At 33.4% G+C, this 83,847-nt stretch carries 82 protein-coding genes (1 of these 82 cut by a window edge); 34 read left to right on the forward strand and 48 right to left on the reverse strand.

Annotated features, from left to right (window positions below; genetic code table 11):
* Window positions 1–619: the final stretch of a cytochrome c biogenesis protein gene (locus AC23MC_RS05670; protein WP_487567441.1), read on the forward strand. The gene continues 2,525 nt to the left of window position 1, outside the view; 619 of the gene's 3,144 nt are visible here — the last part of the coding sequence; its start codon lies beyond the left edge, outside the window; its stop codon occupies window positions 617–619.
* Between the two features lie 74 nt (window positions 620–693).
* On the forward strand, window positions 694–1,275 hold the full coding sequence (locus AC23MC_RS05675) for a glutathione peroxidase (RefSeq protein ID WP_487567442.1): 582 nt from the start codon (window positions 694–696) through the stop codon (window positions 1,273–1,275).
* A gap of 120 nt (window positions 1,276–1,395) precedes the next feature.
* Here the strand turns inward: AC23MC_RS05675 and AC23MC_RS05680 are convergent, their stop codons facing one another.
* Window positions 1,396–1,890 carry an N-acetyltransferase family protein gene (locus tag AC23MC_RS05680; protein ID WP_487567443.1) on the reverse strand — a complete coding sequence of 165 codons (495 nt, stop codon included), beginning with the start codon at window positions 1,888–1,890 and terminating at the stop codon, window positions 1,396–1,398.
* A gap of 128 nt (window positions 1,891–2,018) precedes the next feature.
* Between AC23MC_RS05680 and menD the strand changes: the two genes are divergently transcribed.
* Window positions 2,019–3,680 carry a 2-succinyl-5-enolpyruvyl-6-hydroxy-3-cyclohexene-1-carboxylic-acid synthase gene (menD, locus tag AC23MC_RS05685; RefSeq protein WP_487567444.1) on the forward strand — a complete coding sequence of 554 codons (1,662 nt, stop codon included), beginning with the start codon at window positions 2,019–2,021 and terminating at the stop codon, window positions 3,678–3,680.
* 19 nt (window positions 3,681–3,699) lie between these two features.
* Here the strand turns inward: menD and AC23MC_RS05690 are convergent, their stop codons facing one another.
* From AC23MC_RS05690 to AC23MC_RS05700, 3 genes are all read right to left on the reverse strand, one after another.
* Window positions 3,700–3,918: a helix-turn-helix domain-containing protein gene (locus AC23MC_RS05690; RefSeq protein WP_487567445.1), complete on the reverse strand. Its 219-nt coding sequence runs from the start codon at window positions 3,916–3,918 to the stop codon at window positions 3,700–3,702.
* A 3-nt stretch (window positions 3,919–3,921) separates the two neighbouring features.
* A complete protein-coding gene (locus AC23MC_RS05695) occupies window positions 3,922–4,458 on the reverse strand; it encodes a DUF2975 domain-containing protein (RefSeq protein ID WP_487567446.1) in 537 nt (178 codons plus the stop codon).
* 141 nt (window positions 4,459–4,599) lie between these two features.
* Window positions 4,600–5,340 (reverse strand): polysaccharide deacetylase family protein, encoded by a 741-nt coding sequence (locus AC23MC_RS05700; protein WP_487567447.1) that lies wholly within the window; start codon window positions 5,338–5,340, stop codon window positions 4,600–4,602.
* Between the two features lie 537 nt (window positions 5,341–5,877).
* Here AC23MC_RS05700 and AC23MC_RS05705 point away from each other — a divergent pair.
* Window positions 5,878–6,297, forward strand: coding sequence for a helix-turn-helix domain-containing protein (locus AC23MC_RS05705; protein ID WP_487567448.1), 420 nt, complete (start codon window positions 5,878–5,880; stop codon window positions 6,295–6,297).
* Between the two features lie 157 nt (window positions 6,298–6,454).
* On the opposite strand, the gene AC23MC_RS05710 is transcribed toward AC23MC_RS05705, so the two are convergent.
* From AC23MC_RS05710 to bla, 5 genes are all read right to left on the reverse strand, one after another.
* Window positions 6,455–7,402 carry a tetratricopeptide repeat protein gene (locus AC23MC_RS05710; protein ID WP_487567449.1) on the reverse strand — a complete coding sequence of 316 codons (948 nt, stop codon included), beginning with the start codon at window positions 7,400–7,402 and terminating at the stop codon, window positions 6,455–6,457.
* A gap of 129 nt (window positions 7,403–7,531) precedes the next feature.
* Entirely contained in the window at window positions 7,532–7,957 is a 426-nt protein-coding gene (locus tag AC23MC_RS05715; protein ID WP_487567450.1) for a hypothetical protein, read from the reverse strand.
* Between the two features lie 50 nt (window positions 7,958–8,007).
* A complete protein-coding gene (locus AC23MC_RS05720) occupies window positions 8,008–8,391 on the reverse strand; it encodes a cupin domain-containing protein (protein WP_487567451.1) in 384 nt (127 codons plus the stop codon).
* A 152-nt stretch (window positions 8,392–8,543) separates the two neighbouring features.
* The gene (locus tag AC23MC_RS05725; protein WP_487567452.1) at window positions 8,544–9,278 is read right to left on the reverse strand and encodes a hypothetical protein; all 735 of its coding nucleotides are present in this window, start codon (window positions 9,276–9,278) and stop codon (window positions 8,544–8,546) included.
* Between the two features lie 191 nt (window positions 9,279–9,469).
* On the reverse strand, window positions 9,470–10,261 hold the full coding sequence (gene bla, locus AC23MC_RS05730; RefSeq protein ID WP_487567453.1) for a subclass B1 metallo-beta-lactamase: 792 nt from the start codon (window positions 10,259–10,261) through the stop codon (window positions 9,470–9,472).
* Window positions 10,262–10,540: 279 nt separating this feature from the next.
* Between bla and AC23MC_RS05735 the strand changes: the two genes are divergently transcribed.
* Window positions 10,541–12,826, forward strand: coding sequence for a hypothetical protein (locus AC23MC_RS05735; RefSeq protein ID WP_487567454.1), 2,286 nt, complete (start codon window positions 10,541–10,543; stop codon window positions 12,824–12,826).
* A gap of 198 nt (window positions 12,827–13,024) precedes the next feature.
* Here the strand turns inward: AC23MC_RS05735 and AC23MC_RS05740 are convergent, their stop codons facing one another.
* The 3 genes from AC23MC_RS05740 to AC23MC_RS05750 are packed head-to-tail and all read right to left on the reverse strand — an operon-like array spanning window position 13,025 to window position 17,472.
* Window positions 13,025–13,609, reverse strand: coding sequence for a hypothetical protein (locus AC23MC_RS05740; protein ID WP_487567455.1), 585 nt, complete (start codon window positions 13,607–13,609; stop codon window positions 13,025–13,027).
* A gap of 17 nt (window positions 13,610–13,626) precedes the next feature.
* Window positions 13,627–14,937, reverse strand: a complete 1,311-nt coding sequence (locus tag AC23MC_RS05745) for a hypothetical protein (protein WP_487567456.1) — start codon at window positions 14,935–14,937, stop codon at window positions 13,627–13,629.
* A gap of 3 nt (window positions 14,938–14,940) precedes the next feature.
* Window positions 14,941–17,472, reverse strand: coding sequence for an FtsK/SpoIIIE domain-containing protein (locus tag AC23MC_RS05750; protein ID WP_487567457.1), 2,532 nt, complete (start codon window positions 17,470–17,472; stop codon window positions 14,941–14,943).
* 336 nt (window positions 17,473–17,808) lie between these two features.
* Between AC23MC_RS05750 and AC23MC_RS05755 the strand changes: the two genes are divergently transcribed.
* Window positions 17,809–18,642, forward strand: coding sequence for a CvfB family protein (locus tag AC23MC_RS05755; RefSeq protein WP_487567458.1), 834 nt, complete (start codon window positions 17,809–17,811; stop codon window positions 18,640–18,642).
* A gap of 513 nt (window positions 18,643–19,155) precedes the next feature.
* Window positions 19,156–19,989: a 4,5-DOPA-extradiol-dioxygenase gene (ygiD, locus tag AC23MC_RS05760; RefSeq protein WP_487567520.1), complete on the forward strand. Its 834-nt coding sequence runs from the start codon at window positions 19,156–19,158 to the stop codon at window positions 19,987–19,989.
* A 7-nt stretch (window positions 19,990–19,996) separates the two neighbouring features.
* On the opposite strand, the gene AC23MC_RS05765 is transcribed toward ygiD, so the two are convergent.
* The 3 genes from AC23MC_RS05765 to AC23MC_RS05775 form a co-directional block, all read right to left on the reverse strand.
* Entirely contained in the window at window positions 19,997–21,202 is a 1,206-nt protein-coding gene (locus AC23MC_RS05765; RefSeq protein WP_487567459.1) for a serine hydrolase domain-containing protein, read from the reverse strand.
* Between the two features lie 63 nt (window positions 21,203–21,265).
* Window positions 21,266–21,709: a PH domain-containing protein gene (locus AC23MC_RS05770; RefSeq protein ID WP_487567460.1), complete on the reverse strand. Its 444-nt coding sequence runs from the start codon at window positions 21,707–21,709 to the stop codon at window positions 21,266–21,268.
* Between the two features lie 4 nt (window positions 21,710–21,713).
* Window positions 21,714–22,826, reverse strand: coding sequence for a C1 family peptidase (locus AC23MC_RS05775; protein ID WP_487567461.1), 1,113 nt, complete (start codon window positions 22,824–22,826; stop codon window positions 21,714–21,716).
* 126 nt (window positions 22,827–22,952) lie between these two features.
* Between AC23MC_RS05775 and AC23MC_RS05780 the strand changes: the two genes are divergently transcribed.
* From AC23MC_RS05780 to AC23MC_RS05805, 6 genes are read left to right on the forward strand one after another with little or no spacing between them, the layout of a single operon-like run.
* Window positions 22,953–23,792 carry a 1,4-dihydroxy-2-naphthoyl-CoA synthase gene (locus AC23MC_RS05780; RefSeq protein WP_487567462.1) on the forward strand — a complete coding sequence of 280 codons (840 nt, stop codon included), beginning with the start codon at window positions 22,953–22,955 and terminating at the stop codon, window positions 23,790–23,792.
* Between the two features lie 20 nt (window positions 23,793–23,812).
* Window positions 23,813–24,442 (forward strand): PH domain-containing protein, encoded by a 630-nt coding sequence (locus AC23MC_RS05785; protein WP_487567463.1) that lies wholly within the window; start codon window positions 23,813–23,815, stop codon window positions 24,440–24,442.
* Window position 24,443: 1 nt separating this feature from the next.
* On the forward strand, window positions 24,444–25,949 hold the full coding sequence (locus tag AC23MC_RS05790; RefSeq protein ID WP_487567464.1) for a PH domain-containing protein: 1,506 nt from the start codon (window positions 24,444–24,446) through the stop codon (window positions 25,947–25,949).
* A gap of 44 nt (window positions 25,950–25,993) precedes the next feature.
* Complete coding sequence (gene menA / locus AC23MC_RS05795; RefSeq protein WP_487567465.1) at window positions 25,994–26,935, forward strand: 1,4-dihydroxy-2-naphthoate octaprenyltransferase; 942 nt, start codon at window positions 25,994–25,996, stop codon at window positions 26,933–26,935.
* Between the two features lie 18 nt (window positions 26,936–26,953).
* Window positions 26,954–27,631: a metal-dependent hydrolase gene (locus AC23MC_RS05800; protein ID WP_487567466.1), complete on the forward strand. Its 678-nt coding sequence runs from the start codon at window positions 26,954–26,956 to the stop codon at window positions 27,629–27,631.
* 3 nt (window positions 27,632–27,634) lie between these two features.
* On the forward strand, window positions 27,635–28,678 hold the full coding sequence (locus AC23MC_RS05805) for an o-succinylbenzoate synthase (protein ID WP_487567467.1): 1,044 nt from the start codon (window positions 27,635–27,637) through the stop codon (window positions 28,676–28,678).
* Here the strand turns inward: AC23MC_RS05805 and AC23MC_RS05810 are convergent.
* The 4 genes from AC23MC_RS05810 to AC23MC_RS05825 form a co-directional block, all read right to left on the reverse strand.
* Window positions 28,675–29,145, reverse strand: coding sequence for a nuclear transport factor 2 family protein (locus tag AC23MC_RS05810; protein WP_487567468.1), 471 nt, complete (start codon window positions 29,143–29,145; stop codon window positions 28,675–28,677). The two genes, AC23MC_RS05805 and AC23MC_RS05810, sit on opposite strands and share 4 nt — an antisense overlap.
* The gene (locus tag AC23MC_RS05815) at window positions 29,129–29,608 is read right to left on the reverse strand and encodes a hypothetical protein (RefSeq protein WP_487567469.1); all 480 of its coding nucleotides are present in this window, start codon (window positions 29,606–29,608) and stop codon (window positions 29,129–29,131) included. The genes AC23MC_RS05810 and AC23MC_RS05815 overlap by 17 nt, the downstream gene beginning before the upstream one ends.
* A 1-nt stretch (window position 29,609) precedes the next feature.
* Window positions 29,610–30,284, reverse strand: coding sequence for a peptidoglycan DD-metalloendopeptidase family protein (locus AC23MC_RS05820; RefSeq protein WP_487567470.1), 675 nt, complete (start codon window positions 30,282–30,284; stop codon window positions 29,610–29,612).
* 72 nt (window positions 30,285–30,356) lie between these two features.
* On the reverse strand, window positions 30,357–30,767 hold the full coding sequence (locus AC23MC_RS05825) for a hypothetical protein (RefSeq protein ID WP_487567471.1): 411 nt from the start codon (window positions 30,765–30,767) through the stop codon (window positions 30,357–30,359).
* Window positions 30,768–31,023: 256 nt separating this feature from the next.
* Between AC23MC_RS05825 and AC23MC_RS05830 the strand changes: the two genes are divergently transcribed.
* Window positions 31,024–33,543: a T9SS type B sorting domain-containing protein gene (locus tag AC23MC_RS05830; RefSeq protein WP_487567472.1), complete on the forward strand. Its 2,520-nt coding sequence runs from the start codon at window positions 31,024–31,026 to the stop codon at window positions 33,541–33,543.
* Window positions 33,544–33,641: 98 nt separating this feature from the next.
* Window positions 33,642–36,671, forward strand: coding sequence for a T9SS type B sorting domain-containing protein (locus AC23MC_RS05835; protein WP_487567473.1), 3,030 nt, complete (start codon window positions 33,642–33,644; stop codon window positions 36,669–36,671).
* Between the two features lie 326 nt (window positions 36,672–36,997).
* Here the strand turns inward: AC23MC_RS05835 and AC23MC_RS05840 are convergent, their stop codons facing one another.
* The 5 genes from AC23MC_RS05840 to uvrA form a co-directional block, all read right to left on the reverse strand.
* Complete coding sequence (locus tag AC23MC_RS05840) at window positions 36,998–37,321, reverse strand: hypothetical protein (protein WP_487567474.1); 324 nt, start codon at window positions 37,319–37,321, stop codon at window positions 36,998–37,000.
* Between the two features lie 81 nt (window positions 37,322–37,402).
* Entirely contained in the window at window positions 37,403–37,888 is a 486-nt protein-coding gene (locus AC23MC_RS05845) for a YbbD-related protein (protein ID WP_487567475.1), read from the reverse strand.
* A complete protein-coding gene (locus AC23MC_RS05850) occupies window positions 37,875–38,510 on the reverse strand; it encodes a hypothetical protein (RefSeq protein WP_487567476.1) in 636 nt (211 codons plus the stop codon). Before AC23MC_RS05850 ends, AC23MC_RS05845 begins: the two co-directional genes overlap by 14 nt.
* A 402-nt stretch (window positions 38,511–38,912) precedes the next feature.
* On the reverse strand, window positions 38,913–39,530 hold the full coding sequence (locus AC23MC_RS05855; protein WP_487567477.1) for a hypothetical protein: 618 nt from the start codon (window positions 39,528–39,530) through the stop codon (window positions 38,913–38,915).
* A 530-nt stretch (window positions 39,531–40,060) separates the two neighbouring features.
* Window positions 40,061–42,853: an excinuclease ABC subunit UvrA gene (gene uvrA, locus AC23MC_RS05860; protein ID WP_487567478.1), complete on the reverse strand. Its 2,793-nt coding sequence runs from the start codon at window positions 42,851–42,853 to the stop codon at window positions 40,061–40,063.
* A gap of 351 nt (window positions 42,854–43,204) precedes the next feature.
* Between uvrA and AC23MC_RS05865 the strand changes: the two genes are divergently transcribed.
* Window positions 43,205–43,792: an RNA polymerase sigma factor gene (locus tag AC23MC_RS05865; RefSeq protein WP_487567479.1), complete on the forward strand. Its 588-nt coding sequence runs from the start codon at window positions 43,205–43,207 to the stop codon at window positions 43,790–43,792.
* A gap of 245 nt (window positions 43,793–44,037) precedes the next feature.
* Here AC23MC_RS05865 and AC23MC_RS05870 read toward each other — a convergent pair whose 3' ends face one another.
* The 6 genes from AC23MC_RS05870 to AC23MC_RS05895 are packed head-to-tail and all read right to left on the reverse strand — an operon-like array spanning window position 44,038 to window position 48,873.
* A complete protein-coding gene (locus AC23MC_RS05870) occupies window positions 44,038–44,580 on the reverse strand; it encodes a hypothetical protein (RefSeq protein WP_487567481.1) in 543 nt (180 codons plus the stop codon).
* Between the two features lie 48 nt (window positions 44,581–44,628).
* A complete protein-coding gene (locus tag AC23MC_RS05875; protein ID WP_487567482.1) occupies window positions 44,629–45,390 on the reverse strand; it encodes a T9SS type A sorting domain-containing protein in 762 nt (253 codons plus the stop codon).
* Window positions 45,391–45,402: 12 nt separating this feature from the next.
* Window positions 45,403–46,461: a hypothetical protein gene (locus AC23MC_RS05880; protein WP_487567483.1), complete on the reverse strand. Its 1,059-nt coding sequence runs from the start codon at window positions 46,459–46,461 to the stop codon at window positions 45,403–45,405.
* Between the two features lie 16 nt (window positions 46,462–46,477).
* Entirely contained in the window at window positions 46,478–46,948 is a 471-nt protein-coding gene (locus AC23MC_RS05885; RefSeq protein WP_487567484.1) for a hypothetical protein, read from the reverse strand.
* Window positions 46,949–46,986: 38 nt separating this feature from the next.
* Entirely contained in the window at window positions 46,987–48,240 is a 1,254-nt protein-coding gene (locus tag AC23MC_RS05890; RefSeq protein ID WP_487567485.1) for a CsgG/HfaB family protein, read from the reverse strand.
* A 30-nt stretch (window positions 48,241–48,270) separates the two neighbouring features.
* Complete coding sequence (locus tag AC23MC_RS05895; RefSeq protein WP_487567486.1) at window positions 48,271–48,873, reverse strand: hypothetical protein; 603 nt, start codon at window positions 48,871–48,873, stop codon at window positions 48,271–48,273.
* 739 nt (window positions 48,874–49,612) lie between these two features.
* Here AC23MC_RS05895 and AC23MC_RS05900 point away from each other — a divergent pair.
* Both AC23MC_RS05900 and AC23MC_RS05905 read left to right on the forward strand, forming a co-directional pair.
* Window positions 49,613–51,670, forward strand: a complete 2,058-nt coding sequence (locus tag AC23MC_RS05900; protein WP_487567487.1) for a tetratricopeptide repeat-containing sensor histidine kinase — start codon at window positions 49,613–49,615, stop codon at window positions 51,668–51,670.
* Window position 51,671: 1 nt separating this feature from the next.
* Entirely contained in the window at window positions 51,672–52,424 is a 753-nt protein-coding gene (locus tag AC23MC_RS05905) for a LytR/AlgR family response regulator transcription factor (protein ID WP_487567488.1), read from the forward strand.
* On the opposite strand, the gene AC23MC_RS05910 is transcribed toward AC23MC_RS05905, so the two are convergent.
* Window positions 52,419–53,078, reverse strand: a complete 660-nt coding sequence (locus AC23MC_RS05910) for an endonuclease III domain-containing protein (protein WP_487567489.1) — start codon at window positions 53,076–53,078, stop codon at window positions 52,419–52,421. The two genes, AC23MC_RS05905 and AC23MC_RS05910, sit on opposite strands and share 6 nt — an antisense overlap.
* A 269-nt stretch (window positions 53,079–53,347) precedes the next feature.
* On the opposite strand from AC23MC_RS05910, the gene bcp reads away from it, so the two are divergent.
* Window positions 53,348–53,800, forward strand: a complete 453-nt coding sequence (bcp, locus tag AC23MC_RS05915; protein WP_487567490.1) for a thioredoxin-dependent thiol peroxidase — start codon at window positions 53,348–53,350, stop codon at window positions 53,798–53,800.
* Window positions 53,801–53,887: 87 nt separating this feature from the next.
* Here the strand turns inward: bcp and AC23MC_RS05920 are convergent, their stop codons facing one another.
* Entirely contained in the window at window positions 53,888–55,360 is a 1,473-nt protein-coding gene (locus AC23MC_RS05920) for a TonB-dependent receptor (RefSeq protein WP_487567491.1), read from the reverse strand.
* Window positions 55,361–55,445: 85 nt separating this feature from the next.
* Here AC23MC_RS05920 and AC23MC_RS05925 point away from each other — a divergent pair, with 85 nt between their 5' ends.
* From AC23MC_RS05925 to AC23MC_RS05935, 3 genes are read left to right on the forward strand one after another with little or no spacing between them, the layout of a single operon-like run.
* Window positions 55,446–56,210: an MBL fold metallo-hydrolase gene (locus tag AC23MC_RS05925; protein ID WP_487567492.1), complete on the forward strand. Its 765-nt coding sequence runs from the start codon at window positions 55,446–55,448 to the stop codon at window positions 56,208–56,210.
* Between the two features lie 4 nt (window positions 56,211–56,214).
* A complete protein-coding gene (locus AC23MC_RS05930) occupies window positions 56,215–56,700 on the forward strand; it encodes a hypothetical protein (protein ID WP_487567493.1) in 486 nt (161 codons plus the stop codon).
* 34 nt (window positions 56,701–56,734) lie between these two features.
* Window positions 56,735–57,226, forward strand: a complete 492-nt coding sequence (locus tag AC23MC_RS05935) for a hypothetical protein (protein WP_487567494.1) — start codon at window positions 56,735–56,737, stop codon at window positions 57,224–57,226.
* A 1-nt stretch (window position 57,227) separates the two neighbouring features.
* On the opposite strand, the gene AC23MC_RS05940 is transcribed toward AC23MC_RS05935, so the two are convergent.
* The 7 genes from AC23MC_RS05940 to AC23MC_RS05970 form a co-directional block, all read right to left on the reverse strand.
* On the reverse strand, window positions 57,228–57,872 hold the full coding sequence (locus AC23MC_RS05940; protein ID WP_487567495.1) for an alpha/beta hydrolase: 645 nt from the start codon (window positions 57,870–57,872) through the stop codon (window positions 57,228–57,230).
* Between the two features lie 2 nt (window positions 57,873–57,874).
* Window positions 57,875–58,186 (reverse strand): DUF4870 domain-containing protein, encoded by a 312-nt coding sequence (locus AC23MC_RS05945; RefSeq protein ID WP_291095231.1) that lies wholly within the window; start codon window positions 58,184–58,186, stop codon window positions 57,875–57,877.
* On the reverse strand, window positions 58,186–59,439 hold the full coding sequence (locus AC23MC_RS05950) for a dihydroorotase (protein WP_487567496.1): 1,254 nt from the start codon (window positions 59,437–59,439) through the stop codon (window positions 58,186–58,188). The genes AC23MC_RS05945 and AC23MC_RS05950 overlap by 1 nt, the downstream gene beginning before the upstream one ends.
* Window positions 59,436–61,376, reverse strand: a complete 1,941-nt coding sequence (locus AC23MC_RS05955; protein WP_487567497.1) for a BatA domain-containing protein — start codon at window positions 61,374–61,376, stop codon at window positions 59,436–59,438. Before AC23MC_RS05955 ends, AC23MC_RS05950 begins: the two co-directional genes overlap by 4 nt.
* 92 nt (window positions 61,377–61,468) lie before the next feature.
* The gene (locus AC23MC_RS05960) at window positions 61,469–62,812 is read right to left on the reverse strand and encodes a DEAD/DEAH box helicase (protein WP_291095234.1); all 1,344 of its coding nucleotides are present in this window, start codon (window positions 62,810–62,812) and stop codon (window positions 61,469–61,471) included.
* A gap of 54 nt (window positions 62,813–62,866) precedes the next feature.
* Window positions 62,867–63,631: a TIGR02757 family protein gene (locus AC23MC_RS05965; RefSeq protein ID WP_487567498.1), complete on the reverse strand. Its 765-nt coding sequence runs from the start codon at window positions 63,629–63,631 to the stop codon at window positions 62,867–62,869.
* A complete protein-coding gene (locus tag AC23MC_RS05970; RefSeq protein ID WP_487567499.1) occupies window positions 63,631–64,338 on the reverse strand; it encodes an ABC transporter ATP-binding protein in 708 nt (235 codons plus the stop codon). The genes AC23MC_RS05965 and AC23MC_RS05970 overlap by 1 nt, the downstream gene beginning before the upstream one ends.
* Before the next feature lie 144 nt (window positions 64,339–64,482).
* On the opposite strand from AC23MC_RS05970, the gene msrA reads away from it, so the two are divergent.
* The 3 genes from msrA to AC23MC_RS05985 are packed head-to-tail and all read left to right on the forward strand — an operon-like array spanning window position 64,483 to window position 66,185.
* Complete coding sequence (gene msrA, locus AC23MC_RS05975; RefSeq protein WP_487567500.1) at window positions 64,483–65,130, forward strand: peptide-methionine (S)-S-oxide reductase MsrA; 648 nt, start codon at window positions 64,483–64,485, stop codon at window positions 65,128–65,130.
* 40 nt (window positions 65,131–65,170) lie between these two features.
* The gene (gene folE / locus AC23MC_RS05980) at window positions 65,171–65,839 is read left to right on the forward strand and encodes a GTP cyclohydrolase I FolE (protein ID WP_487567501.1); all 669 of its coding nucleotides are present in this window, start codon (window positions 65,171–65,173) and stop codon (window positions 65,837–65,839) included.
* Between the two features lie 52 nt (window positions 65,840–65,891).
* A complete protein-coding gene (locus AC23MC_RS05985; protein WP_487567502.1) occupies window positions 65,892–66,185 on the forward strand; it encodes a hypothetical protein in 294 nt (97 codons plus the stop codon).
* Between the two features lie 38 nt (window positions 66,186–66,223).
* Here the strand turns inward: AC23MC_RS05985 and AC23MC_RS05990 are convergent, their stop codons facing one another.
* The 8 genes from AC23MC_RS05990 to AC23MC_RS06025 form a co-directional block, all read right to left on the reverse strand.
* Window positions 66,224–66,550 (reverse strand): DUF6787 family protein, encoded by a 327-nt coding sequence (locus tag AC23MC_RS05990; protein ID WP_487567503.1) that lies wholly within the window; start codon window positions 66,548–66,550, stop codon window positions 66,224–66,226.
* Window positions 66,551–66,583: 33 nt separating this feature from the next.
* Window positions 66,584–66,778 carry a GldL-related protein gene (locus AC23MC_RS05995; RefSeq protein ID WP_487567504.1) on the reverse strand — a complete coding sequence of 65 codons (195 nt, stop codon included), beginning with the start codon at window positions 66,776–66,778 and terminating at the stop codon, window positions 66,584–66,586.
* Between the two features lie 11 nt (window positions 66,779–66,789).
* Complete coding sequence (locus AC23MC_RS06000; RefSeq protein ID WP_487567505.1) at window positions 66,790–67,224, reverse strand: DUF6146 family protein; 435 nt, start codon at window positions 67,222–67,224, stop codon at window positions 66,790–66,792.
* Between the two features lie 105 nt (window positions 67,225–67,329).
* Window positions 67,330–67,887 (reverse strand): hypothetical protein, encoded by a 558-nt coding sequence (locus AC23MC_RS06005; RefSeq protein WP_487567506.1) that lies wholly within the window; start codon window positions 67,885–67,887, stop codon window positions 67,330–67,332.
* 68 nt (window positions 67,888–67,955) lie between these two features.
* Window positions 67,956–68,915 (reverse strand): D-2-hydroxyacid dehydrogenase, encoded by a 960-nt coding sequence (locus AC23MC_RS06010; RefSeq protein WP_487567507.1) that lies wholly within the window; start codon window positions 68,913–68,915, stop codon window positions 67,956–67,958.
* A gap of 62 nt (window positions 68,916–68,977) precedes the next feature.
* A complete protein-coding gene (locus tag AC23MC_RS06015) occupies window positions 68,978–69,571 on the reverse strand; it encodes a GNAT family N-acetyltransferase (protein WP_487567508.1) in 594 nt (197 codons plus the stop codon).
* A 2-nt stretch (window positions 69,572–69,573) separates the two neighbouring features.
* Window positions 69,574–70,644 carry a 3-phosphoserine/phosphohydroxythreonine transaminase gene (serC, locus tag AC23MC_RS06020; protein ID WP_487567509.1) on the reverse strand — a complete coding sequence of 357 codons (1,071 nt, stop codon included), beginning with the start codon at window positions 70,642–70,644 and terminating at the stop codon, window positions 69,574–69,576.
* A gap of 123 nt (window positions 70,645–70,767) precedes the next feature.
* The gene (locus AC23MC_RS06025; protein ID WP_487567510.1) at window positions 70,768–71,826 is read right to left on the reverse strand and encodes an acyl-CoA reductase; all 1,059 of its coding nucleotides are present in this window, start codon (window positions 71,824–71,826) and stop codon (window positions 70,768–70,770) included.
* Window positions 71,827–71,951: 125 nt separating this feature from the next.
* Between AC23MC_RS06025 and AC23MC_RS06030 the strand changes: the two genes are divergently transcribed.
* Genes AC23MC_RS06030 through AC23MC_RS06040 form a run of 3 tightly spaced genes read left to right on the forward strand, consistent with a single transcriptional unit; the run spans window position 71,952 to window position 73,843 of the window.
* Window positions 71,952–72,302 (forward strand): 4Fe-4S dicluster domain-containing protein, encoded by a 351-nt coding sequence (locus AC23MC_RS06030; protein WP_248433628.1) that lies wholly within the window; start codon window positions 71,952–71,954, stop codon window positions 72,300–72,302.
* A gap of 41 nt (window positions 72,303–72,343) precedes the next feature.
* Entirely contained in the window at window positions 72,344–72,811 is a 468-nt protein-coding gene (locus AC23MC_RS06035) for a hypothetical protein (protein ID WP_487567511.1), read from the forward strand.
* A 54-nt stretch (window positions 72,812–72,865) separates the two neighbouring features.
* Window positions 72,866–73,843, forward strand: a complete 978-nt coding sequence (locus AC23MC_RS06040) for a carboxypeptidase-like regulatory domain-containing protein (RefSeq protein WP_487567512.1) — start codon at window positions 72,866–72,868, stop codon at window positions 73,841–73,843.
* A gap of 50 nt (window positions 73,844–73,893) precedes the next feature.
* Here the strand turns inward: AC23MC_RS06040 and AC23MC_RS06045 are convergent, their stop codons facing one another.
* Window positions 73,894–74,430, reverse strand: coding sequence for a hypothetical protein (locus AC23MC_RS06045; RefSeq protein ID WP_487567513.1), 537 nt, complete (start codon window positions 74,428–74,430; stop codon window positions 73,894–73,896).
* Window positions 74,431–74,686: 256 nt separating this feature from the next.
* Here AC23MC_RS06045 and ychF point away from each other — a divergent pair, with 256 nt between their 5' ends.
* The 6 genes from ychF to AC23MC_RS06075 all read left to right on the forward strand — a co-directional run bounded on the left by ychF (window position 74,687) and on the right by AC23MC_RS06075 (window position 83,761).
* Window positions 74,687–75,781: a redox-regulated ATPase YchF gene (gene ychF, locus AC23MC_RS06050; protein ID WP_487567514.1), complete on the forward strand. Its 1,095-nt coding sequence runs from the start codon at window positions 74,687–74,689 to the stop codon at window positions 75,779–75,781.
* 429 nt (window positions 75,782–76,210) lie between these two features.
* Window positions 76,211–77,179 carry a transglutaminase domain-containing protein gene (locus AC23MC_RS06055; protein ID WP_487567515.1) on the forward strand — a complete coding sequence of 323 codons (969 nt, stop codon included), beginning with the start codon at window positions 76,211–76,213 and terminating at the stop codon, window positions 77,177–77,179.
* Between the two features lie 3 nt (window positions 77,180–77,182).
* Window positions 77,183–77,866 carry a TIGR02117 family protein gene (locus tag AC23MC_RS06060; protein ID WP_487567516.1) on the forward strand — a complete coding sequence of 228 codons (684 nt, stop codon included), beginning with the start codon at window positions 77,183–77,185 and terminating at the stop codon, window positions 77,864–77,866.
* 128 nt (window positions 77,867–77,994) lie between these two features.
* A complete protein-coding gene (locus AC23MC_RS06065; protein WP_487567517.1) occupies window positions 77,995–79,851 on the forward strand; it encodes a DNA topoisomerase IV subunit B in 1,857 nt (618 codons plus the stop codon).
* 45 nt (window positions 79,852–79,896) lie between these two features.
* Window positions 79,897–81,036: a PDDEXK nuclease domain-containing protein gene (locus AC23MC_RS06070; RefSeq protein ID WP_487567518.1), complete on the forward strand. Its 1,140-nt coding sequence runs from the start codon at window positions 79,897–79,899 to the stop codon at window positions 81,034–81,036.
* Window positions 81,037–81,061: 25 nt separating this feature from the next.
* Window positions 81,062–83,761 (forward strand): DNA gyrase/topoisomerase IV subunit A, encoded by a 2,700-nt coding sequence (locus tag AC23MC_RS06075; protein WP_487567519.1) that lies wholly within the window; start codon window positions 81,062–81,064, stop codon window positions 83,759–83,761.
* Window positions 83,762–83,847: the final 86 nt, after the last annotated feature.

An 83,847-nucleotide genomic window follows, 5' to 3' on the forward strand; every position in this document is an offset into this window, starting at 1 on the left:
AATGATTTTGATGATTGCTCATTGGAGTTGGATGGATCCTTCGATTGCTAACTTACAACCGGTTCTAAATTCATATTGGTTGATGATTCACGTGGCAGTAATTGTAGGTAGTTACGGACCATTAACATTAGGAATGATTCTTGGAATTGTGTCGCTTTTATTGATTTTGTTAACCAATGAAAAGAACAAAGAGCGAATGAAACTAAGCATTCAAGAAATTACATACATCAACGAAATGGCGTTAACCATCGGTTTGGTAATGCTAACGATTGGGAACTTTTTAGGCGGTCAATGGGCGAATGAAAGTTGGGGTCGCTACTGGGGTTGGGATCCAAAAGAAACCTGGGCTTTAATAAGTATTATGATTTATGCGTTTGTGATTCATGCCCGATTTGTGCCTTCGTTAAGGGGAACTTGGGTGTTTAACCTGATGAGTATTTTCGCTTTCTATTCGATTATGATGACGTATTTTGGTGTGAATTTCTACCTAACCGGATTGCATTCGTATGCCAGTGGAGATAAAGTGGTAACGCCAAGTTTTGTGTATATTTCTGCGATTATGATAACATTGTTAGGTATTGCATCTTACTTTAAATATAAAAAGTATTATAAAAAATAGTTTAGTAATCATTTGTGATTTGTTTAGGATGTTAATAAATCAGAAAACTTTAAATTTGAAATAAATTCAAAATTATGAAATCATCTTTTTTAATCATTTTTTCTTTTTTCATGTTGATGAGCTGCCAAAATCAAGCTCAAACAAAAAAGGAAAATTCAACAACACAAACCACCATGAAACAATCAATTTATACATTCAAAGTTGAAGATTTGGAAGGAAAAGAATTTGATTTTGCTTCCTTGAAAGGAAAAAAAATCATGGTAGTAAATACCGCTTCCAAATGTGGATTAACACCTCAATACAAAGATCTTCAAGCATTGTATGAAGAATATAAAGACAAAGGATTGGTAATTATCGGTTTTCCGGCCAATGATTTTATGAAGCAAGAACCGGGAAGCAATGAAGAAATCGGTGCTTTCTGCCAAAAGAATTATGGCGTTACTTTCCCGATGATGAGTAAAATTTCAGTAAAAGGAAAAGAAATGCATCCGCTATATCAATTTTTAACCCAAAAAGCACAGAATGGCTTGCAGGACAGTGATGTAGAATGGAACTTTCAAAAATATTTGCTGAATGAAAAGGGCGAATTAGAAAAAGTAATTAGTCCGCGAACAAGTCCAAAAGACAAAGAAATATTAGATTGGTTGGCGAGCTAATTTTAAGACATAAACTAATTTTTTAAAACCATTAAGGTAGTAAGTTACATTAAGAATTTAAACTTAATGACCCTTACTACCTTAATGGTTTAAAATTAAAAAATCTTATAGTTTAAAAACTTACAACATCCGCTGCATAAAAACAGAATCCAACCAACGATTAAACTTGAAACCGGATTCTTTTATAATTCCCACATTTTTAAAACCATATTTTTCGTGAAAGAGAATACTTTCGGTGTTTTCTGCATCAATCACACCAATCATCGTGTGTAAACCTTGCTTTTTGGCTAAATCAATTAACGATTGAAGCAATTTTCCGCCCACGCCTTTTCCTTTAAAATCCTTGGAAACATAAACAGAATGTTCTACCGTAAACCGATATGCATCGCGAAAGCGAAATTCGCCATACATGCCAAATCCGGCAATTTTTCCATCGATTTCAGCTACAATAACGGGAAAGTTTTTGGCGGTTTTATCGTTTAATAAATCATTTTGCTTGGCTAAGCTTCTAGGTTCATAGTCATACAAAGAAGTAGAATGCAAAATGTTATCGTTAATGATGTCCAAAATGCTTGGTACATCTGCTTCGGAATACGGTCGGATTTGAATTGTCATTTGTTGAAAAGTATGTTCAAATATAACAAAACTTTAATCGTTGTAACAAGCTTTTTTCAATGTTAAAATAATAACTTTGTTTGTTGCTTCATGATTTTTTTGTTGCAATTAATTTTGATCAAAAAGAAATGATTTATCCCAAAATAGCGTTAGCCCAAAGCATCATTGAAATTTGTCATGCCAAAGGAATTCAACACATTGTGATTGCTCCGGGTTCAAGAAATGCTCCCTTAACCATAGGCTTTACGGCCAATCCGTATTTCACTTGCTACAGTATTGCAGATGAACGTTGTGCCGCTTTTTTTGCAATGGGAATTGCTCAACAAATTGGCAAACCTGTTGTTGTTGTTTGCACCTCGGGTTCGGCTGTTTTGAATTTTTATCCGGCTGTTGCCGAAGCGTTTTACAGCATGATTCCGTTAGTAATTATTTCTGCCGACCGACCAAAAGCAATGGTGGATATTGGCGACGGACAAACCATTCGACAGGAAAATGTACTGGCAAATCATACACATTTTAATGCCAATTTAACCGAAATTGCTTCGGAAGAAAATGATTTTTTAATCAATGAAGCATTTAATAAAGCATTTTCAAAATCAGGACCTACGCATATTAATGCTCCGTTTGAAGAGCCTTTGTATGAAACGATAACTGTTCCAACGGTGGATACGATGATTTCTACTTTTGGAAAAGTATATAAAACCATTCCATTTGAAGATGTAATTGCTTCAACCAACATTTGGAATACAGCTCGAAAAAAATTAGTGCTTGTAGGAACACTTGATCCGAATGAAATTGATGCAACAATCATCAATCATTTGGCCAATGATCCTTCTGTTTTGGTGATGACGGAAACAACTTCCAATTTGCGTCATGAATCGTTTTTAAACAATATAGATTCGATTATCACTCCTTTTTCCATCGAAGATTTTGAAGATTTTCAACCGGATATTGTGCTCACATTTGGTGGAATGATTGTGTCGAAACGCATCAAATCATTCTTGCGAAATTATCCGCCAACGCATCATTGGCACGCAGATAGACATAGGGCTTACAATACATTTGGTAGTTTAACGTATCATTTTGAGGCTAATGCAAGTGATTTCTTCAACCAATTTTTACCATATACAAAGTATATTGAAAGCAATTACCGCGATTTAGGATTGCGAATTAAATCCTTGCGAAAAGAAAAACACGCGGCCTACATGGCTAATCTTCCGTTTTGTGATTTTAAAGCGTTTGAACAAATTGTGAATCAACTGCCGGAAAATCTTTTGTTGCAAGTAGGAAATAGTTCCTCTATTCGCTATATGCAATTGTTTGATTTACCAAAATCGGCGGAGGTTTTTTGTAATCGAGGAACTAGTGGAATTGATGGAAGTACATCAACCGCCATTGGAGCTGCTTTGGCTTCAGAAAAAGATACGTTGTTAATTACAGGCGATGTGAGTTTCTTTTACGATAGTAATGCGTTGTGGAACAATTATATCCCAAAAAACTTTAAAATTATCATCATCAATAATGGAGGAGGGGGCATCTTCCGCATTTTGCCCGGACACGAAGAAAACGAAACGTTTCACACTTTCTTTGAAACGGCTCATTGTTTGACAGCTGAACAATTGGCAACCATGTATCGTTTTGGATATCGAAAAGCGAGTACGGTGGAAACGTTGGAGAAGCAACTTTCTGACTTTTTTGCTGAAACAGAAGTACCGCAGATTCTGGAAATCTTTACACCTACGTATGAAAATGATAAGTTGTTGAAAGATTATTTCAAGAAGTTGGTTTAATTTTCTTTATTGGTCTCGGTTAAGTAGTTTTTTCATCTTCCACAAATTCTAAAATATCACCGGGTTGGCAATCTAATGCTTTGCAAATGGCTTCGAGGGTGCTAAATCGGACTGCTTTTGCCTTTCCGGTTTTTAAGATGGAGAGGTTAGACAAGGTTAAATCGACTCGGGTGGAAAGTTCGTTTAACGACATTTTCCGTTTGGCCATCATGACATCAAGGTTTACAATTATTGCCATGACTTAAATGGTTAAATCGTTTTCTGTTTGGATTTCTACGCCTCGTGAAAACAGTGTTGCAATAACGTAAATTACTGCCGCCATTAAGATGAAAGCTTCACTGTCTACCCAAAACCCTTGTAACGCATCTATGTTAAAACCATCAATAATCAATCCTTCTGCTACTTTTTTTGCGATGTGACTAAACAAACCGATGGAAAGTGTAATGTAACTCATCGTACTGATTTGTTTAGCAACGTACTGATTAAATGGTTTTTCTATGTCTAATTTGTGTTGGAGCATAACTACAACATAGAAGAGATAAGCTTTTAATAGTGCAATGGACAAAATAAACCCATACATTCCAAAAAAAGCGAGTTGGCTTTGCGAATACATCTCGGTTAAGTCTACTTTTTGATAAAGGTTCGGAATGAATTCGGGTCTGTAGAGACTAAAAAAGAAGTTGACAAGCAAACCTCCTGCTTCGATACTCAAGCCTACAAAAATGATCCAAGCAATAATATGTAGACCTGTGAAAATGATGTTCTTTCTTTTTGACATAACGGTTTTGATTTAAAGTTATGCCGTAAAAGTAATAAATATTTATTGATAAACAATAAAAATATACTTTTTTTCAATGTATTTTTCCTTGAGGTACTGAAGTGGTTTTTGTTTGTGATACTTTTTTTCTGGTTGGTAGATTTACTTTCCTTGTTCTTTCTTAATATAATTGGCAACGTCAATCATGGTGGCCACCCAGATGTCGTTTTGTTTTTGATGGAGGTAGTCGAGAACTTTTTGGTGTTCGGCAGTTTCTACATTCAAGGCGTGTTCGCCACCGACACCGTGAAAAATAAATACGATGAAGGAGCCTGCTTTTTCGGCGGCTTCAATTTCTGCAATCATGTGTTGGGCGGTGGTGCTGATTTCTACAAAACCATTGATGTTGTTTAAATCTACTTCTTTGGCAGTGGGATAGGTGGGCGTGGCTCCTCGTGCTCCCACAAAGTCATTCTCCAGACCGTTGTAATAGGGCTTGCCGTTAATGTTTAGGTCTACGCAAGGGTAGGCAAAGGTGCGTTCGGTTTTGCCGTCGATGGCGGTGAGAAAGGTGTTGGTCATTTTGATTTCGTGCACGGCTCTTTCAATTGTGTAACGGGAAAGATCGGCTTCGGGGTGCACCCATTCACGGTTGGGTAAGGTGCCGTCGCAGGGATGATTGAGGGTGTGATTGCCCAGTTCGTGACCGTTTTTGGCAATGGTTCGCCATTCTTCTAACCGATTGGCGACAACGGGTGCAGAGGCAATGAGGTAGAAAGTTCCTTTGAAACCATAGGCATCTAAAGCGGGAACCACATTATCAAGGTGTACGTTTAACGCATCGTCATAAGTGAGAACAACTGCACATTTTTTGCCGTTCCAAGGGCGGGTGGTTTGAGCCATTGATGCTGTGTTTGCAACTATAACGGTGAGTAGAACGAAAGGAGCTATGGGTTTCATGGTTTTATTTTTGTTTGAGTTGATGATTTTTGGTTTGGGTAAGCAAGTTATAAAAAATATGGTTTGGTTTGTTTGATTTGCTCCTATTATACATAATGTTTTTCATACATTACTCATACACTATCCGTACTTAGGATAGGGGGATGGTATGAAAGAAAAGGCGAGGTGTGGTTTTGGTTTTTTTTCTCACAGAAAACACAGAAAACACCGAATGTATGAAAGCAGAATTGGTTATGTTGAAAAAGTTATGGTTTGCATGGAAGAAAGCGGATAGCATTTGCTTGAAAATTGCCAAAGACACCTACTTAAAAACTATTTGACATTTTGGATAAACCAATACGTAAAATTTGTATTTTTGTAAGAACGCCATTTTTACGCTACATCATCACTTGGATTTGTAAGTGAACAGGCGTAGTACTTTACCAAAAATTTTGGTAGTTTACTAAGACCAAATGTTTATTTTTTTTATATTTTTATACCATGAACACAGCAGAAAAAACAGGCCACATTGGGCGAAAAATAAGTAAGATTAGGGAACTACGCGGCATGAAGCAAGAAGCGTTGGCTTTTGCTATTGGCGTGAGCCAGCAAACTATTTCTAATATTGAAAATAGTGAAAGTATTGACGATGATAAGTTACAAGAAATTGCAAAAGCATTAGGCGTTTCACAAGAAGCAATAAAGAATTTTTCTGAGGAAAACGTGATTAATTACTTTAATTTTTATGATAATAGTTCTAGTCAAGGCAACAATATTGGAGCATTTGGTGTTACAAACTGTACTTTCAATCCGCTAGAAAAAGTGATTGAACTTTATGATGAAAAGGAGAAATTGTTTGAACGGTTGTTGCAAGCGGAAAAAGATAAGGTTGCTTATTTGGAGCGGTTGATGGCTAAATAAAATATTAATAAGATTGTAGGTTTTGTTTTAAATTTTACTGGAACTGCATAACTATTATTATTTTAGGAGATTGCCATACTAAGGGATTTGTGCGGTAGCTTGGTTATGTATTTTTTTGAGGACGGTTTTTTTGAGGAGCGGCGTTTGTCATAAAAAACTATTTTTTGCAATGCTTTTGTTTCAACAAACTAACCTCATCGCCATACTTTTCTGTGAAACCCAATTGCAATGCAGTTTCTATGTCCTTGCAAGCATTTTCTAGTTCATTGAGAGTGATGTATATCAAGGCTCTGTTTCTAAAGGCATACGAATTTTCAGGCCAGAGTTTAATGGATTGATTCACGTCTTTCATTGCTTCTTTTGGCAATCCGAGTTGTAGTTTAGAATAGCCTCTGTTGTTATAGGGAAGTGGCGATTCGGGTTCATCTTTTATAATCTTACTGAAAATTTTTTCTGCTTCTTGGTGGTTGCCTTTTTGTTGGTAAATAAATCCCAAGTTGTTCCATATATTATTTAGCCCCGGGTTAATTTCAACGGCTTTAGTGTAGTAGAACAACGCTTTTTCTAAGTCTTTGTTGTTTGAATGGATAGTTCCTAAAATAGCAGCGGTAGAATAATTTGTAGTATCCAGTTCAAGTGATTTTTTAAAGTTGTGAGTGGCACTTATTTTTAGTTCTCTTTTCATATCAATAATACCCAATGTGTAATATATTGCACTTTTAATAGAATCATTGGCCGTTGCAGAAAGATATCTTGTAAACGAATTTGACGAGTTTGCCAAATCGTCTAGTTTTAATTCTAAAATACCTTTTAATAAGAAGAGTTCGTTTTTTTCAAAATCCTTTTCATGTATTGAATTCATTATATCCAGAGCTTCCTTGTTTTTTTCTTCTTCAATTAAAACTTCAACTATTTTAATCTTTTGGTAGGCTTCTTTTGAAATTAAAGTACTATCAATGTCTGAATTAATTTCAAATTCTTGCATTGGATTAATTTCAAGCGGGTTATCGCTTTTTACAAAACTTTGCTCTTTTTTTATTTTTTGAGCAAATAAAATAGTACTGCTGAAGAGAGATATGAAGAGAATAAGGATAAAATGTTTCATTTTTATGATTGGCTGATGAAGTAAATTTTTTGTGAAGTCTATAATGAAATCCAAAAATACAAATTAAAAAGCTTACAAAAATTGTTAGATTGTAAGTGGTTTAAGTTTTTTTACTTGATACGTTTCTTTTTATTCAGTAGTCAATTGTTGTAACAAATCTTTCAATTCAGAATAGGGTGCGGATGTTTCACTTTCCCACTCTTTTTTATTGATTATTCTAAGTTTGACAGCTTCTACGCTTTGTGGTTTATTGTTTTCCAGAATAGTATAAAGTAGCGGTTGGTCCATATAATCGGTTGGGTCGTAATACATCCACACGTTAATTAGTAATTCGAATTCATTTGGGTTGGTTACTTTTTCAATGGATTTAAGACTTTTAGTCATCAGTTCCTTGTTACCTTTTGAATCGGTTGATTCTTGGTGTTTTACATAGTCATCAAAAATAACTTGTATGGTAGAAATAGCCTCTTTATTGGGAGACATAGTATTTTTAGCTTGACTGCAACTCATTAAAGTAATAATGATTAATGCCAATAGAAATTTAGAATTTTTCATTGTTAATGGTTCTAATAAATTATTTCATCGATGGATTTTTCTCAAACCAGTCAACAATGGCGGGCATATTTCGTTCGAATCCGCGGGGATGAAGAAATTGAGGAACCAGTTTGTTTGTCACTTTGGTTTTTAAAGTCGTGGGTGGTTTTGGCGGGAATGCGGATGAAGGTTCCTTTGGTTGCTTCAATCCACTCGGTGCCGATGAGGAGTGAGGCGGTGCCTTCGAGAACGTAGAACACTTCGTCGTTGTCTTCGTGGTGATGTGCACCGGGACCGTTGGAATTGGGTTCGAGCCACCACTCGGAAATGCTGTATTGGTTGTTGGTTTCGTTTTCGTCGGCTTTAAAAATGGCGGTCATCGTACCACAGTTGTAGGTTCTTCCTTCTCCGGCTTTCAGGATGATGCTGTCTTGGTGATTGTTTGGATGTTGCATGGTTTAGTTGTCTATTGTTAGTTGTCTGTTGGTTTAGGCCTTCCAAGGGTTACTATTTAATGTTCTTTCATATTCCAAAAAAACTGCTTATTTAGCAGATGCTCTGCGATCCCGATAATTATCGTGACGACCTCGCAGCAAAAGACTCTTCTTTACTCCGAATTTTGTTTAATACATTTTTGATTATAAAATTCCAATACTTTACAAATCTCATTATTTTTGAATGCTTCTATTTCAACTTTTTCAATAAGTTCCGGGCAATTGGTAAAGTACTCTTTCATGGCGTTTTTAAAGTTTTTTGCAAAGGGCAAACCTTTTGTGTAAAGATGTTCAACTTCATCACTCATTCCATGACCAACATAATAACTATACCTTGGAATGCTGAATTCGGTGTACACATTTGTTTTATTGTTGATTTTTATTTTTTCACCATTTTCCATTTCAATTTCATGCACATGATTATCATAAAATGGATAATTTGAATTTCCCATGTGCGTTGTGTTGTGTTGAAAAGAGTTGGTTAAAACACCGCCTTCATAAAACCGAACATAAAGACTTAAACTATCGATAGAAACAACTTCCATCAATTCGGGGAAACGTTTTTTCTTGCCTTTTTCTTTTACAAATTTATACCGGTATTTTCTAAAATAATTGTTTTCCAGGATATCAATTCCAATGATTTCTTTTGAAGTGTAGGATTTGTATTTTAAAGTATCATTGCCAAATTTAGCGGATACTATTGATGAAATTCCACTTATTTCTCCCATTCCGTTAACGAGCGTGCTATCTTTTAGAATAAGCACCGCTTTGCCTCTTTGACCATAACTCATCCCACAAAATGCCAGTATGAATAAGGTTATGATTTGTTTTTTGATTAGTTTGTTCATGTCTGATAAACGTTGTTTATAAGCGTGTTCTTTTTGCTAAAGTAATGATTCTTGGGATTTAATAAAAAAATCAATATTTCTGTAAAAGTTGAGCGAACTTGATTCAAAGTTATTTTATTTAGGACTTGATAATTATGAGGATCGCAGAGCGTCTAGCTATTTAAAAGACTTAGAAAGCTTTTTTCAATAATTTACTTAGATTCATTTAATTTACCCTCACCAAAATGTTTCGTCTTGAATAAATCAATTGTATAATCCAGTAATTCAGCATTTCCATATTTTCCATGACCGGGAACAACAAGAGTTAGGTTTGGAAATCTTTTTTTTATGTTCTCAACGGTACTTGACCAAACTTTTATATTGGCATCTCCTAAATAACCTTTATGAGCACCTAATTCTTTAATTAAACAGCCACCAAACAATAACTCTTCGCTTGGGAAATAGCCAACAACATTATCTTGAGTATGTCCTTCTCCAAAAGACTTTACTAGAATTGTTTTATTGCCTACTTTCAATAATAGTGAATCGTTGAAACTGTTTTGAGGAACAATAAAATTATTCTCTTTTGCAAGTTCAATAGTTTTTAGATAGGCATAGGAAGGTATTTTGTTAGTATGAAATGATTGGAGTCCTCCTAAACAATCATCGTGAAAATGTGTTGGAATAATACCTTTTATTTTATAGTGAAGTGTTTCTTTTATCCATTTAATCAATTCGTCTGCACTTTTTTCGTTCACGGGTGTGTCAAAAATAATTACTTCTTTATTATCAGATACGATTAGGCCGTTACAAGGCACATTACCAAAATCATTGGTTTGCAAGAATGACGTGTGTATAAAAGAGTTTTCTGTTATTTGGGTCACTTGTAAAATAGCCGACTCGTAAACTAGTTTAGGTTTTAACTCTTCTTCTTTAGAATTTTTACAATTGATGAGCGAAACTGATAGTAGGATAGTGAGTAAAATAGTGAGACGGGCTTTCATTTTATGGTTGTGTTTTAATTTAAATGCAATATAAATTATTTTCTTACACTATAAAAAAAATTTTATTAGTTATAGTTTCAATATGTTTTCTTGCTCTGTAAGATTGATATAGCGAATCGCAGAGTGGTATTTTATTTTTTAAATGGAATTATTATTTGTTGCGAGGAAGTCCCGATAATTATCGGGATCGCAGAGTTTCGTGCTAATTAAGAAGATGTCGCTGAGCTGGTAGTGCGTCTTATTTATAAAAAATGTATTTTTGTTTAAAATTATTTTAAAATGTCAGTTACGAAGCAACTTGTCTTATTATTAGATTCTCTTTTGAAAAGTGAATTTGATAAAATTGTGAAAATATATCTTCAAAATGAGTATGACTCAAAATCAATTGTTTTTACCGATGGGAAAGACGATACAGGACTAGATATTAAAGTTTTCGATTACAATGGCAGGAATATACAATACCAATTGACAGTCCAAAAATCAACTACAGCTTCAGAGAAAAGCAGCTTTGAAAAAAAGCTAATCGAGGATCTTGAAAAAGCGAATATTAATGCAAAAGAACATGGATATAGTAATAATCTAATATTTTTTTATTCTAAAACTTTGACTAATAAGAAGATTAGAACTTACACAAAATTAGCTTTTAAAGATTATAATATAAATTTAGAATTTATTGAAGCAAATAGACTAGCACAAGAGGCAGAGGAAATCCTGGAAATTCAAAGGGAATTATATAATATAAGTGAGTTAGACAAATTTAAAGCGAGTGACTCACATTTTGATAATACATTGTTTTATGATTTGTTGTCTTTTGGTAGGCCAACAGAGTTTAAAATACAAGTAATAGAGTCTTTTATTTTGCAATTATTTTGTTCGATTGACAAACTTAAGAAGGATAGAATAATAGAATTGTGCCAGGAAAAATTTGATGTAGATGAAAATGAAGATTTTTACGACAGAATGCTTGGTAGATTTATGACTGAAAAGAAAATATACAAAGACAAAACTGACCAAACATTTTCTTTAACACCCAAGGAAAAAGCATTTCTTAAAGGAAAAAATGAGCAATTTGAAATAGATAAAACAGTCTTTTTAAAAAATATTTCCGTCATTTTAACCAAATATGGACAAATAGATTTCCTTGATGATTATGTGCGAGAATTAAAGCAACTTTATATTGATAATTTCAATACAGATTTGAAAGATATTATCTCCAATGAAACTGAGTTTCATATTCAAAGCACATTTAAACCATTTATTAAATTTATTGAAACAAAATTAAAAGATAAAGAGCGAGCAAAAGAACTATCAATTGAGTTATTAAAGTATTGTTTAGATAATAAGTTTATTCAAAAGCTAGCGGCTGCAAAGGTTTACAGTAGTAAAGTTGATAATAATCGTTTACAAAATTATATAAATAAGCAGAAAAAAGTGTTTATTGACACTTCAGTTGGCTTATTTAGTTTATGTCTTTTTTATAAACCCAATACTTTATTTGATAATTATTTTTTCAAAGCGACAAAATCACTTATTGATTATTCGAGAAAAGAGAAAAGTCATTTGTATATTTCTGAAAGATATATTTGGGAGATTGCTAATCATATTCGTGATGCCTTCAGGCTTATTCCATTTTCACTAATCGAAAACTTCCATGTACTTGGAGCATCAAGAAATGTTTTTTACAATTTTTACAACTTTCTCATAAAGAGCGGAGAAATTGATTCTGAAAAAAAGTTTTCTGAATTTTTAGGTGAGTTTGGTTTCGTAGAAGGTGCTAGTATTGAATCGTTAAATTCAGTTATAGAATATTCTTTAGAAAACGTAAATATTTACAAGGAAGTAATATCAAAGGAATACAAGATTGATGAGGCTAACAGATTGTTTGAAGAAGCTATGTCAAAGTACTTCAAGCATAAAACCACTTTTACTAGGAACTGCGACAGTATAATGTTAGAGTTTTTGGGTGATAAAGATGTCGAAGTTCATCCTGTTGATCCTTTATTTTTGACTTGGGATAAAACTTTCTTTGAAGTTCATACAAAATATCTTGAAAAGTTTCCAAATGCTCAAAATTGGCTAATTCTTTCGCCAAACAAAATTGTTGATATTTACGCTCTTCTTAAGTTTTCTATTAATTCTGAAACTGTTACTGAAAACTTATTAGCTTTGATTTCGGATGATATAGTTTCTAATACACATTCACTTATTGATGTGTTGGCATTTGTTTTGAATCCTAAAGATGAAATTGGTCTGGAGTACACTAGAAGATTGGCAAAAATAAGAGATGAAGAAATAAATCAAGTAAATAGAGCGGAATTTATACCACCAGAAAATTTCGAGGGACAAGCTGTTATTGATGATATCTTCCTTAGGTTAACAACGCATTTTTCGGAAGAATCTAAATTGTCTAAATTTAAAGTTTTGTTTACAAAAAAAGAATTTTTAGATGAAGTGATTAGTATCCTTGTTATCGCTGTCGAAGAATTTTATTCATCTCAAAAAATTGATCAAAGTTCACTTTTTGAAAAATTCGATGTGCTAATTGAAAAAATCCCTCAAGATTAACATTTGGTTAATTTTTGCAGCTGGTAAAGCATTACCCATAACGTTTTGGGTATTGCCGAAGGAGGGGATTTTTAGCACAAAAGTTCAATCGAAGAACGAATGTTGAACCTTGCACAAATGTTTCATAGAAGCACTTCAGCCCCACTTTTGGAAACACCTTGTTGGTGTGGTAGTGCTATTTGTTTTTATAAATGCTAATCAACTATTTAAGGCAATTAAATTTTCCATAAGTTCAATGTTTTGCATTGCTAAAGGAATTGACTTGTCGTCTATTACTTGGTTAATGTTCATCACTAAATGATTGGTCTCTGGAATATGTATCATCTCAAAGTTTTTTACCACGTTTTCAGGCAAACCTGTTTCATACATCTGCTGAACACGTTGCTGGTATTCTCTCATTCGTTGATTTATATCTTCCTTGAAAGAATTTAAAAATTGAGTAAGTTCTACTAACTTATCTCTTTGTAACTCGTATTGTTGTATTGTAGCCATATTTATTGAAATTGAATTGTTATTAAAATTTGAATAATTTGTTTTATTAGTTTCTTGTTTTGGTGTTTCTATTTTTACGGATTGTGGTTTTTCTTTGCTTAATTTTTCGTAACTGCCTTTCTCAAAACCTGCATTATAACCTTGATTGTAAGTATCTATTGCTTTACTGCCGTGAATGGCAAATTTTAAAGATAAACCCGATTTAAAAAAACGCTTATCTCTGCCATCAAAACCATCTTGATAGCCATCATTAAAACCTCTTTTAAAATCATTTGAATTTAGTATAGACATATTTATTTTGAAACGTCTTATTCAACTATAAAATTTTTACTTAAACTTTTAAAAGCATTATCACAATAAACAGTAAAATTATGCTTACCTTTTTGCCAATTACCAGCTTCTTCCCAACCCCAATTTGAGAATATTAACTCGTTAACTCCAGGGGAAACGGTAAAAGTTTTAGTTTCATAATATGAACCATTAAATTTTTCCCATCCACCATTTGGTAATCTTTCATCAAATTTAAAAGTTATATCTTTACTTTCATCAAGAAAAGAGTATGCAGTAAAAATTAATTGTACTCTTTTAAGATTACTTTTATTATATGAGTTATGCTTATCACCACTATTTACAACAAATTCTATATCTTTTATTATTAAATACTTACCACTTGATTTTAAATTTTCTTTAACATCATTTAAGGCAGATTCTTTTTCTTCTAATTCACTTGATTTATCACTTAACTCCGAATAATAATTTTCTGCTTGTCTTTCGGAACTTTGATAATGACTATAGATAACTATAGTAGTTATTAAAAAAATTGCGGCTAACCCTCCAAGAATAAACTTTAAGTTATTTTTAGGTTCTAAATTTTTTAGTTCCTCATTTTTCCTAATTAAAGATTCATTTAAATTTTTATTTCTTTCTTTTTCTGTTTTTAATTCGTTGTCAAGTAAATTTTTATTTTTAGCAAGTGCATTTAATTCACTTTCCGTTTTATCCAATTTTACTTTTAAATCTGTTAGTTCAGCAGAATTATTTTTCTTCCTTAAATCATCAATAGTTTTATTTAGATTACTTATTTCAGAACGATATTTATTGATTTGTTCACTTGTAGAATTATTAGAAGCGGAAGCGTTAATAAAATCGTTTTTTGCATTTTCTAAATCCAAATGCAATTTCTGAATTTCTACAATGTAGTCGTTCACGCTTTTATTTTTTGATTTAACTTCGTTTTCTAATACAGAATATTTACTTTTAATTTCTGTTAATTCATTGCTAATAGTTGTATTTTTCTTTTGCTCAATGTTATGAAGTTTTTCAAGTTCGGTAAGTTTAAAATTAGTTTCTTTTAAATCCTTTTGAACTTTTACCAAGTCAGAAGAAACTTTTTTTAATTCGGTTTCTTTTAGGTTTATCAAATCAACCTTTTCGTTGATTTGTTTTTTTGCATTGGCTAAATCGGTGGTTAAGTCGTCCTTAACTTTGTTTAAATTAGAAAGCGAAGTTTTGAGGTTGGAAATCTCATCATTCAAACCATCAATTTTTGTTTTTATCTCTTGTTCAGTAGTATTGTCAATATGCTTTAAATACTCTAAATAATCGTTATAGTTTGCCATATATTACAAGGTATAGACTTTAAATTTCTGAATATCGTTGTTTTGTGGTGTTTTGATATTTGCAATATTATTGCTGGTTGGTGTAGATTTTTGTGTGTCCATATTTGCACCACCAAAAATTTTATAACCATCTCCGTTTCTCAATTCTATTTTTATTTCAAACTCATTGATTAATTGCAAAGGGTCGAGAACTGCACTAAAATTTGCATAACTATTAGCATAAACAATGGTATGAATGCCAAAACTTGAACCGTCTTTTAAGATTGTAACCAATTTTTGTACAACAGGTGAGGCATTAAAACCACTTTTCCTTAAATTTCTTGCATTGTAAATATTTACAAATGTCAAAACAATTCGATTGGTAATTGTTTTATCCTGTTTTCTTTTTTCTAATTCGTCAAAAACTTGATTTATAGTGTTTTCAATTTCTAAATCGTTTTCAACGATTTCAATATTTGAAAACTTATCGGTTAATACATTGAATTTACCATAGAGTTCATTATCAACGTTCATCTTATCGCAAATATAAAACTTACTTTCGTCAGAACTTTGAGAAACAATTTGAGATAGCGAATGATAAATGATAGATACTGCGGAAGCAGTATCTTGTCCAATTATCAAAACATTAGATTCATTTTGTTTTCTTAAAGTACAGTTTGTATGTTCTTCAACTAATGCAGCAGGTTCGCCAAGATAAACAATACATTTTTTGTCATTAACTTCAAAAGGTTTGTCTTTTAAATTCTCGTTGTTTTCAATACTTGCAGAAACACTACCATCATAAATAAATCTTTTGAAAGGCTCTTTTGTGCCGTATTTTTTTACAACTTCGTCAGCAATATTATTTATAAAATAACTCAACTTGGATTCACTTAAATAAGCTGTTTGAAAACGAATATTTCCCTCTGTTAAACCACCTCTTGAATTATAAATTGCTTCTCCTTTTTTGGTAAGTGCTGTAAAAGGTGCGTGGTTCATTGCTCCTAAAATTTGGTCACAGTCTGAGGCTGTATTAAGTTTTAAGCAAATTTTTAACGCAAATTGTTTTAGATAATTTGTTGAACTGATACCACTCAAAGTTTGAGTAGAAAGTATTAAATTAATGCCAAAAGCTCTACCTAATCTTGCAATATCATCTAAATATTTTCCTGCATTCGTTTGTTGAGTTGAGCTTCCTTGAAATAGTCTTTGAAATTCATCAATTATAATAACAATTCTTGGAAGAGTATTATTTGTTTTTTCTCTATATTCAGTAATATTTGAAGTATTTACTGACTTGAATAATTCACTTCTTCTTTCTCTTTCATTTTGAATGAAATCTAAAACACTTATTCCAAAATCAATTTCACTTTTAATTGATAAAACTTTACAATGTGTTAAATTTTCATATGCTTTAAATTCAACACCATCTTTATAGTCAAGTAAGATAAATTGTAATTCATCAGGCGAATACATCCAAGCGGAATTCAAAATAATATTATGAAGTAAAACAGTTTTACCTGAACCTACAGAACCCCCAACTAAACAATTAAATGGAGGTTGAGTATCATTATCTTGGGTTGCTAAAGAAAAATATTGTAAATCAGTAATATTTAGCTTTCCAATTGGAACTTCTATACCAAAACTACTATTGCTTTTCCAAAGATTATTTTGAGTTAGTTTAGAAGTTATATCAACTTCTACTTTTTTAACTTCTTTAAGTGCGTTATTTACTTCATCTTGAATTTGTTCTATTTTTTCATAATCTGGAAAATCATTATCCAAATGGATTTTAAATTTTGAATTTAAAAACTCAGCTTGTGGTAGATTTTTTATGTAATAACTATTATTGGATTGGTAAATCGTTGTGATTGTATCTAAAATTGATTGTGGATTGTAATCATAATTGTTTTTGGTTTGATATGAAGTATCTAAACTTAAAATAACAAATACACCTGCTTGTTTTCCGCTTCTTATTATTTTTTCAATACTTTCTCCGTGTTCTTTTGACAAAGAAGCAGGGAAGTCTGCAATAAAAAGAAAATGATATGGTTTTGCTAATTCTCCTGCTTCTAAATTATAATCAATTAAAGATTTACCAAGATATTTATGTCCTAAAACCTTTTGGATAACATTTGGAATGTCAGATTTTGCAGTAGTCAAGGCTCTTTTTAATTCGTCAGGGTCAGTTAAAATATTTTCGCCTTTAATTTTTGAGCTAATATTTGAAAGTGCTATTAAGTTTGTGCCTAAACCTGTTCCATCGTATAAAGTAAACTTGCATAAACCTGTCGGCAAAGCTAATAAAAGTCTTAATGCAATTGCTTGCATTGTTTTGTGAATTAGTTCTCTGTTTTCATTTGTTGTCAAAAAGCAAAGTCCATTTGTTTGGTCAAACGGAATAAGAAAAGGTGCTTTATGTCCTGTCAAACTTTCAAGTTCTCCAATATACAAACCTTCAGGAAAATAGGTCTTGTCCTCAAGACTTAAATCAAAGTCTTTAGAGTTCGCAATTGTCGGTTTATTTTTTTTGTAATAGTCTGCTGTTACTATCATTTATTTCTTTGTTTTTGTTTCTGCAGTCTGTTTGTATAGCATTATCACAAACTTATTTACATGTCTTGTAATATTAGACTTATCTACCCTAAATGGGTATATATGTATCATAATTATCATACATTATCGAATTATCAAATATAATAAAAGATAATATATAAACATCAATCTTTTTGTCGGCCACAAAATAAATAACACTTTTTGATAACTATTTTATGGTGATATTTAATTATTATTAAAAATCAATTGTAATTTAAAAACCATAAACACCACATCCCCCCATCAACCAATTGCCACATCGCCACATTTTCCCTACCTTTGCCCAAAATCATCCTTATGCTTACGATTGGCGTTCACCACACCCTTAAAATTGACCGAAGTACCCAAGTGGGTCTGTTTTTAACCGACGGAAAAGACGATGTGTTGCTTCCTGTGAAATATGTTCCGAAGGACTATGAAATAGGGCAGGAGCTTACTGTTTTTGTTTATTTGGATCATGAGGAACGTCCAGTGGCTACTACGCTAAAACCGTATATCACGTTGGGTGATTATGCCTTTTTGCGGGTGAACTATACCAACCAGTTTGGTGCTTTTTTGGATTGGGGTTTGGAGAAGGATTTGTTTGTTCCGTTTAAAGAGCAAGCCCGCCCAATGGAACAAGGCAAACGCTATTTGGTGCATTTGTTTCTGGATGAGCGAACGAATCGTTTGGTGGGTTCGAGCAAGATTAATCAGTTTTTAGACAAAGAGCCTTCGGGGTTGGAAAGCGGTGAGGAAGTGCATTTGATTATTTCGCACATTACCGATATTGGTATTAATGTGATTATTAATGGCAGGTTTCGCGGATTGGTGTATAAGAATGAGGTGTATGATGATAAAATTCGTCCGGGTGACAAAACGAAAGGGTTTGTGAAGATCGTTCGCCCTGATGGTAAAATAGATGTTTCTTTACATAAAGTAGGTTTTGAAAGCATTGAAGAAAATGCTCAAATTGTTCTTGATGAACTGAAAGCGAGTCGCGGTTTTCTTAGACTCACAGATGATAGTCATCCTGAGGATATTAAAACGGTGTTGAAAATGAGTAAAAAGACGTTTAAAAAGGCGATTGGTGCTTTGTATAGACAGAAGTTGATTGAGATTAGGGAGGATGGGATTTATTTGGTTGGCTGAGGTGCTGAGTTGCTGAGAAGCTGAGTTGCTGAGATTCTGAGAAGCTGAAATTCTGAGAAGCTGAGTTGCTGAGAATCTAATGTTCTAAAATTCTAACCATGGACTATACAAATACTTATTAATGAAAAAACCCAAATTATATCTTTCTTTAAGTATTTTTGCTTTTATCCTTTTGTTTTTAGGGATTGTGAAGAGTTTTTTCTCTATAACTTTATTTGAAGTAATCTTTGATTTTATTTGGATTCCGACAGCTTTGTTGGTTTTTTTTATGCCTTTGCTGAATTGTGTAGAGATTATCAAAAACACGGATGAAATCAATATTCTTTATTGGATTGGTCTTTTGCTGAATGTTGTTTGTATGGTTTTTTTATTAAGGCATTTGGGGATATCCATTCTCTAACTTTTATACTTTCCTTAACGAACAACTCAAAACTTATCCATACATTTGTATATACAAATAAAATAGTTTTGAAACGAAAGGTATTTATAAAAACATTGATAGGAGGAGTTACTATGGCATCATTATATCCATTTTTAAAATGGTCTGACGAATTGAAAGAAGAAGATGAACAACTTCCGGTTTTATTTATTGGTCATGGTTCGCCAATGAATGGGATAGAAGACAATGAGTTTTCTAGAACATGGGCAGCATTTGGAAAACAAATTCCAAAGCCCAAAGCTGTTTTGGTTATTTCTGCTCATTGGCTCACAAGTGGTACACACATCACTGCTATGGAAAACCCAAAAACGATACATGATTTTGGAGGATTTCCTCAGGCACTTTTTGATGTACAGTATCCCGCAAAAGGGAATCCTATTTTAGCGAATGAAACAGCGAGTTTGATTCAATCTACCACGGTTGGACTAGATCATGATTGGGGATTGGATCACGGCACTTGGACGGTTGTTCGACATATGTATCCGAATGCGGATATTCCGGTCTTGCAGTTGAGTATCGATTACAGTAAACCACCACAGTATCATTATGAGTTGGCCAAAGAAATTACTGCTTTGCGAAAAAAAGGAGTATTGATTATTGGGTCCGGAAACATGGTTCACAATTTGCGAATGGTAGCTTGGGATAAAATAAATGTTTCAAATTACGGTTTTGATTGGGCTATTGAAATGAATGAAATCTTTAAGCAGAAAATTGGCAATGGCGATCACAAAGCCCTTATTGAGTATGAAAAATTGAATAAAGCAGCCAAATTAGCTATTCCAACTCCGGATCATTATTATCCACTGCTTTATACTTTGGGATTACAAACAGCCAAAGATGATTTGCATTTTTTTAATGATAAGTTGGTTGGCGGTTCACTCAACATGACTTCGGTTAAAATTGGTTAACCAAAGTTTACTCCTTATCATCCAACTTAAACGGATAATCTCCGAACAAAGCAGAGATTTTCATGGCTTGGTAGGTTTTTTGAGTGTACTTGTTCGATAAGGCAATAATTACAATCGTATCCTTTTTTAAAGTAGTGTAAGATGAGGTGTTTCCGTGCCACCAACCGTTGTGGTAATGCAGGGTTTGTCCGGTTTCCCACTCATTCATTCGAATGCCTAAGCCGTAGTTTTTTACACCACGTTTTTCGTAGCTGTAGCCTTTTAGGGCTTCTTCCCATAAATCTTTTCTGAGAAATTCTGTTGAATAAGTTGCTAAGTCGAACTTCACTAAATCTCGAGGAGTGGAGTAGATGTTTTTATCACCGTATATGGCATCAAACTGATCCCAACCGTGATTGACATAACTGGACTTGTAGGATTGGCTGACGTCCTTTTTTTGCTTTTCAAAGTCAATTACAAACGAATCGTTCATGCCCAGCGGTGTGAAGATTTGCTCTTGCATGGCTTCGGCATAACTTTTTTCGGTTACTTTCTCGATAATGAGAGCCAGCATGGCATAATTGGTGTTGCAGTAATTAAATTTAGTGTCGTTTTTGGCTAATAACGCAAATTTGTAGCGTTTTAAATAATCTAACACATCTGCATTGGAGAGTACTTTTCTGGAATTCCAACCTTTTACACTTTCACTGAAGCGGGAATAGTGAGGCAATCCACTGCGGTGGTTCAACAATGTTCGCACAGTTGTATTTTGATAGGGAAAGTCGGGTAGGTAGGTTTGGACTTTTTCGTTTAAATCGATTTTGTTTTCTTGTACTAATTTCAGAACTAGTGTTGCAGTCATTACTTTACTCACCGAAGCCAAATGCAAAGCGGTTGTTTTGGAAACCGGAGTTTTGGTTTCAAAATTGGCATAGCCTTTATAATCTTCGAAGATGATTTTTCCGTTCTTAGCGACTAATAATGCTCCGCTAAAATCGGATAATCCTATTTTTTTGCTGTAGAATTCAGAAACTTGTCTTTCTTTTTCAAATGCATAGGCTTCTGAAACCGGATTTAATTCTAACGAAAACGGTATGGTGATTAAGGAAGAATCTACTATGACGATTTCTTCTTCTGTAATATGCTGAGCCAGAAGTGGAGCTTCCTCTTTTTTCTGACAGGAAAAAGTGATTAGTATGGTAGAAATTGCAATAGCAATTGATAATTTAGACATGCGTAAATAAGGTATTCAGTTTGTTGAAAAAAACAAAACTAAACTTTTTAAACTTAAAATTATCTAAATTATCTCAATTTTAGGATTAATTTTCAACAGGTAATTAACAAAAGCTTCTTTGTCTTTGGGTGAAACATAAAGATCATCAAACTTGTTGTAATAAATGTATAATCCATTTTTATCTAACGAAGCTTTTAATAGGCTTTTGGAAACCCATCCATGTTGGTATTCTATTTTTCGAATGCTTTGAATATTAATTTTGCCACGAATTGGCCCTGAGTTGTATTGCAAAACCGTATTATCTTTAATGACATATTTTGTGTCTGCCAATATCCATAACAAGAAAACGGCAGCAGCGACCATGATAGTACAAGCAAGTATATCACTGGTTGCGGGATTGCCATCCTCCAGAACAAAAATAGGTAAAACCATCAATCCCAATGGAAATCCAATCAGGATTAACTTTGTAAGCGGATGTACAGAAGAATAAAAAACCTTTTTATTCATTTTTTTACAAATTCAACATTTTTTTTGTGTTCGTAAGTAAAGCATCTTTATGTACTAAAACAGAAATTGTTTTTAGTTTTAAATAAGGAACACTCATATAAATGTGACCATCATTCGCTAAATTTTCAGTTCCCCACGAGTTTTTTACTTTGTAATACTGATTACCTTTTTGATCTTTTACTTTCCCAACAATGTGCATTAAATGATCGTCTTGTGTAGTTAGATTTTCAAATTCTTGTTGACGGTATTCGGGAGTAATTGCTTTTTCGGGTTTGATTTCGGTTAAAATGGTTTTGTTATTTGCTTCATCAGCGGGAACAGCCGCAATGCCATATTTACCTGAGAAATACGGTTCACTCACATCACAATCTAACGCCAATGTGAAACCTTTATCTAATGCATTGTCAATGTTTTGAACAAACTCATCTAAAGATAAATTGTAAAAGCTTCCGTTTGAAAAGTTATCCGGAATATTAATGATAAATGATTTGTAGAACGGTTGGTGTGTGAACGATGTCAATGAAACATAGCTATCCGGATTGATTTTGGTGTAAGCTAAAAACGAAGCAGGGGTATATTTTTTTCCTTCAAACGAAAATTCAGTTGGATTCTTTCCTAAATAAACATTTAAAACGGCTTGCACCGATTCTTTCCATTTTGGCGATAATTTTTTACTCGGATTGTCCACAAAAACTTTCAACATTCCTTCCAAAAGAGCTTGTAATTCGGCATGGTTGTGTTTTTCTTCTTCGCCATTCAAACCGGTATAAACCGAATTGGGAACCAAACCATATTCTCGAACGCTATTAATCACGTCGTGTGACAAACCGCCTTCGCTGAACTGAGCTTTTCCTTGACGCATTACATAATTCTCTGCTTTTTTTGGATACGTATTTCTCACATTATACATTTCTGATAAATCAATTTTTTTTCCGGTGAGCCGAATAATTTCTGCTTCCAAAAAAGAAGTAGTAGAAAATGACCAACAGGTTCCTGTGACACCTTGTGAAATGACCGGTGTTGATTCTATTTCTTTGATGGTTTGAAATTCATACGTTTGTGAAAAACTTAAAACAGAAACAAATAAAAAAGAGAAAACAGTGATTTTTTGTAACATCATAGTGTATTTTAGTATTGTAATTAACTTGAATTTAGTCATTTAAAAAGAAATGATTTTTTTCATTCTTAAATTTCTTTATTTCAAAAGTTAAAAATAGTATTTTTACGCTTAAATCACATTACTATGGCAGAAATTAAATGGCAAACCGCAAAAGAATTTGAAGATATAACCTATAAAAAGTGCAATGGCGTAGCCCGAATTGCTTTTAATCGCCCGGAAGTTCGCAATGCATTCCGGCCCAAAACGACCGCCGAATTGTATCAGGCATTTTATGATGCTCAAGAAGATACTTCTATTGGTGTAGTTTTGCTTTCGGCTGAAGGACCATCCCCAAAAGATGGCGTTTATTCATTTTGTAGTGGTGGCGATCAACGTGCTCGCGGTCACCAAGGCTATGTGGGCGATGATGGTATGCACCGCTTGAATATTTTGGAAGTACAACGATTGATTCGTTTTATGCCAAAAGCAGTGATTGCTGTTGTTCCCGGATGGGCAGTGGGTGGCGGTCACAGTTTGCACGTGGTGTGCGATTTGACACTTGCGAGTAAAGAACACGCTATTTTTAAACAAACCGATGCCGATGTAACTAGTTTTGATGGTGGATATGGTTCTGCGTATTTGGCTAAGATGGTCGGGCAAAAGAAAGCTCGTGAAATTTTCTTTTTGGGAAGAAACTATTCAGCTCAAGAAGCGTTTGATATGGGAATGGTAAATGCTGTGATTCCGCATGATGAGTTGGAAGATACTGCGTATGAATGGGCTCAGGAGATTTTAGCAAAATCGCCAACATCAATAAAAATGCTAAAATTTGCCATGAATTTAACGGATGACGGAATGGTTGGTCAGCAAGTTTTTGCCGGCGAAGCCACTCGTTTAGCCTATATGACCGAAGAAGCGAAAGAAGGAAGAAATGCCTTTTTGGAAAAAAGAAAGCCTAACTTTGAGAAAAAATGGATTCCATAATCCGCTAAAACACATCTACTTTGGAAGAATTTACAAATTCAACGGTTTCGTTTGACTCGTTGCCAAAATTTGAATTGGTTCCGTTTCAACCACTCAACAAAAATTATTTGAATGTGGTGTATATCAGCAATGCCATTTTTTCGGTGGTATTGGCTGTTGGACTCACTTTATTTATACTTTTTAATGAAACGGTTAGGGAGAATGTTATCCTTTGGATTTCTATTCTAGTACTACTAATTGCCCTTTTGTTTTGGACGTCGAGTATCAGTTTTAGAAAAAAAGGATATGCACTGCGGGAGAAAGATATATTGTTTCGAAAAGGAATATTATCTACCACAACTACGGTGATTCCGTTTAACCGAATTCAGCACGTTGCTTTGCACGAAGGAGTTTTTTCCAGAATGTATCAATTGAGTGAATTACAGGTTTATACTGCGGGTGGAAGCAGTAGTGATCTACATATTCCGGGCTTGCCAAGAGAAGAGGCAGAACGAATTAAAACGTTTTTACTGAATAATATTAGTGTGTTGGAGAAAGAATCAATTGAAATGAATTCTAAAGTAGAAGAAACTTCTTCGGAAGATATTCAATTTGAACATCAATCTACCACATTACCCGAATCGGATACGGAAAACGAAACTAAGAACTAACATGCCATCATTCGATTTTAGTAGGCCACAAAGACAATCGGTCAAAGGAATCGCGATAATGTTTGCCGATACGTTGCAAGGCATCATTCGCGGACTCTGGGCTCCGCTTTTGCTGCTTATTTATAAGTTTGATTTGAGCAAAATGTATCTTTTGATTGGAGGTTTTTTGGTTTTACTGATTGTAATTGGTGTTATTGCTTATTTGAAATACATCAATTTCACTTATTTTTTAGATGAAGAAAAACAGGAATTTGTAATTCAGAAGGGAGTTGTAACCAAAAATAAAATTACAATTCAGTTAGATAAAATACAGCAAGTTAATATCAATCAATCGGTTGTTCAAAAATTGGTTGGTGTATTTAGTGTGGATATTGATACGGCAGGAAGTAATAAAAAAGAAGCCAGTATTCGTGCAGTTGATAATGAAGTAGCTGTGCATTTAAAGAATAAATTGCTCTCGTTTGAAAAAAACACCCAAGAAATCTTATCAGATGAAGTTAGTCTTGAACCAGAAAAACCATTTTTAAAAATAAGTTTTCTCACACTCCTAAAAGTTGGAGTTACTTCTAACTATGGCAGAAGTATTGCTCTTTTGATTGGATTTGCAGGTTCGTTATATGGAGGTTTTAATGATGTAATTAACTCTTTTGAAGTTGATGAAGAAGAAGTAAATGGTTTAGTAGATCAAGGATTAGGCTATTTTTCATTGTCATTTTTTTTGGTTGGAGTAATGATTTTAGTGCTTTTAATCAATTTAATTCGAACAGTTGTAAAATATTTTGATTATCAAATGGTTATTCAACGAAAGGCCTTAGCCATTACACACGGTTTGTTTGCCAAAAAGAATACACTACTCAAGCCGGCGAAAGTTCAGATTACTATATTTAGCCAGAATTTTTTTCAGCAAAAGCTTTATTTATTTGATTTACGACTGAAGCAAGCTTCTTCAACAGATGTATCTGAGGAAGAAGGAAAGAAAAGCAATGATATTGAAGTTCCAGGTTGCAATAAAACAGAAAAGGAAGCTATTTTGCGAATGATTTTAGATAAATTGCCTACCGCAGATGTGGTTTTAGAGCCAAATTATCGTTATTTAATCAAAGCAATCTCACTGGGAATTATTTTGCCGTGTGTGGTTTTTTTAGGATTGGGATTGCATGTTTTTGAGATTTTACAAGATTTTTTTCCGCTACTCATTGCTTATGTGGTTTTGGTTGGAACCATTGTGTTTTTTCAGTTTAAGAATTATCGATTGTTGCTTAGTCGTGATTTTATTACTCGTAAAGGCAATGCTTGGGATGTGCAACATCAAATTATTGAACCCTTTAAAATTCAAGGAATTACAACCAAACAATATTTGTGGCACAAGCGATCAGACGTTGTTCATTTAACTTTTCATACCGCTGCAGGCGATTTATCTTTTAAATTTGCCAATTATTCGGCTATAAAACCCTGGATAAATTATTGGTTGTATGAAGTTGAACGCAGCAATCGAAATTGGATGTAAATCGTTAAATTTACCGTACTTTTGCATATTAAATTTAAATTATAATGAAGCATTGGATTGAAGCCGCTCGGGTTAGAACATTACCACTTTCGGTATCCGGAATTTTAGTAGGAAGTTTTTATGCCTTGTCTAAACCAACAGAAAGTGTACTTACTCCTACACAAGTATTTAGCTGGAAGATTTTCGGATTATTAATGCTAACCACCATCGGTTTGCAAGTTTTATCCAATTTTGCCAATGATTATGGCGATGGCATAAAAGGAACCGATAATGAAGACCGAATTGGTCCGAAACGTGCCTTGCAAAGCGGCGTGATTTCTCCTGCTGCTATGAAAAGAGCAATTATCATTACTGCAATATTAACCTTTTTATCGGCAGTTCTACTGATTTATACAGCATTTGGATTAGAATATTTATACTATTCCATTTTCTTTTTACTACTAGGAATTATTGCAATTGCTTCTGCTATTCGGTATACCGTTGGAAAAAGTGCTTATGGCTATAAAGGTTACGGCGATATTTTCGTGTTCGTCTTTTTCGGATTAGTGAGTACCTACGGTTCCTATTTTATGTTTTCTAAAGTTATCGATTGGTATTTGTTATTACCGGCCATTGCCATCGGTTTTTTAAGCGTTGGTGTGCTCAATTTAAACAACATGCGAGATGAAGTTTCAGATAAAAAAGCCGGAAAAAATACAATTGTAGTAAAAATTGGTGGAGCAAAAGCCAAGCAGTACCATTATTTCTTAGTAATTTCTGCAATGGTTTTGCTATTAGTTTTTGGTATTTTACAACATTTTGCCATTGATCAATATATTTATTTGATTGTTTTTCTTCCGATAATCAGTCATTTACTTCGCGTAAGCAGAACAAACAATCCTGCCGATTTAGATCCGGAATTGAAACGTTTGGCGATTAGTACTTTTATGGTTTCGCTATTGCTGTCGTTGTGTTTGATTTATTTTATTTCTGATATTATTGTATAATTTTTAATTTTTACCGCTATGAAAATTACATTTTATGGTCATTCTTCACTCGGAATTGAAGTTAACGGAAATCACATTTTAGTTGATCCTTTTATTTCAGGAAATCCGAAGGCTTCTCACATTGATATTCATTCGTTGAAAGCTGATTTTATATTATTGACACATGCTCATCAAGATCATATTTTGGATGTGGAAGCCATTGCAAAACGCACCAATGCAGTAATTGTTTCTAATTGGGAAATTGCTACTTATTACGGAAATAAAGGCTTTCAGAACCATCCGATGAATCACGGCGGAAGTTGGGATTTTGAATTTGGGAAAGTAAAATATGTCAACGCTATTCATTCCAGTTCTTTCCCTGACGGAACCTATGGTGGAAATCCGGGCGGATTTGTGATTGAAGGTGAACATAAAAACATTTACATTTCCGGTGATACGGCTTTAACGATGGATATGAAGTTAATTCCGCTTCGCACGAAGTTGGATTTGGCGATTCTTCCCATCGGAAGCAATTTTACAATGGATGTAGAAGATGCCATCACTGCTGCAGAATTTGTAGAATGTGATAAAGTGTTAGGCGTTCACTACGATACTTTTGGGTATATCGAAATTAACCACGAAGAAGCCATTAAAAAATTCTTTAACAGCGGAAAAGACTTGATGTTGTTGAAAATTGGTGATTTTATTGAATTATAATTCTTGAAAGCTTCCTACCAGAAATATATTTTAGACTTCAAAAGACCTTCCGGTACTTCGAGAGGCGTTTTAACCCAAAAAGAAACTTGGTTTATCATCTTAGAAAAAGACGGTAAAAAAGGAATAGGCGAGTGCGGTATTTTGCGAACATTAAGCATTGATGACCGACCCGATTTTGAAGAAAAATTAAAATGGGTTTGTCAAAACATTCATTTGGGGGTGGATGAACTTTGGGAAAATTTAATTGAATTTCCATCTATTCAATTTGGAATTGAAATGGCTTTTTTATCGTTAGAAAGTAAAAATCCGTTTGAATTATTTCCATCTGAATTTACTTCCGGACAAAAAAATATGGAAATAAATGGGTTGGTTTGGATGGGCGAGGAGTCGTTTATGAAGGCCCAAATTGAAGAAAAATTAGCACAAGGTTTTCGTTGTATAAAATTGAAAATAGGAGCCATTGATTTTGAAAAAGAACTCGGATTATTACGATTTATTCGTCAACATTTTGATGAAAAAACGATTGAAATTCGAGTAGATGCTAACGGTGCTTTTGATTCAATCGAAGCTTTAGATAAATTAAATCAATTAGCTGGATATAAATTACATAGCATTGAGCAACCTATTGCAAAAAACTATACTGACAGGATGGCAGAGCTGTGTAAAATCACCCCTTTGCCAATTGCATTGGATGAAGAACTGATTGGTGTGTTTTTAGTAGAGGAAAAAAGAGAATTACTTGAAAAAATCAGACCTCAATTCATTATTTTGAAGCCGAGTTTGGTAGGAGGTTTTCGTGGATCTCAAGAATGGATTGCTATCGCAAAAGAGCTTAAAATTGATTGGTGGGTAACTTCAGCCTTAGAGAGTAACATTGGATTGAATGCAATTTCACAATGGACTTTTATGCTTAAGAATCCTTTACCACAAGGTTTGGGTACGGGAGGACTTTATACAAACAATTTCAACTGTCCGTTGGAAGTTATAAACGGAACACTTCATTATAATTCTACTTTGAATTGGGAAACAGAAATGATAGACTTCTAATTGTTGTTCATGTATTTTTGTAATGAAGCTATGGCTTGTGTCCTGATTTTTTTCTTAAAAAAAGGTGTCCAACCCAATAAATATCCTTTCCATCCTAATGCCATTCCGCTCCAAAGCCAAAAATTGAAAGAATCCTTGTGCTTAATGATGAGTCCGTCCTTGAACTTAAATTTTGCCTGAATCACATTTCTAACTTTTCGATTAGTTAAGCTAAAATTGTAGGTAGCAACCCATTGGGCATTTCCTATTTTTTTGGTTGCTTTAATATTGGAGAATTCTATCGTTAGATTTCCTTTGCTTCTTTCTAGAAGCATTTTCCACATATTGCAAACTTCCTCGCTATTTAGCTCTCCAAATGCAGGATCAGAAAACGTGGCATCCGGGTGGTAGCATGCTGCCATTGTTTCGTAATCAAATTTGCTAAAAGAATCGTAGAATTTGAGAATCAGGTTATGGGATGTATGCATCTTTCCAGTCTTTAGTTGTAATGGCGGTAATTCTGTTGTTGTCGTCAATTGATACTTGGAGTTCTTTAGTTTTATATTTTTTCTCGTAGTCGCATTTGTATCTAAAAACTGTTGTTTCACTTTTTTCAATTCGTAAAACTTCAATTAATTTCATATCATTAAATTGGCCAAAAACACGAAGAATGTTCTGGCAAGTCATTGATATTTTCTCTTTGTTAATCTTTTTTAGTACTTCTTCTGTGGCTTCTTCTTGGGTAAACGGCTTGAATGTGGAAGTGTTACAAGTCATTAAAACTCGTTTTCCTAATTCATAGGCACGGTTCTTTTTTACAGAATTGACTTCGCTTATATTTAATTTAACAAATTCCGGTTTTTCTTCTACTTTAGGGCTAGAGGTACCTGTTTTACCTGATTTACAACCAATCAGAAAAAGTAAAAAGCAAAATAAGGCAACTTTTTTCATTTTAAATTTTTAAGAGTAAATTTGGATCCGGACAGTTGTTTTTATAATAATTTAATTCCTTTTCACTGCAAACACCTGGGTAATCGCCTTGATAACTTCCTAAATCGTAGATAATTTGAAAATGTAAGTGAGGAGCATAGTCGCCGTTGACAGATGCATCACCTAAAGTAGCTATTTGCTTACCTTTTTTGACTGTTTGACCAATCTCCAGCAAATCTAAACTTTCTAAAGAAAGATGTCCGTAAAGGGAATAAAATTCACATTTATTTAACACATGTTTTAGGATAATTGTTGGTCCATAATCACCTAAGTTGTTGTTATTGTTATAACTATGTATAACTCCGTCTAAAGCCGCTAAAACAGGAGTGTGAGCATTAACCCACAAATCTAAACCAATATGTATGTTTCTTTCAACAGCTTGTGAAGAATTAAAAATCGAACTTCTTTCGTATAAATTCCGTTTTTCTAAATAACCGCCAAAAGCTACTTGAGCATTATTTTTTTCTAAATAATCGGTTATAAAAACTTCATATTCATGAGACGTATTGGGTTTGTAATGTTTTAATTCAACAGAATTAACAGACAAATCTAGCGGAATATAATCTGTATACGCAATATAAGAGTCTATAACTCTTACATCACTTTGTTGGGATAAAATGGTTTCCAATGTATTCATTTCTCAAAGATACACCTCCAGATTTTTTTATCTGTTAAATTGATTTTAAAAAAATGATAATTAACGAATCATTTATTGTTTTGTTGCTAATTTTCCTCCAATAAATGCCATTGGAAGATAGGCCCCAATTAGATCTAAAAGTGTAAACCAAATAGGCGATGGCAATAAAAACACATTAGTAATTCCTCCTAAAAGAAAGAAAAAGCCAATTGCGTAGGCAAACTTCATCTTATGAGATGCTGCAATTTTAGCGACTAGAAAAGCACCTACGATTGTTCCTAAAGCATGAGCAAGAAAAGGGAAAACAAAATTCTTAGGTTCAAATAAATGCATAGAATTTTTTAGACCTTCCATTGTCGTAACATCTGCTCCCTCTGGCGGTGGTATAATTGAACCACTGATACTTATAATTGCCATATTAACAATGCTGCCTACAACAATTCCAACCACAACTGCTATAATATTCTTCAAAATTGGACTCATTTGTTTACAAATTATTGGTTATTCACCAAAATTAGTAAAAAAAAGTTTAGTTAGTGGCTAATAAAATACTATACATCACCACAACAAATGTGTAAAAACAACCTATTTCAGATTAATTATGTGTTGTAGAATGATTGTTTTGATTGTATTGTCACAATATTGGGATAAAATTAAGAATTGTATAGTTTTTATAGCTTTAAATTTTTAATTCCAAAAAATATAACCACTATTTTTATAAATACCAAAAACTGAAGTTATGAAATCACAATTACAATCTTATTTGAAATTTATTTTGACATTATATATTTTTTCATCAACATTAAATTCAAATCTGTCTGCCCAAAACTTATTAAATAATGGCGATTTTGAATCCGGTGGAAGTGGTGTCGGTTTTTTTGTGCATGATTATTCATTGATAAATCCTGTAACCGGAACGAGTAGTCCAGGGCAATATGCCAGAACGACCAATCCATCGTTAATGAATACTGCTTACATTTCAGGTGGCGACCACACTACGGGAACCGGAAATATGTTAGTTTATGACGGTGCAACTGCCGGAAATAAATTTTTCTGGACAACAAGTGATACAGGTGGAGCAATTGGAGGATTTACGGTTGGAACAAGCTATGTTTTTAGTTATTGGATAAAATCTGTGTCTAATGAAGTAACTAATGATGCTACTCGATCAAATATTGGAGTATTTTTTGTTGGCGTAAATAATATTAGTCCACCAAATTTAAATAAGCTAGCTCCTCTACCAGAAGAAGGTTGGCAAAAAGTAAGTTATTCGTTTGTGGCTACTGCACCCGCAATATTAGTTAGACTTAGAACACAAAATGGTGGTGCTTTAGGAAATGATTTTGCAGTGGATGATTTTGTAATCGAAGAAGGATCTTTGCCGTTAGAAGGTTCATACACATTTATCAATCCAACTTGTCCCACTTCAACAGATGCGTCTATTACAGTTTCAGTAATTGGAGGTTCTTTACCTTACGGGAATTTCAATTTAACCGGACCTGTTACTCAATCAAATACCACTGGAATTTTTTCTAATTTACCACAAGGCACATATACAATTTCGATAATTGACAGCAGTGGCGAAGAATACAGTGTTAGTAATATTGTTTTAGCTGCTCCAAACGATTTAATCATTAGTGAACCATCTACAATTTGTGAAGGCGAAACGGTTGAATTAACAGCTAGCGGAGGTATAAATTCATACACATGGGCAGCCGATCCACCGGATAGTTCGATCACTAATCCAAATGCTTCTACGCAGAATGTTAGTCCATTAGTAACCACAACTTATACTATTACTTCAGGTGTAGAATCATCTCCTACCAATTTAGTTTTTAATGGTGATTTCACTCAAGGAAATGTTGGTTTTATAACTGACTATAGTCAAGTTGATAATCCAAATCCGTTCGGAGTTCAGTCATCGTATGATATCGTTCAAAATCCAAATGCATGGTTTACAGCTTTTGCGTCGTGTGGCGATCATACCACAGGAGACGGTAATTTGATGGTGTTTGATGGTTCAACAGACCCAACCGGAACTATTCGTGTTTGGTGTAATGAAGATGTAATTAACGTTGAACCCAATACCGATTATACTTTTTCCTATTATATAGCCTCTGTTGCTCCTGAAAACCCTGCCGTTATGCAAGTGCAGATTAATGGTGTAACTTTAGCTGAAACACTAGATGCTCCTCCAACTACATGTTTATGGACTTTGCATTCATTTTCTTGGAATTCAGGCTCATCTACCACTGCAGCTGTCTGTATTTTTAATCTGGAATTTGCTAATAATGGTAATGATTTTGCTTTGGATGATATTTCTTTGGCTGAAACTGTAACTTGTGTTTATGAAAAAAGCGTGACGATAACGGTTAATCCCATCCCAGAATTTGATCCAATTGGCCCAATCTGTTCTGGTGATACATTGACTGCTTTACCTAGTACTTCATTAAATGGTATAGAAGGATTTTGGGAACCAGAAGAGTTGAATAACACTGCTACAACAACCTATACCTTTACCCCCAACGATTCTACAGGATGTACTGTGCCATTAACTATTCAAGTTTTACCATTAATTCAGCCTATATTTGAAGAGATTGGCTCTATTTGTTCCGGTGATGTGCTAAATCCTTTGCCAACTGAATCTCAAAATGGAATAACCGGATTCTGGACTCCTGCGGAAATGAATAACACAGCAACCACTACGTACAGATTTACTCCCGATGCAGGACAATGTGCATTAGATGACACCGAACTCATTATTACAGTAAACCCTCTTCCTGAGTTTACTGTTTCTCAAGGTTGTGCTGGATCGATTTATGTATTAAGTGCTTTGGTAGAATCAGGAAGTGGAAACGCAACATTTGCTTGGTTTGATTCTTCTAATACTCAAATTGGTACAAATGATTCGGTTACAGTTTCTTCCGGTGGAGAATACCGATTAGTAGTTACACAAAATGGTTGTAGTGATGAACAAGTCGTTAACGTAGTTAGTACTTTGTGTGAGATTCAAAAAGGAATTTCTCCAAATAGTGATGGACTAAACGATAGTTTTGATCTTTCTTCTTATGATGTAACACAATTGCAGATTTTCAATCGGTATGGAGTGGCCGTTTACAACAAAGCAAATTATAGAAATGAATGGTTTGGTCAATGCGATAAGGGTAATGAACTGCCTGATGGAACCTATTATTTTGTTATTGATTTTGAAGATATTGAAACTAAAACAGGTTGGATATATATCAATAAAGCGTATTAAAAACAGTTCAAATTTATATTAAACAGTATGAAGTTTTATTTTTTTAGAATAAAAGTTTACTTCCATAGAAATAGCTCAGCTAAAATTTTGAAATACAAATGATTCGATTCACCAAAATAGTTACTTTTTTACTTTTATTTTTCTCAACAATCACTTATGCCCAATTGGGTTTTTGTACAGGAAGTAAAGGTGAACCTATTTTTAGTGAAAATTTTGGAAACGGAACTAATTACGGACCTGCATTACCTGCTGGAATTACAAATTATAATTTTGTGGTGGGAAATCCTAATGACGGTAGTTATACACTTTATTATAGAACCAATCTTTACAGCACTTGGCATTACTCATTAGATCATACACCGGATGCAACAAATGGAGTGAATGGAAAAGCACTTATAGTTAATGCTAATGCAAGTACAACAGGTGATTTTTACAAACGCACCGTTACCGGTTTATGTGTTAATACTACATTTGAATTTTCGGCTTGGGTGATGAATGTGTATAATCCAGGTTCGGGGTTTTGTGGAGCGAGTGAAATTCCAATCAACGTTCGATTTGAAATTTGGAATGACACCGAAACAGTTCTTTTAGGATCAGGCGACACTGGAAACATCATGGGAACTGCATCGCCCATTTGGCAACAATATGCTTTAGTTTTTACCACAGGAAGCGAGACTTCTGTAGTTTTAAAAATGAAAAATAATGGAGTAGGTGGTTGCGGAAATGATTTAGCTATTGACGACATTGAATTTAGAGCTTGCGGAGAATTAACCACCGTAACGAGTCCGCCTCTTTCCGGACAAACCTACCAAGCTTGTTCCAACGAAGCTCCATTTCCGCTTACTTTTCAAGCGTCAACAACAGGAGTTTCTCCTCATTTTTATCAATGGCAATCGAGTAATGACGGTACAACTTGGACAGATATTCTAGGTGAAAATTCTTCTACCTACACCGCTTCTGCAATAACGGCTTCTACCTATTTTAGAGCCAAAGCAGCCCAAGATATAGCTAACTTGAACAATAGTTTTTGTTCCACTATTTCAAATGTTTATACGGTTTCATTTTTAAATTCGCCTTCCGTTCCTATTAGTAATGGTGATGTAGAAATTTGTAGCAGTGATCCTATTCCGACACTCTCTGTATCGACAAATGCAACTTCCGGTGTAAATTGGTATGATGCTCCAATCGGTGGTAATTTACTACTAGCCAATTCATCTACTTATACACCTTCGGGTGCCGGAACATTTTATGCAGAAACCTATGATTTAGTTTCAAATTGCTTAAGTACAACCAGGATTCCCGTTAAACTAACGATTGTGCCTTTGCCTACCGCAACAATTTCTGCAACAACACCAATATGTTTAGGAAACAGCTCGGTAGTTGTTTTTAACGGAACTGCCAATGCCGTAGTAACCTATAAAATAGATGGTGGTACTGATCAATTTATAACCTTAGACAACAGTGGTTTTGCTAGTACTGCCACACAGGTTTTAAATGCGGCCACTACTTATATGTTAGTTAGAGTTGCTTCGCCAATTTCTACCAGTTGCAATCAAACTATTTCTGGTTCCGTTACCATTGCAGTTAATCAACCACCAACCGCCACTATTTCCGGTGATGCATCGCTTTGTGTGGGTGCTACCGGAACAATACAATTTATTGGAACCCCAAACGCAACAGTTTATTACAACGTGAACAGTGGCCCCAATCAATCCACTGTTTTAAATACCATCGGAGAAAAAACTGTTGCGATTTCCAATATCACAATCGATACGGTAGTTACGCTTAACGAAGTGAGAACATTAGGTACAAATGGATGTTCGCAATCATTGAACCAATCTATTACGTTTACCGTTGTTCAGTTGCCAACAGCTACCATTTCGGTTAACCCCACTGCTGTTTGCGAAGGTGATACAGTGGTGCTAACATTTACAGGAATACAGAATACACAAGTGACTTACACCGAAAATAGTGGAGCTAATCAAACGATTGATATAGGGTCAAGCGGAACAGCGACTGTAACAACTTCGGCAATTACTTCCGCCACCACTTTTCAACTGGTTAGAGCAGAATTACTGCAAAGTCCGTTTTGTGCTCAATCTATTTCGGGTGCGGTTACGGTTAACATCAATCCAACACCTACAGCAGCATTTACGGGTGATTTAACATATTGTTCGGGTGAAACAACAGCGATTTCACTTTCGTCTAATTTAACAGGAACTACTTTTTCGTGGACTGCAACTCAAAACGGAACTACCGGAGCCACAGCAGGAAGCGGAGATCAAATCAATCAATTACTCACAGCAACAACTGATGGAACAGCAACTTACATAGTAACGCCTTCTTTTAATGGCTGTGCCGGAAGTCCTATTACAATTGAGGTTGAAGTATATGCGATTCCTAATCCATCTATATCGGATGGAGCTATTTGTGTGCTTTCCGGAAATACGTCTATCCAACCGTATGTTTTAGATACCGGTTTGGATGTTGCGAATCATAGTTTTGAATGGTATTTTGAAGATGTTTTAATTCCAACTGCCAACGGCAACACGTTTGAAGCTTTTCAAATTGGTAAATATGACGTTGTGGCTACCAACCTTGTCTCCGGATGTGTTTCTCCAATGGTAACAGCAATGGTAACACAATCCGTTTTGGGAGATAGTTTACTAATTGAGCAATCGGAAGCATTTAGTGAAAACCCAACCATTACTGTCACCGTTGTGGGTGGGCAAGGTCCGTTTTATTATCAATTGGATGATTTTGGCTTTCAAACCTCCAATGTGTTTACCAATGTGGCTCCCGGTTTTCATACGATAACGGTGGTAGATGAAAGTTTGTGTACCAACCTGTCAGGAACAGCAACCATTATTAATTATCCCAAATTTTTTACACCAAACGGCGATGGCTTTAACGACACGTGGAATATTTCCGGTGTAGATGGTGCTTCTGAAATATATATTTTTGATCGCTACGGAAAATTACTAAAGCAAATTAGCCCATTAGGAACAGGGTGGGATGGAACCCATAATGGAAATCCGGTTTTTGCGAGTGATTATTGGTTTGTGATTAATTTTCCCGAAAACGGAATACCTAAAACGTTTAAATCGCATTTTAGTTTGAAGAGGTAGATAGGATTTTTTGTAGAAAAAATGCTAAATTATGATTTTAAAAAGGTGAAGATTTATTTGCTATGAAGTCGAGACTTCGTAGGTCGGAAGTTGTTATAAATTAACTATTACACGGACATTTTAAATCCTCTAACTTATTAATTAGATGCTGTGCATTCAACTTTTGCAAGTAAATCTTTGCCACTTGTATATGTATGCATTCTCTCATATCAATTCCCAAATCACCAAAAAAGTGATAAATCGGTTTTTGACCATCTGCCCAATTATCGATATATTCTACTATATCTTCGCCACTATCTTCTACAAATTTGACAAAGCAAAAAGGATCAAACAACATGCAATTCTTCTAAGATTTGAAAGGATTTATTTGGAACAAAATGTTCAAATTCAATACGTTTTGAAGGTTTGAAAAAATTATATTCTTCAAGCTTTTCTTTGAAAAGTTTAACACCACCTGCTTTTATCCATTTAGTAAATAATGCTTTAATTAAACCTTTGGCGATTTCACGAGCTTTTTCTTCACTTGGAGATGTAAATGGAATATCAAAAGAAGGAATATATCCAATATATGCAGAATCATCCAACCTCTCAACTGTGACTGATAGTTGAGCCTTGATGATACTTTTTTTTATTTGAATTGTGTCTTTCATTTGAATTTTTTTATCAAAGATAATGATTAATTCTTTTTGGGAAATTTTATTTAAGTCAAATTTAAATGTTGGGAGTAGTTGTTATTTATACTTTATGGATGAAACTGTGAAAATTCTGTTTGTTTTTTTCTTTCTCAAAGCGAAAAGTTTATTTCTAAGCTCGACGGCTTCATAAGATTCACTTTTTACAGAATCTATAGCTACAAACCATTCGGGAACTTTTGATTGATATTTTGCTACATTTTTTTTAAACTCTTCTGTTGAGATTGATTTGTACGAGCTAAATATTGAATCTAAACTTGATGACTTTTTATATTTTATTGAACTAAAAACACAAATGTCCAAATATGAAGTGTTTTTAATTTCATAACTATCAGGAGTAATTATTTCTGGAAACCACCCTGTGAGTCTTTTGTTTGTTATTTTTTCAAAATCTGAATAATTAGGATAGTATTGTTCATATCCACCATTATTGTTACAGGACAAAAAGAAAATAAATGTTATTATTAAAATAACTTTTTTGATATTTCTAAAATATCTTAATAAATAGCGATTAATTATTGTCATTAGTAAAAGTTTTTATTAATTCTATTAACGTGTCAGAATAGCAATATTCTCCTCTTTCTGAAACGTAATTTCCTTTACTATCAATGATTACATATCCTCCATTTGGATAGTGAATTGGGTAAAATGTGTTTTCAATTAAATTATTTATATCAGGTTGCCAATTTATTTTTTCACCAAATCCCTCTAAACCACTACTTGATTTATATATGAATAGTTGCTTAATTTCACCAATTTTATCAATTCTGTGATAGTATTGATTATATTTTTTTTTAAAATTTGTTTTGTATCCATCTGCACCCATCTGTTTATCGCCAGGAAAATAGTTTATTAGAAGAATATCACTTTCGTTAAATTCTTGATTATTTTTTTTTGTAAAAGACTTCTTTATTGAATCAAGTAAGCTCAAGTTGATTTTACCTTTTTTATATCTTGAAACTTTGACGTTCATGTAACACGTGTCTAATTCAAATCTCAGATTATAGTCTAGCGGATTAATGTGTTTTTTGTTAAATTCAGCTTCGGTTATATATTCAAAATTATCATTGACATAAAATTCTTTCTTTTGACTATAAGAAAGTAAAGTACTAAAAGTGAGAAATAATAAAAATATAGTTTTTTTCATTTTTAAAAATTTTTATTAACTTAATTCTACTTCAACAAATATATTTAAAATACTTTACAGTTTTCTATAATCGTTTAGAATCACAATTATTGTTTTTTTTAAAATAAATCTCTTCCTAGCACAAACCCGCATGAGGGATTGAAGAGGAAAGCCCGCAGAGAAGCCGGAGCTTGCGCAGGCGGAACGAGGACTTGGAACGAAAAGCCCGACCCTTGTGGTCATGCCATAGAGAAAAGAAAATAGAGAAAAGAAAAAAGAGAATAGAAAATAGAAGAAAGAGAAAAGAATAAAGAAATTAACAAAAAAGAGAAAGCCCTGCTACTTGGGGATTTTCGCAGGACTTTCTTCAACCAAACTTAACCAAACTTTTTAATCTAACTAACCAAACTCAAATTTATTTACTTATTTTTTTTCTTCAATCAACGCTTTTGTTCCATCTGCTTTGTAGTAGTAGTAACTGTTGTCGTTGTAGGTGTAGCCGCTGTTATAGTTATCTGAACTTCCGTAGTAGCTGTTATGGGCGTAACCATTGTTACCTCTCGTAAAATTCACTTGACCAATTGTGCGGGTTATCATTCCTCTGTTGTTATATACAATTTGCATGCCACCAATTTGAGACAGTGCAAAACGGTTGTATCTCATATAGACAGTTCCGATGCGGCTTACGCGGTTTCTGTTGTCGTAGTTAATAAAGGTGTTGCCCACGCGACGAACTCTTCCAAAACTATCGTGCTCAATCCGAACTCCGTAATTCACGGCTGCTGCGGTGGTTCCTCGGGTGCCTCCTCTGCGGTAGAAGATGCCTCCTTGACTGTCTTGCGGACGAGTGTTGAAATCGAAATCACCGTTTAAGAATACAAAGAACTCGATACCTCGCTCCATGAATACAATTGGTTCTGCGTCCATGTAATTTGAGTAAGCAACATTTCTTTCAAAATCAGAAAAAGTGGTTTTTTCTGCTGCTAAAGCCAAACTTCCAACCAGTAAGTTTGCGGCTACTAAGAGGGTAATTTTTTTCATGACACATTCGATTTAAACTTTTTGCTTACTCTTGAGTTTTTCAGCTTTCACTAAAAACTGATTTGTTTCAGTTTCTTGTTTAGTTATTTTCAATAGCTGTGCCAAAAATGAATTTTGTGTTGTGAATGAGTTGTTAATGATTTTTAAGTGCTTGTTTTTTAAGGTGATAGGTGATGGGTAATAGGTAATGGGTGATGGAAGAACACAGATTTCTAAAATTTGATAAATTAGAAAAATCAAACCGACAACGGATAACCGACAACGGAATTAGAAGCGAATGGTTCGGGCATTTTCAGCCATCCATTTTCCCGCTTTCCGTTGCAATTTTTTGTTCACGAGCAAAGCTCGCCAACAAAAAGATTTCCACTGCAATCGGGGCTAGAAAGGAAACAAATCGCCTACTTGGAAAGAAAAACCGCTAAAAAATTTCTCACGGAAAGCACAGAATTCACAGAATAACCTGAAACTTGAAACCTGAAACCCGCAACCCGCAACTCGAAACTTTTAACCCTCAACTTTCAACCCGCAACCTATTTCAACTTCTCCTTCAAATATTTCCCCGTAATCGATTTTTTGTCTTTTGCCACTTCTTCCGGAGTTCCGAAAGCCATAAGTTGACCGCCGTTTTCGCCACCTTCGGGACCAATGTCGATGATGTAATCGGCACATTTGATTAAATCCAAATTATGCTCAATTACGATGATAGAATGACCTTTTTCAATCAAAGCTTCAAATGAAGCAAGTAATTTTTTAATATCGTGAAAATGTAAACCGGTGGTAGGTTCATCAAACACAAAAAGAGCTTTGTCTTTGGTGGTTCCTTTCACTAAAAACGAGGCGAGTTTAATACGTTGAGCCTCTCCACCCGAAAGAGTAGAAGAGGACTGACCCAATTGCACATAACCCAAACCAACATCTTGCAATGGTTTTAATTTCTGAATGATTTTAGTTTGCTTGTGTTCATCAAAAAAAGCAACCGCATCATCGATGGTCATTGTCAAAATGTTATCGATATTTTTTCCTTCAAATTGTACTTCGAGGATTTCTTTTTTGAAACGTTTTCCGCCACAGGTTTCACATTCCAAATGCACGTCGGCCATAAATTGCATTTCAATGGTTACTTCGCCATCGCCTTTGCAGGTTTCACATCGACCACCATCCACATTAAACGAAAAATGTTTTGGTAAATAACCTCGAATTTTGGATAGTTTTTGTTTCGTAAACAAATCCCGAATATCATCGTAGGCCTTAATATACGTCACCGGATTTGAACGAGAACTTCTTCCAATCGGATTTTGATCTACATATTCAATGTGTTTGATATGCGAGAAATTACCTCGTAATTCAGTGAATTGTCCGGCTTTATCGCTTACACCTTCTAATTTCTTTTGTAAAGCAGGAAATAATATTTTTTTGACCAAAGTACTTTTTCCGCTTCCGGAAACGCCGGTAATCACGGTTAAACAATCCAAAGGAAAGTAGACGTCGATGTTTTTTAAATTGTTTTCGCGAGCTCCGATAATTTCGATATGATTCTTGAATTTTCGTCTCTTTTTAGGAACTTCAATTTCTAATTCACCGTTTAAATATTTTGCAGTTAATGAATCGGCTTTTAGAATTTCGCTAAAATCTCCTTCGGCAATTAAATGACCACCGTGTGTTCCGGCTTCGGGACCTATGTCGATGATGCGGTCTGCGGCTTTCATAATGTCTTCGTCGTGTTCAACAACGATTACTGTATTACCTAGGTTTCGAAGGTTTTTTAATACTTCGATTAATCGTTCAGTATCTTTTGGATGCAATCCGATGCTGGGTTCATCTAAAATGTACATCGAACCAACCAAACTGCTTCCTAACGAAGTTGCTAAATTGATGCGTTGCGATTCGCCACCGGAAAGGGAAGCGGAATTTCTGTTTAACGTTAGATAACTCAATCCAACTTCATCCAAAAATTTAAGTCGGTTATTAATTTCAATCAACAATCGTTTTGCAACTTTTTGATCGTATTCAGATAGTTCTAATTGTTGAAAAAAGACAATTAGATTTTTGATTGGCAAATCAACTAATTCCGAAACGGTTTTGTTGCCTACTTTAATATAATTGGTTTCCACTCGTAACCGTTTTCCTTTACAAGTCGGACATTTTGTTTTTCCTCGGTAACGAGAAAGCATTACACGGTTTTGAATTTTATAATTTTTCTCTTCTAATTCTTTGAAGAAATCGTGCAGTCCGGTAAAGTATTTATTTCCGTTCCAAATCAACTGTTTTTGTTCCTCAGTCAATTGAAAATACGGTTTATGAATCGGGAAATCAAATTTGTATGCATTGTTCACCAATTGATCGCGGTACCATCCCATACTTTCGCCTCTCCAAGGGAAAATTGCATTTTCATACACAGATAAAGCGGTGTTCGGGACCACCAATTCTTCATCAATTCCAATGATGTTTCCGTAACCTTCGCAAGTAGGACAAGCTCCGTACGGATTATTAAAACTAAACAAATGCACGTTTGGTTCTAAAAAAGTGATACCATCTAATTGAAAATTGGTGCTGAATTCGAGTCTTTTCTGAGTCGTTACTTCTTGCACATAACATTCGCCTTTTCCTTCATAAAAAGCAGTTTGCACAGCGTCGGCTAAACGATTTAAGAACTCTTCATCGTCTTTCACCACAATACGATCTACGATTAACAGAATATCTTTATTATCTAATGAATGTTGTTCTAATTCATCCAAACGAATCATTTCGTTATCAACCAAAATCCGAATAAAACCTTGTTGAAGTAATACTTTTAATTTGTCTTCCAATGCTCTGCCTTCTTCCAAATGAATAGGAGCGAGGAGGAGCCATTTACTTTCGGGTTCAAACGAAGTAATGATTTTCACGACATCCGAAACACTTTGCTTTTTTACCTCTTGACCGGAAACCGGTGAAAAGGTTTTTCCAATACGAGCAAAAAGCAATTTCAGATAATCATATATTTCAGTTGAGGTACCAACGGTTGAACGAGCATTGGTCGTATTTACTTTTTGCTCGATGGCGATTGCCGGAGCAATACCTTTAATATACTCCACTTTTGGCTTGTCTAATCTTCCTAAGAATTGACGAGCATACGACGACAAGCTTTCCACATAACGGCGTTGTCCTTCGGCATACAATGTATCAAAAGCCAAACTCGATTTTCCGGAACCCGAAAGTCCGGTAATTACCACTAATTTATTTCGCGGAATCGCTACATCAATATTTTTAAGATTGTGGAGTTGTGCTCCTTTAATCAGGATATTTTTCTTTGGTTCGAGTAGGGCAAATTCTTCTGGTGTCATAGCAAAGTTGAAAGAATCGCAAAGATAGTGATTTGAAATTTCAATTAAAAGGTTGGGAATTTCTATTTTTTATGGAATTGAGAATTGAATTTAAGGGAATGTTACACCTGACAGGTTTTTGAAACCTGTCAGGTGTGAAAAACAACTTTTTTATGCAAAATATAACTAATTCATTATGGTTTTCCACATTTATTGCATTTTGAATGTTAAAATTTCAATTAAAATTTGTTTGTTCAAATAAAATTGTGTTACATTTGGCTAATAATTAATCTTTATTTAACAATTGCTTATAGGAAAAAAATACTTTTTTAGAAAATTTAGTTCAAAACACGAAATTAAAAAGGTATTACTATGGCTACTGTTAATCAACTCCCAGACGCTTTATTGGTTAAGAATTACATTGCTGGTGATGAGCAATCGTTGGCTATTCTTATAGAAAGACATCAATCTAAAATTTATGGATTTATCTATTCCAAAATTGCAGATCGCGATGTAACTGATGATGTTTTTCAAGATACTTTCATTAAAGTAATAAAAACTTTAAAATCAAATTCATATAACGAAGAAGGTAAGTTTTTACCGTGGGTAATGCGAATTGCTCATAATTTAGTTGTCGATCATTTCCGAAGAAACAAAAAGATGCCAATGCAACGCGAAACAGAAGAATATTCTATCTTTTCGTATATGTCTGATGATTCGATGAATGTAGAAGGCAGAATGATTACTGATCAAGTTGAAAATGATTTGCAACGACTTTTAGAAGAATTGCCAGCCGATCAAAAAGAAGTATTGGTAATGCGAATGTATCAAGATATGAGTTTCAAAGAAATCGCCGATTTAACCGGAGTTAGCATTAACACTGCTTTAGGAAGAATGCGATATGCTTTAATGAACCTTCGAAAAGTAATTGAAAAAAATCAAATAATTTTAACCAATTAAACAATATTTGGAGAAGTCTTTCGTTGTAGATATAAACAAACATATTTTATCTATGGCAAAACTTTACACTAGAAAAAAGTTAGCGACTCCAAAGATGTTACCTAAAAAAGAAACTATACGTTTTTTGCTCAACTACTCCAAGGCACTGAGCATTGTTAAAGTAGGTAATATGTCTTTTGAAACAATCGCTAATTAAAAGGAACATCCCGATTAGAGTCGGGATGTTTTTTTTTAAAGGTATTTTTTTAAAATTTGAAAGCGATTCCGGCATTGAAAAATGTTGCACCATAGCCAATTTCCACAAAAGCAGCAATGTTGTTTGTGAAGTAATATCTACCTCCCGCAAATACAGAACCACCTAAGCTATTGCTGTATGAATCACTTGTTGCACTAAATCCTGAGCTTTCATAAGAGTAATCAACAATATTATAACTGGCCATAACACCAGCATAAACATCAAATTTTTCATGATTTAGTTCAGTATAATGCCATGCACCTCTAACACCAATTACGGTGTAATTCCATTTTTGTTCATAGCCAGGCCCATCATCTTTAAAGCTAACTCTACCTGCATAACCTCCTAAGCTAACTAATCCGGGGCCGGCTTCCCAAATACCTCTTTCATAGGAAGCATTAAAACCGATGTTGGGTTTACCGTTACCGGCATCTAAAGCACTGCCTAATCCAATTCCAACGTTAATTACATTGTCACCTTGTTGAAATGTTTGTGATGTACCGTTAGCTGAAAAAATAAAAATAACAATAATAGTGCAAAAAAATTTTCTCATAAGTAATAGAATTGATTAATAAATTGTTTTTTAGTTGTTTAAAGATAGTTAATTTTTTATTAATTTAAAATTTTGAATTTTATTTACTTCCTTCCAAATGAGAGTGTTGTAAATTCCGGTACTTAGATAGCTTAAATCGATTTGAGTTGAGAAATTAATAACTTTATCGGTAACTAATTTTCCATTTAAGTCGTAGATTAGTAAACGAAAAGGTTCATTATCCATTAATTTTATAGTAAGAAAATCGTTAACAGGGTTTGGATAAAGTTGTATTCCTAATTTTTCAATTTCTGATAAACCTACAGTTGGTTCAACTTCAACATTAACATAATTTGTGTGACTAAAGGTTCCATTACTATCTTTTGAACGAATGAAAAGTTTATGATCTCCAATTGATAGGTTTGCAGGCACGTTTACATCAAACGGATAGTTAAATAGATTATTCGTTGGATTAGAAACAGCCACAACTGTATTATTACCAAAGCCAGCATCTTCATCCCAAAAATACTCTAATTCAACAATATCATATAAAACATTATTTTCAAGTACATAAAATGTGCTGAAATTGGTATGACTCCATCTGTTTAAAGCATCTTTGGTTCGGTAACCGACAGTGTGAATTCCATTTGTAAAGGTATTTGGAATCGTAAAACTGAAGTTAATAACATCTGGTTGATTGTTAAAACCTAAAATTGGTGTAGCATTACCAAACCCCGGATCATTATCAAAAAAATATTCCATTTGAGTGATATTTTGTGAGAAAGAAGTAAATGCTAGACAAAACAGTAAAAAAGTATATAATTTTTTCATGTTTTTTATTTTTTAATTATTACTTCTAGTGCTAATTATAACGTTTAATGTACCGTTTTGTGGTGCATTGGCAGAAGCGTTCAAGGTGTATATGGCAGGTATTGCAGGAATACCGCTCAATATATATGTGTCGTTTCCGCCATACATGCCTATTTGTACATTTGACGGATACCCCTGATAACATTCAGGGCAAAGTCCTTGTGCTTTTAAAATATATTTTTTTTCTTCAGTATCGTTAATGTTGTTAAAAAGATACGCTTCGGTTACGCCAAAAGTGTTATTTCCAGCATTATTGAGCCAAGCAGGTTGCGTAATTCTGAAAATATTGTTATAAACATTGTCAGAAGAATTATTGTTTTGTGTTACAGATGCTGAAGTTGTCAACAAAATATTATTGTAGAAAGGATTACCATAAATACTTACTACACCACGAATGACATTATGAGAAATTGTTGCCACTGTAGTGCTTCTTAATGTAATATTACCTCCAAAATAATTATTGGTAATAGTCATATTTGAAATTGTTCCTCCTGAAGTTACATCTACAGTAAAATTAGCATCAAAATAGTTTTTAGAAATCAATATATTACTATAATTACTTCCTCCATCTATATCAATGCCGTTATGAAATTTACATCGGCTTATGGTAATATTGGATAAGGTATTGACTGAAAAGAATATATCTCTATCTGCATTAACAAATTCTATCCCGTAAATCGAAGAACCGCTCGAACCTGCTCCAAATGTTAACTGGTTAATTTTAGCTGTTGTGTGGTTGTTTTGAAGCTGCGGATTATCATCTAAAAAATATCCAGTGCCAATTATGGTTAACGCTTTGTTTGTAATTGTTGCCGTTCCATAACTTATTCCCGATGCTTCTAAATATAGTATATCACCATTTAAAACTAGATTACTGCTTATAGCAGTCTGCAAATTGGAAAAAACCTGTTCGCCTGTCCATTGATTGTAAGTAGCATTATTATTCACCCGCCAAACTCTGGCGTTCATTGTTGTAAATAGTAGCAATAGGTATGCTATTGCAACAGTTTTAAATAAGTTTTTGTTTTTCATGATTTATAGATTTTAATTATATTGTTTTGAACCAATTTTGGAAAGATGAGCCTAAAAGAAGTACTGGATTTGTGGCATTATTTAAACTTCTGATTAAACTAATTATCCAAAAAATAAATACAATCATACCAATCAAGATATTTAAGAATGGTATGAAAAAAGTAAATAAGACAATCAAATTCAAACCAAGGGTTTGGCGTAGATAAAATGATCCAAATTCAGATTTGTTTTGGTTGTGTAAAACGAGGGCTATAATCCATCCAATCCAGAAAAAATGAGCAATTAAGGCAACGGTTTTTCCATTGTCATTTCCAATTTGCGACTGTTGTGCAAATGAAATACCACACTCAATGCACATTACTTGATTTTCTTTTGTTGAAGTACCACAACCGAAACAATAATTTTTTTCAGAATGAGGGTTGACCCCACATTTTGGACAAGCTATTGCTTTTTCGTGTACTTCGTTTGAACAATTTCTACAATACATAATAATCTTTTTTTAAGTTATTTTAAGTCAAATTGTTTTTATTTCTTCTTACCTTTCGATTTCTCGAATTCAAGGTCTTTTGAGCAAAATTGTTCTAACAGATAGTCAGCCACTAATTCTCCGGCACTTCTTAGAGCTGATTTAGCTGCTACAAATTCTGCATTATCCAAAGCTCCTGCTTCTAAACCATGAGCGGCAACAATAGTAGAATTATCTGTGCGAACGGCTTTAACTTCAACTCTAGCTCGGCAAGTAACTTGTTTTCCTTGTGTTCCTGTTCGTTGGCTAAAGGCTTCACCATAAATTACAATATCTGCTCCAAATTCTTTACCCATAGAAATAGCTGCCATTGGATTTTTTGCTGCATTGATAAAAGCTACTTCATTTTCTTTTGTTGCAAACATGGCAGGATCAACAACAGGAAAACCAGCTTCAATTAGTTTACGATTTATTTCAGTTTCAGCAGCAGGATCTGGAATACGTTGAGTAATATGAAATTCAGGAAGAATAACCATGATTTTTGGTACATAAGGTTTATTCAATAATCCACAATTGGCTTTTGAAAATATTTTTGGACCAGAATTTTGAGCTTCAGGAAACGGCAAATCATCTTTTGCAAGCGATATAAATTGTACAGCTTCAATTATCCCTTTTTCCATGGCATCTGCTACAGCTTTGTTTCCATTGGCTATAGTTTGTGAACCAACCACACCAGTTCCTAATACACTAAACCCAGAAAAGCCACCTGCACTTCCCTCAACATTGATTGATTTTGAATCAATAATTTCTCTTGTTTCAGCATTTATGAGTTGAATAATAAATCCAATTTTAGCTTTATTTCCTCCAAATTTTAATCCTCCCACATTAACATTTTGACCTCCATCGGCATATTCTGTAATTTTGCCCATTACAATCACTTGAGCACCTTGCATTTGTCCTGTTTTTGGTCCTTTTCCTTGTTTTACATTTCCTGATTGAGCGAATTCAATTTCATTGGTTAATTCTTCAATGTCTTTTTGACTTAGTAATACGTTGTAACAATTCACATTTTGTAATGCATTGGTTAGCATGTGTGATAGTTCATCACCAAACTTTGCAGAAGCACTAGACGTGGCGGATTTAAAAGAAGAAACAGATAATCTAACTCTTTTGTTTACTGGTGTTTTAGGACAAATAGCTTGAATATCTTCAAACGTAATTTTGTTTTTGTTTTTTTCTTTCTTTTGAGCCATTGCTGATTCAAAGCTTGTTAAAGAAATAATTAGCAGAAAAATAACTTTTAATGTTTTCATAATGTTTTGTTTTAGTTGATATTTTATTATTTAGTCTTTGGTTCTTCTTTCATATTCAATTTTGTTAAATAAGCAAACTATTGTTATAGTTGATTCATTTTCTTCATACATGTTGATTTGTCCCTCTAAATCACGCATAATGATTAGCCAAATCGGTCTTTTATTAGGTAGTCTCAATTCATATTCATAATATGGAAACCCTTCTTTTTCCTCTTTCAATAATTTAATTGAGGTTAGTGAAGTATTAACAAGTATATTTTCCAGTTTATAATTTTCTGGTTCATTTACCGTAATTTGAATTTCATCATATCCATCTATTGTTCTACCGTTAAATAATAGGAAACAGTTAACAGGATTTTTAGAATCGTTTAAGCTAACAGTGGTTTCTGCAGAATTTGAATAAATTACACCATCAAATGGTGGTGAAGGAAACGACCATTCAATCATTTCTATTTGTAAATCCCAATTTACTATAGCTTCTTTTTTTGATTCATTAGGGATTAACTCTTTTAATAAATCATAAAATTCAATTGCTTTTTCAGAATCACTTGTTTTCGTCTCTTTCTTTTCAGATACATTTTTGCAGCTTAACATTGCAATAAGTAAAAAGTATATAAGTATCGTTTTTTTCATTTTTTAACATTTTAATCAAACTTATTTCTTAAATTTTATTGGTAAAATAGCTATTGATTAATTGTTACTCTTTATTTATTATTCGTTCCGTTTGTGTATAAATGTTGATATGGATGGATGGCTTTGAATCATTTTTATTTTTTTCGGTTGGCTTTTTTGTTAAGGATAATAAACAAATGATGCAACAATCTATTAGTAGTAGCCAAAAAGAAAATTTACATTCAATAGTTGTCCATTCGTTTGATGGAATAGAATATTCAAACTCAAGTTTATGTTTAAGAATGATAAGACAAACAATTCCTAAAACCGAATTGAAAAAATTTAATGTTTGAAATGATGTTCTACTCAAGGAATTAACAAGAATACCTATTAATAATAAAATTAGATTAATCCGTAAAATTGGTTCAGCATTAATTTTTATTGGTTTTATTTCTGTTGAAAAAAGTTTAACTGTTCCTGAAATCATTTCAAACCCATTTATTGTTATTGTTGAGACTGAATAGACATTTGAAATGGAGAAAAACGGAAATAAAAAAAGTAATATTCCCAACAAGTGGAAAATTACATGATAAGTATTTAGATTAATTATTTTCAATTTTTCAAGGATTACAACAACAATTTTATCATTAATTATGAAACTGAAAAACAACTAATTATTATTTGTAGTAGTTTGTTGATTATTTGTTATATTTTGTTAATTTTTATTAATTATATTTGATATTCAAACATTGATTAATTTATGAGCAAATATTTATGTTTTTTCATTTGGATTTTTAGTTTCCCTGTTTTTGGACAATTAACTCAAAAAGACTCGGCATTACAAGAATTAAAAAAGTATAAAAAGGTGGATGAAACACGGTTAAAGTTATACTTAATTGTTTCAAAAAGTAGTGCTTTTGAAGACCCAGAAGTAGGATTGAAATATGCAGATAGTGCCAACACAATAGCGATTAAGCTGAAAGATAAGAAGTATTTAGCAAAAGTAAATTTGATTAAAGGTTTAAATTTATATGAAATTAGAAAATCAGATGAAGCAATTGAAACCTATAAAAAGGCATTAAAAATTGCTGAGGAAATTCAAGATAAAGAGTTACAAGCGTTTTCATTGCATAATTTGGCTATAATTTATTCAACACATAATAGAGAGTTAGAAGCAATTGAATTAGAGAAAAGAGGTTACAGAATTTTTACTGAACTTAAAATGGAACCCAACTGTATTAATGTACTTAATACAATAGGGGTGTGTTATTTTAGATTAAATGAATATCAAAAGGCATTAGAATATTATCTTAAATCTTTAAAGATTGCAGAAAAAAGTAAGGACAAAAAATTAATTGGTAATGCTTATGAAAATATTGCTTTAGTTTATAAACGGAACAGTCAACATGTTAAAGCATATGAATATTATGAAAAGGCAATTAAAATATATTCTTCTATAAATTATAAACAAGGAATAATTAATGTTTATACAAATTATGGTGCGGCAAAAGATCAAAATAACGATTTAGTAGGAGCACTGTTACTCTATGAAAAAGGACTCCAAATTGCAACAGAGATTAAGGTAGATTGGTATAAATATAATTTACTTACAAATATTGCAATAATTCATAATGCTCAAAAGAAATTTGATATTTCACTTCCCCAATTAAAAGAATCTATGGATTATTACATCTCAATTCAAGATGTAGATTCTGAGTATGTTTCAAAAATGTACTTTGTAGAAGCTATTTTGGAAGCTCCGGATGAATTGTTAAAAAATGAAAATATTAACCCAACAGAAAAGTTTACGATCTCTCTATCATATATGTTGCCCATTTTAAATTATACTTTAGAAAATCAAGATAAAGAAACAGAAATGTATGCAAGAGAAATTTTAGCTAAAATCTATGAAAAGCAAGGCAATACAAACTTATCACTAAAAGAATTTAAAGAATTTGTAAAATTAAAAGACAGCTTAACTGATTTTGAAAAGAAAGAAGAATTATTAACAAAAGAGCATGCTTATCAAATGGATAAGGAGCGTATTTTGAATGAAGCTGAAATCAACCGACAGAAAATTATTAAGTATGCAACTATAGGAACAAGTAGTGTGGTTCTATTGTCAGGTATATTTCTCTTAATTGGTTTTAGAAAAAGACAAGTTTTTAAGGAAAAACAAAAAGAAATTCTATTTAAAGCTCAAATCAGTGATACCGAATTGAAGGCTTTACGCTTGCAAATGAACCCTCATTTTATTTTTAATTCGCTTAATTCGATTAGTGATTATATCCAAAAAAACGACAGTAAATCAGCAGATTATTATTTAGCTAAATTTGCTAAACTCATGCGTGGCATTTTAGAAAATTCTGAAGAAAAAGAAATTACAGTAGAAGAAGAATTGAAAATGCTAGAAATGTATATGCAATTGGAAGCCATGCGATTAAACCATAAATTTTCGTATGAATTTAAAATTGACCCTAAAATTAATATTCGTGAAACTTATATTCCTCCGTTAATTCTTCAGCCATTTGTAGAAAATAGTATTTGGCATGGTTTGGCAGAAAAAAATGGTGAAGGAAAAATAATCATTGAAATTGCAGAAGAAAATAAGATGCTCAATTGTATTATTGAAGATGATGGAATCGGCAGAAAAACAAAAGAAAAGTCAAATTATAAATCGTATGGAATGAGTATTACAAAAGAAAGACTCGCCATTCTGAACAATATTAAAAACACTAATGCTCAAGTTAATTTAATTGATTTAGACAAAGGAACAAAAGTAGAAGTAAAACTGCCATTAGAAATTAAACCCGATTAATATGATAAATGTTGTAATTGTTGATGATGAAAAACATTGTCAAGATCGACTTCAAAAACTTTTTGAAGATTATTTACCTGATATTTTGGTGTTAAGGGTTTTTAATTCTATCGAAGAAGCTTATGTTTTTTTGCAAAAAGTGCAGCCTGATATACTTTTTTTAGACATTCAAATTAATACTTCTACCGGTTTTGATTTATTGGAAAAATTAGGAAGTATAAATTTTGAAGTCATTTTTACTACCGCATTTGAACATTATGCTTTAAAAGCAATCAAATTTAGTGCTTTTGAATATTTACTTAAACCTGTAGATCCGGATGATTTAATCGCTGCTGTAGAAAAATGGAAAAATAAAAAAAACGACAAAAGTGGTTCTTCTGAAAATTATCAGGAATTATTAGAAAATTTTTCTCATTTAAAACGACAGAATAAAAAAATTACAATTCATACTCAAACAGAAACTCTTTTGATATCTATCAGCGATATTATTCGCTGTGAAAGTGATATTAATTACACAACTTTATTTCTCAACAAAGCAAAACCAATTTTAGTTTCAAAAACATTAAAAGAATTTGAACAATTGTTATCTCCGTTTAACTTTTTCAGAATACACAATTCTCACCTCATTAACCTAGACTACATGAAAAGTTACGACAAAGGTAAAGGCGGGTATGTTCATTTATTAGACAATTCAGTGGTTGAGGTTTCTGTTAGACGCAAAGACGATTTAATGAAAAAATTAGAAAACCTATAACTTTCTTACTTTCTCAAACTCCTTCAAAACCGACTTCCTTCCAATCGTTCTCGTAATCACATCTTTCTCCAAATTCCAGCCACGAGCCGGCGAATATTCTCGTCCGTACCAAATAATTTGAAGGTGCAAATCATTCCACAATTCTCTCGGAAAAATCGCTTTCGCATCTTTTTCAGTTTGCACTACATTTTTCCCATCCGATAAATTCCAACGATACATCAATCGGTGAATGTGCGTATCCACCGGAAAAGCCGGAACACCAAACGCCTGACTCATCACTACACTCGCCGTTTTGTGACCTACAGCAGGAAGTTCTTCCAACGCTTCAAAACTTTGCGGAACCAAACCATTGTGTTTCTGAATCAAAATTTCAGACAAACCATAAATTCCCTTCGATTTCATTGGCGAAAGTCCGCACGGACGAATGATTTCCTTAATTTCTTCCACACTCATTTTCACCATATCATACGGATTATCGGCTTTGGCAAACAAAAGTGGCGTAATTTGATTCACTCGGACATCAGTGCATTGAGCCGAAAGCAACACAGCAATTAACAAAGTGTACGGATCTTTGTGGTCCAATGGCACCGGAATTGTCGGATATAATTCATTTAACTTATTTATAACAAACGTTGCACGGTCTTTCTTCGTCATTTTCGTAATTTTATGATTGTAAATTTATACTATTAATTTTTATGTGCCTAATCCAGCTTTCCGTTCCAAGTTTTATTTCACAAAGCTGTTTTTGTTAAGTCCAAAAAGAGCTTCCGGTGGTCGCTTTTTTAGCCTTACAAAAACTAGCTTTCTTCAATAAAAGCTTTCCACTTCAATCTGGGGCAGGTGAGCAGAAGTTAGAAATGAGAATTTAGAATTTAGAATTTAGAATTTACAAAGAAAAAGTAAGAAATTTAAAAATCCAACATATGACAACATTAGAAAAAGGCGACAAAGCACCCAATTTTTCAGCAAAAGACCAAGACGGAAAAGTTCACACCTTATCCGATTACAAAGGAAAAAAATTAGTGGTTTTCTTCTATCCAAAAGCCAACACGCCGGGCTGTACAGCCGAAGCTTGCGATTTACGGGACAATTTTGGCCGTTTCGAATCCAATAATTATGCACTTTTAGGTGTCAGTGCAGACAATGCCAAAGCTCAATCAAATTTCAAAAACAAATATGAATTTCCATTTCCACTTTTAGCCGATGAAGATAAAGCAGTCATTCAAGCCTTTGGCGTTTGGGGGCCAAAAAAATTTATGGGAAAAGAATACGACGGAATTCATCGCACCACATTTGTAATCAACGAAAACGGAATTATTGATGAGGTTATCACTTCAGTAAAAACCAAAGCCCACGCAGAACAAATTTTAGGATAAAAGCAGTTAAGTAATTTAAGCCACGAATTCCACTAATTTACACAAATTAATTCGTGTAAATTAGTGGAATTCGTGGCTTTTTATCTCCTAATTAGTTGGCTCCTCAATTCTTGGTTTAGAATCGTAACCAAATAATTTATCCTTTTTAATTATTTCGGCAACACCTTTTGGTAGCATTTCTTCCCAACCTTCGGTTCCTTTGGCGATCATTTTCAATACATGGCGAGAGTAAATTTCTAAATTGTTTTGGTTAGCAATTTCAATATCCACCACTTTGCCATTGAATTTAAAGAATTTGTACAATTCTTTCATTCTCGGATGCACTTTTAAGTTTTCAGAATTAACAATTTCGCCATTTTCATCTTTCATCGGATAAAGGAAAACTTTTAAATCGCGATAGAATAATTTACCAAACGCTTCTAGAATTCCACCACTTAAATGGCGGTAATATTTTTCGTCAAAAATATCAACTAAATTGTTGACTCCCATCGCTAATCCCATTCTTGCTTTGGTGTAATTAGAGAAATATTCCACCACACGATAATATTCCTGGAAGTTTGAAATCATTACATATTGTCCAAGCGAACAAAGTAATTCGGCACGATCCATAAAATCACGTTCATCAATTTCACCTTCCGAACGTAAATTGGAAAGTGTAATTTCAAAAATAACTAATGTATTATCGGCTTCCACTTTGTTTTCACATAAAAACATTTCAAGCGATTTTTCATACATATCCATATTCACACGCGTTACCGGGCGAAAACTTCCACGAAGTGCTAAAATATTTTTTTTATATAAAATCGAAGCAGGTAAAATATTATTTCCATCTGGGCCAAACATCACGGCATCGGTCATTCCATTTTTAACCAATTGCAAACTCATTAATCGGTTATCAACGTTTGCAAATCGCGGACCGGAAAAGTTAATTGTATCAATTTCTAGCTGATCTTTATCTAAATGATCATACAAATAACGCAATAATTTTTTGGGATCATTGTACTTGTAATAAGCACCATAAATTAAGTTTACCCCAAGAATACCTAGCGTTTCTTGTTGTAAACGAGCATCATTTTCTTTAAATCTGATGTGAAGAATTATTTCATTATAATCTTCGTCCGGTTCAATTTGGTATTTAATTCCAACCCAACCATGACCTTTAAACTGTTTCGCAAAATCAATTGTTGCTACTGTGTTTGCATAACTGAAGAACATTTTATTAGGATGTTTAACCCGATCCAAACGTTTTTCAATTAAATCTACTTCGTGTGAAAGCATCTTTTTTAGGCGACTTTCTGTAACATAACGACCGTCTTTTTCAACGCCGTATATGGCGTCACTAAAGTCTTTATCGTAAGCAGACATCGCTTTTGCAATCGTTCCGGATGAACCGCCCGATCTAAAAAAGTGACGAACAGTTTCCTGTCCTGCACCAATTTCCGCAAAAGTTCCGTATATATTTTCGTTAAGATTGATTCTAAGAGCTTTGTCTTTAATTGAAGGGATTTGTTCAATTGCTCTATCTCCCTTAAGTTTTATTTCCATTGCTAGTCTTTCCATTTTCATAGGTAATACAATGCAAAGTTAACAAATATCATACCGTAATAAAAGATAAATAGTGCTATTTTTGTGAAAATTTAACGTCTTGAAGGTTTATTTTTTAGGCACGGGCACATCTCAAGGTATTCCGGTAATCGGGAGTAATCATTCTGTTTGCAAAAGTTCCGATTCAAAAGACAAACGTTTGCGAGTTTCAGTTTGGATTCACCACAAAGACTATTCATTTGTGATTGATTGCGGACCTGACTTTAGACAACAGATGTTAACATCCGGTTGTACGAAGTTAGATGCTATTCTTTTTACGCACGAACATGCCGATCATACTGCAGGATTAGATGACATCAGACCATTTTTTTTCAAGCAAGGTGATATTCCAATTTATGCCCATCAAAGAGTAATTCAAAATTTAAAAAAACGGTTTGATTACATTTTTGAAATTGAAAATAAATATCCCGGAGCTCCATCAGTAGCGGTTCATGAAGTAATTTCAAATCAAAATTTTAGTATCAGAAATCAAAAGATTATTCCAATAGAAGTGATGCACGGCAATCTTCAGGTTTTTGGTTATCGAATTGATAATTTTGCCTATTTAACGGATGTGAAAACCATTTCAGAAAATGAAATTGAAAAACTTAGGAATTTAGATGTGCTGGTTGTCAATGCGTTGCGTGAAGAACCGCACAACACACATTTTAATTTGGAAGAAGCATTAAATTTCATAGCTTTGGTCAATCCAAAAAAAAGCTATTTAACGCATATTAGTCATCTGCTTGGATTTCACGAGGAAGTACAACAAAAATTACCAAAAAACGTTTATCTAGCATACGATAACTTAGAAATTTCAATTTAATAAAATGAAAAAATCATTATTTCTTTATTTGTTCATTGTCAGTGTTTTAATGACGATTTTCACGTATATGTATTATAGTAAAAAAGTTAAATTTGAAGCCGAACGTTTTGAAAGTCTGAAGACTAAAATGAATGATACTATTCAAACTTTAAGTAATAAATTGTTTGATGCCAATTATTTTACGTTGCGAAATAATGATCATGCCCAGAATTATCTTGAAGATTATTCTATTGAAAAATTAATTCCAAAAATTGAAGCCAATTTAATGGATTTGAATGATAATCCAGAGGGTAATCCGATGGTTGATTTTGGGAAAATTGATGATAGAAAGTTTATTATCAATAAAATAGAAGTTCTCAATCATCGCTGGATTATTGCAGACTTCAGTAATGGTGATTTATGGGGCGAAGTATTGTTACAGTATTTCATTGAAGAAGACGAAACAATCAATTTTAAAATAATTCAATCTACATTATATCCAAAACAGTAAACTTTTGTATATTTAAGTCCTTAATTTTTTTGGTATGAAAAATAGTTTGCTTTTAGCTGTATTGGTTTTGAGTTTTGTTTCCTGCAAAAAATTTGATCAGGATGTAGAACCTGAATTGGTTAAAAAGCAAGCACTGTTAGATACTATTGCCAGTGCCGACAAAGATGAAAATGGTTGTTTGGACGGAGCGGGTTATTTTTGGTCAACTTTGAATAAAGAATGTATAAAAATATACGAATCTGCCATTACACTTTATCCGCAGGATAATCAAAATAATGAGGATGAAACTAAAAATGCTTACATTGTTTTTGGTGAAGATGGAGGAAATGAAGCCGAAATATTTTTACCTAATCAAGTGAAATCTATTATTTTAATACGTCCTTCAGAAGGCCAACCATGGAAATTTGATGATTGGCAACTCATTCCTTGGAAAGGATTTGTGCTTAAAAAAGGAGAAGAAATTTTATTTGCCGGCGATGGTGGTGTGGGACCAAAAATCACCGGAAGCGATAAAATAGAAGATTAATTTACTTATTTTCTTCCAGCCATTTTCTAAAATCATAAAAATTTTGCGGAGCAACACCGTGACCAACCGGATATTCTTTATACACAAATTCAATTCCTAATTTTTCTAAAGCCGGACTACTTTTTCTTGCCCAATCAACAGGAATAACCTGATCAACCGTTCCGTGTGAAGCAAATATTTTTAAGCTTGAAAAATCATTTTGCTCAAAATTCTCTTTCGCCATTTCGGTATTTAAATAACCACTCATCGCTACAATTTGTGAAATTTTTTCAGGATAGGAGAGGCCAATGGCATAACTCAAAATCGCTCCTTGACTGAATCCGATTAAGGTGATTTTCTCCTTATCAATTTGATATTTTGCAACTAATTCATCTATAAAATCAACGATTAAATCTCTCGATTGTTTGGCTTGATTTATATCGGAAAACTTAGTATCGTCTGCATCAAAATTGATAGCATACCAAGCATAGCTTCCGTACATTAAATCATGCGGAGCTTGTACCGAAATCACATAATATTCCTCCGGAAGTTCTGATGCAAATGAAAATAAATCTTCTTTATTACTGCCATAACCGTGCAATAAAAGTAATAAGGGATTTTTTTCTTGAATTGTTTTTGGCTCTCGAATTAAATACTGTAACGACATAATTATAGGCTTTTAAATATATTTTGGTAAAAATCACCCAACAAAGGAACTTTTTTCTCTTCATTATTCAATGCTCCCATGAATCCAAAAATCCATAAAATAAAAAAGAAAATGTAAAAAGCCGAGGATATCATCCAACTATCAAAATAACCGATAGGATATCCTAAAGCAAAAAAGGTCAAAAAGATTCCCAATGCTTGTCTGATGTGAAAACTTGCAAACGAACTTTTATTTTCACTATTCATAAAAATAGCGATTACAGATCCAATAATCGTTAAGTAAGCTACAATTGCTGCATTTTTATTTTGTTCCATTATTCTAAAACTAATTTTCCATTATTATAAATTCCGTATACTTTTCCAATCATTTTTTCGCCTAAAAATGCTGAATTTTTTGATTTAGAGAGAATGTTTTCCTTTCCAAAAGTCCATTCTAAATTAGGGTTGAAGAAAGTTAAATCAGCGGCTGCACCTTCTTTAATTGCTGAATTTTCAATACCGAAAGTTGCCTTTCCATTCGTTAAATTAGAAATAATCACATCCAAAGGAAGTACATTTAATAAAGCTCCAAAAGCACTTTCTAAGCCAATGGTTCCGTTTTTGGCCAAATCAAATTCCATTTTTTTATGCTCAATGTCAATCGGATTATGATCGGAAGTAATCATATCAATCGTTCCATCTAAAACACCTTTTACTAATGCTTTTCTGGTTTTTTCATCTCGCAAGGGTGGACTCACTTTCAAACGTGTATCAAATTCCCTTAATTTTTCATCTGTTAAAACCAAATGATGAACCGCTACACTGCACGAAACGTGTAAACCTTTTGCTTTTGCGTCTTTGATTAATTCTACCGATTTTGCTGTAGAAATTGTCGGAATATGCAATTTTCCACCGGTGTATTCTAATAAAAATAAGTTTCTTGCAATTACTAATTCTTCTGCTAACGATGGAATTCCTTTTAATCCCAATCGGGTAGAAACAATGCCTTCATGAGCCACGCCGTTTCCTTTTATTTTTTCATCTTGTGAAAAAGCAATGACTAATCCATCAAAATCTTGCACATATTGCAATCCGATCTTGAGTAAATTCGCATTGGTTATATTTTTCCCGTAATCGCCAAAAGCAACTGCTCCGGCATTTTTCATATCAAATAATTCAGCCAAATCATTTCCTTCCGAACCTTTGGTTAACGCTCCAATTGGAAATAAATTTACTGCGTTATCTCTGGCTTTTTCCTTTACAAATCGAACTTGCGACTGATTATCAATCACCGGAAACGAGTTGGGTTGCAAAGCAATAGTTGTAAAACCGCTTTTTGCCGCCACCGATAATCCGTTGGCAATGGTTTCACGGTCTTCAAAACCAGGTTCGCCGAGGGAAACTGAACTCTCAAACCATCCATTGGAAATATGAAGATTTTCTAAACTAATTTCTTCAAAATCTTTTTCGGAAGGCAAGTTTAAACCAATTTTTGCAATGGTTTTACCCACAATTTTCAGGTCAGTTTTTTGGTTGTGATGCACACCGTTTGGGTCGACAACAGTTGCATTTCGAATGATTAAATTCATTTCACAAATTTTTGAATGAGTATTTCCAGTACCACAAATAATAACGCAAGGATCACAAACCATTTCCAAATCGTATTGTCGGTTCGGTTGGTTTGCAAAGCATCAAAAACAGATTCAATTGAATTACCGTTTTCGTAAGATTCCAATAAATTTGAATTATCCAAACGCAAATCACTTTCGGTTCGGGAATAATTAAAACTTATATTTTTTATGATTGTATTATCTTTTAAAGCATTGAAATTTCCTGATTGACTTGGACTTTCTGAAAAGGTAAGTTTTACTTTATTATTCAGAATTTGTTGTTGCGGAATGAACTTTTCGCTCTTTTCATCTGTAATAGAAACGACCGAAATAATTTCATCTTTTGCCAAAAGTTGGTCAATCGTGATTGGCGAAGATGTGCCTACCGTTAACGCATTGATTCCCGTTTTTGCACTTTGAAAAGCCATATTATAAAACGTCGGTACAATTAAAGGAGAATTTTTAAAATTAGAATTTTCCTTGTTGATTGGTGCCGAAAAAACATAAAAACTACCTAATGAATTTGAAATTGCCGTTAAAAACTGACTTTGATCTTCAAACGTCAAAATGGCCGGATAGGTACTTTTTAAAGCAAAATTTGATTTTGTATTTGGATATTGAAAATTTGTAGCTTTCTTTTCAAAAACACCATTATATAACGGATGAGCGAAAGAAATAGTTGTAATTTGTTTTTCTTGTTTTGTCAAATCATTTACAGAAAAGTTTCCAAAGTTTCTAAGCAAGCTGTTTATATTCGCCACATTATTTTCTTCTGAAGGAATAAAAATAATATTTCCTCCTTTATCATAAAAAGCTTTTAATGTGGTTTGAAGAGCTTGCGGAATTTCTGTTATTTCATTGATAATAATTGCATCTTGTTTATCCAATACATTGTAATCCAGCGATTTTAATTCAAATTGCGAAAAGACAAATTCATTTTCATTATAAATTTTCGTCAAAAATTGATTTTTATCAGTATCACCAATGGCTAAAACATTCGCTTTTTCAGGTTTAGAAATGCTGAAATAGTAATAATTGTCATAACTCAATCCAGGTTCGTCAATAAAAACATAACCATTAAAATCAGCTTTTGGAATGGTAAAAAAAAGTTCTTTTTCCGCTTGATTCAATTTTACTTGCGTTTTGGCAATCAGTTGTTTTTGATTGTAAATAGCAACCGGAATTTCTTGTTCCGATTCGCCAAACGATTTTAATTTTACACCAATTTCATAGAAATTATCCAAGGTTTGATGAAGGTAAACACTATCAACCGACACATTATTTTTTTGTTCAGATTTGGGTAGGATGAAGATCGGATTAATCGTTTCATCAATCGGTTTTAACTGATTTGCTTGAAGGTTTACAGCGTCTGTTATTACTACGACATCTTTATTAAAAGGCGTTTTTCTGGATTTAATTTTCGTTAAACTCTGATCTAATTGAAAACTTGTGGCACTATAATCCAAATTCATCAATTCTTTTTGAATCGATTTGATGTCTGTATTCCAATATACATCATCATTGGTAAGGAGAGAAAAAGTTGTGCTTTCAGGTGTATTTTCTAATAATTCCTGAACAGCTCTTTTGAGTAATTCGCCTTGTTTTCCTTTGGCTTGCATGCTGAACGAATTGTCAACTACAAGATAGAGTTCATTGGTAATTCCTTTGCTGTCTTTGGCTTTAAAAAAAGGTTGAGCAAATGCAAAAATCAAGGCTGTTAAAAGTAACAATCGTGTTAATAACAACAGCCATTTTTTGAGTTGAGAGCTTTTTCTGGTTTGTATGGAAAGTTCTTTCAGGAATTTTACATTGGTGAAATATTCCTTTTTAAATCGTCTGAGTTGAAATAAATGGACTAAAATTGGCAACACCAATAAAAAGAGGAAATACAGAATTTCAGGATGTTTAAACTGCATTAATTGAAAGTTTGTCAAAGATAGCTTTTATATTTTAATAGCACAAATCAAAAGTGTTAAGCAAAAGCGAAAGCTTGGGAGAAGAAAAACATTTATTTTTTCTTTCTTTTCTCATCTCTTTTTCGTTCCACACCTCGATTTCTCGATTCGGTTTTTCTTGGCGTTCTTTTTCCGGGACCACCAAGATTTACCTTTTTATTTTTATCTTTTTTATCGTGAAATGCTTCGCCACCTTCTTTCTTTGGACGTTTCAAAAGCACTTTCATTTTTCTCTTTTCTTTTTCGAATTCAAGTACTTTTTCTTCGATTTCGATGTTAGGAAGTGGTAGAAACTCAATTTCCTTTTCCATTAAAATTTCGGCTTCAATTTGAATTTCTTCTTCTCTCGGACTCACAAAACTTACTGCCACACCGGTTTTATCGGCACGACCGGTTCGACCAATTCTGTGTACATATTGTTCAGGAACTTCAGGAAATTCCATATTGACAACGTGGGTGATATCAGAAATATCCAAACCACGAGCCATTACATCAGTAGTTACAATTCCTCTGATTTCTCCTGCTTGAAACGAAGCCATCGTATTCAAACGATAATTTTGCGATTTATTCGAATGAATCAAACCAAACTGATCCGGAAATTCTTCTTCCAAAGCTACAGAAACTAAATCAGCTGTTTTTTTATTGTTGATGAAAATCAGCAATCGCGACATACTTTCATCGGAATGTAGAAGTTCTTTTAGTAAATTTAATTTAGTTAGAAAATTGGGCACTTTATAACCAATTTGCGTAATTTTTTCTAAAGGCGTTCCCGATGGAGCCAATGAAACTTCAACAGGAAAGTCAAAATATTCATCCAACATATCATCTACTTCATCCGTCATTGTAGCCGAAAAAAGGATGTTTTGTCTTTTTGACTTTAACATCGTTAGGATGGAAGTCACTTGAAAACGAAAACCTAAGTTTAGCATTTCATCAAATTCATCAATCACTAATTTCTGAATTTCATCAAATCGAATTACATTATCTAAAGCCAAATCCATTACTCTTCCTGGTGTTCCTACTAAAATGTCGACACCTTGATAAACGGCTGTTTTTTGGGTATTGATGTTTACACCTCCATAAACGCCTAAGGTTCGAACCGACATGTATTGGGTCAATTTTACGACTTCTTCGGCAACTTGAACGACTAATTCACGTGTTGGAACTAAAATCAAAACCCGTGGTGTGTGGGTATTTTGAAATTTCCAATGTTTTAAAATCGGCAGTAAGTATGCAAAAGTCTTTCCGGTTCCGGTTTGAGCAATTCCCATCATATCGCGACCGGATAAAATGACTGGCATCGATTTAATTTGAATAGGAGTTGGGGTTGTAAAACCTAATTCATCAATTGCTTTTTGCAATGATTTAGGTAAATCAAAATCCAGAAAAGTAGACATAAAAAAAATAATTTTTGCAAAGGTACGGAATTTTAAATCAATGTCTAAAACCGACTAAAATCCTTCAAAAACACCTAATCCAAATAGAGCAAAATCATATTTTACAGGATCATTTTTATCCAAGTTTTGTAAGTTGGAATCTAACTCAAAAAGTGCTTTTGCGTCGTTTTGCTTTCGCGTAAGCAAACCTAATTTTCGGGCTACATTTCCGGAATGAACATCGAGCGGACATGAAAGTTGAGAGGGTGAAATGGAGTTCCAAATGCCCAAATCAACTCCGGCATTATCGTTTCTTACCATCCATCGTAAAAACATATTGATTCGTTTTGCGGCCGAATTATTCATTGGATCAGAAACGTGCTTTTGTGTGCGATAGTTATGTTCAATTTCAAAAAATACGGATTTGAAAATGGAAATATTTTGTTGTAACGTTTTGATTTGTATGTTTTTACTAAAAACACTTTCCAAGCCATTGTGGTTTTGATAAATGTTTTTCAATGCTTTGATAAAGGAAACACAATCTGTTCCATTAAAAGTGCGATGGACAAAATCATTCAATCTCTCCAAATCATTTTCGTTATGATTCATTACAAAATCGTAGGGTGAATTACCTAATTTAGCCATTAATTTTTGACTATTATTGATGATCATTTTGCGATTTCCCCACGAAATGGTGGCGGCCAAGAATCCTGCAATTTCAATATCTTCTTTTAAGGTATAAAGATGCGGAATTTGAATTGGATCACTTTCAATAAATTTTGGATGGTTGTAAAGTTGAACTTTTTCGTCCAGAAATTCTTTTAATTCCGTTTGATTCATTAAACAGTTGCATTTGGTAAAGATGAAAAATCAATCCAACCTGAATTTTGATCAAATAGACCATCTTTCATGATTAATTTTCTGTCGGCCATATTCGCTAATGTTTCATTGTGTGTGACAATTACAAACGTTTGCCCGAATTCATCTCGTAATTTAAAAAACAATTCGTGTAAATTTTCTGCAGAAGTAGTATCTAAATTTCCCGAAGGTTCATCTGCGAAAATTACAGCCGGTTTATTGATTAAAGCTCTAGCAACTGCCACACGTTGTTGTTCTCCACCGGAAAGCTCACCAGGTTTGTGGCTCATTCGATGCGATAAACCTAGATAATTGAGTAGTTTTATAGCTTCTTCTTCGGCTTCAGGTTTTGATTTTCCTGCAATAAAAGCCGGAATACAGACATTTTCCAACGCAGTAAATTCAGGTAATAGCTGATGAAACTGAAAAATGAATCCCAATTTTTGGTTTCTAAATTTTGATAACTGCTTGTCATTCATATCTAAAACCGATTCACCATCAATTACTAAGGAAGTTCCGTTTTCCTTTGAAGGTTTTTCTAACGTTCCTAAAATTTGAAGAAGCGTTGTTTTTCCGGCACCAGATGCACCTACAATCGATACAACCTCTCCTTTATTAATTACTAAATCAACACCTTTTAATACATGTAGTTGGTCAAAATATTTATGAATTCCTTTTGCTTGTATCATCTGAAACTATTTTTACAAAGTAACAAAGATTTTAGAGATTTTGAAACCGTATCAGTTCTATTTATCGTATCATAAATAATAAAATTACGTTAAAGATGTAGTTTTGTTTAATATTGTGGTATATTTGTTAAACAAAAAATTGTAATGAAAAAATTAATTTTAATACTAATTGCCTTCTCAACTCTTTCGTGCCAATCACAAGAGAAAAAAAGTGTTTTTTTAGAAAATAAACAACCAGTAAAAATGAATGTAGAAAACGGATTTGAACTAGCCACTTTTGCCGGTGGATGTTTTTGGTGTACAGAGGCAGTTTTTTTAGAAATTGAAGGCGTTAAAAAAGTAGTTTCAGGCTACATAGGCGGAACAACAAAAAATCCAACGTATAAAGACATCGGAACAGGAATGACCGGTCATGCAGAAGCAATTCAAATCACTTTTGACCCAAAAATTGTTTCATTTGGAGAGTTATTGGAAATTTACTTTGCTACACACGATCCAACAACATTAAACCGTCAGGGAAATGATGTAGGAACGCAATATCGAAGCGAAGTGTTTTACTATAATGATAACCAAAAACAATTGACTGAAGATTATATTAAATTGATGACAAATGAAAAAACGTTTAAAAATCCAATTGTGACGAGAGTTTCAGCGGCTTCTGTTTTTTATGAAGCGGAAGATTATCATCAGAATTATTACAATTTAAACAAAACTCAATCGTACTGCAGTTATGTCATTACACCTAAAATTGATAAATTGAAAAAGAATTTTAAAGATAAATTGAAAAATTAATTACGCAAAAGTTAATAAGAATCTCAAAAAAACAAACGCTATGAATAACCACATTGAAAAAGAATTATTTGAACTTTTGGGTGATGAACATCAGATGACTTCGGCTGAAACTCCTTTGAGACCGGATGCTTTTGACAAATCTGATTTAGAAAAAATGGCAACTATCGAAAAACACTTTCATATAATTATGGAAGAAATGGGTTTGGATATGACGGATGACAGTTTGCGTGGAACTCCGCATCGAGTGGCAAAAATGTTTATTCAAGAAATTTTTAGCGGTTTAAATCCTGCAAATAAACCGAAAATTTCCGTTTTTGAAAACAGTTATCATTATGACAAAATGCTGGTTGAAGCAAACATCAGTTTCAATTCAACTTGTGAACATCATTTTTTACCAATAATCGGAAAAGCTCATATTGGTTATGTTTCGAATGGAAAAGTGATTGGTTTGTCAAAATTAAATCGAATTGTTGATTATTTTGCCCGAAGACCGCAGGTGCAAGAACGAATGATTATGCAAATTTTTAATGAATTAAAAACTGTTTTAAATACTGAAGATGTAATTGTTGTGGTGGAAGCCGAACATTTATGTGTTTCAAGTCGCGGAATTAAAGACAGTTCGAGTTATACTTCAACCATTCAATATGGCGGAATTTTTTCTGAAAAAGAGAATAGAAATGACTTTTTTAATTTATTAAAGAAAGAATAATAATTTGGCATCACTTTTGTCGTTATTATTTTAAATTATTAAATTTCAAACAATGACAAAAGAAGTTGCTGTTCAATCAGTTAAAGATACAAAATCAAGAGATTTAGTTTTAAGTCTTATTTTTGATGGTATTGGAATGCTATCCTATTTAGTTCCGATTTTTGGAACGATATCAGATGTTATTTGGGCACCAATTGCCGGATTAATTTTGATGCGAATGTATAAAGGAACAGTGGGAACAGTTGGAGGATTTATTGTTTTTGTTGAAGAATTATTACCAGGAATAGATTTTATTCCGACCTTTACCATAACATGGATTTATACCTATCTTATAAAAAAGAAATAAAAACATTCACAAAACTGCAATCTAATCATTGCAGTTTTTTATTTTGCGGCAGCCTTTTTTTCAAACCAATTAGCGATAAAACCTAATTTCATACTGCGAAGCATTTTTTTTTCAAAAGCCCAAAAGAATTCAAATTGTCCGAAAATAAATCCAAATAGAACCAATAAAACCTGATAAATTGGAAAAATAGCAATTAAACGGATGGGCAAATAAAGCCAACCTAAATTTTCACTTGTTAATCCAATATAATTTGTAAATGGTTTTGATAAATAAGCGGAAACAGAACCGGTAATTGCAAAAACAATAAAAATGACTACGAGTTGAAAGTTTGAAGTTACTCCCCAACGGGCTTTTAATTTTTTCATAAATTATAAGAAGTTTTCAAAGAAAATAAAATTTTAAATCTTTTCTTTTTTGGGCTGTTTAACGATTTTTATAATCAACAAAATTAGAGCTAAACATTTAAATAGCATTCCTAAAAGTAAGAATAAATTTCCATTTGAAACATGAGTAATTTTGAAGAAAGCTCCTATAATGACAAAAAATATTCCGAGAAGAAAGGAGATAATGATATAGATAAATTTTTGAATCATGAGTATTGAAATTATAATCTGGCTGTAAATCCGCCGAGTTGCTGTTTATATGTTTGCTGAAAATAGACTAAATAATTAAATAACATATAATTTACTTCGTATCCGTAATCAATTCCTCGTCTGTAATCAATTTGCATTTGATAAAGATTTGGGTCATAACGCATACTCTGCAAAACACGATTATTATATTCGTTTACCCAAACTTGATTTCTAGATTCCATGTAAGTTTGAGAATGAAAATTTCTTGGCATGGCACGACTTACTAGCCATGAATTAAAACCAGGTTCAATGATTATTATTTCGTATTCCAACTCTTCATTAGCAATTCTCACAGTATCTGAAGCTGTGGAATGATTTTCATTTTGTGAAATAGAGGAAGTTTGTTTACTACTTGAACAAGCGTAAATTATAAAACACAAAGAGATTATAAAAACTACATTTTTCATACTATAAAAGTACAAAAAACGAATGATTTAGTTATTTAATTAGCCATTTTTAACAAAAAAACCACTCCAAAAGAAGTGGTTTTAATTTTTCATTTTACTGTTTAATTATTTTCCAAACAATTTCCCTAGTAAACCACCGAGTCCACCTTTTTTGGTAACTGCTGACATTGCATCTTGCATATCTACTTTTCCATCATTATTTTGATCTAAACCAAACTGACCGCCATATTTAGTGACCATATCCATTAAATTGGAATTTCCAGAACCTCCGGAAATAGCACTCACTAAATCTGAAACATCAAAACCTTTTACGTTTGGATCTTTTGCTTTACCAATTAATGAACCCAATATTTGCGGAATCATGTTTGATGACACTCCATTAGCGGCACTACTTTCTAGGCCAAATTTTTGTCCTAAATTTCCGGAAACTTGTTCAATAAGCTGTTTTACTACTGGATTTGATGAAGAACCGGCATTGTTTCCTTGAAATAGTCCGGCTAATTGTTCTAGCTTTCCATCGGATGCCATTTTTTGCAATCCTGAAAGCAAAGAACTTCCGGTTTCTTTCATTACGCTGTCGTTCAATTCGTTAGGAATTGCGTTGTTTTTTACAACTGCTTGGTCTCCGAATTGCTGAACTAACTGTGTTAATTGATCTAACATATTGTTGGCTTTTAAAATTATTTATACGAAGTTATACAATATTATGATAACTTTATGCGAAGCCAATATTATTTTTCTGTTTTCAATAAACTTATAATTTGTTCTGCCAGTTCAGTTCCAATTCGATCTTGAGCTTCTAAAGTCGCAGCACCAATATGAGGAGTTAGTGAAATATTAGGATGCATCAATATTTTGATTTCAGGAGTTGGTTCGTTTTCAAAAACATCTAAACCGGCAAATAATACTTTTCCTTCATCTAATGCTTCTACCAATGCAACTTCATCAATCACACCTCCACGAGCCGCATTTACAATTCCAACATTGTCTTTCATTATGTTTAATTCTTCACGGCCAATTACGTAGCCGTCTTGTGCAGGAACGTGTAACGTAACAAAGTCAGAATGTTTTAATAAATCTTCCATTGGTTCGGTAACGATGTCGACATTTATGAATTGACCGTTGTAAAAATCTACACGAATTACAGCTTCGCCAACATATTTATCAGAAGCAATAACTTTCATTCCTAAACCAAGAGCCATTTTTGCCACTGCTTGACCAATTCGTCCAAAACCGATAATTCCAAGGGTTTTTCCTCTTAATTCGATTCCGTTTGCATAGGCTTTTTTCAAACCTTCAAAATTGGTATCTCCTTCCAAAGGCATATTTCGATTGGCATCGTGTAAAAAACGAACACCTGAAAATAAATGAGCAAAAACCAATTCTGCCACCGATTCTGACGATGATGCTGGAGTATTAATTACATGGATTCCTTTTTCACGAGCATAAGCAATGTCTATGTTATCCATACCAACACCTCCACGACCGATGATTTTTAGACTCGGACAATTATCGATGATATCTTTTCTAACTTTAGTTGCACTTCGTACTAAAATTACGCTTACTTGGTTTGCGTTGATAAAGTTAGCCACTTGTTCTTGGGCAACTTTTGTTGTAATTACTTCAAATCCTCCTTTTTCTAGGGCTTTAATTCCGCTTGGAGAAATTCCGTCGTTGGCTAGTACTTTCATTATTTGTTTACGAGTTTAAATGTTTATGAGTTTAAAAGTTTGAAAACTCAACTAAAATTTTTCTATATTCTATTTTTTAAATTCTGTTTGACACTATCAAACCATTCATTTTTTAATATACTTAATACTATTGCATCGATTCGTTCTCCTTTTGCATCGGTACTAAAATTTCTCAAAATACCTTCTTCAACACAACCAATACTTTTCATTGCATTGATGCTTCGTACATTTAAATTATTGGCTCTAAATCCAACTCTTTCCATTAGCATCTTTTCGAAAGCGAATTCTAAAAGTAAAAATTTACAATTTTTATTTAAAGAAGTTCCTTGAAATTCTTTTCCGTACCAAGTAAAACCAATTTCTAAATGTTTTGCTTCTAAGTTTATGTTATAAAAGCGAGTACTTCCTGCTATTTTATGCTTTACTTTATCAAAAACAATAAATGGATATTCTACTTGTCTTTCTTTTTGTAATAAAGTTCTATCAATGTATTTTTTTAAATTTTCAGGACTATCAGGACTATTTGCATTAAAACTCCAAAGTTCAGGTTCATTTATAGAAAACTCAACTAATTTTTCATAATCAGTTGATTGCAATGGTTGTAAACGAACTACATCATTTTCTAAAATATATTCTTCTTTGAAGTCGAAATGCATACTTAAACCACTTTCTCTAATTCTTGCATTACAGACACTAAAACCTGCACACTTTCCAATGGCATCGCATTATACATCGAAGCTCTGTAACCACCAACTGAACGATGACCTGGTAAACCTGAAATTCCGGCATCTTTCCAAAGTTTATCAAAAGTAGGAGCGTGGCTTTCATCATTCAACAAAAATGTTGCATTCATATTACTTCTGAATTCAGCAACAGCAGTTCCTTTAAATAATGGATTGCGGTCTATTTCGGTATATAATAAATTTGCTTTTGCTTCATTTACTTTTTCTATTGCGGCAATTCCTCCTAAATTTTTCAACCATTGTAAGGTTAAAAGTGATGCATAAACCGGAAAAACAGCAGGTGTATTATACATACTTTCTTTTTCAATATGTTGAACATAATCTAACATATTAGGGATAGTTCTGCCGGATTTTCCTAAAATTTCTTCTTTTACAACGACCAAAGTTGTACCCGCTGGACCCATATTTTTTTGAGCTCCGGCATAAATTAAATCAAATTTTGAAAAGTCTAATGTTCGCGAAAAAATATCGGAACTCATATCACAAACCATTGGAATGTCTAGGTTTGGAAATTCTTTTATTTGCGTTCCAAAAATCGTATTGTTTGATGTGCAATGAAAATAATTTGCATCTGAAGGAACCACATATCCTGTTGGAATATGATTGTAATTTTCCGCTTTTGACGAAGCAACTACAACCGTTTCACCAAAATGTTTGGCTTCTTTGATGGCAGAATTTGCCCACGTTCCGGTGTCTAAATAAGCTGCTTTTCCATTTACTTTCATCAAGTTGTACGGAATCATTAAAAATTCTAAACTTGCTCCACCATGTAAAAACAATGCTTGATAACCTTTTCCTTCTAATCCTAAAAGTTCTAAAGCTAAAGCTCTTGCTTCATCCATCACAGCAACAAAATCTTTGCTACGGTGTGAAATTTCTAAAATTGATAAACCTGAATTATTAAAATTTAAAATGGCTTGAGCAGATTTTTCAAATACCTCTTGAGGTAAAATGCATGGACCTGCACTGTAGTTATGTTTTTTCATTATGGAAGTTTGATTTCAAAAAATTGAATTGCAAATTTCTGAAATTCATAGTGAAAAGACCGATTTTTGTATGCGGTTTTTATTATAGGTTATTAACAAAAACGTTGTAGTTAAAAAGAAATTCTAAACCGAAATCAAAAATTCCAATGTGTCAACACTATCAGCATAATCCCAAAGTTGTGGCTTCTGTGTTTGACCAAATGTGATGCTGTTCTCGGTTAAATTATTCGAAACGATACACTGAATTAGTTCTTTATCATTTTCTAAACGTTGTTTCAACTCCGATAAGGATTCATAATTTTCATAAAAAACAGAAGAAATAGGTGAGGAGTAGCTTTGATCTTCTTTTAAAGTTAAAAATCCGTTGTCCAATAATTTGAAATTACTCATTAAAAAAACAGCTTTGTTGTAATCGTAATTATTTGAATATTTCTCATAATGAATTACGTCTTGGTATTCAAAAATGGCTTTGAAAAAAGTATCAAAATTATATCCTTTTGGAACAAATAACTTAGAAACATTTCTGCATCCTAAACCAAAATAGCGAAAAATATCTTCGCCTAAATTTACTAAATCTTCGTGGGATTCATTTCCATTTAAAATGGCAACAGAATTTCTGTTTTTTCTAATAATGGAAGGTTTGTTCTTAAAATAATATTCAAAATAACGAGCAGTGTTGTTGCTTCCGGTGGCAATTACAGCATCAAAATTTTCTAATTTCCCATCTGTAAATTTGATTCTTTCTTCCAAACTTTCATTAACAGCAATCAAATAATTGGCTAAAAATTTAATTAAGTGTTGGTCGTTAGAGGAAGTTTTCACTAAAACGTTATGTCCTGAAATTAACACCGATAAAAAATCGTGAAATCCAACTAGCGGAATATTTCCTGCTAAAATTAATCCGATTGTTTTGGGTTGAATAGTTGAAAAATCATAGTTAGAAAGCCATTTTGATAAGTTTTCATCCGTTAAAGCTTCTGCCCAAGAATTCACAGCAAAATAAACCTGTTCTTGTGTAAACCAACCGTTATGTGATTGCGAAAATGCCAACAATGTTTCAAATGAATCAAAAAAGCGGTCATTGTGTTGAACCTCATGATTTAGCTGGGAATTATCCAATGAAAATTGAGCCAAAAACTTTCCTAATTCAACAAAACTTGATATTTTATTTTTTTGTAACATTTGATACTTGTTTATAACGTCTTTTGATTGTAATTTTGCACAAAAATAAGAAATTGAAAGTTGGCAAAACTCAATTGTTGAAAGTTAATAGTATTTCTTATCTTTAAATTTTAATCAAAGAAAAAATGGCAATCATTATAACAGACGAATGTATCAATTGCGGAGCTTGTGAACCCGAATGTCCAAACACGGCAATATACGAAGGAGCAGACGATTGGCGATATAAAGACGGAACCAAATTGAGTGGAAAAGTTATTTTGCCCGATGGTACCGAAATTGATGCTGAAGCGGCTCAAACACCAATTTCAGACGATATTTATTACATTGTTCCTGGAAAATGTACAGAATGCAAAGGTTTTCACGAAGAACCTCAATGTGCTGCCGTTTGTCCGGTAGATTGTTGTGTTCCGGATGATAATCATGTGGAAAGTGAAGAAACACTTTTGAACAGGCAAGCATTTTTACATAACGAATAAAACACATTTTAACCTCAAGAATTCTTGAGGTTTTTTTTACTATGCTCAGAATATTTTTACTTACCATGTCTGGAGTATTGATTTTGTTTTTTTCATACAAATCAATCATTTATCTTTCACACAAAAAGGTGGATGGAAATATAATTGCAATTGATTATGTAAATCAAAAATATTACAATAGTAGAAATGGCTTAAATTACGTAGTTGGTTATAAAAGAGTTATTGTACCAACAATAGAATATCATCTAAACAATCAAAAATTTATAATTACCAATCCAGCTTGGTCTGTAACAAATGGATTTGAAGTTAATGAGAAAGTAAAAATTCTTTTAAATAAATCAAATTCACCAGTTCATATAGCTACGGTAACTCATTTTTGGTTTACTTCTAACGAAATTATAATTGTTTTTTCAATTATTTTTACGTTGCCTGTTATTTATTCTATTTTCTTTACACCTAAACGAACAAAACGAAAGCCACATCCATTATTCAAAAACGAACGAGTTTAAGTTATGAAAGTAAAATTGATGATATTAATGATGTTTTTTTGCTTTAGTCAAATAATGGCTCAAACAATCAACGGAAAAATTGTTGATGAAAATAATTCACCTTTATTTGGCGTCTCCGTTTATTTTGACGGAACTACAATCGGAACCACCACTGATAATAATGGTTTTTTTGAATTAAAGTTACAATCTTTACCCAATGCTACCTTAGTTATCAGTTATATAGGCTATGAATCAGTTTATTTGAATAGTATTCAGTCGTCAATTAATATTCAATTAAAGCCAAGTTCTATGGTTTTAAAAGAAGTGGTTTTAGAACCTATTCCATTTTCCAGAAAAGAAATGTTGAAAGTTTTTAGAGAGCAATTTTTAGGAAAAACCAAAGGTGGAAAAAATTGCGTTATTCTTAATGAAGATGCAATTCAGTTTTCATACACTTCCAAAGAATTCAAATTAACTGCGTTTGCCGATGAAAAATTAAAAGTTAGAAATAATTATTTAGGCTATGTTATTGAAATTGATTTAATTGATTTTTATGTTGCTTACAATAAAAGAACATTGTCAAATGACTATTTACGAGGTAGTTACTTTGCTGTAACCTCTTTTTTTAAAGAAATAGAAGAAGTTACCAAATCGTATGAAAAGAACAGGATTGCTTCTTATTTAGGTTCTTCTAAACATTTTTTTAAAAATTTGATCGAGAAAAAATGGGGAAAGAAAGAATTTATTTTATTTGAAGGAAGTTATCCTACCAATCCAGATTTTCATTTTGAAATTTCGGATGCCAATACTATGAAATTGATTAAAGTAAATGGAAATCAAATCACTACAAACTTTCCATCTACATCAAAATTCTTCAAAAGTTTTAATATGTTGTATAACAACAACGAACAGTCAAAAATTATTTTTAAAACATCAGAGTTTTATGTTGATGCATTCGGAAATCACACCCACATAGACCAAATTGATTTTTCGGGCGAAATTTCAAAAAAGCGGTTTGGCGACATGTTGCCTTTGGATTTTGAACCCAAATAAAAAAAATCCTGAGCCGAAACTCAGGATTCTAAAGGGAACTTAGGGTTAAATTAATCTTTCAAAACTGTATAAGTTTCAAAAGTAACCGTATCTGTTTTTGGATTATACGATTCTAATACTAAGTTTCCATTGGTATCAAAATAGGCAATTGCTGTTTTGTTTTTCCCGGCAAAAATGAAACTGTTTGTAGTAGTTTTTCTGATTTTTCCAATATTCTTATTGTTCTCAGAAAGTAACGAATAACCTTGTGAATCAAGTTCTACTTTATATTTTTGTCCATTTAACGTGTAGTAATTTGTACGATCAACATCTACAATTCTCACACTTCCATCCGGATTAATAATTTCTGTAGAAGATTCAACAATTGTTGGAGAAGGTTTGACATCTCGGTTTACAGTTTCGTCTTTTTTCCCATCCAATTCAATCATTTGAACTTCACGTGTATTCTCGTTTTTTACTGTCTTTGTCTCTTTTTCACCATCGTTAACGGTGATGATTGTTTTTTTAGTTTCGTCAACCACATTTTTATTCTGAGCTTGACTTAATGAGAAGGTTAATACGAATAATGTTATTGCTGCTAGTTTCATAGTTTGTGATTTTAATGTTTCCATACTGTAAAGGTACATCTCAAGCAATAATGCGGCATTACACAATTTTCAGTTAGGTTTACACAATTCACACTTGCTGATTTGATAAGTTTTAATCTTTCAATATTATAAACTATATTTGCACCCGTTTTCAGACAGTATTCTGTTGTCAGTTGTCAGTTTTCAGTCGTCTGATAACAGAAAAACAGATAACAGACAACCTAAAACAGACAACCAATAACCCATTACCTAAAAAATGAAAGCAGGAATTGTAGGATTACCCAATGTTGGAAAATCAACCCTTTTTAATTGTTTATCAAATGCAAAAGCACAAAGTGCCAACTTTCCTTTTTGCACAATCGAACCTAATATTGGTGTGGTAAACGTTCCCGATCCGCGAATTGCTCGTTTGGAAGAATTGGTAAAACCGGAACGTGTTCAAATGGCAACCGTTGATATTGTTGACATTGCCGGATTGGTAAAAGGTGCCAGCAAAGGCGAAGGTTTAGGAAACCAATTTTTAGGAAACATCAGAGAATGTAACGCCATTATTCACGTGTTGCGTTGTTTTGATAACGACAATATCGTTCACGTTGATGGAAACGTAAACCCAATTCGTGACAAAGAAACAATCGATATCGAATTGCAACTAAAAGATTTAGAAACAGTTGAAAAACGTTTAGAAAAAACCAATCGTGCCGCCAAAACCGGAAATAAAGAAGCTCAAGTAGAAAAAGCGTTGTTAGACCGAATTCGTGAAGCCTTATTACAAGCAAAATCGGCTCGAACAATCATTCCGCAAAACCAAGACGAAGTTGAATTAATGGAAGAATTTCAATTAATTACTTCCAAACCGGTTTTATATGTGTGTAATGTGGATGAAGCTTCAGCCGTAAACGGAAACAAATACGTTGACCATGTTCGTGAATTAGTAAAAGACGAACAAGCCGAAGTAATCGTACTTTCAGTAGGAGCAGAGGCCGATATTACCGAATTAGAAAGCTACGAAGAACGCCAAGTTTTCTTAGAAGACATGGGTTTAACCGAACCAGGTTCTGCCGTGTTAATTCGTGCCGCTTATAAATTATTAAACCTACAAACGTATTTCACAGCCGGTGTTAAAGAAGTTCGAGCGTGGACCATCAACATTGGCGATACCGCTCCAAAAGCAGCCGGAGTGATTCACACCGATTTCGAAAAAGGATTCATCCGTGCCGAAGTAATTGCGTTCGAAGATTACTCCAATTTCGGCTCAGAAGCCAAAGTAAAAGAAGCCGGAAAACTTCGCGTAGAAGGAAAAGAATACATTGTAAAAGATGGCGATGTGATGCATTTCCGTTTTAATGTGTAAAGAAATTAGAAAATAGAGAAAAGAAAATAGACAAAACTGTTGAAGAAATTCAGCAGTTTTTTTTATTTCATTAACTGAAAACTGCAACTGAAAACTGCAACTGAAAACTGCAACTGAAAACTGTGACTGAATACTAAAAACTGAACACTGCCAACTATTTTGCTGCCATTTCCCGCTTTCCACTCCAAGATTTTTTGTCTTGTTGGCATTTTCTAAGCCAAAAAAGGAGCTTCACAAGGTCGCTCTTTTTCGGCAAGAAAATGTCCAACAAGCCTGCAAAATGCTTTCCGTTTCAATCGGGGGCAGAAACTGTGCTATCAAAGTTTTTCATAAAAACAGATAACCCGCAACCCGCAACTTTAACAAGAACCTAACTTTTTACGGTACGTTAATTGCTAATTTAATTATCAAATTCAACTGAATTATTCTATGATTATCAAAAACATAACCGTTCTATTTCTATTTGTTTTCAGTACATTTTCCGCACAAGAAATTCATCCCGTCGATAAAAAAGTACTAGATTATCCAAAATCCTTTTCATCCATTGATAAACTAGCCGACAAAATTCAATCCGATTTCACAACTGATTATGATAAAGCTAGAGCTGTGTATGTTTGGGTTGCCAATTCCATCAATTATGATATGAAATTGGCACAAAATCCAACTACCGTTGCCATCAAATACGAATCCAAAGAACAATTTGATCAAAAAGTGGAAGAATTACGACAAAAAAGAATTAATCAAGCTTTCCGAAGTCGAAAAGGAGTTTGCCAACATTTCACTGAATTATACCACGAAATTGCTGAAAGAGTTGGGTTAAAAGTGCAATCCATTTCAGGTTTTGGTCGGGTTTCTCCCGTTCAAATCGGAGTCTCATCCAAACCGTTGAATCACACGTGGAATGCCGTTTTTGCCGATAATCGTTGGATACTACTCGATGCTACTTGGGGTTCAGGTTTTGCCGAATCTAGCACATCTAAATTCAGCAAAAGATACAGCGATTTCTATTTTGATACACCCGAGCAGCTATTTTTCATGAAACATTTCCCCGAAGACGGAAAGTGGCTCGACAAAACCTTAAATAGAGATTGGTTTGAAAATCTTCCATTACATTATTTCCCTTTTCCCGAAAAAGGAATTATTTTGTTAGATAATAAAGGTGTTCTTCAAGCGGTTGATGGTCAAAAACTTTCTTTTAGATTAAAAAATCTAACCCAAATTGAAAGCATACTTTTTGAGGGAAAACCAAATCAACGCATTCCTTTTAATCATAAAATTTTAGAGGATAATGTAGTTGAATTTGAAATTATCTATAAAAAATCATACGGAAGATTTATTACTATATATTTGGAGAATATAACCTTTGTAACTTTTAAAGTCCTACCTCCTAAAAAATAGTAGATGAAAATTGTTATATTAACTTTCAAATTACTGCTGAAATTTGTTTTGTCAATCATCTTATTGTTACTGATTTACGGAATTTCAGCAGTTATTTTTTCTATCATTCCGGTTAATAAAAATCAATCGGAGAATGCAAAAGAATATGAAATTTACATCAAATCAAACGGCGTTCATACTGATTTGGTTTTACCCATTAAAACCGATTTAAAAGATTGGTCAGAAAAAATAAAATTTGAAAAAATAAAATCTAAAGATTCGACCCATCAATTTCTAGCTTTCGGTTGGGGAGACAAAGGTTTTTATCTCGACACACCGGAATGGTCTGATTTAAAATTTAGCACAGCTTTCAACGCAGCCTTTAACCTCGGAACTTCGGCAATGCACACCACATTTTACAAACAAATTCAAGAAAATGAAAATTGTGTAAAAATTGAAATTTCGAAAGAACAATATCAAAAATTAATTACTTTTATCGAAGCTAGTTTTCAGTATGATAGCATCGGAAATCCCATTTTTATTGACGCTACAACCTATGGCAAAAATGACAGTTTTTATGAAGCTCATCGAACCTACAACTTGTTTTATACTTGTAATACCTGGGCAAATCAAGCCCTAAAAAAAGCCGATATGAAAACTGCTTTTTGGACTCCGGCAGACAAAGGAATTTTCTATCATTATCAATAAAAATTCAGACAACAGATAACAGACAACAGAAATCAACTCTGTCAATATGTTTCTTAATAACTTTAAATCATATTCCTTTTAAAATTTTGCTTTATCCGCTATATTAGCACAAAATCCATAATTCCGCTATGTCAGAGCAAAATCAATACACCGAAGACAATATTCGTTCCCTCGATTGGAAAGAACACATCCGAATGCGACCCGGTATGTATATCGGAAAACTCGGAGATGGTTCGTCCCCCGATGACGGTATCTATATTTTGTTGAAAGAAACCTTAGATAACTGTATCGATGAATATGTCATGGGTGCCGGTAAAACCATCGAAGTTACTATCAAAGATAAACTAGTAACGGTACGTGATTACGGTCGTGGAATTCCGTTAGGAAAAGTAGTCGATGTAGTTTCCAAAATGAATACCGGAGGTAAATACGATTCCAAAGCCTTTAAAAAATCAGTTGGATTGAATGGAGTTGGAACAAAAGCCGTGAATGCCTTGTCCAATTATTTCCGTGTGGAATCCGTTCGTGACAACCAACAAAAAGCAGCTGAATTCTCTGCCGGAAATTTAACGTTGGAAGAAGATATTCAAGAAACAACCAAACGTCGCGGAACCAAAGTGGCGTTTATTGCCGATGAAACGATTTTTAAAAACTACAAATACCGTAATGAGTACATCATCAAAATGCTCAAAAATTATTGTTACCTCAATACGGGATTAACAATTTATTATAACGGCGAAAAGTATTATTCTGAAAATGGTTTAAAAGATTTATTAGAAGAAAATATTACGGAGGAAGATATGATTTATCCAATCATTCATCTTTCGGGAGACGATATTGAAATTGCTATCACACACAGTAAATCACAGTATTCAGAAGAGTACCATTCATTCGTTAACGGACAAAATACAACGCAAGGAGGAACGCATTTGAACGCATTTCGTGAATCAATTGTAAAAACCATTCGTGAGTTTTATAAAAAAGATTTTGATCCGTCAGATATCAGAAAATCAATTGTTTCGGCAATTGCAGTTAAAGTTGAAGAACCGGTTTTTGAAAGTCAGACTAAAACCAAATTAGGTTCTACAGATATTGGACCAAAAGGGCCGACGGTTCGTACATTCATTAACGATTTCATTTCGAAAAAACTCGATAACTTTTTACATAAAAATCCGGAAGTTGCCGATTTACTTTTACGTAAAATTCTTCAAGCTGAACGAGAACGCAAAGAACTTTCCGGTATTCGAAAATTAGCGAAAGACCGAGCAAAGAAAGCGAGTTTACACAATAAAAAATTACGCGATTGCCGAGTGCATTTAACCGATGCGAAAAATCCAAGAAGTTTAGAAAGTACGCTTTTTATTACTGAGGGAGATTCCGCTTCGGGTTCGATTACTAAAAGTCGTGATGTGAATACGCAAGCCGTGTTTAGTTTACGTGGAAAGCCGTTGAATTCTTATGGAATGAGTAAAAAAATCGTTTACGAAAACGAAGAGTTCAACTTGTTGCAAGCGGCTTTAAACATCGAAGAATCAATGGAAGATTTGCGTTACAACAACATTGTAATTGCGACCGATGCCGATGTGGATGGTATGCATATTCGTTTGTTGTTGATTACTTTTTTCCTGCAATTTTTCCCCGAATTAATCAAAGACGGACATTTGTATATTTTGCAAACACCATTATTCCGTGTTCGAAATAAAAAAGAAACGATTTATTGTTACAGCGATCAAGAACGAGTGGATGCCATAGAAAAATTAAAACCAAAACCGGAAATCACCCGATTCAAAGGATTGGGAGAAATTTCGCCAGACGAATTCAAGAATTTTATTGGGGAGAGTATTCGATTAGATCCGGTAATGTTGGATAAAGCCACTTCCATCGAAACACTGTTAGAATTTTATATGGGTAAAAACACCCCGGATAGACAAGAGTTTATCATCAATAATTTGAAAGTGGAGTTGGATACGATTGAGAAGAATTAAAAGTTTAAAAGTTTAAGTGTTTAAGGTGGTTTAAAATTGTTGCCATTGTCAGGAGAAATTCAAAATAAAGTGCTGTTTCAACAAGTTGTTGCGTTAGTAAAAAATGCTCAACAACAAGTTATTCGTACAATTAATTCAACAATGGTTTATACCTATTTTGAAATTGGAAGAATGATTGTAGAAGAAGAACAAAATGGAAAAGAAAGAGCAGCGTATGGCAAACAAGTTTTGAAAGAACTTTCAAAGGAATTGACGAGGGAATTTGGGAAAGGGTTTTCACTGAGTAATTTAGAACAAATCCGAAAATTTTATATGATTTACTCAAAATCAGAGACACTGTCTCGGATATTTGAAATACAAAAAACACAATCAGTGATTGTGGAACCTGAATTTCCAATTTCACAGACACTGTCTACGGAATTGGATTTACAAAAAACACAAACACCGTCTACGGAATTTAAAAACTCAAAAACGCAGACGCTGTTTTCGTTTTTTAAATTGACTTGGTCGCATTATTCATTTTTAATGCGAATTGATGATGAAAATGAGCGAAGTTTTTATGAAATAGAAACGGAGAAAAACAATTGGAGTGTTCGTGAACTCAAAAGACAATACGATTCCGCTTTATACACAAGATTGTCTTTGAGTAGAGATAAAGAAGGTATTTTGAAATTATCTCAAGAAGGTCAAATAGTTGAGAAACCAAAAGACATCATTAAAGATCCATACATTTTAGAATTTTTAGGATTACCCGAATTGCATCAGTATTCTGAATCAGAATTAGAACAAGAAATCATCAATAAACTAGAGCATTTTCTATTGGAATTAGGACAAGGATTTGCATTCGTATCTCGTCAACAAAGAATTTCGTTTGATGATAAGCATTTCAGAATCGATTTGGTTTTTTATAACAGAGTGTTGCGAAGTTTTGTGGTGATCGATTTAAAAATTGGCGAACTCAAGCATCAAGATTTAGGTCAGATGCAAATGTATGTGAATTATTATGACAGAGAAATGCGGTTGGAAGGCGAAAACAAAACCATCGGAATTGTATTGTGTCAAAACAAAAGTAACTTATTGGTAGAATACACTTTGCCGGAAGGAAACGAACAAATTTTTGCCAGTAAGTACAAAACCATTTTACCAAGCAAAGAAGATTTTAAACGATTGATTGAAACTAAATAATATACTGAAAATAAATTCAGCATAAATGAACGAAGACGAAGAAAACATCATCCCAGACGATGAAAACGAGGAACTGAACGAGTCGAGCCAAGAACAAGGTTTTGACGACGTAAAAGTTTTTAGTAACAAACATTTTTACGAAAACGACGAAAACCCCGAAGATACCATCACAAAAGTGACCGGAATGTATAAGGATTGGTTTCTCGATTATGCTTCCTATGTAATTTTGGAGCGTGCGGTTCCGGCAATTGAAGATGGTTTTAAACCGGTTCAACGCCGAATTATGCACTCAATGAAAGAACTCGATGACGGTCGCTATAACAAAGTGGCGAATATCGTTGGTCACACGATGCAATATCACCCACACGGAGATGCAAGTATTGGCGATGCGATGGTGCAAATCGGTCAGAAAGATTTACTCATCGACATGCAAGGAAACTGGGGAAATATCCTAACCGGAGACAGTGCCGCGGCTTCTCGTTACATTGAAGCCCGAATTTCAAAGTTGGGTCACGATATTTTATTTTCTCCAAAAATTACCGAATGGGGAGTTTCGTATGACGGTCGTCGGGCAGAACCCATCAATCTTCCGGTGAAATTCCCACTGTTGTTAGCTCAAGGTGCAGAAGGAATTGCCGTGGGTTTATCAACGAAAGTGCTACCACACAATTTCATTGAATTGATTGATTGTTCGATTAAAATATTAAAAAACAAACCTTTTACCTTATTTCCCGATTTTCCAACTGCCGGAATTGCCGATGTTTCCAACTATAATGATGGATTGCGTGGTGGTCGTGTGCGTGTGCGAGCAAAAATTTCGCAATTGGACAAACAAACGTTGGTGATTACGCAAATTCCGTTTTCTACCAACACCGGAACGTTGATTGACAGTATTTTGAAAGCCAACGAAAAAGGTAAAATTAAAGTCAAAAAAATTGAAGATAATACCGCAGCCGAAGTTGAAATTTTAATTCATCTTCCGCCGGGTGTTTCTCCTGATAAAACCATTGATGCGTTGTATGCTTTCACCGCTTGCGAAACTTCGGTTGCTCCGCTAGGTTGTGTGATTGAAAACCATAAACCGTTGTTTATCGGTGTTTCCGATATGTTGAAAATTTCGACCCATCGAACGGTGGATTTGTTGAAACGTGAGTTGGAAATTCAATTGGATGAACTCGAAAACAAATGGCATTTTTCTACGTTAGAAAAAATCTTCATTCGAGAAGAAATGTATATTGATTTTAAATTGTACTCCGACCGTGAATCGTTGTATACGTATATGTATGATCGATTTAAGCCGTTTTTAAAATCATTTGTTCGAGAAATTAATGATGATGATTTGCAGAAATTAACGCAAATTCCGATGATTCGTATCACACGATTCGATTCGGATAAAGCGGATGATGCTATTGCGAAGTTGGAAGCCGAAATGGAACAAGTGAAACATCATTTGAATCATATTATTGATTTTGCGATTGATTTCTTCTTAAAATTAAAAGACAAATACGGTAAAGGAAGAGAACGTCAAACCGAATTGCGAAGTTTTGATACGATTGAAGCAACGAAAGTTGTTTTGCGAAACACAAAATTATACGTCAACAAAGAAGAAGGTTTTATGGGAACCGGCCTCAAAAAAGATGAATATGTTGCCGATTGTTCCGATATTGATGATGTGATTGTTTTTCTACGCGACGGAAAAATGATGGTGACAAAAGTAGATGACAAAAAATTCATCGGAAAAGATATTATTCACATTGCCATTTTTGATAAAAACGATAAACGAACCATTTATAATATGATTTATCGCGATGGTAAAAATGGTTCCACTTTCATCAAACGATTCAATGTTTCCGGTGTGACGAGAGATAAATTTTACGATCTAACACAGGAAAAAGCAGGTTCGATGGTTTCTTATTTTTCGGCTAATCCAAATGGTGAAGCAGAAGTTGTGACGATTTTATTGCGACAAGTGGGAAGCATTAAAAAATTGAAATGGGATGTGGATTTTGCCGATATTGCTATTAAAGGACGAGCTTCTCGCGGAAATACCGTAACCAAATACCCGATTAAAAAAATCGAATTAAAGGAAAAAGGTATTTCAACCTTACGACCAAGAAAAATTTGGTTTGATGATACTGTGCAACGTTTGAATGTAGATGGAAGAGGCGAGTTGTTGGGCGAATTCCGTCCGAATGACCGAATTTTGGTCGTGAATCAATCCGGAAAATTAAAAACTATTATTCCTGAATTGACAACACATTTTGATGAAGATATGGTGGTTTTAGAAAAATGGCATCCTAAAAAACCAATTTCTGCCATTTATTATGATGGAGAAAAAGATCGCTATTTTGTGAAACGTTTCTTAATTGAAAATGAAAATAAAGAAGAAGTTTTTATTACCGAACATGAGAAATCACAGTTAGAAATTGTTTCTACTGATTGGCGACCGGTTGCTGAGGTTATTTATGCCAAAGTAAAAGGAGTTCAAAAAGACAATCAAACGGTTGATATCGAGCAGTTTATTGCTGTGAAAGGGATAAAAGCTCTTGGAAATCAGCTAACTACAGATAAAATTAAGCAAATAAATTTGCTGGAATCGCTACCATACGAAGAACCAATTGAAGAAATTCCGGAAGAAATGGAAGTATCCAATGAAGATAATGTTTCGGATGATATTCAAACCGAATTGGATGATGATGGGCAAATTACATTGAGTTTGGATTAGTTTTTGACTGACACTATCCTAAAAAGTGTGTAAGTTTAAAAATAAAGGGGTTTGACTTTTTAATTAGAGTTGAACCCTTTTTTCAA

This window comes from Flavobacterium sp. T50_26 (assembly GCF_057652995.1).

What these genes read in the sequence shown, in the direction of transcription:
- AC23MC_RS05675 (WP_487567442.1), top strand. Translation starts at nt 694, where the DNA reads ATGAAATCATCTTTTTTAATCATTTTTTCTTTTTTCATGTTGATGAGC.
- AC23MC_RS05680 (WP_487567443.1), bottom strand. Translation starts at nt 1,890, where the DNA reads ATGACAATTCAAATCCGACCGTATTCCGAAGCAGATGTACCAAGCATT.
- menD (WP_487567444.1), top strand. Translation starts at nt 2,019, where the DNA reads ATGATTTATCCCAAAATAGCGTTAGCCCAAAGCATCATTGAAATTTGT.
- AC23MC_RS05690 (WP_487567445.1), bottom strand. Translation starts at nt 3,918, where the DNA reads ATGGCAATAATTGTAAACCTTGATGTCATGATGGCCAAACGGAAAATG.
- AC23MC_RS05695 (WP_487567446.1), bottom strand. Translation starts at nt 4,458, where the DNA reads ATGTCAAAAAGAAAGAACATCATTTTCACAGGTCTACATATTATTGCT.
- AC23MC_RS05700 (WP_487567447.1), bottom strand. Translation starts at nt 5,340, where the DNA reads ATGGCTCAAACCACCCGCCCTTGGAACGGCAAAAAATGTGCAGTTGTT.
- AC23MC_RS05705 (WP_487567448.1), top strand. Translation starts at nt 5,878, where the DNA reads ATGAACACAGCAGAAAAAACAGGCCACATTGGGCGAAAAATAAGTAAG.
- AC23MC_RS05710 (WP_487567449.1), bottom strand. Translation starts at nt 7,402, where the DNA reads ATGAAACATTTTATCCTTATTCTCTTCATATCTCTCTTCAGCAGTACT.
- AC23MC_RS05715 (WP_487567450.1), bottom strand. Translation starts at nt 7,957, where the DNA reads ATGAAAAATTCTAAATTTCTATTGGCATTAATCATTATTACTTTAATG.
- AC23MC_RS05720 (WP_487567451.1), bottom strand. Translation starts at nt 8,391, where the DNA reads ATGCAACATCCAAACAATCACCAAGACAGCATCATCCTGAAAGCCGGA.
- AC23MC_RS05725 (WP_487567452.1), bottom strand. Translation starts at nt 9,278, where the DNA reads ATGAACAAACTAATCAAAAAACAAATCATAACCTTATTCATACTGGCA.
- bla (WP_487567453.1), bottom strand. Translation starts at nt 10,261, where the DNA reads ATGAAAGCCCGTCTCACTATTTTACTCACTATCCTACTATCAGTTTCG.
- AC23MC_RS05735 (WP_487567454.1), top strand. Translation starts at nt 10,541, where the DNA reads ATGTCAGTTACGAAGCAACTTGTCTTATTATTAGATTCTCTTTTGAAA.
- AC23MC_RS05740 (WP_487567455.1), bottom strand. Translation starts at nt 13,609, where the DNA reads ATGTCTATACTAAATTCAAATGATTTTAAAAGAGGTTTTAATGATGGC.
- AC23MC_RS05745 (WP_487567456.1), bottom strand. Translation starts at nt 14,937, where the DNA reads ATGGCAAACTATAACGATTATTTAGAGTATTTAAAGCATATTGACAAT.
- AC23MC_RS05750 (WP_487567457.1), bottom strand. Translation starts at nt 17,472, where the DNA reads ATGATAGTAACAGCAGACTATTACAAAAAAAATAAACCGACAATTGCG.
- AC23MC_RS05755 (WP_487567458.1), top strand. Translation starts at nt 17,809, where the DNA reads ATGCTTACGATTGGCGTTCACCACACCCTTAAAATTGACCGAAGTACC.
- ygiD (WP_487567520.1), top strand. Translation starts at nt 19,156, where the DNA reads ATGGCATCATTATATCCATTTTTAAAATGGTCTGACGAATTGAAAGAA.
- AC23MC_RS05765 (WP_487567459.1), bottom strand. Translation starts at nt 21,202, where the DNA reads ATGTCTAAATTATCAATTGCTATTGCAATTTCTACCATACTAATCACT.
- AC23MC_RS05770 (WP_487567460.1), bottom strand. Translation starts at nt 21,709, where the DNA reads ATGAATAAAAAGGTTTTTTATTCTTCTGTACATCCGCTTACAAAGTTA.
- AC23MC_RS05775 (WP_487567461.1), bottom strand. Translation starts at nt 22,826, where the DNA reads ATGTTACAAAAAATCACTGTTTTCTCTTTTTTATTTGTTTCTGTTTTA.
- AC23MC_RS05780 (WP_487567462.1), top strand. Translation starts at nt 22,953, where the DNA reads ATGGCAGAAATTAAATGGCAAACCGCAAAAGAATTTGAAGATATAACC.
- AC23MC_RS05790 (WP_487567464.1), top strand. Translation starts at nt 24,444, where the DNA reads ATGCCATCATTCGATTTTAGTAGGCCACAAAGACAATCGGTCAAAGGA.
- menA (WP_487567465.1), top strand. Translation starts at nt 25,994, where the DNA reads ATGAAGCATTGGATTGAAGCCGCTCGGGTTAGAACATTACCACTTTCG.
- AC23MC_RS05800 (WP_487567466.1), top strand. Translation starts at nt 26,954, where the DNA reads ATGAAAATTACATTTTATGGTCATTCTTCACTCGGAATTGAAGTTAAC.
- AC23MC_RS05810 (WP_487567468.1), bottom strand. Translation starts at nt 29,145, where the DNA reads ATGCATACATCCCATAACCTGATTCTCAAATTCTACGATTCTTTTAGC.
- AC23MC_RS05815 (WP_487567469.1), bottom strand. Translation starts at nt 29,608, where the DNA reads ATGAAAAAAGTTGCCTTATTTTGCTTTTTACTTTTTCTGATTGGTTGT.
- AC23MC_RS05820 (WP_487567470.1), bottom strand. Translation starts at nt 30,284, where the DNA reads ATGAATACATTGGAAACCATTTTATCCCAACAAAGTGATGTAAGAGTT.
- AC23MC_RS05825 (WP_487567471.1), bottom strand. Translation starts at nt 30,767, where the DNA reads ATGAGTCCAATTTTGAAGAATATTATAGCAGTTGTGGTTGGAATTGTT.
- AC23MC_RS05830 (WP_487567472.1), top strand. Translation starts at nt 31,024, where the DNA reads ATGAAATCACAATTACAATCTTATTTGAAATTTATTTTGACATTATAT.
- AC23MC_RS05835 (WP_487567473.1), top strand. Translation starts at nt 33,642, where the DNA reads ATGATTCGATTCACCAAAATAGTTACTTTTTTACTTTTATTTTTCTCA.
- AC23MC_RS05840 (WP_487567474.1), bottom strand. Translation starts at nt 37,321, where the DNA reads ATGAAAGACACAATTCAAATAAAAAAAAGTATCATCAAGGCTCAACTA.
- AC23MC_RS05845 (WP_487567475.1), bottom strand. Translation starts at nt 37,888, where the DNA reads ATGACAATAATTAATCGCTATTTATTAAGATATTTTAGAAATATCAAA.
- AC23MC_RS05850 (WP_487567476.1), bottom strand. Translation starts at nt 38,510, where the DNA reads ATGAAAAAAACTATATTTTTATTATTTCTCACTTTTAGTACTTTACTT.
- AC23MC_RS05855 (WP_487567477.1), bottom strand. Translation starts at nt 39,530, where the DNA reads ATGAAAAAAATTACCCTCTTAGTAGCCGCAAACTTACTGGTTGGAAGT.
- uvrA (WP_487567478.1), bottom strand. Translation starts at nt 42,853, where the DNA reads ATGACACCAGAAGAATTTGCCCTACTCGAACCAAAGAAAAATATCCTG.
- AC23MC_RS05865 (WP_487567479.1), top strand. Translation starts at nt 43,205, where the DNA reads ATGGCTACTGTTAATCAACTCCCAGACGCTTTATTGGTTAAGAATTAC.
- AC23MC_RS05870 (WP_487567481.1), bottom strand. Translation starts at nt 44,580, where the DNA reads ATGAGAAAATTTTTTTGCACTATTATTGTTATTTTTATTTTTTCAGCT.
- AC23MC_RS05875 (WP_487567482.1), bottom strand. Translation starts at nt 45,390, where the DNA reads ATGAAAAAATTATATACTTTTTTACTGTTTTGTCTAGCATTTACTTCT.
- AC23MC_RS05880 (WP_487567483.1), bottom strand. Translation starts at nt 46,461, where the DNA reads ATGAAAAACAAAAACTTATTTAAAACTGTTGCAATAGCATACCTATTG.
- AC23MC_RS05885 (WP_487567484.1), bottom strand. Translation starts at nt 46,948, where the DNA reads ATGTATTGTAGAAATTGTTCAAACGAAGTACACGAAAAAGCAATAGCT.
- AC23MC_RS05890 (WP_487567485.1), bottom strand. Translation starts at nt 48,240, where the DNA reads ATGAAAACATTAAAAGTTATTTTTCTGCTAATTATTTCTTTAACAAGC.
- AC23MC_RS05895 (WP_487567486.1), bottom strand. Translation starts at nt 48,873, where the DNA reads ATGAAAAAAACGATACTTATATACTTTTTACTTATTGCAATGTTAAGC.
- AC23MC_RS05900 (WP_487567487.1), top strand. Translation starts at nt 49,613, where the DNA reads ATGAGCAAATATTTATGTTTTTTCATTTGGATTTTTAGTTTCCCTGTT.
- AC23MC_RS05905 (WP_487567488.1), top strand. Translation starts at nt 51,672, where the DNA reads ATGATAAATGTTGTAATTGTTGATGATGAAAAACATTGTCAAGATCGA.
- AC23MC_RS05910 (WP_487567489.1), bottom strand. Translation starts at nt 53,078, where the DNA reads ATGACGAAGAAAGACCGTGCAACGTTTGTTATAAATAAGTTAAATGAA.
- bcp (WP_487567490.1), top strand. Translation starts at nt 53,348, where the DNA reads ATGACAACATTAGAAAAAGGCGACAAAGCACCCAATTTTTCAGCAAAA.
- AC23MC_RS05920 (WP_487567491.1), bottom strand. Translation starts at nt 55,360, where the DNA reads ATGGAAAGACTAGCAATGGAAATAAAACTTAAGGGAGATAGAGCAATT.
- AC23MC_RS05930 (WP_487567493.1), top strand. Translation starts at nt 56,215, where the DNA reads ATGAAAAAATCATTATTTCTTTATTTGTTCATTGTCAGTGTTTTAATG.
- AC23MC_RS05935 (WP_487567494.1), top strand. Translation starts at nt 56,735, where the DNA reads ATGAAAAATAGTTTGCTTTTAGCTGTATTGGTTTTGAGTTTTGTTTCC.
- AC23MC_RS05940 (WP_487567495.1), bottom strand. Translation starts at nt 57,872, where the DNA reads ATGTCGTTACAGTATTTAATTCGAGAGCCAAAAACAATTCAAGAAAAA.
- AC23MC_RS05945 (WP_291095231.1), bottom strand. Translation starts at nt 58,186, where the DNA reads ATGGAACAAAATAAAAATGCAGCAATTGTAGCTTACTTAACGATTATT.
- AC23MC_RS05950 (WP_487567496.1), bottom strand. Translation starts at nt 59,439, where the DNA reads ATGAATTTAATCATTCGAAATGCAACTGTTGTCGACCCAAACGGTGTG.
- AC23MC_RS05955 (WP_487567497.1), bottom strand. Translation starts at nt 61,376, where the DNA reads ATGCAGTTTAAACATCCTGAAATTCTGTATTTCCTCTTTTTATTGGTG.
- AC23MC_RS05960 (WP_291095234.1), bottom strand. Translation starts at nt 62,812, where the DNA reads ATGTCTACTTTTCTGGATTTTGATTTACCTAAATCATTGCAAAAAGCA.
- AC23MC_RS05965 (WP_487567498.1), bottom strand. Translation starts at nt 63,631, where the DNA reads ATGAATCAAACGGAATTAAAAGAATTTCTGGACGAAAAAGTTCAACTT.
- AC23MC_RS05970 (WP_487567499.1), bottom strand. Translation starts at nt 64,338, where the DNA reads ATGATACAAGCAAAAGGAATTCATAAATATTTTGACCAACTACATGTA.
- msrA (WP_487567500.1), top strand. Translation starts at nt 64,483, where the DNA reads ATGAAAAAATTAATTTTAATACTAATTGCCTTCTCAACTCTTTCGTGC.
- folE (WP_487567501.1), top strand. Translation starts at nt 65,171, where the DNA reads ATGAATAACCACATTGAAAAAGAATTATTTGAACTTTTGGGTGATGAA.
- AC23MC_RS05985 (WP_487567502.1), top strand. Translation starts at nt 65,892, where the DNA reads ATGACAAAAGAAGTTGCTGTTCAATCAGTTAAAGATACAAAATCAAGA.
- AC23MC_RS05990 (WP_487567503.1), bottom strand. Translation starts at nt 66,550, where the DNA reads ATGAAAAAATTAAAAGCCCGTTGGGGAGTAACTTCAAACTTTCAACTC.
- AC23MC_RS05995 (WP_487567504.1), bottom strand. Translation starts at nt 66,778, where the DNA reads ATGATTCAAAAATTTATCTATATCATTATCTCCTTTCTTCTCGGAATA.
- AC23MC_RS06000 (WP_487567505.1), bottom strand. Translation starts at nt 67,224, where the DNA reads ATGAAAAATGTAGTTTTTATAATCTCTTTGTGTTTTATAATTTACGCT.
- AC23MC_RS06005 (WP_487567506.1), bottom strand. Translation starts at nt 67,887, where the DNA reads ATGTTAGATCAATTAACACAGTTAGTTCAGCAATTCGGAGACCAAGCA.
- AC23MC_RS06010 (WP_487567507.1), bottom strand. Translation starts at nt 68,915, where the DNA reads ATGAAAGTACTAGCCAACGACGGAATTTCTCCAAGCGGAATTAAAGCC.
- AC23MC_RS06015 (WP_487567508.1), bottom strand. Translation starts at nt 69,571, where the DNA reads ATGCATTTCGACTTCAAAGAAGAATATATTTTAGAAAATGATGTAGTT.
- serC (WP_487567509.1), bottom strand. Translation starts at nt 70,644, where the DNA reads ATGAAAAAACATAACTACAGTGCAGGTCCATGCATTTTACCTCAAGAG.
- AC23MC_RS06025 (WP_487567510.1), bottom strand. Translation starts at nt 71,826, where the DNA reads ATGTTACAAAAAAATAAAATATCAAGTTTTGTTGAATTAGGAAAGTTT.
- AC23MC_RS06030 (WP_248433628.1), top strand. Translation starts at nt 71,952, where the DNA reads ATGGCAATCATTATAACAGACGAATGTATCAATTGCGGAGCTTGTGAA.
- AC23MC_RS06035 (WP_487567511.1), top strand. Translation starts at nt 72,344, where the DNA reads ATGCTCAGAATATTTTTACTTACCATGTCTGGAGTATTGATTTTGTTT.
- AC23MC_RS06040 (WP_487567512.1), top strand. Translation starts at nt 72,866, where the DNA reads ATGGCTCAAACAATCAACGGAAAAATTGTTGATGAAAATAATTCACCT.
- AC23MC_RS06045 (WP_487567513.1), bottom strand. Translation starts at nt 74,430, where the DNA reads ATGAAACTAGCAGCAATAACATTATTCGTATTAACCTTCTCATTAAGT.
- ychF (WP_487567514.1), top strand. Translation starts at nt 74,687, where the DNA reads ATGAAAGCAGGAATTGTAGGATTACCCAATGTTGGAAAATCAACCCTT.
- AC23MC_RS06055 (WP_487567515.1), top strand. Translation starts at nt 76,211, where the DNA reads ATGATTATCAAAAACATAACCGTTCTATTTCTATTTGTTTTCAGTACA.
- AC23MC_RS06060 (WP_487567516.1), top strand. Translation starts at nt 77,183, where the DNA reads ATGAAAATTGTTATATTAACTTTCAAATTACTGCTGAAATTTGTTTTG.
- AC23MC_RS06065 (WP_487567517.1), top strand. Translation starts at nt 77,995, where the DNA reads ATGTCAGAGCAAAATCAATACACCGAAGACAATATTCGTTCCCTCGAT.
- AC23MC_RS06075 (WP_487567519.1), top strand. Translation starts at nt 81,062, where the DNA reads ATGAACGAAGACGAAGAAAACATCATCCCAGACGATGAAAACGAGGAA.